This window comes from Lacrimispora sp. BS-2 (assembly GCF_040207125.1).
In the GTDB taxonomy this organism is placed as follows: Bacteria; Bacillota; Clostridia; order Lachnospirales; family Lachnospiraceae; genus Lacrimispora.
On sequence record NZ_CP157940.1, the window covers coordinates 1149615 to 1264957 of the forward strand.

The following is a 115343-nucleotide window of genomic DNA, read 5'->3' on the forward strand; positions in this document are numbered from 1 at the left end:
TTCCTTCGGAGGTGAGATCTATAAAAGGAATGGAAGCCATGGCTGCGTAAATGCCCCATTTTATTTGGCAAAAATAATTTTTGAGCAAATCGGTGAAGGAACTCCGTTTATCAGCTATAAAGAGTAGGAAGCCAAAGCGGCTTCAATTAAAACCAAAGGGCCTGGTCCTTAGAAAGAAAACTAATTAATTATGGAAAACCGGTATAGCAGAAAACCGCTTGCAGGTTGCAAACGGTTTCTTGCTGTTATAATCATTATTTCTTTTTAACAGGATAGCAAACCTCGGTCACTAGTTCGTCAGGGTTCCGGGTTTGAGCCGGGCTGACATGATAGATGCAGAACATAGCTCCGTTAAATTCATAGCCATTATCATTTACCCAATTTGCCACCGCACGATTCACAGCGGTGAGCTGATCGTAGCTGCCTTTGTAAGTTGCCGAGGCAATTTCCACCACAGGCATTGTTTTAAATACAACGTGTTCTGTGTCCTGATAGCTTCCTTTTACTGTGAATTGGATTTCCACATCCATGTCGCTGTCTTTATACCCCTCGTCATGGAAGATTGCAAGGCTGCAGCAATTGTCGGCGGGCTGCAGCTGCTGTGGAGCTGTTTCTGTCATCATTAGGTTCCACAAGATTCCTTCCTGATCGTAGGCGGGAATCACCTGTCGTACACTGGCAACATAGCGCTCTGGCAGATTCTTTAATGTAACATTATAATTCATAGCAGTATCATCCTTTCTCAGCCGTTTGATGGCTGTGTCAAGGAGCAGCAAACGCCGGCCTGTTTCTTCGGCTTCCGCAAAAACCTCAGCCTGCTTTACGGCCAGAAAATCAGCCAGTGCCTGGGGATTATCGTAATTCTTCAGGATTTCTCCAATTGTGGCGAGGCCAAATCCCATATCCTTCAGGGAGCTGATTCTGCCTGCAACCGGCAGCTGATCCTCCCCATAGTAACGGTAGCCGGTAAAGCTATCTGTGGTTTTCGGCACTAGCAGGCCGATATCATCGTAATGCCGCAGCATCCGTATACTGATCCTTGACAGTTTTGAAAAATCACCTATTTTCAGCATTTTTATTACCTCACATATATGTGTTTTTTGAGCTCAACTATAGTATAGAGTATATCACAATGTGAGAGTCAATAGGGATTTGGATTTTTATTTTTGGCACCAGGGATGGATACATTTTGAGGAAAAGCATTGCCAATATTATACTTTACAATATTATATTGTTGAATCGATAGAGGCATTATTTGTACCAATTACTGCTTTAAAGAAGAAAAGTATAAAAAAGAAAAAAAGTACTTGATTATTTGCAAAAAGTATAGTACTATAATTGAGCGAATTGATTTACCAATTTGCACAATTGAAAAGCAGAAGTGGCGGAATTGGCAGACGCGCACGGTTCAGGTCCGTGTGGTAGCAATACCTTGAGGGTTCAAGTCCCTTCTTCTGCATGTGATGCTTAAATGTCCTGTGGAAAACACCGCAGGATATTTTTTGTTTTATTGTTAAAACATAAATACAGGGTGCTGCAAAATCAATGATTTTTTGCAGCACCCTGTATTTTTATAAATTTGTCATGCTCATGCCAGGTTCGTAAACCGCATATTGGCTGCGGCCGTGTTTCTTTGCATGATAAAGAGCAATGTCGGCCTTTTCATATAATTCCTCAAATACGGTCCCATCTTCCGGATAAGCCGCTGTTCCCAGACTGCCTGAAATATGCGCTTCCGGTTCCAGAGCGCTGCCTATTAGGCTGCATAAATTTTCCAGCCGTGCGTACAAATCCATGCTGTAAGCCACATCTTTTAATAATATGATAAATTCGTCGCCTCCCAGCCGTCCAAAGATGTCATCACGCCTTAAAGCCGATTTAAGCCTTGAGGCGGCCCGGTGGAGGGCCTTATCCCCAAACTGATGGCCGTAATTATCATTAAGCTGCTTGAAGCGGTCAATATCCAGCATAATAAGGATGTGATGCCCCTGGCTGTTTTTTAATGTGTTGCGTATTGCATGTATGGCAGTTGCCCTGTTTAGCAATCCGGTCAGAGAATCCTGTTTGGAAAGCTCCTGAAGCGTCAGGGCTTCCCGTTTGGAGGCGTCAATATCCTTAATCAGGATAAATGCCTTAATCGTATCGGTATAGGGATCGGAAACAATCTGCACCATTCCCAGCCCCCAGTACACGCTACCGTCGGGCCGTAAACGACGGTGCTCCAGCCGTAAAGACCGGTTTCCCCGATAGAAGTGGTAGAGCAATTGATTTTTATTAAAGAATTTGAGAAACATCTCCCGGTCTTCCTCAAAAATTTGATTCTCTGCAATGTAGGTCATAATGCTGGAAAAGGAATTGGAGACATATTCCGGCATGGTCTGTGTCATTTCCCCAATGATTTCTTCAAATAAGTCGAATTTTAAATTATATTCATAATAGCCGATGCAGTCCCTTTTCTGCTCGCGCATGTATTCCATCCACTTTTGATAAGCCAGCTCTTTTTCATACTGATCTGTAATATCCTGGTAGGATATGATTCCCCTGAGAGGCTTTTGCTCCTCAGTGCACACCAGTGAGTAATGAGTGGAAAACCAGTGATAATCACCTGTACCTGTTTTAAGCCGTGTAATGCATTTTCCCTCGGGTATCCCCTTTTCCATATTATTATAAAAATCCAGAAAGTCTATTACACTTTCTCTGTGTACAATTCCATTTTCAATAAGGAATTCAGGAGAGAGCGGCAGGGTGTAGGGGAAGGGGAAAGTTCTGGAAAATTCAGGCGAGGGGGAAAGGGTTCTGGAAGGAATGTCATATATGCTTACAAGGGATCCGGAATGCTGACTTGCCAGCCGGTATTGTTCTTCACGGATCCGTAAGTGTTCCTGGAACTTTTTCATACATGTGATATCGGAGATCGCACAGTACAATATTTCCTCCTCAGGGATATAATTCAGTTGTAAGGAACACCAGATGCAGCTTTTTTGTATTTTTGCTTTGAATTCCAACTCAAAGCTGGCTGCCTGGCCTGTCAGCTGGCTGCGTATTTCCGTCAGAAGCTCTGCATATTCTGATTCACATACCATGTCCTTAAGAGAAACAGGCGATTGAAACAATGTTTTAACAGCCTGATTGGAGTAAAGAATGGTAAAGTTTTCGTCGGTTCTAAGCTTCAGTATGCCGCAAGGAATGCGATCTAAAAAAGGTTCTCCGTTCATTTTCACTTTCTCCCATAAGTGCTATGAAAATAGAAATTGGCTTTATTAAGAATATATGAAGCATGTTGTCAAAAAATGCACAAAAAGATATAAATATAGTAAACATTTGGAAATAGATGGATACCAGCAGAAACGGACTCGATGGATTGGAGGATTTTGACAATTTAGAGAAGCAGAAGGAATGAAACTGGTTCTGGAGAACATGGTTAAAGAAGGCTGGAGCTGAACTGCTTTATCATACCGTCATACGGGCCGTGAATGGGAGGACCGCAGGATCTGGAATCGGAGATAGAAGGCAGAAAACAGGCACATGCCATTGTTGTTTTTATGAGAAAATACATCCCTGGATTTGAAAATGCGGTTATTGTTACCACAGGGCCGCATATCGGGATTCGGGAAAGCCGTAAGATAAACGGTGCTTATCGATTGACTGCATCCAATTTATTGCAGAACAAAATGTTTGAAGATGCCATTGCCCGTATACAAATCTGTGCTGCGATCCGCGTAACGCCCATACTGATGGCAATCAGTGAAGGGGCAGGTGCTGCTGCAGCGATTGCGGCAAAACAGGGAATTGGTATTGCCGCAATCGGCGCAGCACAGCTTCAGAATTTTTTTAAAGGATCATGGCGCTTTTCTTGACCCGTATGAATGAACGGATTTTAAGATCCTGAAAAGCAGATCGTGATCATTTACGGTAAAGGTACACGGGTCTGCCGCTTTCCATCTTTCTTTGAGGCTCACCCTGGATCAGCGGTATGGCGTATTCCAGAAAATCCGGGGTGATATCTGTGCCATTGCCGCAGATCCATTGGGCAGGGAACCGCTTTTCCTGATTGCACACTTCATTGACATCAACGGTGATGCATTCCATGGAATAGGGGGAATTTCCTGTGCGGCAAAAGGCGATCATTCTGCCTGTAATGCCTTTTAAAGCAGTTTTCACCCCTTCGGAGCCTGCCTGAACGGATTCTTCTATGTCGGTTGCAGAAGCAAGCATGCCGCTGCAGCGCTGGCTTACATTCAATTCAATGGAGCGGACCTTTACACCGAAACGGTCACGCACAAAGTTCTCCAGCATTTTACCGCTTCCGGTCAGCATTTTATGACCAAAGGTGTCCAAACGGACTTCATCCGCATATTCACATATGAATTTGCCCTGGGCATCGGAGAGTCCTTCTGAGATACAGATAATAACGGAGTTATGTTTATTAAGGGCTGCTTTGACATCTAATGCGAACTGTTCAAAATTAAAATCCGTTTCTGGAAGGTAGATAAGCAGGGGATTATCGCCCTCATATTTTCTGGCCAGCGCACTGGCAGCGGTGAGCCAGCCTGCATGGCGGCCCATCAACTCGATGATGGTGACGGATTTTTGCTGATAGACAGAAGCGTCCAGAACGATTTCACGGACGGTATCGGCCACATATTTGGCAGCACTGCCGTATCCGGGAGTATGATCTGTTAAAATCAAATCGTTGTCAATGGTTTTGGGAATTCCAATGAAACGGATGGTGCTTCCATGATGGTCTGCGTAGCGGGAAAGCTTGCTTACTGTATCCATGGAATCATTACCGCCGATATAAAAGAAATATCCGATATCCATAGCCCGGAATTTTTCGAACAGAGCCGGATAAAAGGGAGAAGACAGATCGTCAGGGAGTTTGTAGCGGCAGGAGCCTAAATAAGCCGCAGGTGTTAATTTAAGAAGCTCCAGTTCTTCTTCTGTCAAGTCACCTGTTAAATCCATATAATTACCAGACATGAAGCCTTCTATGCCATTGATCATCCCGTAAACCCGGCCGATTTCTTCATGAGCCATTCCTTCTTTGATGACGCCGTAAAGGCTTGCATTGATCACAGCGGTCGGTCCGCCGGATTGTCCTACGATTGCATTTTTCTTCATGTATAATATCCTCCAAGTTTGCATATGCCACTGGCACCTTCCCTATTCTATAATAGAAAGAGTTTCTTTGCAACGGTAATTTCGGGAAATAAATGGCCCATAAAAAGGGAGGAGCCGGTGAAATGTGACTTCCACCGGCCAGTTATGAAAAAAAGTTTTAATTTTAACAAGTATTGGAGTTCTTCTTGTTACTGTCTTAAGTATAGAGCATAGATGTGAAAAAAGTTTGTAGAAGCTGTAAATAAATTTTGTACGTCTTGTGAAGAAACTGTGAATGAATAATATTAGTTTATTGTAAGTGATAACTGCTGATTTATGTAATGATAGCCAATTATAAATGAATAATTATGAAATTAGAGGATTATAAAATCGCACTGGTGGTAACATGCTATACAGCAAACTATGCAACACTATAAAAGCTTTTCTATTTCTGTTCTAAACCATTCAATGTCCATGTGAGTGTAAACTCTATCTGTTAAATCTTTTATAGAATGTCCCATAAATTTTTTCCTGGCATATTCATTAATACCGTATTCTTTTGCGAATGTAGAAAAAGCATGCCTGCCGTCATGTAGTACATGGCCCCAAATGCCAAGTTCGGATTCTATCTTCAACAGAGAGTTTCTAAATGAATTTTCAATGTATCTATACGAATCGTGAAATTTTTGAGTTCTTCCAAACAACATAGGTCTGCCTATGCCAATGGCTTCATGGTAATACTTTTGAATGATTGGTAATACCTATGGATGAATCTTTACAGTATTCTTTGAATATAACTGATTGATATCATTGAAAATGCTTAACTTTTTAGTAACAATATGTTAAAGTAAAATAGAAGTATGCAAAGAAAAGCGCTGCGAAAGGACAAATTATGATAAATTTTTCTGAACAAGAGATAAAATTAAGGAGTGAGAATTTACCGAAATGGGAAGAGAAAATACGATCATTGTTTTCTAATAATATTCCAGTTCACGCTGAATGGAAAAGTCAAAAAGAAATTGTTCACGTATTAAATACAATCAGGTCGTGTAAAGAAATAACTTTCATGTATTATCCCCAAGGTGGCAGTCTTCAATTATGTGGAGCCAGTTTGTCAAAATATAATGGTTTCATAGAATTGAATTTTAATGGCTGTGATCAAATTTGCAAACCCCAAAATATAATATTCGAGAACATAGATAATGATTACGAGTGGTGTTATTTCAGATTGAATTTAGAAAAAGTTGATTCTTGTTTGGAACATGAATGTGGTTTTGAAAATTATGAGGTATCAGAGGATTTATGGGAAGTTGAGTATGATAGCTTTGAACCATATTCGGATGAGCGTCCCAGTGACAGTTCTCGTTATGTTGTTAGATTACTTAGAGGAAGTTTGATTATTTCGGCAAAATTTTCTGCTTATAGTCTGTTATATGAAAGAGGGGATAAGTTTGGGACTGAAAATGAATATAGTGATGATTTAGTTCTGAGAAGAATGCAATGGTATAAATCTAATTTTGTTGCGAATTATTCTTAATAATAAGTTTGAAGTAAAGAGTATTTACTTTTTCCATATTTTCCGTTTATGATATGTTAAAATAGTATCGTGGTATATAATGAAAAAGGCGCTGTTGTAAAGATGGCGCTTTTTGTTGCGTCTGGAGATGGAAGTGTGGCGTTTGAAGGTCTACACAAACTTTGAGATGCTCCCTCTTAGAAGTCAACAAGTCAGAGCAAGAATACTTGTCCATAAAAATGCATTATGTGGTATAGTTATTTTTCATTCTTCTTGTTTGGATAATTCTTTATATATATAATGATTATTTTCATCCAAACTGTATTCACCGATTATTTCGGTTATCCCGAGATCTAAATCCCAAATTCCATATTTGCCATATTCATAAGTATTAGTAAAAATAATTGCCGTATTGTCTTCAAAAGCAATAACAATATTATCATTCATTTTACTACATATTCTTACGAACTCTACAAAGTCAGAATTAGGAATATTAGCAAAATCGTCATTTTTTACATCTATCCGGATTGACTGCCCATATATCTCTTTTCCATATTTGTATTCAACATCAGTATAAAGAGCTGTATATTCATTTAGCTTATTATCTGATGGCATAGGTTCAATCTCAACATTTGTTTCGTATCCATTGCTATTTGATCCATTCCTACATCCTGATAGTCATAATGCAATGGCTAATACTAAAAAAAGATTGATTTTCAAAATCATTTACCTTTCATGATTATTATATTATACTCCTTTGGTTTTTACTTAAAGGTAGTAGTACCAGTTTCCGTCTAAATACGTATCTGAATTGGGTAGTTTAGTCTCATTTTTTACTTGTATGGCTGAATTTGTACCAGTTGGCACATTTGTAAATTTAATGCCCCCTTTTTATATTATCTGCTTTACCTTTATACGAAAAATACAGAATTTTTATGTCTTGCAATATAGATATAATATAATAATGATCACTAGATGTATAAGTTGCATCGTTTTTTTATTCAACCGTTTTGCTTGTATTGTAAAGGTCCAAGTAGGAAAAGTGTTGTATTCCAAATATATGCTATATTTATTATTTATTGTAAAATCAAATGATCCCATTGATCTTATCATAGATATTTCATTCTCTGAAGAAGTATAAACTATCTCTCCATTAACCAGTTCACCATTTGAATAATCACAATTATATAAAGAAGCCTTAATATTAACTACTTGAACGTCACCTATTGTTTCAACTTTTACGGTTTGACCGTTGATTCAATTTCGTGTGCTGAAGCAAAAACGTTGATTGAAAACATTAAAATAATTATAATACTAGATACTAACAGATGTAGCTTTTTCATATTAATTCCTTTCTTATAAAACTAAACTCATGGTTACGTGCTTAATATATCAGATATTTTTCACCAAAACAATGTAAAATCCTCAATTTACTAAAAACTCAATAAAAGATTAAGCATTGAACAACAGTCCGTAATGTATATATACAAAATGGATGCACAAGAAAATGATTATTAGGCGGAAATATACAGTATGTTTTCTTGTAAAAACAATCCACCTGTTGGCACTGCATCAGTAAAATATAAATAAATCTCACCCGAAGTATTTATACTGATCCGGTTCTTGATTGTATGCTCACAAGCAGGCCATTGAATTTCAATGTCTGTATTTCACTTACCTCTTTTATATCCATAAGTCCAATGTATCCCTAAAAAAAACGGTATTTACTTTTTCTCAGACATATCTTTTAAAACTATACATTTCATTCATCATATGATAATCCATTTCTTTTCAAAATATAATACCTCGCCAAATTCTGATTTTTAAAGTTAAGGATACACCGCTCACTATTAACTTTCAATATTAAGTTATCAATGTACAACATGTTAACTAAATAGTAATTTATATGAATAGGCGGTGGACTTGATTTTTCTCTTTTATCTATGGGATATTTTTACTTACTTTTTTATCTTTTTATTAATAAAGTACCTGTTTATAATACTGACTTAGGATAATGAATTTCTTGGGATTTTTATTAGCATATCCTGAATAATGTACTAGCCGGCATATAATTAACAGACCTGTACAATTAGACATATTCTATGAGTATAAAGAATTAAAATTCTTTATAATGTTTCCATATATAAGCAAATAATTATAGAGGGGAAATTCTATATGAATAATAATATAGAGTCTAATGATAAGCGTTGTTCTTGTTGTCGTCGTTGTTGTTGTGGCGCAACCGGGCCGACAGGGCCTAGGGGGTGTCAAGGGCCTAAAGGCTGCCCGGGAGCTACAGGGCCAACTGGTCCAATTGGAGCAACTGGACCTACAGGGCCAACGGGCCCAATTGGTGCAACCGGGCCTACAGGACCAATTGGAGCAACTGGGCCTACTGGTGATACAGGACCAATTGGCGCAACCGGGCCAACCGGACCGATTGGTGCAACTGGATCCACAGGACCAACCGGGCCGACTGGCGATACGGGACCAATTGGCCCAACTGGCGCAACCGGCCCAACCGGGCCAACTGGACCGATTGGAGCAACCGGATCCACCGGCGCAACCGGGCCAACCGGACCGATTGGAGCAACCGGACCTACTGGTGATACAGGACCAATTGGCGCAACCGGGCCAACCGGACCGATTGGTGCAACTGGATCCACAGGACCAACCGGGCCGACTGGCGATACGGGACCAATTGGCCCAACTGGCGCAACCGGCGCAACCGGGCCAACTGGACCGATTGGTGCAACTGGATCCACAGGACCAACCGGGCCAACTGGTGATACAGGCCCAATTGGCCCAACCGGCGCAACCGGGCCAACCGGACCGATTGGTGCAACTGGATCCACAGGACCAACTGGGCCGACTGGCGATACGGGACCAATTGGCCCAACTGGCGCAACCGGCGCAACCGGGCCAACTGGACCGATTGGTGCAACTGGATCCACAGGACCAACTGGGCCGACTGGCGATACGGGACCAATTGGCCCCACTGGCCCAACCGGGCCAACCGGACCGATTGGTGCAACTGGATCCACAGGACCAACCGGGCCGACTGGCGATACGGGACCAATTGGCCCCACTGGCCCAACCGGGCCAACCGGCCCGATTGGAGCAACCGGACCTACTGGTGATACGGGACCAATTGGCCCCACTGGCCCAACCGGGCCAACCGGCCCGATTGGAGCAACCGGACCTACTGGTGATACGGGACCAATTGGCCCCACCGGCCCCACTGGCCCCACCGGCCCCACTGGCCCCACTGGCCCAACCGGTCCCACTGGTGCCACCGGCTTGGCGGGCGATGGAGCAATTATTCCGTTTGCATCTGGTACACCCGTTACTTTGACCACAGTACTTGGAGGATTGCTTAATACCTCCAGTGCAGTTGGATTCGGGAGCAACCTTCCCGGTATCTCAGCTGCCAGCGGAACAATCAATCTGCAGGGCCTGACAAACTTGGCGTTCTCCGTGCCCAGGTCTGGGATTATTACCTCCTTGGCCGGTTATTTGAGCATTAGCGCTGGGCTCAGCCTGATTGGCTCGACCGTAACAGTCTCCGCTCAGTTGTTCCAATCAACCACACCTAACAACATCTTCGTTGAGGTGCCGGGCGCAGTGGTTACGCTAGCGCCACCACTTTCGGGATTAATTTCTATTGGTAATATCAGCAGCGGTGTCACCACCGGGCTGAACATTCCTGTTACCATAGGAACAAGGTTGCTTTTGGTATTCTCCGCAGACGTCACGGCTGGTCTTGATTTAGTAGCCACCGTCGCAGGATATGCCAGTGCTGGCCTTGCTATTTCCTAAGAGGCTCATAAAGCAGCCCTTACAATCGTGTGTTTCTAAAACGATAATGCTGTCTTGAACGAGTAAGTATAGGGGCGGGGCGTCTGTTCGCAGACGTCCCGTTTTCCTTTTGCAGCTTCTCAAATGTTTTTACCGTTTTTCTTAAATTACAGGTGGTACGGGACCTATATGCCGCCTTTGCCGCCAATATGGGATTAGTGGTATCAGTGCCGGACAAGGACGGATTGATAATTCACCATTGAGTGGATATACCTGCCCGCTTCAAATCATCCTCCAAACGTAATGCTTCATAAACAGGGGGTGCTTCGGGCAGAGTCACAATAAGAACTTTGGTTTTATCGGATTTTAGCCGTGGCAGGAGTTTTTTTACTGAGTCAGGAATTTCACCTTTTGTTCGCTGAATTTCATGATTGTAACTTTGTGTGGATTCCAGCAAATGCAGAGTGTGGCCGGTAGGCGCAGTGTCAATTACCACTACCTGATTGTCGGCTTTTTCTACTATTTTCCCAAAGGCACTAAATATGGCAATTTCCTGTGTACAGGGAGAACGGAAATCTTCCTCAACATAGGCAATATCCTCGTCGCTTATATCAGACGCCCGGGCTTTGCGGAGCACTTCAGACTGGTACTTTTTTAGTTCTTTGACCTCGTCGATGTGGCTCATAGAAATGCCGCAGTTTTCATCCAATACAAATTTCAGATGCGCGGCGGGGTCAGTGGCAGTAAGATGAACTTTTTTTCCGGGTTTTGCGAGGCCCAACGCGATAGCAGCGGCGACAGTAGTTTTTCCTACGCCTCCCTTACCCGCGGTGAAAATAACACGTTTACCGCCTGCCGCCAGTTGGCCTATTATATTATTCAGCGTAGGGATGTGGGCAGCGTTCAGTGTTTCCGTCCGTACAGTCACATGGTCGGTATTCAGCAAGGCACGCACATTTTCCGGTCCCGTGACGTTATGGGCACGCAATGGCACATATAGCGCAGAAGCGTTTGTAAGTGCTCCGGCATTGCGTTAAATGCGGCCTGCTGTTTCTCATAAAGGCTGGAAGAAAGCGCATCGCTGAATTAGTACACCATTGATAACCAGCATTGATTGTGAACGCCCAGTGAGGAAAGTTCACCGGAAGCCCTAGCCGCTTCTTTAAACGGTGCTGATTCGGGGCGCGTTACAAGGATTAATATGGTCAGGTCCCCATTTGCCAGAGTTTCCCCAGCCTGTTTGTAAATCTCTTTTTTGCTTTCCGGACCGGAAAGCTGGCCCAAACAGGACGCACTGTGAGTGCTTTCGCTGATAAAGTTACTCCATGCGGATGGAAGCTGGAGCATACGCAGAGTGTGACCAGTGGGTGCAGTGTCAAAAATGATATGGTCATATTCCTGTTGCACCTTGCCGGCTGTGATAAAGCTGGAAAATTCATTGAATGTGACGCTTTCACGATATTCAGGGGCGGTTTGAATTGGATCCTGGTTAGCCACAACCAATTTAGGCACGTCAGAAATCTGTGTCCCCTTGTTTGCTAACGCTATTGAAAAAACGTCCTGCAAATTAGAGGCTGGGTCGGTACTGATTAGCAGCACCCATCATTTCCTTGCGCCTTTTCCGCTGGCTTCCCCAGCAGACTGGCGGGCAGATCCAGCCATTCCGTAAATTCCGTATTGATGGGGTACCTGCCAGCTAGAACGATTTTTCCATCCATCACAGCAACGGGCAAGCTGTCCGGTCCCTTGTCGATGATGATATTTTGACGAATATCTTTTGTGTTGCTGCTAGCCATAAAATCTGGTTTTTCAAGGCGCAGCAGATTGGATGAGGAGGATTGGAGCGGATAGGAATCCACAAAGGCCGGCTGGCTCATCGGTTCCACATATGTACTGGAAGAAATAGTGGCGTGCAGGAGATCAACACATAGACCAGTTGAATAGTATATAAATAAAGGCGAGTATCCCAATAGTAAGGACTCGCCTTTCTGCCTCCTAAGTTCAAAGAGTAACTGTAATCTTTCACCTTAGTATTCACACGCAGCATCAACAATAACAGCAGTAAGAGATGAATTGTTAATAGTTGCTATACCTAAAGAAACGTCAGCTTGAGTAGCTATAACACTATAGATGCAGCATTCATCACAGGTCAGATCACAATCACATATAGAGAATGAGAAGTTATTACCATCCGTAACTTCATCAAGTGATAAAAATGTCCAAGTTCGTCCAATAGGAATAGGTGCCAATTGATTTCTGCATTGTTTAAAAATCTGGAAATTAAGAATTAGAGATGCAGCAGTAGTAATGATATTACTTGCAAATTCTAATTGAATACATGGATGTTTCATACCTTTTGTTTCTACATTTACAGTAGCTAATGTAAATGTAACTCCGGGAAGAGTCGCAACAGGAAGTGTTACAGATCCTGACGACACACCACATTTCAGGCGTGTTCTATTAGGTTTTAGAGGTTTTGGTATTCTTTCAAATTTACAAACGCATTTATGCTCACTGCATTTATGCTCACAATCATAACATGTTTCTATATCTTCGCATCTACCATCGTATTCACTGGCATTCATAAAAAGCCCTCCTTATCCTGATTTTACATTTTTAAAGAAGTTGTCTATATCTTCATAGTCTATTATATTCTAAAACTAATTCTCCGTGATTTTACCCTGATATTTACAGTGCAGTATAATCAGGTGTTATAAAGTTCTCTACAGATGATACTTATTTGCTCTCTGTTGGAGGTGCAATTTGGAACGTACTAAGCTATGCAAGAAATGGGATACAACCCAGGGAGAACGTACGTTCTGAAAGCCAGATGAAATATTCAGGAAAAAAATTGGTATCCTCATATATGTATTTACTAAAAAACAAAGAGGAAATCCCCATATCACTTAGATGCACTGGACTGCCAGAAAGGCGCAATTTAAATTATAATTAGGAAAAACGTAATATCTTAACAAGCCGAATTGTAAATTGCAAGTTTCATTAAGCAAATTGTAAATATATTGTAATGCCAAAATTTGGGTTTTGCTGTTATACTAATTTTATAAAAAGAAGGAGGATAAAACATGAATAAGTTTTTAAAGTTATTGATAACCGGCATCAGTTCCCTGGCGTTAGTGCTATCAGGAAGTGCTATTGTAACACAAGCAGAGGAGCCGGTTTCACTGCCTAACTCCATACGTATCTACGGAACAGTAACCTCAGTTTCCGAAGACAGACTTCGTATGACACGGAAAGACGGTGCCAGCGCAGGTCAGGAAATCATCCTGAACCTTTCCGCTGAGTCAAGGATTTTAAACTCCGTCAGCGGAGATCCAGTAACCGCAGGACAGATACAGAATGGTGAATTTATCTATGCTGATATTAGCCCGGCTATGACCCTTAGTCTGCCGCCCATATCAAATGCCGTTGTAGTGCTTTGTAAAGTCCCGGCTGATTACCAGGTTCCGGAATACGTAACTGTAGCGTCTATGAATATAAACTCAGACGGGCAGACTGGAATCCTCACCTCTGATACAGGGAAGCAATACAGCATAACTGATCAAAGTAAACTGTTTCCATATTTAACCCGAAACATTGTTACAGTCCATAACCTGTCAAAAGGACGCAATTGCCTGGTCTGGTCGAATGATAATACTGTTTCAAAGATTATGGTATTCCCAAATTCCGGTACATCAGATAAGCAAACCGGCTGGATAAAAAAAGACAGTTCCTGGTATTTTTATGATGCCAACGGCTTGGTATATACAGGATGGCTGAGTGATAACAATGACTGGTATTACCTGGATCCTGAGACCGGAATTATGAGAACAGGTTTCATTACCCTGGAGGGCAATACATACTATCTTCAAAAAGATGGACGCATGCTTACATCTTCAAAGACATTTATTCCAGATGAAAACGGCGTACTAAGATAAACAGAAATTAAAAATATAAAACTTCTTTTCAAAAAGCCTGCAGGATTTCCACGATCCTGCCGGCTTCTTCTTTTTATAAGGACTTTAGCCAAAGTAACAGAGCCAAAAGAAATAGTTGACTATATGAAAGAGCAGGCAAGGTACCTGATTAACCATTACCAGTAACGGGTGCATTTCAAAATTAAAAGGGTACACAAACCTGCAAACCGCCCCAAACAATTTTCTGGTTTAAGTTGGAAACCAATCATAGAATGAAATTTTAAAGGAATGCCATACTAAAAAATAGATTTATAATAAAAGGAGGCAGACCATGAGCAACGATAATTCAAAAAAAAGTACAAAAAATCATAAAAAAGAAGATGGTACTTTTCGTTCAAAGCATATTAAGCATAATCCGCAGGCAGAAAGCGCTCGAGCTGTATTCGGGTTAAAGGCAGATAATTCGAAAGATAAAGAATCATAGACTCTAAATATCATTAAAATATCTCACGTTCAGCCGAAAAAAGCAGGCAAATATAGAAACTATTTCTATATGTAAGGGAATAGTTTCTATGAGACTTTTATCGGTTTATAGACGATTTGCGAGGAGGTTTTCAACATGTCTAATTATACTGGTGTAGTTAAATGGTTTGATAACGAAAGAGGTTATGGCTTTATCTCAACAAACGAAGGTCAGGATGTTTTTGTACATCATTCACAAGTCAAAGAAAAAACTCATAATAAAGATTTGCATGAGGGCCAGTCTGTTAATTTTGACGTTAAGCAAGATGATAAAGGATTAAGTGCTTTTAACGTCCATAAAAATTAAATTGTAAAGGAGTTATCTTATGAACAAAATTCATTATGATATATCAGGCATACAGAATTCAGAGATTAAGACTCAGCTTAAAAATGCATTAGACAAAATAGAAGGAATTACTATGGTCAATGTTGATGCAGCAAGAGGTTCCATTGAAGTCGGATACAATCAGTCAACGGACGAAAATACAATTAAATCTTGTATCGAAAATGTTGGCTGCAATATAAAGAGCCAATCCAGCGACTTCTAAGAATAGAATCTGTGAAAAAGATTTTTGAATGAATGCCAATTTATAAAACTTTTTATGCTAATATAAAAATATACTACCTTGTGGTAGACAATTCATATTATATAAGAGTAGGGAAAAAAGTCCCTATTCTTTTTTTGTTACAAAGAGTTTAACCGAATCAAGCAGCGAAGCGGATAAAAGCTGCAAATTTGTTATTTTACAGTCACTGCAATTACATGTTCCGGTAAATTGTTCTTAGCCGAAGGTGGGAGAGAGAAAGACAGGCATCTGAGGAATAACAGCCAAGAACAGTTCTGAAATGTTCGATCAGCTAATTTACAGTTATAGCTATTGTAAAAATGATTTATTTATTTTATTATAGTCTTCATGATTTCATGTTACATTAACATGAAACATGGACATATTATATCTATAACAGAGGAGAAAAAAATGGCTAAATTATTTTTTAGATATGGCGCAATGGGAAGCTCTAAAACGGCTAATGCACTCATGACCAGATATAATTTCATGGAAAAGGGAAAAAACGTTTTATTAATAAAGCCTGATGCAGAAACCAGAGATGAAAAAACGAAAATCAGATCAAGGATCGGGCTGGAAGCAAATTGCATTTTATGGTCTGAGTTCAAGGGTTACGATTATAATTCAATCAAGGAATTGGATACAATCATTGTAGATGAAGTACAATTTCTTTCAGAAAATGATATTGAACATCTTTCTAATGTGGTTGATGAATACGATATTTCAGTTTTCTGTTACGGCCTTAGAACGGACTTTACATCCCATCTTTTTCCAGGCTCCAAACGCTTGATGGAACTGGCAGATGAAATTGAGGAATTAAAAACAGTCTGCTGGTGCGGTAACAGTGCCAATATGAATGCAAGAATTGATAAAGATGGGAACATAGTCAGAAAAGGGCAGCAAATATTAATGGGGGCAAATGATAAATACATTTCATTGTGCCGTAAACACTATAAAGAAGGTAAAATCAAACAATAGATTGATACAAATTCATATGCTTACTATCAGCCGGGGCGTTGGCCCCGGTAAAAAAGCAGCCGCAAAAGAACATACATTCGTTTCTGTTATTTCAAATGCCTGTAAAGGCATGTTCACATATATGCTAATTGTCTGGAAAACAGTCAATTTGTTCACTTCAAAGAAAATACGATTCAAATTGCCATCATAACCTCCTTTGTCAGATCGATCACTTTAATTTCCCTTAACCGCTGCAATACCTGTTAAATCACTCAAATTACTATAAATGCTTGACTAAAATAATTATTATTAAAAAAGCATTGACTAAAATAATTTTATAAAATATAATAAAAGTAACCAAAAAAAATGGCATATTGAAACAGCACTTGTACAATATGCGCCTTAGGAGGAGGTATATATTTATGTTTAAGCAGCTTCAAAAATTAGGTAAGGCATTTATGTTACCAATCGCCATTCTTCCGGCAGCAGGTCTTCTGTTAGGGATAGGCGGGGCAATGTCCAATCCAAACACCATTGCGGCTTATCCATTTTTGAACATCTTTGCTCTGCAGGCATTATTTACTGTTATGAGTAAAGCGGGAGAAGTGGTGTTTGGGAATCTGTCACTCATCATGTGTATTGGTCTGGCAGTGGGGCTTGCAAAAAAGGACAAAGGAACGGCAGGCCTGGCAGCTGCGGTTGCTTTTCTGGTCATGAATGCGTCAATCGGCGCATTGCTGTCAGTCTTTAAGCCGGATGGCAACACAATTGATACCGGTGTTGTAGGCTCTATTGTTATTGGCTGTATGGTTACTTATTTCCATAACCGGTACCGAAATATACAGCTGCCGCCGTTTCTGGGATTTTTCGGGGGCTCACGTTTTATACCGATCATATCCTCATTTGCGGCAATTTTTGTGGGTGCAATATTCTTCCTGATCTGGCCTCCTTTTCAGTCATTATTGGTTTCCTGCGGCCAGGCCATTGCAAGTATGGGAGTCTTTGGAACATTTCTGTATGGATTTTTGATGAGGCTTTGCGGAGCGGTAGGCCTGCATCATATGATTTATCCCATGTTCTGGTATACGGAATTAGGCGGAGTTGCCACGGTAGGAGGACAGGAAATTGCAGGTGCCCAGAAAATTTTCTTTGCCCAGCTGGCTGATCCTAATTTTACAGGAATGTACACCGAGGGTACGCGATTTTTTGCAGGCCGTTTTGATACGATGATTTTCGGTTTACCGGCAGCATGCCTTGCAATGTATCACTGTGTTCCTCAAAAACGCCGTAAATTGGTATTTGGTTTATTCTTCTCAGCGGCTCTAACATCATTTTTAACAGGTATTACGGAACCCATTGAATTCATGTTTCTGTTTGTAGCTCCGTGGCTGTATGTGGTTCATGCATTTTTGGATGGTCTTTCCTTTGCGATTGCCGATCTTTTAAGCGTTCGTATCGGAAACACCTTTTCCGGCGGAATCATTGACTTTACCTTATTTGGAGTCCTGCAGGGCAATGCAAAAACTCACTGGATCTATGTAGTGGTGGTGGGAGTATTCTGGGCGATTCTGTATTATGTATTATTCCGTTTCCTGATCACAAAGTTTAATATCCCTACTCCAGGCCGCGAGGAAGGAGAAGATGATGAGGTAAATGTGGAAACAAAGGGTACAATTGCTGAAACGGCTCTTCGCGTGCTTGCAGCGTTAGGCGGCAAGGAAAATATTGAAGATTGTGATGCTTGTATTACCCGTCTGCGTGTGGCGGTAAAGGATATCAGTAAGGTTGATAAAGAAGCCATTAAGCGGGAAGGCGCAGCAGCCGTACTGGAGGTGAAAGGCGGCATTCAGGCAATATTCGGAGCTAAGGCAGATCTGATAAAATCAAAAATAAACGACATAATCGGCGAAGAATAGGGAGATGTGATACTTATGAATAGAGGTTTGATTGTATCCTGTCAGGCGCTTCCGGAGGAACCCCTGCACAGTTCATTTATCATGGGGCGTATGGCTCTGGCAGCAAAAGAGGGAGGCGCAGTCGGTATTCGTGCGAACAGCGTGGAAGATATTAAAGAAATCAAGAAAAATGTGGATCTTCCGATTATCGGAATTATCAAAAAAGTGTATGAGGAAGGCAAGCCTTATATCACCCCCACATTTGCAGAGGTAGACGCGCTGGTCCGGACCGGAGTTGATGTAGTTGCGGTGGATGCCACCAAAAATCAGGATGTGGATTTTCTTTATAAGCTTCATGAGAAATATCCTCACCAAAAATTTATGGCAGACATTTCAACAGAAGAAGAGGGACTGCGCGCGGACGAAATTGGTTTTGATTTTGTGGGCCTGACCCTGTTGGGATATACGCCTCAGTCTCAAGGACTGGATAAATTTAAGGTTCTAAAGTCTTTGATTGCCAAATGTACCCATCCTGTTATAGCAGAAGGAAATTTTAACACACCGGAGCAGGCTGCAAGGGCCATTGAATCAGGAGCCTACGCAGTAGTAGTAGGAACTGCCATCACACGCCCTCAATGCATTACCCGTGGATTTGCCGAGGCAGTGTCAAAGGTTAATAAATAAATTTACGCCTTCCTTCTGTTTCCTCTGAAATCTTTTCGTTTTTACTAAAAAGTGATATAATAAGAACACTTTATATAATATGGGTTCAATTTTCACAAATTAAAGACGAAAGCACAAGAGGTATCAATATGGACATTCTTTCATCAATTCAAAAAAAATATAATACGTTTACAGATAAAGAACGAAGTATCGCGGATTACATTTTGAAGGAAGGCAATAATATCCGGAATATGAATATCTCTGTTCTGGCAGCTACTGTGGGAGTATCTGACGGTACAATAACACGCTTCTGTAAAAAAGTTGGAGGAAAATCTTTTGCAGAGCTGAAAATCCAGCTTGGAAGCGCAGGGGCAGGAAACAAGATTGCCCATTCGGATGATCTGGTGACTCAGGTTTATGATTTTTACAAGACAGTAATCGAACATTCCAATCAGATGATAGATAAGAAGGCATTGGAGTATCTGGCAGACCAGATTGTCACGGCAGGAAATATCTATATTTTCGGAGTGGGATCCTCAGGACTGACTGCCTGTGAGACCATGCTCCGCTTATCCCGTATGGGATTTCATGTACAAAGTGTGACCGATTCTCATTTAATGGTGATTTACAGCTCAATTTTGGGCCCCGGAGATCTGGTAATTGCAATTTCCATATCCGGTGAAACGGCAGAAGTTGTCAATGCTGTCAGGGCTGCGAAACAAAATGGAGCAAAGCTTATCTGCCTGACCAGCTTTACCGACAGTACGATCGCACAATGCGCTGATTTTTGTTTTCCCGTAGTAAATCCATTGTTTGTTGATCAGGAAAGATTTGTAAACAGTCAGTTGTCGACTCTCTATACGATCGATCTTCTTTGCCTGATTCTTCTAAAGGATGAAGTCCGGAAGAAAAAGATGAATATTACGGTGGAAACCATTGTCAAACAGTCTCATTTAAAATAGAATGCAGTAAAATAAGAAGTGCCAGGAGCGGCTTTGAATTCCCATTTCAAAGCCGCTCCTGGTTTTTTTATGGCAGGATTCTTGGTGTACTTCTGTTTTCTGCATATTGTGGCACGAAAAGGAGATAATAATTTAAAATTAAGATTGGAGAATTATGGTTTCACAAGTGATGCCATTATAAAATTATGGAGAAAACAATAGCATTTCATGATCTTGTTATCATCTTGTGCGGTATCGTGATGGGGACAATTGCACGTTTCGTTACCCTCCGCATTGATACACGTCAAAACCCCAGTTATCCTACCGGTGTTTTTATTAATATAGTGATAGGAATTCTGGCTTCTGCTTTGGGCTCTGTTGCGATACCGGCTCTGTTAGATAAAGAATTCACGGCAGTTACTTTTATTGCCTTAGCCATCCAGCATTTCCGGGAAGTGAGAAAAACAGAAAAAGACAGTCTTGAGGATCTGGAAAAAACAGAATATTCAAAAAGAGGGGCCGCTTATATTGACGGCATTGCCAAGACCTATGAATCCAGAAATTATTTATCCATGCTTACTTCCCTGTTTGTTGTGCTGGTTTTAAGTATCTTATCTGTAGAAAGTCTGGTTATAAACTTAATGATTGCTGCAGTCAGCGGCATTTGTATGATTTATTTCCTGACAAGAATAACAAAAGGTAAATGCATCGGTGATATCTGCAATATAAAAGAAGGAAAAATAACCATAGACCATTCGGATCTGCTTGTGGATGGCATGTATGTTACCAATGTGCTGGGAACTGAGAGAATCAGAGAATTATTTTTAAAAGAGGGAATCGGTATTGTCATAGAGCCGAAAAGCGATAAATTCAGAATCACGATTGAGAATTATGGACAGAGGCAGGCCATGCTTTTTGAGGCTACCAGGACCTTTGGCGTGAAGAGGTACAGTTTTACCAGAAAAAACTATAAAACAGGAAAGCTGCTACTGGCTTTTATACCAATTATTCGTGATCCTGATGCTATAATAGATGTAATTAAGAAAACACCCGTACTGGAAAACAGCAGGAAAATCAATACAATTATGGATATTAATATTGGAGGGGATATCAATGGGGCAGAGTAGTCCGGAGATATTGGTTTATATAACAGATAACAAAGAAAGAATCATATCAGGCGACCCTTTGACTCTTTATATACCAGATTCAGAGGAGCGCGAAATATGTCTGACAGATTTAGGGAAGGCGCTTCGAGCCGATGTGGTGCAGCTAAAAAATGGTGATCACTTATTAATCAGCAGGTAGAATCTTTTTAGGAGGCGGTCAATGGAAACCCAGCTGGGAAAAAATACGGTAAGAAAAGAGGCAAAAAATAAAGTAACAGGCCTGGCTAAATACACAAATGATTTCACGGATTCTCCTATGCTTTACGCCAGATTATTAACAAGTGTTCATGCTCATGCCCAAATCGTATCCATAGATACCAGTAAAGCCTCTGCAATGCCAGGGGTAAAAGCGGTCATCACGGCAAAAGATCATCAGGTGATGTGTGGATCCATGCTTCAGGACAGGCTTCCTTTAGCCAGAGAAAAGGTCCGCTATTACGGCGAACCGGTTGCCATTGTTGTTGCAGATGATGAAATGCAGGCAAAGGCTGCAGCGGGAAAGATACTTGTAGAGTATAAGCCCCTGCCCGTTGTAAATTCCTTGAAAGAAGCTTTTAAAAAGAATCCTGTTATAATACATGAAGCTCTCATGTCATATACAAAAGCAGCTGAGGAGGTCTATCCTGTAAAAGGAACCAATATCTGCCATCACCAAAAAATCAGAAAAGGCGATATGCAGAAAGGCTGGCTGGAAAGCGAAATTATTGCAGAGGGCAGCTTTTCCCTGCCTCAGTCTGATCACGCTGCCATGGAAACCAGGGCAGTTCACTGCATGATCATGCCGGATGACAGTGTAATGATCAAGACATCCTCTCAAACGCCATATGAGGTCAAGGAGTCCCTCAGCAAGTATTTTAATATTCCGGAAGGAAAGATTGTCGTCCAGGTTCCCCTGGTCGGCGGTGCATTCGGAGGAAAAGCGTGTGTGCAGCCAGAGATTCTGGCAGTGATCGCGGCAATGAATGTAAAAGGAAAATGGATCAACCTGACAAATACGAGAGAGGAAGATATGGTCACCTCTCCATGTCATTTGGGGCTGGAAGGAACCATAAGAATGGGAGTGAAAAAGAGCGGCCAGATCATGGCGGCTGAAATGACATTCCAGATCGATACGGGGGCATATTCCGATATTTCTCCCAAGATAACAAAAGCAATCGCAGTTGATTGTGCCGGGCCATATCGAATACCAAATCTCCAATGTGACTGCTACAGCGTATACACAAACCATCCTTATATAACCTCTTTCCGTGGTTTTGGACATGAGGGACGTACTTTTTGTCTGGAAAGAATGATGGATAAGTTGGCATACGAAATAGGGTTGGATCCTTTCCAGTTAAGGCTTTTAAACCTGGTAAAGGCTGGCGATTTGACTCCAACCCTTGTCAAAGTCACTGCCAGCAATACTGGGAATGCGGCAGAATGCCTTGAGAGACTAAAAACGATCATTAACTGGAAGGAAGGCGCCTGCATAGCAGGAGAAAATGGTTTGGTCAGAGCAAAAGGAATCAGCTGTCTGATCAAAACCTCTGATACCCCCACAGATGCAGGCGCAAGCGCTGTATTAACCTTTAATTCTGATGGAAGCGTGAATCTGGATTGTGGTGCTGCTGAGATAGGGCCGGGGATGAAAACAACGGCAGCGCAGATATTGGCTGAAAAAATGAGAATCAGTGTCAATGACGTTTATGTAAAGCTGGATGTAAATACCCAGTCAACCCCGTATTTATGGAAAACCGTTGCCAGCATGACAACTTACATGGTAGGGCGGGCCGTATTGAATGCGGCTGACGATGCCATATCCCAGCTTCTGGACCTGGCGTCAATTGCTCTGCGCTGTCCTGCTGAGGAACTGGACTTTGAGAATAAGATGATTTTTGTAAAGCATGATCCAGAGCGTTATATCATGTTTGAGGATCTGGTAAAAGGCTACAAGTTTCCTAATGGCAATTCCCTTAAAGGACCGGTTATTGGACGAGGCAGCTATGTCATGAATCATCTTACACCTCTTAATGAGGCATCGGGACGGGGGACGCCCGGCCGGAGCTGGACGGTAGGTGCCCAGGCTGTTGAAATTGAATATGATACCAGACAGCATACCTACCGGCTGTTAAAAGCGGCTACTGTGATTGATGCAGGCAAGGTCATAAATCCCAAGACTGCAAGAGGGGTGGTCATGGGAGGCATGTGCATGGGGCTTGGACTTGGTACCAGTGAGGATTTTGTTTACAATGAAGAGGGAATTGTAGAAGATACAAGCTTTCGCACCTATAAAATGATTCGCTACGGAGAAAATCCGGAATATCTGGTTGATTTCGTAGAGACACCTCAGATTGATGCGCCCTATGGAGCCAGAGGCATTGGAGAACACGGTATTATTGGAATATCTGCCGCTTTAGCTAATGCCATATCTTTGGCGGCTAAAATCGATGTAAACCAGCTCCCCATTACGCCTGAATTCATATGGAGGGAAAAGTCTAAACTATGATTCCTTTTGATTTTGATTACTACAAACCAGAAAGCATGGAGGAAGCATTCGGCTGCTATCATGACTTGCGCTCAAATAACAAAAAGCCTATTTATTATGGGGGCGGTACGGAAATTATCAGTATGGCCAGGGTAAATGGTATAAAATTTGATTCGGTCATTGATTTGAAAGGAATACCGGAATGCAGCCAGCTTGAGGTGAGCGGCGGGAAATTCAGGATTGGAGCAGCACAGACCCTGACAAACATTGGGGAATGTAATGCATATCCCCTGCTGTCCAAAACCATAAAAAGAATTGCAGATCACACGATTCAGGGAAAAATTACCATAGGCGGCAATCTGGCCGGCACAATCAAGTACCGGGAGGCAGCCTTACCGTTGATGATAAGTGATTGTTCCTTGCAGGTAATGACAAGGAGAGGATTGGCCGAATTACCATTTTTAGAGGTGTTTCGTGGAAAGATGCAGCTAAAAGAAGGAGAATTTCTGGTATCCATATTGATTGAAGAAAGTGATCTGAATTTACCTTACAATCATGTAAAAAGAACCAAACAGGAGAAAATAGATTATCCATTGATTACCATGGCGGCAGTAAAAAATAAAAAGGCCATAAAAGCGGCGATTACCGGGTATGGCAATAATCCTGTCATTTTATCAGAAAGAATCATAAACCATAAAATATATAACGTGGAACAGAAAATTAAAAAGGTCATAAATTTAGTTCACAGTGATTGCAAAAGTGATTTATCAGGAAGCAGGGAGTATAAAGAATTTGTATTGGAAAATATGCTTCGGGAAATGTTTATTAATTTTGAAAAGATCGGATGATCCTTTCAGGAATTGAGGGATTATATGCATTTATCAGGTAACAGTATCATTGTTCTTAATGTAAATGGTGAAGACAAAGCCGTTATGGTTAAGCCATCCTACACTCTGCTTCATGTCCTTCGGGAAGAATTATCTTTAACAGGAGCCAAAAGCGGCTGTGAGAACGGAGATTGCGGTGCCTGTACGGTATTGGTTGATGACATGCCTGTCAAAGCCTGCCTGATGCTGGCGGCAGAGGCAATCGGTCATAAGATAACCACAGTGGAGGGGTTAGAAAACGCTCCCATACAAGATGCATTTATAAGAAACTGGGGATTTCAATGCGGTTACTGTACCTCTGGATTTCTTATGGTTTGCCATGCACTGGCCATGTACAAGCCCGATGCTGATGATCCTGTTATAGAAGAATGGCTGCAATCCAATCTTTGCAGGTGTACTGGTTATGAGGAAATCGAGAATGCCGTAAAATCAATACTATCAGGGAATTATAATTGAGAAATACGGGGTTGTATCTGAGCTTTTTTCAAACAGCTTTTTACGAAAAAGTTATTTATATATGTGATTCACATCTTGTCTGGTTAGCCCATACAATAAGGTATAATTATAAGATGAGGTGTATGATATGGGATGTTCTAATTCTTGGTCTTGCGGCTGCAACCGCAACAATTGCTGTGACAATAAGTGCTGTGATAATAGATGCTGTAACAAAAGTAACGTTGATCCTTGTGCAGAAGCAAAAAGAGAGGCATATTGTGCCGGTTTCAGAGATGGATGCAATGATCCATGCTGCAGAGGTACTAAAAGATAGGCAAGGCTGATAGCAGGATGAGCGGGTATCCGGTATTCCGGACCCGCTTTTTAAACGAATCAAGTAAGTCCCCTACATCATATGCGAAAAGCATTAAGTGGTGGGTCGCGGATTGCGAATATCCACTTGACAGCTTATCTATAATTGCGAAGTCTACTGTCTTATGATAATATAATTCCAAAGTTTACCAACAGGTTTCTAAAAATCTGTAAGAGAGGATGAATGCCAATGGGAAATAAAAAAGGTATTATAGCTGAGTTTAAAGAATTTGTTTTGCGCGGAAATGTGGTGGACCTTGCAGTTGGTGTTATTATCGGCGCTGCTTTCCAGGCGATTGTCAATTCCCTGGTAAAGGATATCATATCTCCCCTGATTGGAGTGATTACCGGAGGAGTAGATTTCTCCAATAAATTCGCACTTTTGTATGCTGCTCCGCAAGGTACAGATGTTTCCACGCTTCAGGCCGCACAGGCTCTGGGGCCGGTATTTGCTTATGGTTCCTTTATCACGGCTGTTATTAACTTTTTAATCATGGCTTCTGTTATTTTCATGATGATAAAGGTAATTAATTCCCTGCGCGGAAAGAAGCAGCAGGCAGAGCCGGCTGCTTCTGCGGACAAGGAGTGTCCATATTGCTTTACCCGGATCAATATAAATGCTACCCGCTGTCCTAATTGTACAAGCCAGCTGGATATACAGCCGGAAACAGCGCAGGAAGATTAAAGAGATAGAAATCCGGGGCTGTAAATTATAAGAGTGTGGAAAGGCGATCTAATACACGGTTTACATCCAGCTGCCCAAATCCCCATATATTGTTGGGATAGCTGTAGGCAGGGTTACGCAGTGCTCCTCTTACAATCATGCGGTTTACTTGTTCGCCTGTAATATAAGTGAAGTTACCCATGCCCTGGGACCATTCAAAAATGATAGCAGATGCACCTGCTGCAATGGCAGCAGAAGCGCCGGTGCCTGTTAAGGATCCATATTGGTTTTCAGGAAGCGCACAGGGGATCTGATAGCCGGGGGCCGCAATATCAGGTTTAACAAGGCCGCTTCTTGTGAAACCTCTTCCTGATTCATCCAGGATATTGGAGGTCAGCTGATTATAAGCGGCAACGGTCAAGGTACGTCTGGAATTCCCGGGAGAGGTTATGGTTATATCCGGATTGGAATTTAAAAAAAAGGTCCTGGTTGATATCAAGTCTCCGCTGGGCAGCCAGGAATTAAAAGAAAAAGGTTCATTTTCCGTGCTTTGGACACGGAAATACCAGATTCCGGGAAGGGGGTTCTCAAACCGTAATAAAATCAGCTGGTCGCCGCTTTCCCGTTCAAAGACCATGTTATTTACCCAGACGATGCTTGGGCTGCTCTGAAAAACAAACTTTTGGCATTCGCTGAATGTGGGATTAATAAATGGGATTGTTTCCCGGTTTGGTGCAGAAATTTCAATAGAAAGCCTTCCGGGTATATGTGCCCATAGCTCCATGAAGAACTGCTTGTCATTTCCTGAAATATTTAACTGGAAATCATTAAAGTAGGGTGCGGAAATGGTTTTGTTAAAATAGTGCCTTCCGTTGTTTGCCTCATTTCCTGCGGATATGGAAACACCCAGATCAGGCTGCTGAACCAGGGTCTCTAAGTAGGTGCTCAAAATACCCCTGCCATCATGATTGCCCTGACTGCTGCCCAGAGCAATACATATGATTATAGGACGTTTCAATCGCTGGCCTATGGAAACTAAGTAACGTACTCCAAGAACTATATCTGATTCCTGGAAACATAGTTTGTCTTCTGAAACAGAAAATATCATTTTAAGATTCGGCTTAGCTTCTTTTAATTTTACGACAGCCAGCTCTGCATTTGGAACAACGCCGCTAAAGGAATTGTTATTGCCGGAAGATCCTGCAATGATGCTTGCAATGGCTGTGCCGTGGCCAACTTCATCGGTTGAAGGAACAACGGAAAAAGGATTTTCATTGTGCAGTGCGTCATTTATGGAAGCTTTTGTATATTCCGTACCAAAGGTAAAATCCTTGGGAGGTGTTCCCGCTTGCTGTGTCTGATCCCATATGGAAAAAATCCGGGTTGTTTTATCCTTATTCATGAACGCCGGATGCCGGTAATCAATCCCGGTGTCCACGATGCCAATAACCATTCCCTGTCCATAAAAGTTATAATCCATTTGGGCCGCGGCCACATCCATCTCTGGTGCAGCAGGGGCAACCGTAGAAGTAAGGGTATAAAGGGTTGGAAAAATGTGGTAAGGCGTTTGGCCGAGATCACATGGCTGCATATTATTTTTGGATACATGCAGCAGGGAAAACCTGTCATTGAGCAATGTAATATCATCGCCCACACCGTAGGAAGGAACTAATAAATTACTTATAATCAAGTCGTAATAATTATTATCCAGTATTTTTTCCATAATTAAATCTCCCTGATAAGATCTGCTTAGAGCATATGATATATTTTATGCAGCATTGCTTCCAATATGAGCGTTATATGTAAGCAGGCTGCATTTGCTGCCGATGTTTGGGTTCTGGCCACTTTAATTCACAAAACACGTGTGCGAGCTTCTTTTTCTTATGCTCATAATAGGAGCCCGCTTGCATAAAATATATCATATGCGCCAGTAGTGTAGACAGGGAGGCCTTATCATGCTAAAAATATTGGATGATAATTATTATGATTTGATCATCAGTAATGTTATGATTCCCACATATGATACCGGAGATAATATAACTCCCATGCATTTAAGGAATTCTTTGGCTCATATCCCTGTTGATTCAGCGAATCCCTGTGACTTGGGAAAGTATCCTTATAATGCATTTCCTTCCCTATTTACCCTCAGCTCCACTGTCAGCCTTGAAAAATCCGGTATCGGAACGGTACAGAGAAACCCTTATTTAGCTTTATTTGGGCGGGGAGTGATTGTTGCGGTCATAGATACCGGGATTGATTACCAGCATCAGGCATTTTTATATAATGACGGAACGACCCGTATTCTTTCCATATGGGATCAGACCATACAAGAGGGCGCTCCGCCGGAGGGATTTACGTACGGCACCGAATATACCAGGGAGCATATTAATGTTGCACTTAAATCGGAAAATCCCTTATCCATAGTTCCTTCTGTGGACACCAATGGCCACGGAACTGCAATCGCAAGTGTGGCAGCGGGCAAACCAAGCCTGGTGCAGTCATTCAGCGGTGTTGTCCCGGAATCCGATCTGCTGGTTGTAAAGCTGAAGCCGGCAAAGAACAATCTGAAAAAAATATTTTTTACTCCTGAAAACGCTATATGCTATCAGGAGTCGGATGTGATCATTGGGATCAGTTATGTGACTACCGTTGCCCGAAGGCTGAACCGGCCCGTTGCCATATGCCTTGCCTTGGGAACAAACCAGTCAAGCCATGACGGGCGGGGAGCAACCAGTTTTTTTACCAATTACCTGGTACAGCAGCCCCATAACGGGATAACCATAAGTGCAGGCAATGAAGCGAACAAACGCAGACATTACTTTAACAGCACCACTGCGGAACCCTTCGTAAATAATTTTGAATTAAGAGTTGGAGAAAATGACAAACTGTTTTCCGTTGAGCTATGGCCGTTTGCCCCGGCAAGGCTGGCCATAGAGATAATCGCTCCAAACAGAGAGACAACAGGGCAGGTTTTTCCGGCTCTGGGGGAATGCAGAAGATTTGCCTTCGTATTTAATTCAAGCGTTGTGTGGGTCAATAATTATATTTTTGAAGAGGAGAGCGGAGATCAGCTGGTATTGATGCGTTTTCAGGACCCCCTTCCCGGAATCTGGAACATTCGGGTTCAAAACCTTGATAATGGACCATTTTCTTTTCATACCTGGCTGCCGTCAGGAGACCAGATCACAGAAGAAACCTTTTTTATAAATGCCAATCCGGACACTACCGTAACTTCTCCTGGAAATTCAACCAATCCTCTGACGGTTACCGCTTATAATCAGTATAATGACACGGTACTGCCTGAATCAGGAAGAGGATATACAAGAACCGGATTCGTAAAGCCGGACATAGCAGCACCGGGTTATGAGATTACCTGTGCGGTTCCGGGAAACCAGTATGGCAGTATAACAGGAAGCGGATCCGCGGCAGCCCAGGCGGCGGGTGTTGTTGCAATGGTTTTTGAATGGGCCGTTTCAAGGGGAAATTATACCAATATGACCGGAAACGATGTGAACCGTCTGCTTATACGCGGAGCGCGGCGCAGTACCACGTATACTTATCCCAACAATATCTGGGGATATGGACAGATTGATATTAACTCGCTGTTTGAAAGGCTTACGAATATTTAACCGAATCTGCAGTCCGTTTTAATTTTATGATTGAGGTTATTGAAAACATTCTATATAATGAAAGAGCCGGCTTTTAGCCCTGCCCTGATGCTGATTTGGCCTGCTGGTTTATTTCAGCTTTCAGGAAAGGTAATGAAAAATGACAGGATACAGGAAAGAGGAGAAGGAATGGAAGAAACGAAAAAGAGCGGATTGGAAGAGCTTGAAAAAGCGGCTGAAATCAGCGGATTCAAATGGTATATTTTTGATATCATTTATGAGGGGCTGGAACAGGACGGAATTGAAAAAAGTAAATTCAGCCTGGATAAAGAGGAAGCGGATGCCGTCTGTTTCATAATAAGGGATGGAAGTTTTACTGTTTGCGGCAGAGCCGGAAAAGATATGAGGCAGCACCATAGCATTTATCACGGGGTCTGTGATTTTTTTAACAGAATCTATGAGGGCGAGGAAAATACAGAGAAAGCGGTGACCCGTTTTCTTATAAGAACTCTTGATTTACCGGCCCTGATGAAGAAACCAAGCCGTTCCATGCTGAGAGACCAGATCTGCACATGTCAAAAAGAGACCGAAGCTCTGAAGGAAAAAATAAAAAAGGAGCCGGGAAAAAAAGAAGAAACTATGCTTTCTCTTAACAGGATTTATTTAAAAGGATTAAAAGAGAAAATGGAAAAATATTATGGGGAGACAGTATAAGAAAAAAATCTTTGTTTTATGTGAATAAAACATCTGGATTAGGTCATAATAGGATTATACCAAAGATGAGTGAATACTTATCCTCCCCTTTTTAGTGAGAGAAGTCCTGTAAACTAATGTTTATATGGCTTCTCTCATTTTTTGTCTGACGCTTAAATGGGAAAACTGTTGCCAAACTGTTGCCCAAATGATTAACTTCAATAATGTCGCTGAATCTAAATTATATTATTAAATTACAATCAAATTCAATATTTAGGAGGATCAAATGAAGTCAGACAAAAACTGGGACTGGAAAAATAGCTTTCCTTTTATGTTTTGTACCATAATTGTAGTAGTCGGGTTTATTATTGCTACATTGATTATTGTAAACGTACATGCTTTATGTTAACGGTGAGGGAATATGGTCAGAAAAGATTGTTAACGTAGAAATATTAGATAAATGAAAGTGAAATTTCAATAGATTATAGAACTGAAGGTATAAAATGGCTAAAGATAGAGAAACACCCTGTAAATATTACATATGTGCAGGTAAATGCGAGAAGGGGCGAGAGGCCAATCATAAAGGATATTGCCAAAAATGTGATAAATATTTACCTCGCGCCAGGGTAAGGCATATAAATATAAAGAAGAAAAAATTGGACAAAATCAAGAGGGTTGAAAGGGAATAATGATAGAAATAAAAGGAAAATGTAACGAAGCTAAAATATTTACAGATGTTGTAGATGAAGCGTCAATATCACAGGTGATGCTTTTATTAAATCAAGAATTTATCACTGGAAGCAAAATAAGATTAATGCCAGACATTCACGCAGGGGCTGGCTGTACCATTGGCACTACAATGACCATAACTGACAAAATTGTTCCTAACCTTGTTGGAGTAGACATTGGCTGTGGGATGGAATGTGTACAGATTAAAGAAAAACACATTGAATTGCAGAAGCTAGATAAGTTAATTTATGAAAGGATTCCATCTGGCTTTAATGTAAGAACAAAAACACATAGATATTTTGATAAATGTGATATTGAAGAATTACATTGTATAAACAAAGTTAATTTAGACAGGGCCGAAAAGAGCCTTGGAACGCTTGGTGGTGGAAATCACTTTATTGAATGTAATAAGGATGCTGACGGTAATATCTATATTGTTGTTCATTCCGGAAGTCGCCATTTAGGGCTAGAGGTAGCAAATTATTATCAAAATCAAGCATATGAAGTACTAAATGGTTCCTCTGTTTTTGATAGACAGGATTTAATCGATGAATTAAAGAAGCAAGGCAGAGAAAATGAAATCCAGAAAGCATTATCAGATTTGAAGAATGTAAAAAGAACAAATATCCCAAAGCAGCTCGCATTTGTTAGCGGAGATCTATTTGAACAGTACATTCATGATATGAAAATAGTTCAGGAATTTGCGATGTATAATCGACAGGCAATGATGGATGAGATAATTAAAGGAATAGGAGTTCGTGTAATTCAGCAATTTACAACAATTCATAATTATATAGATATAAACAATATGATTCTCCGAAAAGGAGCTGTATCAGCCCAAATGGGAGAACGTTTGATTATTCCTATCAATATGAGAGATGGCAGTTTGGTGTGTATCGGAAAGGGGAATGATGATTGGAATCAGTCTGCTCCGCATGGAGCTGGCAGATTGATGAGTAGATCAAAAGCAAAAGAGACGTTTACTGTATCAGAATTTAAGAAGCAAATGAATGGAATTTATACGACATCTGTAAATAAGGACACTTTAGATGAATGCCCTATGGCATATAAAGGTATGGAAGACATCGTAAATAATATTGGGGCCACTGTAGATATTGAAAGTGTCATCAAACCGATTTACAATTTCAAAGCCGGAGGAGAATAAAATAACTATTTTATATCGTCGTGATTGAGTCGACTATGTGTGGATTAAATGGATTGTTAAGTGAGATTATTGATATAAACAAATATTTATACCATAATGTTATGAACGGGTAATGGTAGCATATAATAGAATTAATAATATCATTTGAGGGAAGCCATGGTCATACATGTTGTCCAGCCAGGTGAAACCATCTATTCAATATCAGAGTATTACGAAATTCCTGTTGATAGATTAATATTAGAAAACGGAATCACAAACCCCGACAATCTTGCGATAGGCCAAACCATTGTGATTGTTCAACCGGAAATAGTCTATACAATCCAGGCCGGTGATACTTTGGAGAGCATTGCAGAGCAGCACGGTACTACACCCATGGAATTATTAAGAAATAATCCCTATCTATCCGATAGAGAATATCTGTACGCTGGTGAAACCATAGTTATAAGCTATCAAACGGATAAAACAAGAACAGTTGCTACTATTGGCTATACATTTCCTTATATAGATAGATCTGTTTTGATAAAAACGCTCCCCTATTTAACTTATCTGACTATATTTAATTATAGGACTACAAGTGAAGGTGAAATTATCTCAAGTGCCAACGATAATGAAATTATACAACTAGCTAAAGCATATGGGGCTGCGCCCATGATGTTTGTTTCCACTATGACTGAAGAGGGAATCATTAGACGTGAAGTAACCTATAATATTTTAAATAATCCTTCTGTGCAGGATCGTTTTATTAATAATGCTCTTTACATTCTAAAAACGAAAGGTTTTTATGGTATAAATATATATGCAGAAAACGTAACCAATGACAACATAAATAGCATTGCAGAATATTTGAAAAGAGCCTCTGCGATATTTCATTCAGACGGATATAAAGTACTGATTACCATAACACCAGCTACAAAAGATGCCCCCGGCGTCGCTTTTGAAAAATTAGACTATTCAATATTATCTGAATTTGTTGATGGAATCATATTTTCCTCATATGACTGGGCAAGGTCTTACAGCTATCCAAACGCAATTTTTCCGGTTAATATCTTACGAGAATTGATAGATTATGTGGTTAGTATAATTCCCTCTGAAAAAATTTTTCTAGGAGTCACTGCTCTAGGTTATGATTGGACGCTTCCATATGTCCCCGGTGCCACAGAAGCTATTATAATATCTAATGATAGGGCTGTGCAAATTGCAGCGGAAAACGATATACCAATACAATTTAATGAAGCAGCACAGTCGTCTTATTTCTATTATATTGATATCGATGGGATTTTGCATGTCGTATGGTTTAAAGATGCAAGAAGCTTTGATGCAAGAGCAGAGTTAGTAGCAGAATATAATCTCCAAGGTTTATCAATTTGGACTATTATGAGATTCATTACCCAATTGTGGCTTATTATCAATACTAAATATTACATAGAGAGGCTTATGGGTATTGACTAAAAATTACATGGGCTGATATGGTTGAGATATAAGAACTGTTTTATCAATAGAAGAGAAAGACGATAGAATTATTCGCTATCGTCTTTCTTTATGCCTCGTTGCATTTTGTCTGCATATAAAAGTAACCGACTGACTGTAGGATCATCAGAAACGATTATGTCATTTGGGGTACATTCCAACTCACGACAAATCGCCTCAAGGGTATCGAAGGAATATAATTGCGTTTGGTGTTCGTCAAAATGGTTGACCAAAACTTTTAATTCAGATGTCGGTACAGAACACAACTCTTCATGTATGAGTTGTGATGGAACCGGAACAATACTTTGTGAAACCGAATCCTGTGATATTTGTTTTAGACAGGCTTGCGCACTTGTCTTAAACGATAGTAATAATTAGCCACAGTAATCTCATGCTGGTCGCATCATTCTTTAACGGAAACTTCAGGAGATTTGTTTTGACATTCCTGTATCTGCTCAGCCCATTGCTGAAGCCGATATTGTCTGGCTGCTAAAGATGTTGTTAAGTTCATAGATGCATCACTCCTATAGATGTCAAAAAAAGTTGAGCCTCAAGTTTTTTGACTTGGTGAGTCTATTATCTCAAATAACAAAAATAAAATCTACACACCTACTATGGAGCGTTTACCAAAGAGGTATCAGCGGTTGTAAATATCCCATTACCAGGTACCTGTTAAATTGAAAACTCAGCACTAACAAAATATTCTTTAGGCGTTTCCTGTTGTGGTTCGATTCTAAACCCCTTTATTATTCGATATTGGCCGGCAGATAATTTACCATATAATATCTCAAAATCAGTGGACCACGGGAAACTATTCCCCTTTTTTAATCCATACCCAATAGAAGTAAACATGATATCGTTCTTCACCGGTAAAGGATACCACTTTTGACCATTTTTTACTTCAAGGATATAATCTTCACCAAATATTGCTGGATCATCAGCAGAATAATTAATACACACTGCAATTTTTGTATCAACTACACTTTCTACCGTCATGGTTACACCATTAAAATTATTTAAAACTAATGTGCTTTCAGACCTTTTTGGGATTATATTGTTATTATCTTTGTAATTAATGTTGTCTCTATAAATTAATATTAAAAATAATGAAACAATGGAAGCAAAGATAAATACTTTTTTTTTCATTTTCTTATTCATTCCTTTTACTTTGTGATGATTTTGCAATTTATTTTTATACTTTTATTTCCAGATAACCATTGGTACCACCTTCTTATGGTTAGATTCTTTTAGTTAAGTTACACCTTCTTTTTCATTACCGTACCATAATTATATAAAAATGTAAATCAAATACACAACATGGCACATTACGGGTGGGCCTGGAGACTGTATCCGGTATGTATTTTATAATCCCTGGCAATACAGGTATAGCTAATGCTGCCCTCATTGGCCGTGAAATCGCAAGATTAGCATTACTTTTTTTTCAAGATATACTGTCCGCGCCTTTGCTTTATCATTCATATCCTTAACTGCTGTCATATTGCGTTCCTCCATTAAAAGAAAGAGCCCAAGGCTTTAGGAAGGCGATGGCGCATCAGTATATTAAAAATTCTCTGGATAAAAGCCAGGCGCCGAAAGAAATATCGAGTCAGCTTGGTCATAGTAATATTCGAATCACGGAAAGATATGCCTGTTAAAAAAGAAAAACATTGTGGCTGGAAAAGAGAGAATGTCGTTTATCTATGATAAGTAATGTGGTAAAATGGAGGAAAGAATTATGGCAGAGTTGTTTGAAAAATCAGAAGATAGTGATAAGGCTGAATTAATGGTATGTATTGATAGATAAATTAAATGGTTGAGACATGACTAAAAAAACAGATATTGAAATAAAAATCAGTTAAAAGAAAGTATTTATAAAAGATTATTAGGAAGAGATATTTCCAGAAAATGAAAAGGTAGCAGGATATCTAAAAGAATATGAAAATAATAAGTAGGATGAAAGGTTGGTTTTAATATAAAATGGAAATCAGAAAAGCAATTGAAGAAGATGTAATGGCAATTATGAAAATTTATGAATATGCCCGTAAGTTCATGATAGATAATGGAAATCCAACTCAGTGGAGTCCTGACTATCCAAATGCAGATGTAGTGGAAAGAGATATTGTAAACGGGAATTGTTACGTTTGTACTGAAAAAGAGACTATTGTTGGTACTTTCGCATTTATCATTGGGGAAGAACCTACTTACCATACGATTGAACAAGGAAACTGGCATTGTGATATTCCATACGGCGCCATTCACAGACTTGCCGGCAGTGGACAGGTAAAAGGGATATCGAAGGCTTGCTTTGAATTTTGTAAAAGTAAAATAGACTATCTTAGAATAGATACTCATGCAGACAACAAGCCTATGCAGGCCGCTATATTAAAAAATGGTTTTAAAAAATGTGGGATTATTCATGTAGCGAATGGTGATCCAAGGATTGCTTTTGATTATTTATTATCATGATATTAGAAAAGTGGTGAGAGATATAGGCTTAAACAACGATTCACCAAATACATATTTAACATTTAGGGGTGCAGAGCTTCCGGCCTAACCGGGCAGGAGGGAGTTTAATCTCTTTGGCACTAAATTTGCATTGCAGACATCGTGAGCGGAGAGTAGAGTTTAAATTAACATCAAAAAACAGTACCGGAAAACTACTATCCAGTACTGTTGTATTCCTTCTATTGGTAATGTTTTAAACATCATGTGTGCTGATGCCTCATTTCAATCCTTCAGCCAGGGATAACAGGCTTGTAATTAACGGGTTCTTCTATTACACGGTCATAGCGATAGGATGAAAAAATTAGACCAAGAAGCAACATATTACAGATGATACTTAACCGTCCCTCTGAAATCAAAGGAAGATTGGGAAAGGTTGCATATTGAAGGCCGAAATTTCCCAACAGGTAAAATACTCCCTGCCAAAGCAAGCATTGACCACAGCAAAAAGCAAGAGATGAAGCCAGTTTCCCATGGATCCGTCTAATGTATGAAAAAAGGATCCAATAAAACAGGCATATGGTTCCTATCATTGCCAGTCCCGGAAGCCATCCAAACAGGAAGATACATACGGCAATCAAGTAATTATTATGATAATGCAGAGGAAGAATATCCCAGAGAGTCACATCATCTGCCTGATAGCGGATATATCGCGGTCTGCCTCCTTGATTTCTAATTGCCTCCACTTTATCCTGAAAGTCCTGCTGTTGTTTGTCGGTATGAATACCTGTGGCGTCTATGCCAATATGCCGTGAATCGTGGGAAGCAAAATACCATGCACCGGTACCGTAATCCATCATTTCCTCCGGGGAGAGTTCAAGACCATGAGTAAGAGGAGTTCTTGAAAGCAGTTCCTGAATCAATATTCCATTGTAAGTATCATTCCAGGTAGTGTAAACCGCGGACTGTGGAGATAGAAAAGCTTCTGTTTTTTCACGGCCGGAAGGTGTTAAAAAAAGCGGACTTCCGAGAAGAACAAGAAATGCCAGTGTACCGGAATAAAGATATTTTTTCTTACCGGAAAGAATCCCGCGGTGAATCATAAAACACACGGTTCCAAGTGTACTCAGAAGAAAAATGGCTCCTGCAGTATCACTATACGGGCCAAATGTATACATGAGAAGCATCCATACTCCTGCACACCTAAGAGCGGCTGTCAGGAATTTCTTTCTGTTATGGCGGGAACAATACAGCAGCACTGTGATCACTGGAACTAACAGCAATGTGGCAAAATAGGCAGTACTGGCGATACCAAACCGTCTCCCGCTAAAGTGCGTCAGGAAAAATATCACTATTTGAGTCAGATACAGCAGGCATATAAATGATGCCAGTATCTTTCTGTGCCGGATTAAGAAGGGATACCCCTTTAATACAGTAAATACAAGCAGAATTCCTCCTGGAATGTAGTAAAGATAGCCATTTGACATCTGCTCCGGTGTCCACCGTAAAAAGCAGGAGAGAACAAAGCCTGTCAGAAGCAGCAAAGCGGTGATGAAGGCAAGTCTGGGGGATTTTTGAATCTTGTGGACTTCATTCAGCTCAGTACCGATGACGATTGCATCTCCCATGCCGTGAAGAGCCTGACGCTCTGCATCAGCATGAGAAAGTCCTTGGGATTCATACTCCTCAATCCGGTCTTGAATATGTGATTCCAGCTCCTGATGAATGGAGGAACGTAACGGTTTATAAGAAATCTGGTCAGTTACCTCTTCTAGAAAATGGGAGACTGCAGAATCAGAGATTTTTTTATTCAAATAGAACACCTCCCATCACCTGGTTGACGGCAGTCTGGTAGACCTTCCACTCTTTTGATTTTTCTTCCAGCATCTTCTGCCCATGAGAGGTAATTGCATAATATTTGCGGCGGCGGCCGTTGTCTGCAGTCTCATGATAACTTGTGACAGCTCCCTGTTGTTCCAGGGTGTGCAAAATTGGGTACAGTGTGCCTTCCTGGAGCTGAAATACATTCTGGCTTTGCTGTTCCAGTATACGTATTATCTGGTATCCGTACATGCTTTGCTCTTTCAGAAGCTTAAGTACCAGCATAGAAGTGCCAAGGGCCATATAGCGTTTGTCCATATAATTGCCTCCTTTTTTCAGTGCCTTTTTTATCAACATACCAAGATGTTCTAGGTATATTGATATTATACATAGACAATCCAGGTATGTCAAGCCAATAAAACCGCATTAAAATTTTGCTATTTTCTAATAGGTCCACCGATACACGAAGGGGATCCACCTGTCAGTTACAGTCCATGTTTTAGCAGTACTCTACTCTTTTGGCATCAAGTTTTTTCATGTTCTATCTTCCACATAATCAATTTGTTTTCAAATTACAGTTTTTATTACGGCTCATAAATCTCTGTCAGTTCTGTAATGTTATTGCCGCTTTCGTCAGTATGGACAATTAATTTTGAAATTGTCGGTTCTGGGAAGTAACTGCCACCTTGATTCAAGTAGTTGATAAGCTTTTTGCCGTTTGTGCCATTGCTGCTATCATAATCAATGTAACTCACCAAAACGTCAGCAGGGAGCAGCAATTTCGTGTTTCTGACCACTTCATATTTTGTCACGTCGCTATTTTCAGCCATTTTACCTGTAGGAGCAAGAACTTCGATATACAAAGAGCAACTATCCCCCATTTCAAAATCCACAATTCTGATAACGCTCCCGTCCACAATATTCGGTTCTGTTACCATGCCCGGTTTATTACCTAAGTCTGTAAAATTTGAGGCGCTTCCAGAAGCAGACTCAGTATTGACAGCAGAAGCAGGAGGTGTTTGTGTGATTTCATTAACCGATGCGAACATCGTTTCAACTGAACGGTTCCAGTTGTTCTGAAAATCCGCCCAACCAAGCCCGATGTTTTTCAGATATTCGGTAATATCTTCCCGACTGTGCGTTACCCGGGAAATGTATTTCTCCTTGTCGAGTTCCCCGAAACTCGGTGTTTCACGAAAAGCAATATTCACTTCCTCAAGGTTATCAATTAGCACGAATAATAGTGCAGAGTTCTTGGGCGTAACCGTTATATTCCTCATATCGGTCGTTTCACCATTGCTAGGTTCATAGTAAATGGTGAGTGTATACGGCGCTCGGCCAGTTCCGTAATCGTCACCGATTGAAAAAAACTGTTGTGTATACCCTCTGTCAAGCCTTGGCAGGGCATATACAATTTTTCCAACCGCGCTGTTATTGCCAACATAAGGCGTCCGCATTGCGAAAAGCGCGTTTAAGTCATCCATGTTTGCATTCATATCAGGGCTTGTCAAAACAATCGCGTAAACGGTATTTACCTGCGCCGGATAGGACTCCGCGATTACACCGTTATAATAGACAATGACTTTATCACCTACATTAAAATGGGTCATGCTATCTTTTAATTTCACATCGAGAGAAACACTCATCAAGTCGCTGCTCCTGCGCACCTCCTCGCCCTCATCGACGATTACAAGGATTGTATTATCGTACACTTCGGTTACCGTTCCGGCGAAGTGGGGCTCTTTAGCGATATTGTTCATAGACATTGGCAGGATCGGATCTAAAATGCTTTCCTCCGCAGTGCGATTCACCGCGAACCCAAGGCTCAACACCGTCACAAGCATAATGGCAAGCGTAATAATTATCTTCGACGGCTTTTTGAAATTCAGCACGTTCTTTATCCTTTCTTTCATACCGCCCTCCCCGAACGCAAGAGGACCTCCGTTCAATATTTTACGCTCCGCCGCCACACGGACGAGTGACAGCGAATAAGCGCTTTTAATCTCTCCGCCAAGTTTGCGTATCACGGATTCATCGCAGGACATTTCCATGTCTGCGCTCATCAGAACAAACGCCGCCCATACCAACGGATTGAACCAATGCAGGCAGAGCACAAGGTACGCGAACATTTTAACAGCATGATCGTGACGTCTGATGTGCGTCTGCTCATGCAGGACGATATAGCGCTGTTCCTCGTTGGTCAGTCCTGCAGGAATGTAAATCTTCGGTTTGAAAAGCCCGATCACAAGCGGTGTTTTGAGGTTGTCGGCTTCATAAAGATTGCCTTCGATAAGCGTCGCGCCGCAAAGACTGCGTTTTATTACAACGATTGATACAAAACTGTAAATAAGCATAACTGCAATGCCGAAAAGCCAAATGCAGGTACCGATAAAAATCCATATCTGCAATGGGTTTATGCTTGTGACGGGAGTGGCGGCAGGCAATGCGGCGCTTATGGCATTGTCGATAACTGTTATCCCGCTGTCAATGCGCGGAACGGCTTGCGTTGCGATGTCCTGCGGGATAGGTTTGGAGTTGAATGGGAGCAAACTGAACACTCCCTCCAAAGTAAACGGGAACACCAGCCGAAATCCCGCAACCGCCCACAGCGCATAGGAGATAATCTTCGGTGCTTTTTTGAGCAGTAACCGCGCTAAGATAATTGCGGCGATAACAAAACTTGCTGTCAGGCTCATATTGAGGACTGACAGAAAAATCCTTTCCATATCTCAGTCCTCCTTGTGTTCGTTAATCAGGCGAACAAGTTCCTCTGCCTGTTTGTCGGATAACTTTTTTCCGCCAATGAATGACGCGAGAAAACGTGGCAGACTACCGCCGAACGTATCCTCGATATAGCGGCGGCTCTGACCCGCGAAAAACTCTTCACGGCTTATAGCCGACGTAACGACTGCACCCTCGTTTTTGAAAATTCCCCTGTCGCACAAACGCTTCAGGATGGTGTATGTGGTAGATTTTTTCCACTGCATAACTTCCTTTGACAGCCGGACAAGCTCTGTTGAGTTAATCGGCTCATTTTCCCAAATCAAGTCGGCGAATCTCAATTCCGTTTCCGCCAATCTATAGTCAATCATATGACAATCCTCCTATTGCTCTACTATTAGTAAACCTTAGATAAAGTTTACTTCGAGTAGACCTGATTGTCAAGAGGAATGTATTTGTCCTCCCCTTTTTAGTGAGAGAAATCCTGGAAAATTCTATAAAAAAGAACATATGTTTGCATTTTTACCCTGCCTATGTTATAATATGAATAGGATGACGGACGGAAGCCACACCTTCCTGACCTTTAAGATATTAATGCAGTATTAACCAGGCAGCCGGAATACAGTGTTTCATAAACCGGCATGAATGTCCGGAATCGGAGATATGTGATTTTATTTGGAACCACTATCATGTGGTTTTAATTTTTAACCATCAAACGAACATTTGTTCTATCATGAAAGGAGACTGGCGTATGATGATCACAAGAAACAACTTAAATGAAATATTGTTTGAAAACCAGGATGCAAGGCTGTTAATAGAGCGGGTAGTTTCACGTACGCAAGCTACCTTATATTATTATCATGACGTTGAGATCACAGTAGAGAAGGCATTGGAGATATACAACCGTGCGGTAAGGGCGGAAGAGGAAGATGGGGCCTGCTGTGTATCATTCCTGGATTTTTCCAGAGAAAAAAACAAATTTCTGTATTCAGGAAGTTCTTGCTGAAACGGCTTTTGGACATGGACTAATTTCAATAAAGAAATCAAAACAATTCAAAACGGGATAAAATAATAAAAAATATTGACATAAATAATAAAATTATGTATAATTCATATAATTTCATGGGCAAAATGCCAATGAATTAAGACGAAACAAGAAAAACAATATTAAAAGGAGAGGGAAAAATGAAAAAAAGAGTATTAACTTTAGGCACTGTAGCCTGTCTTGTTATTGGAACCCTGGCAGGTTGTGGTTTTACCGGATCCACCGACAGCTCCACTACCGGAGGATCTTCCCAAAGTGCGGCATCAAGTGAAGCCACTTTTGACAAAACGGCGGATTCGTCAGCCGGCGATCAGGTGCTTAGCGTATATGCAAATGCCGAGATCAAAACCCTGGTACAGTGGGCGGCCTCCGACAACCAGTCATCAAAGGTAAACAATAACGCATTTGAAGGTCTGCTTCGTCTGGATGAGAATCATGAGGCGCAGCCTGCACTGGCGGAAAGCTATGATGTTTCCGATGATAAACTTACATATACCTTTCATTTGAGAGACGGCCTGCAATGGAGTGACGGAACTCCTTTGACAGCAAAGGATTTTGTATTTGCCTGGTTAAAGCAGATGAGTGCGGAAGCCACCAATGGCTACAGCTTCATCATGACAGACTATATTGTAAACGGGGCCGAGTATAACGAAGGCAAGGCCAGTGCGGAAGAAGTGGGAGTAAAGGCCCTTGATGACAAGACCTTTCAGGTGACTTTAAAAGCGCCTACCCCTTATTTTGCCCGCTTGACTGTCCTTTGCCAGTTCTTCCCATTAAACGAGGAATATGTTACCTCAAAAGGCGACCAGTATGGTTTAAGTGCGGAGAATATGATTTACTGCGGCCCATACGTTATCACCAGCTATGATCCGGCAGTAGGGGCTGCCTTGAAAAAGAATGATAAATACTGGGATGCTGCAAATGTAAAGGTTGGAAATGCTCAGGTAAGGGTAATGAAGGATGCATCCGCAGCCCTTAACGCTTATCTGGCCAATGAACTGAGCCAGGTGGCTCTTGATTCTTCCAACGTAGCCGCTTACCAGAATGATCCGGAATTCAGTTCTAAGAGCGAGTTCAGAACTGAATATCTGCAGTTCTCCTTAAGCAATCCGGTTATGGCAAACAAAAATATCCGCAGGGCTGTTTCCATGGCAATTGACCGTGAGACCCTGGTTAAGGCAATTCTTGCAGATGGCTCTGCTCCCAGTGAGGGTCTGGTTGCGGAAGGCATGTATGGAGACGAAAGTAAAAGCTTCCGCGATTTAAACGGAAATATTTGTCAATTCGACCCGGAACAGGCTAAGAAATACTGGGAAGAGGGATGTAAGGAATTGGGACAGACACCGGCCCTGACCTTGCTGGTAAGAGATGATTCTGTGACAAAAGCAGTTGCAACCTATATACAGAGTGAATTAAATAAGAATTTAGGCATTGATATTGTGATCGATACCAAGACGGTTCAGGCAAGAAATGAATTAATGGATAACGATAATTACATGTTTGCATCTACCGCATGGGGCGCTGATTATGACGATGCCATGACATACCTTGATTTATGGACCAACGGTACTCCATACCGCGGCTCCTATCAAAATGAACAATATAATAAGCTGATTAACGGTGCAAGAGTTGAAACCGATGACGCCAAGCGTCTGGATATGCTGCTGCAGGCGGAGAATCTTCTGGTTGACGAGGATGTGATTGTCGCACCTTTGTACCATAGAGGTTCTGCAACCCTTACAAAATCCAATGTGAAAGGATTGATCAATCATCCTTTCGGGCCGGATGTGGAATTTAAATACGCTTATTTTAAGTAAGCCGCAGCGTATAGGGGAGTTGCCCTGACCAACGGAATGCGGAAAATGAGAAGAGCCGTCCTTCCTTTTTAAAATTGGAAAAGGGCGGCTCTTTTTAAAATCTCAGGAGAATATGAATGCAAAGGAGGACACAGCATGATAAAATATATCTGCAAGCGACTGATATATCTGGCGCTGACATTATGGGTCATTGTTACAGCTACTTTTTTTCTGATGAAGAAGCTGCCAGGCTCTCCTTTTGACGCGGAACGCTTTAATATGATGTCTGTTCAGCAGCAGCAGGCCATTTTAGAGCAGTATGGGCTGAATCAGTCCGTACCCCGGCAATACATAAAGTATATGGGAAATATCCTGCATGGAGATTTCGGAACATCCTTTACCTACACCGGACAGAAGGTATCTGCCGTAATTGGAGGCAGGATCGGTCCCTCCGCTTTAATCGGCCTCCAGGCGGTGTTGATCGGGCTGGCAGTTGGACTGACATTGGGAATTATTGCGGCATGGAGGCATAACAGCGGGATCGACTATTTCACCATGATCGTGGCTGTCCTTGGAGTCTCTGTACCTAATTTTGTGGCTGCGGCACTTTTGCAGTATTATGTGGCCTTAAAATGGGGAATCCTGCCAGTTGGTTTCTGGACCGAATGGAAATGCTCCGTTCTTCCGTCCATTGCTCTGTCCTTTTCTGCCACGGCCATGATCGCCCGGTTTATCAGGACAGAGATGCTGGAAGTGCTGGAGCAGGATTACATCGTCACAGCCAAAGCCAAGGGACTTAGTCCGATGAAGGTGCTCATGCGCCATGCCGTAAGGAATTCGATCATCCCTGTGGTGACGATTCTGGGACCCATTGTTGTAAATTTGCTGACAGGCTCTCTGGCAGTAGAGAATATTTACACCATCCCGGGAATCGGCAGCTTATTTGTAGACAGTATAAAGGCCAATGACTATTCCACGATCATGGGAATCACGATTTTTTACAGCGCGTTCTATATTTTTGTGGTGCTGATCGTTGATATCGCTTATTCTCTGATTGATCCCAGGATTCGTCTGGCAGCCGGCAGGGAGGGTTAAGAATGGATGAATTATTTGTAAAGGCAAATGTGGATGAATCGGAGAAAGAACATATTGCCCGACCCAATTTAACAGCCCTTCAGGATGGCTGGCTTCGTTTGAAGAAAAATAAAGCGGCAGTTGTCTGCTTGTTTACATTGATTGCAATCGGGCTTCTTGCAATACTGGCGCCGGTATTTTCAAGATATTCTTATAAAGAAACGAATTATGACATCATTTATCAGACGCCCTCCCTGGTACATCTCTTCGGTACGGACCAGTTCGGCCGAGACCTTTGGGTCAGAACGTGGATGGGGACCCGCATATCCCTGCTTATTGCCCTTGTTGCGGCTCTTTTGGATTTAACACTGGGAGTGACCTATGGAGCGGTTTCCGCTTTGGCCGGCGGCAGAGTGGATGCCGTTATGCAGCGAATCATTGAAGTACTGGTGGGAATCCCCCATCTGATCATTGTCATCCTTTTGATGATGGTCATGCCGGCTGGGATCTGGACGATTGTAGTGGCTCTTTCCATTACCGGCTGGGTGAATATGGCCCGTCTGGTCCGCGGATCCATTTTAAAGCTTAAAAATCAGGAGTTTGTTCTAGCGGCACGGGTGTTGGGAACCAGTACTGCCGGAATCATATGGAAGCATCTGATCCCCAATACGGTAGGAGTTATTGTCATCAATGCCATGTTTACCATTCCGTCCGCCATATTTACGGAAGCATTTTTAAGCTTTATCGGCATTGGCATGCAGGAACCAAAAGCATCTTTGGGAGTTTTAATTAACAACGGATACCAGGTGCTTCGTAATTTCCCCCATGTGTTGATTTTCCCGGCAATCGTGATCGTCCTGATTATGGTATGCTTCAGCATTCTTGGAGACGGCCTGCGGGATGCTCTGGATCCAAGAATGAGAAAGTAGGTGAATCGACGTGAGCAGATTATTGGAAGTCAATCAGTTACAGGTACATATAAAAACCCAGCATGGTGTAGTCCAGGCAGTGCGTGGGGTAAGTTTTTATCTGGATGAGCAGGAGACTTTGGCAATCGTTGGAGAGTCCGGCTCCGGCAAATCCATTTCCGTAAAAAGCATTATGGGCCTGCTTCCGAAAAACGGAAAAATCGTGGGAGGCAGTATTCTCTTAGACGGCAGGGACCTTGCAAAATACAGTGAGCGGCAGATGCAGGCGGTACGGGGTTCGGATATTTCCATGATATTCCAGGATCCCATGACCTCTTTAAACCCTACGATGACCATTGGCAAGCAGATTGTGGAGGTGTTAAAAGAGCATCGGAAGGATATGACAAAAGCACAGATGAAGCAACGGGCTCTTGAGCTGATTTCCCTTGTTGGGATTTCCAATCCGGATACAAGGTTTGACCAGTACCCCCATCAGCTTTCCGGCGGCATGAGGCAAAGAGTCGTGATCGCGGTGGCCCTGGCCTGTGATCCCAAGATTTTAATTGCCGATGAGCCGACGACGGCTCTGGATGTAACCATACAGGCACAGATCCTGGATCTTATGAAGGATCTGCAAAAGAAAATCAAAACCTCCATTATTATTATTACCCATAATCTGGGGGTTGTGGCTAATGTTGCGGACCGGGTTGCCGTTATGTACGGAGGCCAGCTGGTGGAAAGCGCCGGTGTGCGGGAGCTGTTTTACCAGACAGAGCATCCTTATACAAAGGGGCTTCTGGCATCCATACCAAAGGCTTCTCATAAGGGAAGCGAGCTGACGGCCATTCCAGGGACTCCGCCGGATCTGATGGATCCGCCAAAAGGCTGTCCTTTTGCAGCCAGATGCAGGTCCACCATGGAGGTCTGCAGACAGTATCCGCCGGAGAATATGCTTTGCGGTGAAGGCCACCATGCGCGCTGCTGGCTTCTTGATGAGCGGGCAAAGGCTCTCAGGGAATAGGAGGAAATTATGATGTCGGCAGAAAAGAAACCATTATTAGAGGTAAAGCATATAAAGAAATATTTCCAGGTGGGAAAAAATCAAATTTTAAAAGCAGTGGATGATGTCAGCCTGGATATTTATAAAGGAGAAACCCTTGGCCTGGTAGGGGAAAGCGGCTGCGGGAAGTCTACTTTCGGCCGTACCGTAATTCAGTTGTATGAGCCAACGGAAGGCAGGATAATATATGATGGACAGGAAATGAGCGGAAGTTTATCTGCGGTGGAGCGCCATGGGTTTACCAGAAAGATGCAGATGATTTTTCAGGATCCTTATGCATCCCTTAATCCGCGGATGAAGGTCATTGATATTGTTGCGGAAGGAATTGATGCTCATGGAATCTTAAGTGGGGAGGAACGGAGAAAGAAAGTGATGGAGCTTTTAGAAACGGTGGGACTTTCCGAAGAGCATGCAAACCGTTTCCCCCACGAATTTTCCGGCGGACAGCGTCAGCGGGTGGGCATTGCCAGGGCATTGGCAGTGAATCCGGAGTTTGTGATCTGTGACGAGCCCATCTCCGCACTGGATGTTTCCATTCAGGCACAGGTGATCAACTTGTTAAAAGAGCTGCAGGAGAAGAGGGGGCTTACCTATCTGTTCATCGCTCATGATCTTTCCATGGTCAAGCACATCAGTGACCGGATCGGTGTCATGTATCTTGGGGCCATGGTGGAGTTAGGGGACAGTGAAAGCCTTTTTGAGACTCCGCTTCATCCCTATACCCAGGCATTGCTTTCCGCAATTCCCATCCCGGACCCTGATGTGGAAAAGAGCCGCAGTCGGATCATGCTGGAGGGAAGTCTTCCAAATCCTGTCAATTTGAAGGAAGGATGCCGGTTTGCTTCCCGCTGCCCTCATGCAGAGCAGCTTTGCCGGGAAAAAACACCAGAAATGAAAGAAGTCTTGCCAGGGCATTTTGCAGCCTGTCATAAGGCAGTGTAGGATGCAGGCAAAAAAATATATATGGTTAGGAGAAAATAATGAAGGACTATATCTTGGAGGTCTGTGTGGATTCTGTGGAATCTGCCAAAGCAGCAGTACAGGGAGGAGCCGGCAGGCTGGAGCTCTGTGCAAATCTGGTGATCGGGGGGACCACCCCTGGAGTGAGTCAGTTTAAGCAGATCCGCAAAGCCTGTGACGTTCCGATCAACGTGCTGATACGGCCCAGGTATGGAGATTTTTTGTATACAGAACATGAATTTCAGATGATTTCAGAGGATGCACAGATGTTTCGGGATCTTGGCGCAGATGGGGTTGTGGTGGGATTTTTAAAACCGGACGGGGATCTTGACATGGAACGGCTGAACGTGCTCAGAGAAAAAGCGGGAACGGGAAACATGACCCTGCACAGAGCTTTTGATGTATGCCGGGATCCATACAGAAGCTTAAAAGAAGCCATGGAGGCAGGGATAGATACCATACTGACATCAGGACAGCAGAATACCTGTATGGAAGGAAAGAAGCTTTTAGGGGAGCTGATCGGGCAGGCGGCCGGACGGATCGATATTTTGGTAGGCAGCGGAGTCAATGTAGATGCCATTGCCAGCCTGATGGATGAGATAGATGCCCGGTGCTTTCATATGTCGGGAAAGACGATCGTGGACAGCGGCATGATCTACCGGAAGGAAAATGTAAATATGGGCATACCGGGAATCGGGGAATATGACATTTTCCGTACAGAAGAGGAACAGATACGCCAGGCAAAAAGGCTGATGGAGGAGAAAGCATGTTTACGGAAGAGCGTTTAGACAGGATTTTGCAAATCCTTCACGATCAGGGAATGGTGAAGGTAAAGGATTTAAGCGCCCTTTTTCAGGTGACGGAAGACTGCATACGCAAGGACTTAAAAAATCTGGAAAATGCCGGAAAGCTGAAACGGACCTATGGCGGAGCCTTATTATCCCAGGATTATCCTCTGAAACGGGATGTGATTGACCGGAGAGATACGAATATCGAGAAAAAGAAATTAATTGCCCAGAAGGCTTTTGAACTGATCAGGAGCAATGAAACCATATTTCTGGATATTTCCACTACAAATATCATGGTGGCGGAACAGCTTTCCAAGTCCCGCAAACGGTTGACCGTGGTTACGAACATGATCGATATTATGCAGACTCTGGCAGTTAATCCAGATATCACTTCCATTGGGACAGGAGGAATCATGTACCGTACGGTAAACGGCTTTATGGGGGCGGCTGCCATTGAAATCATTAAACAGTACAGCTTTGACAGGGCCTTCATCGGAACCTGCGGCCTGGACCTCACGGACAATTCCATCACCACCTTAGGTGTGGAGGATGGCTTGACAAAGAAGGCGGCAATAGCCAGCAGCAGGCATAAATATTTGGTAATGGAAAAAGATAAATTTTATTTTAATGATTCCTATAAATTTGCCCATTTTGATGACATAGACGGAATTATTACGGACTCCATGCCGGATGAGGCCACAGCCAGGAAGCTTTACTCTGCAGGAGTTACTATTATGTAGCTTCTGCCGGGCCGTCTTAGTCAGAAAATAATTATTTGATTTCGTAAAGGAGAATTTTGTGATGTTTTCAGAACATTTGCAGCGATATGCCCAGGAAAAATATGAACTCAGACTTTCCTTTTTGGGAGGTCTTAAGGGAGAAATCGAGAAAGCCATGGAAAGCTGTTCTCCCAGGGAACAAGTGCTCATGAAATTTTTATATGGGACAATGCCGGTACGGGATGCCGGAGAGTATGATTTTTCAGTGTTTCTTGGATTTGTAAGGCATTCCATCATGGTTTATGATCAGATGGAATGGTGTCAGGAAATTCCGGAAGATATTTTTCTCCATCATATTTTATATTACAGGATCAATACGGAGAATATCGAAGACTGCCGCAGATTTTTTTATGACAAGCTGATCGAACGGATCAAAGGGCTTTCAATAAGGGAGGCAGTGCTGGAAATCAATTACTGGTGTGCGGAGAACGGAACTTATGAAGCTTCCGACAACAGGACCATATCCCCTGTGACTGTGTATAAATCCGGAAAGGGCAGGTGCGGTGAGGAATCCACCTTTGCCGTAACAGCTTTTCGGAGTGTGGGCATCCCTGCCAGACAGGTGTATACTCCAAGATGGGCTCATTGTGACGATAATCATGCATGGGTTGAAGTGTTTGTGGAAGGAAAGTGGCATTTTCTGGGAGCCTGTGAGCCGGAAGAAGTGCTGGATAAGGGTTGGTTTACCAATGCCTCCTCCAGGGCATTACTGGTACACACCAGAACTTTTTCCGATTATTCCGGCGATTCGGAGACGGAATGTCTGGGCCAGGAAGATTTATTGGTCTATTATAATGGGACCCCAACCTATGCCCTGACCAGATCTTATGAGATCCAGATTCTTGATGAGGATAAAAGACCGGCAGAGAATGTCCGGGTTTCTTTTGAAATTCTCAATATGGCGGAATACTGCAGCGTGGTGAACTTATACACAGACAGGAATGGAAGGGTATCCATCACCATTGGTCTTGGAGATATCCGTGTCCGTGCCATGAAGGATGGGCTATGCTGTGAAGCGTGGATTTCTCCGGAAGATGGGGAGGAAACGGTTCTGGTGCTTAAGAAGGAAGTGGATAAATCCGGAAGGGATACCTGGGTGGATGTGGACGTCAAGGCTCCAAAGGATTACCCCGTGAATCCGGTGAAGCTTACAAAGGAACAAAAGGAAAGAAACCGGAAACGGATATATGAGGCGAACCAGAAGAGGGAAAGCAGAATCGCCGGATATTTTAAGGAAGAAGAGGCTTCCCATTATCCGGATGAAACAGAACTCCTTCGGTTGTCTGCCGGTAACTTTGATGAAATCTATCAATTTCTTTCCAGGGATCAGAATCCGGACCGTAAAGCAATGCTTAACAGCCTGACCGTAAAGGATTATAAGGATGCCAGAGCAGAAATCCTGGAAAGCCATCTTGCAGGGGCCTCTCCATATCGTAAGGAATGGGAAGAGAATGGAAAACTGGATCTTTATGTAAAATATATCCTCTGCCCAAGAATTTTGCTGGAGGAAATGACGGATTACCGGAGTTTTATTGAGGGATTTTTCCATGAGCAGGAAAAGGAAGGTTTCCGTAAAAATCCTGAAACTATTTGGGAATATGTGAAGCAGCACATTGGTTTTGAACCAAAACTGGACTATAAGACGATCTGTTCCACTCCGGCAGGAAGCCTTAAGCTTTTACAGGGCAATCCCCTTAGCCGGAAGATATTATTTGTCGCCATCTGCCGGACGCTTGGCATTCCGGCCCGGATGAACCTGGTAAATCTGGAGGCTGAAGTTTATGAGGCAGGCAGGTTCGTATCAGTATCAGGGGCTGATGAGTTATTAAAAAACAGGAACAAAGAGTCAGGAAAGCTGGTGCTTTATGGGGAAACAGACAGCCTGTGGACCTATTACCAGACATGGACAATTGGAAGGCTGAAAGAGGGACAGTTTGTGTCTCTGGATTACACTGGCGTGAAATTTTCCGGCGGTGTATTAAAGCTGGATCTGGAGCCTGGTATTTACCGGCTAATCACCTCTGCCCGCCTTCCCAGTGGAAACCAGAATGCCAGCGAGTATGTCTTTGAATTAAATAAGGATGAAGAAAAGTCTGTAACCATGCGCTTAAGGGCTGGAAGTCTGGAAGATATGCTGGTCGACAACTTGCTGGATGATTTTGATGTGACCGTGAAAAAAGAAAATGAGAAAGAGCAGACGGTTCCGGCATCGGTCCTTATGGGAGGAAAGGCCAATATTCTGGCTATTATGTCCGAGGGTCAGGAACCTACCGAGCATGTTCTTAACGAAATGCTGGAGCAAAAAGATGCCTTAAATGCCCTTGATGGCCAGATCATTTTTCTGCTTCAAAGTGAAATGTCATTGCAGAACCGGACCATCAGCAAGGTTTTGGAAGCAATACCCCGGATTAAGGTGGGTTACATAAACTTTGATGATGGGGTGGAACCGCTGGCCAGGAGAATGTATGTGGATCCGGAAAAGCTTCCTCTTTTGATCGTCACGGATCCCGGATTAAAGGCAGTCTATGGATGCAGCGGCTACAATGTGGGGAGCGTAGACTTAATGATGAAGCTTCTGGGCTTAAGCAGGAACAGGCTGCAGAAAAATAAATGCCTATAGGAAGAGCCTTTCCTGTGATTTGACGGCAGAGAATTGTAAAATAAGAAAAAACATTTTGCAAAATATATAAAGTTGTTATATACTGTTTGTTGGAGTACTATCAGAAGTCGAATACCCCGCAGCAGGCTAGGGGGCGGTATTTGACTCCATGGGCAGCCGCTAAAATCAAGATTACATAATTTTGATCCGCTGCCTTCATGAGAATAACAGACAAAAGGATGGTTTGAACATGGCTATTTTAGAAAATTGGAGAAACCTGGCATACGGCGATGAGCTGGATGATAAAGGAAAAGAAGAATTATGGACCGAGTATTTTAAAGTAGAAAAAGGAATCTATGAGCATATTCTTTCCAAGCCAGAGGAAGTGGTTGAGGGAACGGTAGAGGATCTGGCAAAGAGATATGGAACAGATGTCCAGACAATGACCGGTTTTTTAGATGGAATCAATGAAAGCTTAAAGGGATATGAGAATCCTATTGAGACTATGGACGAGCAGACCGTGGTAAAAATAGAGATCGATCCGGAAAAGCTTTATTATAATATGGTAGAAGCTAAAGCAGAGTGGCTGTATTCTCTTCCGGAGTGGGATACCATACTGCCGGAGGAGAAGAGAAAAGAGCTTTATAAAAAGCAGAAGGTTTCTGGAACCATTGTTAAGGGAGCAAAGGTCGGAAGAAATGATCCATGTCCATGCGGCAGTGGCAAGAAGTATAAAAAGTGCTGCGGATCCAGCCTGTAATTAAATGCTGCCTGGCAGCAGGATGAAGAGACAGGAAGGCAGGTACCTCTTTATGAGTTACCTGCTTTGTTTTTGAAGAATAAGAGGAGATACCCTGCGGGTATACCTAAATGCCCATAGAGCATGGGCAGTAGAGAGGAATTTGTGAATGGAAGCGTATACTAGCTTTGCAGAGGTCTATGACCGGTTTATGGACAATATTCCATATAAGGACTGGTGTGAATACGTAACCGGTCTGCTGAATGAATATGGGATAAAGGATGGCCTGATTCTTGACCTGGGCTGCGGAACAGGAAGTCTTACAGAACTTCTTGCGGACCGGGGATATGATATGATCGGAGTGGACAACTCTGAAGACATGCTGCAGATAGCCATGGAAAAGCGGGAAACGTCAGGAAAAGACATTCTTTATCTTATGCAGGATATGAGGGAATTTGAACTTTACGGCACGGTGCGGGCCGTTTTAAGCATCTGTGACTGCATGAATTATATTCTGGAATATGAGGATATGACGGAAGTTTTCCGGCTGGTCAACAATTATCTGGACCCGGGAGGAATTTTTATATTTGATCTGAACACCATATATAAATATGAAACCCTTATGGGAGATTCCACCATTGCCGAGGACCGGGAGGAATGCAGCTTTATTTGGGATAATTATTATGATAAGGAAACCAGGATCAATGAATATGATCTTTCTCTGTTTATCCGGCAGGAGGAAAACCTGTACCGGAAATATACGGAGAATCATTACCAGAGAGCATATTCTCTTGATGAGGTAAAAATGGCGATAAAAGAGGCTGGCATGGATTTTGTGGCTGCCTTTGATGCTTTTTCCAAAACTCCCGTAAAAGATACCAGTGAAAGAATTTATATCATAGCAAGAGAACGCGGAAAGGAATTATAATATGGCTGATTATATTGTCAGAGCCACGGCAGGGGATCATCAGATCCGCGCCTTTGCGGCAACTACCAGAGAAATGGTAGAACAGGCAAGACAGGCTCATAATACAAGCCCTGTGGCTACGGCTGCTTTAGGCAGGCTTTTGACTGCAGGGAGCATGATGGGCGTCATGATGAAGGGGAAAGATGATTTACTGACTTTAAAGATTCAGGGAAGCGGCCCAATGGAAGGCCTTACGGTAACTGCAGATTCAAAGGGAAATGTAAAAGGCTATGTTTATAATCCCGGTGTCATGCTTCCACCCAATCAGGCCGGAAAGCTGGATGTAGGCGGTGCGGTAGGAGAGGGAGTATTAAGTGTAATTATGGATATCGGCTTAAAGGAGCCTTATGTTGGACAGACCATACTGGTAGGCGGTGAGATTGCTGAAGATCTGACGTATTACTATGCTGCTTCAGAGCAGACGCCGTCATCGGTGGCGCTGGGCGTTTTAATGAATAAGGATAACACCGTTAAGCAGGCCGGCGGCTTTATTATCCAGCTCCTGCCGGGAGCCTCTGAGGAGGTCATTGGAAGCCTGGAGAAAAAGCTGGGGGAAATCACCTCGATCACGGATCTGCTGGATCATGGAGATACACCGGAAATGATTCTCCAACACATCCTTGGAGACTTTGGCTTAGAGATGATGGAACAGGTACCTGCCCGCTTTTATTGCAATTGTGATAAAGCCAGGGTGGAAAAGGCCTTGATCAGCATCGGGAAGAAAGAGCTTCAGGAAATGATCGACGAAGGAAAGAGCATTGAAGTGAATTGTCATTTCTGCAATAAAAATTATGAATTTACAATAGAAGATTTAAAAAGGATGTGCGAGAAGTCGTAAGACAAGGACATCAAAAAGAGCCATCCACTGGATGGCTCTAATCGTAATCATGTGAAACAATATAACTTCTTCCTATATATTGAAAAAGGTACACTGATGAGTCAATGATTATAATTTGGTAACGTTTGTAGCCTGTGGTCCCTTAGCTCCGTCTACAACATCGAACTCTACTGCAGCGCCTTCGTCTAATGACTTGAAGCCATCCATACTAAGACCTGAGTAGTGAACAAATACATCGTTACCCTGTTCGTCGGAAATAAATCCGTAACCCTTTTGGTTGTTAAACCACTTAACTGTACCTTTCATTATGATACCTCCAAAATGAATAAAAAGTTGTACTGTTACAGGATATCTGTAACCTCCCTAAGAATAGCATAAAAAGAGAAAGGTGTCAAACGTTTTCCGTCTTAAAAATCAAGAAATCTTTAGAATAAATTTAAAGGGAAATAAGTGGTAAAATCAGAGAAATTTGTGGTAAAATGAGAAAAGATTCTTTTGCAAGGATAAAAAGGTGAAAGCAATGAAATTTATGAATTTATGGGGTCATTTTTGCACGATCAATATACATAAGATCAGGGTCATGAAAAACTGTTTTCGTGTGGGCCTTATAAAACAGGGGCTGCTTCACGATTTATCAAAATACAGTCTGGAAGAATTCATACCAGGCGTTCTTTATTATCAGGGGACCAGAAGCCCTAATGCTGCCGAAAGAGAGGACAAAGGTTTTTCAAGAGCCTGGCTCCATCATAAAGGCCGCAACAAGCATCACTACGAATACTGGATCGACTTTACCACTGATATGTCGGAGGGACTGGTAGGTCATAAGATGCCTTTAAATTATGTCATTGAAATGATGATGGACCGGATCGCCGCATCGAAGACCTATAAGGGTAAGGATTACACCGACGCATCGCCGTGGGAATATTACATGCACGCGAAACGCTATATGGTCATTGATCCTGAGACGAGAAGTTTGTTGGAGGAGCTTCTTGTGATGTTAAAAAACCAAGGGGAAGAAAGGACATTTGCCTACATCAGGTATTTGTTGAAAAAAGGAGATTATCCGTAAAAGGCCAATTAAGGGAAGTCATGTGGCTTCCCTTAAAAACATCCGTATTCCCCACATTGTTTTAAATTATCTGCACATAGTATCAAACAAATGACGGATGTAAAGGCGAAGCTTTTCGCCATCCTCAAAAAAGTCCGGTTCATAGGGAACATAAGTGATTTTATCCTTGAATTCCATTTGCAGGCATGGCGTCCATAAAGGGGAAAACTGGGGAAGATAACAGCCGGCCCTGCGGGTGTAGCATGTCTTGGCCGTAGCTTTTGTCCGGGCTTCCTTATCCACGTACTCAGCCACGCTTTTGTGAATGGCTTTGTCTTCATAAATCAGATAATAGTAATTTTTATAATCAGGATAAAAGAATTTTAATTCGCCCTCATAGAGGTCAATGGTTGTGGTCAGGTATTCTCCTTCTGCCTCCATGGAAATCAGGGAATTGGATTTGGAAAATCCAACGGGAATGGCAAAGCCATTTTTGCAGGTAAGCCTTAAGGAGGGGAACTCCCGGCCAAAAATATCTTTTTGGCATAAAATTTCCTGATGTTCAAGAAGAAAGCTGTGTTCTAAAAAGTCCGGGTAATTCAATATAGGGAGGATCAGGGGCATTCCCTTTAAATCGTCTTCATTATGTAATATTAAAAGGTCAAATAAAAATTTATCATGAGAGATTAGATAATCTCTGTAAACTTCAATCAGCTGTCCGCCGGAATAAAGATCCTTCCGCTCCACTTTTAAAAATTCCTCAATGGCTTTCTGCTTCATTGAGGGAAGCCCGAGAAGCCCTCTGTAAGGGCGTATTTTTTTGTAAATATCCAGGCTTTTCACACCGGAAAAATCATAAGGCATCCCATGGGCAAGGCAGCGCTTTAAAAGATAGGGAATATCAAAACCATCTCCGTTAAAATGTATGACTGTAGTAAAGTTTTCTAAAAATTTAAAAAAGGTTTCCAGCAGCTCTTTTTCTGAGTCCAGGGTGTCTGCGAACCACTGAACCAGGTTCCAGCAGCTGTTTTTATAATAAACACATCCGATCAGATAAAGGGTAGAATACGTCCCGGAAAAACCTGTGGTTTCTATATCAAAGAACAGCAGATCCTCTTTCCTGCCGATCCGGTCAAAGGGATATGTTTCATGAAATGCAATGGTTTTCTGTAAAGTGATCACAAATGCTTCCGCCCTTTCTTTCGTACTGTCCATGTTTTTGGGCAGGCCCCCACCCGCTTTACCGGGTGTAAATGTATGCGCGCAGGGTGTTGCCTTCCTCAACATTATAGCGGAAAGACGCCGGTCCGTCAACGGAAACAGAATATTTGTTCGACTATCCGCTTGCATAACAACAGGCTGTATGCTATGATAAATAGCAAAGGTGGGATTTCCTGCATAATAGTCAAAAGGAGACAGAGGTCGTGATTTCTTTCGTAAAAGGGCCATTGGTTGAAATATTTGAAGATACCGTTGTAATAGAGAGCGGGAACGTGGGATTTGAGATACATGTTCCTGTATCCGTGCTTCAAAAACTGCCGGGAATCGGCGTAGAGACAAAATTGTATACATATTTTCAGGTGAGAGATGATGCCATGTGCCTCTACGGTTTCTTAAACCGTCAGGATCTGCAGATGTTTAAGCAGCTCATAAGCGTGAATGGGATTGGCCCCAAAGGAGCTTTGGGAATTCTTTCCGCCCTGGATCCGGAGGATTTAAGAAGGGCCATTGTCACAGGAGATGCCAAAGCCATATCCAAAGCGCCGGGGGTCGGAGCAAAGACGGCTCAGAGGATTATATTGGACTTAAAGGATAAAATTGATATGGCTGAACTTCTCCCTTCCGGGTTTGTGGAACCGGTGAACGGGCCTGCTTTATCCGGCGGAATAGCAGGAGAAGCAATGGATGCGCTGGCGGCTCTGGGATATTCCGCAGCCGAGGCAGGCAGGGCGGTTCGTCAGGTGGAAGTGACGGAGTCCATGACAGTGGAAGATGTGCTTAAGGCCTCCTTAAAGCATTTGGCATTTATATAGAATAACGGGTAAAAACAGAGATGGAACGTAGAATCATAACCACAGAGATAACGGAAGAAGATAAAAGGATAGAGCCGAACTTAAGGCCCATGTGCCTTGATGAGTATATTGGACAGGAAAAGATACGTACTAATTTAAAAGTATACATTGATGCAGCCAAAGCCAGGGGGGAATCCCTGGATCATGTTTTGTTTTACGGGCCTCCCGGTCTGGGAAAGACTACTCTTTCAGGAATCATTGCCAATGAAATGGGAGTCAATATGAAGGTCACATCAGGGCCGGCAATTGAAAAACCGGGAGAGATGGCCGCCATACTGAACAATCTCCAGGAAGGAGATGTGCTGTTTGTGGATGAGATCCACCGCTTAAACCGTCAGGTAGAAGAGGTTTTGTATCCGGCCATGGAGGATTTTGCCATAGATATCATGCTGGGGAAGGATTCCTCTGCCAGATCCATAAGGCTGGATCTTCCTAAATTTACTCTGGTGGGAGCGACCACCAGAGCAGGGCTTTTAACAGCTCCATTAAGGGACAGGTTCGGTGTGGTGCAGAAGCTGGAATTTTACACGCCTCAGGAGCTTAAGATCATTGTCTGCCGTTCAGCCAGGGTCTTACAGGTGGAAATCGAGGAAGAAGGAGCGGCAGAGATTGCCAAGCGCTCCAGAGGAACTCCAAGGCTGGCAAACCGCTTATTAAAAAGAGTACGGGATTTCGCCCAGGTAAAATATGACGGTATCATTACAAAAGAAGTGGCGGATTTTGCCCTGGACATTCTGGACGTGGATAAGTTTGGCCTGGACTATAATGACCGGGCGATCCTGACCACAATGATTGAGAAGTTTGCCGGCGGTCCGGTAGGACTGGACACCCTGGCTGCTTCTTTAGGAGAGGATGCCGGGACGCTGGAAGATGTTTATGAGCCCTATCTTCTGATGAACGGTTTTATAAACCGAACCTCCAGGGGGCGTGTTGCCACGGAACGGGCGTATGAACATCTTGGAATCTCCATGGGATCATGACCTGCCTGAATTTTAGAATTTTCCTAATTATTCAGCCATACTTTTTGGACATAAAGGTATGCAGGCAGGGCTTTTCTATCTGCAGAAAATATGTTATAGTAAAAAAGAGCAAATGAAACAGGGAGAAAACAGCATGGATTCCAAACGCAGTACAGAAGTTTTAATAGATGGTAAGATTTATGCATTGGGCGGAAGAGAAGAGGAAAGTTATATTCACCGCCTGGCAAGCTACATCAATGAGATGATTATAACGCTGAAGCATCAGGAAGGGTTCACGAAGCAGAGCGCAGAATATCAGAATATCATGATCCAGCTGAATATGGCGGATGATTACTTTAAGGCCAGAGAACAGTCCGCCGGACTGGAGCAGCAGAAGGCGGAGATGGAAAAGGAGATCTATAGCTTAAAGCATGAACTTGTGGCCACTCAGATGAAGCTTGAGTCGGCAAAGCTGGAACTGGCGGAAGCCAGGAAATCTGCGGATTCCGATAAGAAAGAATAAGTCAGGAGGGGATGTTGGGCGGCTGGGCCGTGACATCCTCTCTTTCATCAATAAAGGAAAAAGGAGGAACTTGTGAAGAAAGCAGTCGAAATTCTTGCTCCGGCAGGATCATTTGAAAGTATGAGGGCAGCGGTGGCGGCAGGTGCCGATGCGGTCTATATGGGCGGCAGCCGGTTTGGAGCAAGGGCTTATGCGGAAAATCCCCAAGAGGACAAGCTGCTTGAAGCCATTGATTACGTCCATCTTCATGGGCGAAAGCTGTACATGACGGTTAATACGCTGATGAAGGAGCAGGAGATGTATGAGCTTTACGATTATCTTCTTCCTTATTACAGGCAGGGTCTGGATGCGGTTATTGTACAGGATATGGGAACCTTCCAATTCATCCGGGAGAGTTTTCCGGGACTTCCCATTCATGCCAGCACGCAGATGACCATTACCGGCGCTTATGGAGCCGGGATTTTAAAAGACCTGGGTGCGGAACGGGTTGTTACTGCCAGGGAATTGTCCTTAAAGGAAATTGCGAAGATCCATGAACAGGTGGATGTGGAGATCGAAAGCTTTGTACACGGCGCATTGTGCTACTGCTATTCCGGTCAATGTTTATTCAGCAGCCTCATAGGAGGGCGAAGCGGAAACAGGGGAAGATGCGCCCAGACCTGCCGCCTTCCCTACGAAGTGAAACGGGAAGGACAGGCTCTTGGAGGAGGAGGAGACCGTTACTGCTTAAGCCTTAAGGATTTGAGCACCCTGGATATCATACCGGACCTGATAGAAGCCGGAGTCTATTCCATGAAAATTGAAGGAAGGATGAAGAGCCCCAGATACACGGCAGGAGTCGTGAGCATTTACCGAAAGTATGTGGACCTTTATCTTGCTAAGGGGAGAGAAGGCTATGAGGTCGAAGTGCAGGATAAGAAAATACTTCTGGACTTATTTGACCGGGGCGGACAGACCGATGGATACTATAAGCGCCAAAACGGACGGGATATGGTGGTCTGGAAAGAGAAGCCGGCTTTTCGGGAAGGCAATCAGCCGTTATTCGATTACCTGGATAAAAATTTTGTGGAAAAGCAGGTAAAGGAGCCGGTGGTTGGAACCGCGTTTCTGGAAGAGGGGCAAAAGGCCTCTTTGCTCCTAAGTGCCTGCGGTCATAATACCGCAGTCACCGGGGAGATCGTGCAGACAGCCCAAAATCAGCCTGTAACTGAGGAAAAGGTGAGAAAGCAGCTGGATAAGACGGGAAATACTCCTTTTTATTTTGAAAATCTTGATATTAACATAAAAGGAAACATATTTCTGCCGGTTCAGGCTCTCAATGACCTGCGAAGGCGGGGGCTGGAAGCCTTGGAATATGAGATTCTTAAGGATTACAAAGAGAACAGACAGGCAGAGCCGCCAAAAGCTGCCGGGGAGGCTGGTTACAGACGGAAACCGGTTTCAGAAGGTCCCAAGCTTACGGTTTCTCTGGAGCGGCCGGATTGCTTTGAAGAAGCGGTGAACAGCCCTGATGTAAAAAGAATTTATATCGATGCTGCAGAATTTAAGCCGGAACAGTGGAAAGCGTCTGTAGAAAGCTGCCACAGGGCCGGTAAGGAATGTATGCTTACCATGCCCCATATTTTCAGGACAAGGGCGGAACAGTTCTTTGATAAATATTTAACAGAACTGAAAACCGCAGCATTTGACGGATTCCTGATCCGTTCTCTGGAGGAAACCGGCTATTTAAAAGAGAAGGGTATCAGAGGAAGCCTGATATTTGATTTTGGAATGTATGGAATGAACAATCCAGCCCAGGAGATGCTAATGGAACTGGGGGCGGATGAGCTGACCTGGCCGGTAGAATTAAACAACCGGGAATTGGGAAAACTAAAAGTTCCGGGAGAGCTTTTGGTATACGGCCGTCTGCCCATGATGGTGACTGCCCAGTGCCTTCATCAGGGAATGGAGCGGTGTGATAAGACACCGGTTGTTTTGACATTAAAAGACCGGATGGGAAAATCATTTCCCGTAAAAAACCATTGTGTTTTCTGCTACAATTCCATTTATAATTCGGCGGCCCTGTCCCTTCTTGGATTAGAGGATGCGGTAAAGGGATTATCCCCCTTAGGACTGCGGCTTCAGTTCACCACAGAGAACAAGGCACAGACAAAAGCGGTGATACAAAGCTTTTCTGATGGATTCCTTTATGGGAGAGAAGCAAAGCTGGCCTTTGAAGAATTCACCAGAGGTCATTTCAAACGCGGCGTAGAGTAGGTGGCATATGATTAATCTGATTATTGATGTCTCTAGATATCTGATGATACTGTTGATTACATTATACACATATTTAAATTTTCGTTTTTTTTCCTTGCCGGATGAAATCAGGAAAAGGAAAATTTGCGGGCACCAGAATTTTGCCATGTTTCTCATTCACTTCCTTGCCTATGTGATCATCTGGCTGGAGACGGAGGATGAGAAGATGCTGGTGTTTTACGTGGCACAGGTAATCTTCTTTTTCTGTTACCTTTTCCTGTACCGGCTTATTTACCGCAATGTATCCAGGCTGCTGGTCAACAATATGTGCATGCTCCTTACCATAGGATTTATTATGCTGACCAGGCTTTCTTTTGACCGGGCCATAAAGCAGTTTGTCATTGTGGCCGCTGCGGCCCTGGTGACCTTTGTCATCCCCTTTGTCATTGACAGGGTATGGCAGTTAAGCAGGATTCCATGGATCTATGGGATAGGAGGACTTCTCCTCCTTGGTATCGTATGCATTGCCGGAACCAGCAGCTACGGCGCCCAGCTTTCCATTGGGTTCGGCGGCTATTCCTTCCAGCCCACGGAATTTGTAAAGATCAGCTATGTCTTTTTTATAGCCACTATGTTTTACCGGTCTACCAGTTTAAAGACGATCCTTATTGTAACAGTAGCGGCAGCCCTTCATGTTCTCATTTTGGTGGCCTCCAGAGATCTTGGAAGCGCCCTGATTTTCTTTGTTACTTACATTTTCATGCTCTTTGTGGCAACGGGAAAATGGCTCTATCTTCTGGCAGGAGCAGGAGGCGGGACTCTTGCGGCTATGCTGGCCTATGAGTTATTCGGGCATGTAAGGACCAGAGTATCGGCATGGTTAAATCCCTGGTCAGATATTGCGGGAAAGGGATACCAGATCACCCAGTCTTTATTTGCCATTGGTACCGGAGGTTTATTTGGTATGGGACTGTACCGGGGGATGCCAGGAAGGATCCCGGTGGTAGAAAAGGATTTTATATTTTCAGCGATTTCGGAGGAGCTGGGAGGCATTTTTGCACTGTGTGTCCTTCTTATCTGTCTGGGATGCTTTTTACAGTTCATGATGATTGCCAGCCGGATGCAGGCAGTGTTCTATAAGCTGATTGCATTTGGCCTTGGAACTATTTATATTATTCAGGTATTTTTAACCGTAGGAGGAGTGACCAAATTCATTCCCTCCACAGGAGTGACCCTTCCCCTGGTCAGTTATGGAGGAAGCTCTATTTTAAGCACCTTTATCATTTTTGGAATCATCCAGGGGCTTTATATACTCAAACGCAATGAAGAGGAAGAAGAAAAATATGAAGGCTAACCCGAATCCAAAAGCAAATCACCATATTCTGATACTTACCTATGGGGTCGTACTACTTTTTGTAGGGCTTGCGGTTTATTTTGGCTATTTTCTGCTTGTGAAAAGCGACAGTGTGATCAATAATTCCTATAATGCCAGACTAGACAGCTTTGCAGACCGGGTGGTACGTGGGGAGATCTACAGCAATGACGGCAGGGCCCTTGCCAGGACAGAGGTGGATGGAGAGGGAAAGGAAACAAGGGTTTATCCCTATGATTCGCTGTTTGCCCATGTGGTGGGATATTCTACCAATGGAAAAACCGGTCTGGAAGCCCTGGCCAATTTCTATCTCTTGACCAGCCATGTAAATCTTGTGGAGCAGGTGGTAAATGAACTGTCATCTGTAAAGAATCAGGGGGACAGTGTTATCTCCACTCTTGATGTGGACTTACAGAAGACAGCCTATGATGCCTTGGGCAAGCGAAAAGGAGCGGTGGTAGTGATGGAGCCGGATACCGGCAAGATCCTTGCCATGGTATCCAAGCCGGATTACAATCCAAACACCCTGGCTGCGGACTGGAGTCATCTGGTTGCGGAGGAAAATACGTCAGGACAGTTATTAAACCGGGCAACCCAGGGGCTTTATCCTCCTGGTTCCACCTTTAAGCTGGTGACGGCTTTGGAGTATATAAAGGAAAATCCGTCCAATTATAATGATTATACCTTTGACTGCAACGGGACTTATAAAAATGGGGATTATACCATCCGGTGTTACCATGGGACAGCCCATGGACATCAAAATCTGCAGCAGGCATTTACAAACTCCTGCAACGGGGCTTTTTCCAATCTTGGTCTGCAACTGGATTTAAATGGATTAAAGAATACTGCGGACCAGCTTCTGTTTAATTCGGACCTGGCCCTGCCCATTGCCAGCAGTAAAAGCTCCTATTCCATGGGAAACGGGGCTGATACGTGGCAGATCCTTCAGACCTCCATCGGCCAGGGCCAGACTCAGATAACGCCCATTCATAATGCAATGATCGTGGCGGCCATTGCCAATGGCGGTACCCTTATGAAGCCTTATCTCATTGACCGGGTGGAAAATGCAGGGGGAGATGTCATTAAGAAATTTATGCCTCAGTCCTACATGAGTCTTATGACCGCCGTGGAGGCTTCTGAATTGACCGAGTTTATGCGTTCTGTTGTAACAGAGGGAACCGGCTCCGCTCTTAGGACCGATGCCTATACGGTAGCCGGAAAGACCGGATCTGCGGAATTTGAAACAGGTAAGGAAACCCATGCCTGGTTTGTGGGATTTGCTCCGGCAGACCATCCAAAAGTAGTCATAAGCGTGATTGCAGAAGAAAGCGGCTCCGGCGGACAGATAGCAGCACCCATTGCCAGAGCGCTTTTTGATTTATATTTTTCCAAACAATAAAAAGAACGATATTTGCTTTCCATGATTACGCACTTGCATATGAGTCCAAAAAGAGGTATACTAGAGCCAGTCTGTGTGACACACCAAAACCGGACTTCCAAAGGAAGTTACGGTTTCACTCTGGAGGAATTGCAATGATTGAAGCAACGAGTTGTGGCGGTGTGGTTATTTTTCGAGGTAAAATTCTGGTTTTATATAAGAATTACAAAAATAAGTATGAAGGTTGGGTTTTGCCAAAGGGAACAGTAGAAGCGGGTGAAGAGTATAAAGAGACGGCTCTCCGGGAAGTAAAGGAAGAGACAGGCGTAAGTGCGTCCATAATCAAATACATTGGTAAGAGCCAGTACTCCTTTAACACGCCTCAGGATATGGTGGAAAAAGATGTGCACTGGTATCTAATGATGGCCGACAGCTATTACAGTAAACCACAGCGGGAAGAATATTTTATTGATTCAGGATATTACAAATTCCATGAAGCGTATCATCTTCTGAAGTTTTCAAATGAAAAGCAAATATTGGAAAAGGCCTACAATGAATATCTGGATTTAAAGAAGAGTAATTTGTGGGGCAATAAGAAGTATTTCTGAAAGGTGAGCTCAGGGAAGTGCCTGGGCTTTCACTGGAAGAGCCGGAAAGGTTGTGGTTAAACTTTTCCGGCTCTTTTTACAGGAATCAATATGGAAAGACAGCTTTAAAAAGCAGCTTCCAGTTCTTTTAATCTGGCGAATAAGGAATTTGTGTTCAGCTCAAAAATAAGACCTTCGATTTTTGGACTTTCCATCACCTGATTGATATAGGAGCAATGGTTTACCATGGGATCCTGGTCCCTGCCTGCTATGACATCCAAGTCTTCCACTGCAACGATCTCGTCAACTACGATTCCCCATCCCATTTCATCCAGTATAAGAACCATTCCTTTGTAAATCGTTGAACGGAATAAATCCTTTGTCTGGTCCAGAAGATTTAAGATAGTTGGCATGGATTCTTCCTTTACCCGTTTTAAAATTTTAAAGAGGCATTCTTCCCTCTGGCATTCTTCACAGTCTTTTTTGCAGCGTTCCGCTTCGTCGGCAGCCAGATGAAGCCTTGCATGCGGCTCCTCTATTTTACTGAGATGACGGGCAATGGTAACGTTGTCGGTTTTAAAATTATCATACCACTTTCCTAAAGCGCACTGATGGGGATCTTTTGCCAGGCCGAAGGTTCCGCCCTCATGAATGAAACGCTCCAGTTCCTTTACCCAATTGATGTGATCCTGCTTTCTGGCATCAATCATCTCTTCAAAATCCCTGCATTCATCGGAAATAGGTTTTAGTCCAAAGGTTACCCGTAAATCAAGCATTTGTATGACCTCATTGCGGTATTTGAACATTCCGGTCACATTGGCTGGGGCGGCCGGTATTGTGCTGTATTGGGGCAGCTGCACAATGGTTGATATGTATTTACTGTTAATGCAATAGAGGGAGCCGGCAATTTTAAATAAAATATACGGATATTTGATCTCTTTTTCCATTTTTTGATAGTACCTTCCCTTTTTATTCTTGATATCTGTATTATATAGCCTCTTGCTACATAGTTCAACGTCTTTTGAGGAAAATTATATTTTAAAACGAAATATTAGACTATGAATAAATGAAAAATCAGAGTATAATGGAAGGGAATATCTGATCGGGATAGCACATATTTATCAGGGAGGAAGGAACATGGTAAAAGTAAGCTCTTTAAGCCGCAGCATCAATGCGTTTTATGTGGAATGGAGTGCTCTCAATCACTACTTGTCATCCTATGAATGCGAGCGGAATGGAGTACCATATGTCGGTTTTGGGGACCCTCGCGTCCAAAAGCTATGGAAGGGATTATCTGCCCAGGAACGGAAAGAGGTTATGAAACGCTTGGGTGCAAGAAATGAAACAGAATTGCAGAATTATTTTACCTGATTCTGCAAAGATATTTGAAGGAATGGAGAAATACATGTCTGAAAGAAAATTTGTAGTTGTTGACGGTTCTTCTATGCTGTCGACATGCTATTATGCGGTTTTACCAAGGGAGATTATGTTTGCAAAGTCAGAGGAGGAAAAGCAGAAGCATTATGATAAGATCCTTCATGCAAAGGACGGCACCTATACCAACGCAATTTTTGGAATGCTTAAGATGGTGGTCTCTCTGATGAAAAAACAGCAGCCGGATCACATTGCCTTTGTATTTGACAGAACCAGGGATACATTTCGAAGAGAATTGTACCCGGATTATAAGGGAACCAGGGGAGCTACACCGGAGCCGTTAAAAAACCAGTTTATCCTGATGGAAGAGATCTTAAAAGACGTGGGCTTTCAGGTGCTTTTAAGTGAACAGTATGAAGCTGATGATTATGCCGGAAGCCTGGTCATGAAATTCAGGGACAAGATTTCCATGATCCTCCTCACAAAGGATCACGATTATCTCCAGCTTGTAAATGATGAATATAATGTCCGGGCGTGGATGGTTCAGTCCCGGCAGGAAAAAGCGGACGAGCTGTATAAAAAGTACTATTCTTTTTACGGTGTAAAAAAAGAAGAGGTCAACCTTCCGGAAAAAGTTTTTGAATATACCTCTGATACGGTGTTACATGAAGAGGGAGTAAGGCCGGAGCAGATTGCGGATTTAAAGGGGATCCAGGGAGATCCTTCTGATAATATCCCGGGAGTAAAGGGAGTAAGCAGCGCGGTTCCTCCGCTTCTTAGGGAATATGGTACTGTGGAAGAGATATACCGTTCCATTCATGAGGCCGAGTCTGATAAAAAGAGCTTAAAAGCGCTTCAGGATTTCTGGAAAAATGAACTTGGAATCACCCGTTCTCCTTATAAGGCATTGACTAAGACCAGTGATGAGGAATTATGCGGGGAAAAAGCAGCTCTGCTTTCCAAAACCCTGGCTACCATGAAAACGGATATTCCCATTGACATGGAGCTTGAGGATTTTTCAGCAAATGCATATCAGGAGGAAAAAGTCAAAAATTGGCTTAAAACCCTTGATATAAAAGAAGCTTCCATTTTTGGCTCCAGTAAGTGATATTTATAAAAGTATTTTTTTATTCCGCCTGGGGACACTCATACAGAGCGTCCCTGATTTTAAGCGAAATACCAGCATAAATGCCAGGCCGTGTTTGAAGCTTGAAGCATTTGCCAGATGGAAGAATGCATGAATTCCCAAGTCTGGATTATTATTTGCAGAAATAAAGGAGAAACAGATTATGAGCAAATTTTATGAAATTTTGTCCTCTTTACTGGAAAAGACCATGGCACTTCAAACCTCTCTTGTCCTTTTTGAATGGGATAATGAAACTCTCGCTCCGGAAGGTGCCGGTTCCTATACTTCACGGGTGATCGGTGTGCTCTCAGAGGAATATTACAAGGTTATGACAGGGGAAGAGATGGGGAAAGCCATTGCCGGCTGCGAGGAAGATAATAGTCTGTCCGATGTGGAGCGGGCCATTGTCAAGGGAGCGAAGGAAGCCAGGGAAGAACTGGTGTGCATTCCATCAAAGGAGTACAGGGAGAATGCCCAGCTCATAGCGGAGGCAGCCAGAATCTGGTCAAAGGCAAAAAAAGAGGAAGATTTTGATTCCTTTGCGCCGACTCTTGAAAAAGTAATCGGTTTTAAAAAGAAGTTTGCTTCTTACCGGAAGAAGGAAGGCCAGAAGCTTTATGATATCATATTAGATGAGTTTGAAAAAGGGTTCAATATGGAGCTCCTGGATGAATTCTTTAGCCGGCTTAAAGAAGAGATCGTACCTCTTTTAAAAGAGATTAAGGAAAATGGCAAGACCATTGATGATTCCTTTTTATCAGGCGGTTATTCTGAGGAAAAACAAAGGGAGATGGCACATTATCTTGCCGAATATGTTGGCTTTGACTTTACAAAGGGTGTTCTTTCAGAAAGCGCTCATCCATTTACCACAAATCTCCATAACCACGATGTCAGGATCACCACCAGTTATCGGGAGAAGGTGGATAACTCCATGTTCTCCGTGATTCATGAAGCCGGTCATGGACTTTATGAGCTGGGAATCAGTGATGAGATCACCCAGACTCCGGTTGGTCAGGGGACATCCATGGGAATGCACGAATCCCAGTCCCGCTTTTTTGAGAACATCATCGGCCGCAGCCAGGCCTTCTGGGTTCCTATTTATAAAAAGCTTCAGGAACTATATCCTGAACAATTAAAGGAAATTTCCATTGAACAGTATATGGATGCAATTAATAAGGTGGAGCCAAGCTTTATCCGGACAGAGGCAGACGAACTCACCTACAATCTTCATATTATGATCCGCTATGAATTAGAGAAAATGATTATAGAAGAAGACGTGGACTTAAAGAAGCTTCCGGAAATCTGGGCGGATAAATATGAGGAATATCTTGGGGTGCGCCCGGAAAATCCATCAGAGGGAATCCTTCAGGATATTCACTGGTCCCAGGGACTGATCGGCTATTTTCCGTCTTATGCACTGGGAAATGCTTTTGGGGCTCAGCTTTATTACCATATGAGAAAAGAGATGGATTTTGACGAACTTCTTAAAGATGGAAAGCTTGACGTTATAAGAGAGTATTTAAGGGAACATGTCCACAAGTTTGGAAAGCTGAAAACCAGCCGTGAAATCTTAAAGGATGTTACGGGTGAGGATTTTACTCCGGATTATTTCATTCAGTACTTAAAGGAAAAGTATCGCAGCCTTTATGAGTTGTCATAATGCCTCAGCCGGAACAGTTTACGAATATCCGCTTAATTCTGGTGAGGTTTGAATAAAAAGGGAACCTGTTTAAGAATATTTTTCGGTTGAAAAGAGGATGAATATGGAAAATATCAAAAAAAGCGCATCGGAACTGATCGGCCATACCCCCCTTGTGGAATTGTCTAATTATGGGAAACGGCACCATGCGGCAGCTGTCATTATAGGGAAGCTGGAATATTTTAATCCTGCAGGAAGCGTAAAGGACCGGGCGGCCCTCTATATGATTCAGGATGGAGAAAAGTCCGGCGTCTTAAAGCCAGGCGCCACGATCATAGAACCGACTTCCGGCAACACTGGAATCGGCATCGCAAGCATAGCTGCCATGAGGGGATATAAGGCCATTCTTACCATGCCTGAGACCATGAGCGTGGAACGGCGCAATCTTTTAAAGGCCTATGGAGCGGAAATTGTATTAACAGAAGGAGCAAAAGGGATGTCAGGCGCCATTGCAAAGGCGAAAGAGCTGCAAGATGAAATAGCCGGTTCCGTCATTCTGGGGCAGTTTGACAATCCGTCCAATTCCAAAGCCCACTATGAAACCACCGGCCCTGAGATATGGGAGGATACCGATGGAAAGATCGATGTTTTTATAGCCGGCGTGGGAACCGGAGGCACCATTACCGGAGCAGGAGAATACTTAAAAAGTAAAAAACCTGACATAAAGGTGATAGCAGTGGAACCTGCCGCTTCACCGGTTCTTTCCGGAGGAAAGCCGGGGCCACATGGAATTCAGGGAATCGGAGCGGGATTTGTCCCGTCGATTCTTAAAACCGATGTTTACGATGAAATTATAACAGTGGAAAATGGAGATGCTTACGAGACAGGAAAAGAACTGGCACAAACAGAGGGGATTTTAGTGGGGATTTCCTCCTCCGCAGCCGTATGGGCGGCCAGGGAAGTGGCAAAGCGTCCGGAATATGCCGGGAAAAGGATCGTTGTAGTCCTTCCTGATACCGGTGACAGATACTTATCCACTCCTTTGTTTACCTAAATTATAAAAATGCAAATATTAAAACCAGGGCAGCTGCGATTATGCAAGCCCTGGTTTTTGATTAATAGCGCGTATGCTCTTTCCAGTTTATGGAATAATAATAATTAATTTCCGCTCCGAAAAACAGAATGCAGATACAGGCATAAATCCATAGCATTAACAGCACAATGGCGGTAAGGCTTCCGTACATGACAGAGTAATTTCCGAAGTTATTAAAATAAATAGAAAACGCAAAGGAAGAACCGATCCAGCCCAATGTACAAAAGGCGGCTCCGGGAAGCTGACTAATAAAGTGCTGCTTTTTTTCCGGTACATAGGTATAAAGGACAGCAAAGCAGATCGTCAGAATGAAAACGAGCATGGTACGAAACGTAAGAACATGCTGGGTGATCTCGGCCAGCAGCGGAAAGTGGCGGTTCATAAAGCTCTGGATGGAGCCTCCAAGGACCAGCAGAACAAGGGTCAGGAGACAGATGGCCATAAAGATGATGGTATAGCCGGCACAGATGATCCGGGTCACAATATAGTTTCGCTTTTTCTCCTGGCCAAATACCCGGTTCAAGCCCCGCTCAATACTGAGCATCCCCTTGGAAGCAGACCATATGGCAGCCACTGCGGTCACGGAAAGGACAGCTACCGGAGAATTAGTATAAAGGTCATCGATAACAGATACGATTAAGCTGTTTATTTCCAGTGTGCTTGGGATAATTGTGACCATAAGCTGGAGCAGATTGGCTTTCGTAATGGATGGGATGAGCTGTATCAATGCCAGTAAAAGCATCATAAAGGGAAATGCTGCAATGATGGAGAAAAAGGAGGCCTGGGCTGCATATACGGTCATCTCATCCCTGCTGTATTTGTCATAGATTTGCTTGCAGCGCAATAAGAATCGAATCATAATCTCTCCTTTTCCTGTCATAATTTTCCCCGCTAATATTAGAATATTATCATGGAACAAAAAAAATATCAAGGGATAGGTAAAAACACCCACAGGATTGACAGATCGGTTCATAAATCATAGAATGAAGCCAGTGAGTATGAAAATGGGCAGTGAGGAAAGGAACGAAAAACAGATGGAAAATATTTCTGCAAAGACCATAGTGACCAGAACAAAAGGCTCCCAGTGGTTTGGTATTGACTATAATATGAATATCTATAAAGGGTGCTGCCATGGCTGTATTTATTGTGACAGCCGCTCAGACTGTTACCGGATTGCGGATTTTGATTCGGTGCGGGTCAAGGAGGATGCCCTGCGCATCATCCGGGACGATTTAAGGCGCAAGGTGAGAACCGGTATTGTAGGGACAGGAGCCATGAGCGATCCCTACAATCCTTTTGAAAAAGAACTTGAATTAACAAGACATGCCCTTGAGCTTATTGACGCATATGGCTTTGGAGCGGCAGTGGCTACGAAAAGCGCCCTTCTTAAACGGGACATGGATGTTCTTAAAGGAATCATGGAGCATTCCCCTGTCCTGTGCAAAGTGACGGTTACCACGACAGACGATGATCTGGCGAAAAAAATCGAACCTAATGTATCCCGCCCTTCCGAGCGGCTGGCTTTGATTGAGGCATTAAGGAAGAACGGGATATTTGCGGGGATATTATTGATGCCGGTTCTTCCGTTTCTGGAGGATAGCGAGGAAAATATCCTTTCAATCGTAAAAGCTGCCCATGATACCGGAGCCAGCTTTATTTATCCAGCTTTTGGGGTGACCTTGAGGAATAATCAGAGAGAATGGTATTTTGACCGCCTCCGGGAACAGTTTCCCCAGCAGGATCTGGTTTCCGAATATATCAGGCGTTATGGAAACAGTTATGAATGTACAAGCCCGGGTGCAAAAAAGCTGTGGCAGATATTTTCCAGAGAGTGTGAGCGGTATGGGATATTATACCGGATGAAAGATATCATTCATGGGTATAAAAAGAATTACGTGGTAACCCAGTTAAGCCTTTTTGATTAGGAAAGGGACATCAGTTCACCAAAATAGGAAACAAATTCTTTGGCTATGTTTGAAACATAGCCATTTTTTTTATATACGGCTGCCATCCTGGTAACAGTATCTTTAGAGTCGATCTCCCTGAAAACAAGACTGGTATGTTCCCCTGTTTTGCTGATGGATTCAGGCACCAGGGCGATCCCAAGGCCGATGGCCGCCCATTGAAGACAGGTCCTGGCATCATCATTGCGGCAAAAAACATTGGGAACTATGCCGTTGTTTTGGAAGGCAAGAGAGATGATGGAATCAAACCGGCGGTAATAGATCAAAGGCTTGCCTGAAAGGTCTGTCAGCCTGATTTTATTCATGGGAACGCCTGAAAAAAAGGAAGGGTTTCCAACCGCCATTAAAGGTTCTTCTTTTCCGTATTCGCATTCAAAACCCTCTGCATTAAATGGAGTACGGATAATGGAGCATTCTACAATCCCGTTTTTCATCTTTTCTAGAAGCTCGTAAGTATTTCCTTCTGTGACCTCAAACCGTACCTTTGGATGGGTACAGCAGTATGCCTTTAAAAAGTCGTGGAGCATATTACCGGAAGAAGAGATGGTTCCCAGTTTTAAAACTCCATTGGAAGCAGCCTGGAAATGATGGAGTTCTTCCGCAATGGAATCCATCATGGACAGAATGTCTTTGGCTCTGGAATATAAAAAAGTTCCTGCTTCCGTCAGTTCCGTTTTTCTGGAACCGCGTTCAAAAAGCTTTACCCCAAGCTCCTCTTCCAGCAGAAAAATCTGCTTGCTTAAAGGCGGCTGGGATAATCCCAGCTTTTTGGCTGCGGCTGTAAAGCCTCCGGTTTCTGCAATTGTAGTAAAATAGTAAAGCTGCTTTGAATTAATTGGATTCATTGGGATATCCTCTATTTCATATTTAGTATTGTATTATTATACCAAACTGGTATAATGTTACAAGGTATTATTCCTAAAATATATTAAAATTTCAAAAGCGGAGGAATATTAGGATGAAAAAGCTCCTGAAATATTTAAAGGACTATAAGCTGGAAAGCGTTATGGGGCCGTTATTTAAGCTTCTGGAAGCCTGCTTTGAATTATTGGTGCCTCTTGTAATGGCAAAGGTGATCGACGTGGGGATCAAGTCCCAGAACATGCCTTATATCCTTAAGATGGGCGGATTATTGGTGGTGCTTGGCATTATAGGCCTTGCCTGCTCTATTACGGCCCAGTATTTTGCGGCAAAAGCAGCGGCAGGCTTTGGAACTTCTCTGCGAAATGATTTGTTTGCCCATATAGGCAGGCTCTCGTACCAGGAAATAGACTCCATTGGGACCGCTACCCTGATTACCCGTATAACCAGCGATGCCAATCAGGTTCAGTCGGGAGTGAATTTATTCCTCCGTCTGTTCCTTCGCTCTCCGTTTGTGGTATGCGGCGCCATGATCATGGCATTTACCATTAATGTCAGGACAGCTGTTATTTTTGCGGTGCTTATCCCCATTCTTTCCTTTGTGGTATTCGGCATTATGCTGATCAGCATCCCACTGTATAAAAAGGTGCAGAAGCAATTGGACCAGGTGCTTTTGGCTGTCAGAGAGAATCTTGAAGGAGTCCGAGTTATCCGTGCCTTTGACCGTCAGAATGATGAAATGCGCCGGTTTGATGAGGGAAATGGCCTTTTGGTACGTTTCCAGGTTTTTGTAGGTAAAATTGCAGCTTTAATGAACCCTCTTACCTATGTGATGATCAACCTAGGGATCATTGTTCTTATCAATGCCGGTGCCGGACAGGTCCAGAGGGGCATCATCACCCAGGGTGAAGTGATCGCGCTGGTAAATTACATGTCCCAGATTCTGGTGGAACTTGTAAAACTGGCAAATCTGATCATTACGATTTCAAAGTCCCTGGCCTGCGCCGGCCGGATAAGTGCTGTATTTGAACAGGAGCCTGCCATTACAGAAATCTCTCATGAGGCTGTGGAAGAGAAGCAGGGCGCGCCTAAAGTGGAATTTGACCGTATGACCTTTGCCTATGCAGGGGCCAAGGATGCGGCATTAAGCGGCTTGTCCTTTCGGGTCATGGAAGGGGAGACCATCGGAATCATCGGTGGAACAGGCTCCGGCAAGACCACTCTGGTAAATCTGATTCCCCGGTTTTATGAGGTTACAGAAGGTTACGTAAAGGTAGGGGGAGTTGATGTGAGACAATATCCTTTGGGCCAGCTTCGGGAGCTGGTTGGGATTGTCCCTCAAAAGGCAGTGCTTTTTAAAGGAAGCCTTAGGGAAAACATGAAGTGGGGGAAAAAGGAGGCAACGGACAGGGAGATTTATCAGGCTCTTTCCATTGCCCAGGCAAAGGATTTTGTAGAGGAAAAAGGGCAAGGGCTGGAACTCATGATCCAGGCGGGAGGAAAGAATCTTTCCGGCGGACAGCGGCAGAGGCTTGCCATTGCAAGGGCTTTGGTAAAAGATCCCCGGATCCTCATTATGGATGACAGTGCTTCCGCCCTGGATTTTGCTACCGATGCAAGGCTTAGAAAGGCAATTAAGGAAAGTACCGGGAATATGACCGTATTCCTGGTGTCCCAGAGAGCTTCCACCATTAAAAATGCAGACAGGATCCTGGTCCTTGATGACGGACAAATGGCAGGCTGGGGAACCCATGAGGAGCTGTTAACTTCCTGCCAGGTTTACCGGGAAATCTGCTTATCTCAGCTGTCGAAAGAGGAGGTGCAATAGCATGGACATAAATAGATACAAATTCACTGTCAAACGGATCCTTGGCTCCATTGGCCGTTATAAATGGGGAGTTGCTGCCTCCCTGGCCTGTGCTTTTGTCACGGTCCTGCTGACCTTGTACGTTCCCATCCTCACAGGCAGGGCCATTGACTGTATTGTGGGAGCAGGAGCAGTTGATTTTGCCGGTATGTGGTTGATTTTAAAGCAAATCGGAGTCATCATAGCAATAACAGCGGCAGCCCAGTGGCTTATGAGCCATATCAACAATCTGATTACCTACCGGGTGGTAAAGGATATCAGGACCCAGGCATTTAATAAGCTGGAGATCCTTCCTTTAAAATATATTGACTCCCATTCTCACGGAGATATTATAAACAGGATCATTGCGGATATCGATCAGTTCTCCGACGGGTTGTTAATGGGCTTTACCCAGCTCTTCACCGGAGTCCTCACTATTTTGGGAACATTGTTTTTCATGTTTTCCATGAATTCTGCCATAACGGTTGTGGTAGTGCTGGTAACGCCGGTTTCCCTATTTGCAGCCAGTTTTATTGCAAGAAAGACCTTCCGCATGTTCAAGATGCAGTCACAGACCAGAGGAGAGCTGACTTCTCTTGTGGAAGAGATGCTGGGAAATCAGAAGGTGGTGCAGGCTTTTGCCCATGAAGCCGATGCACAGGAGAAATTTGAAGATATCAATGAGGATTTGCGTGTCTGGAGCCTGAAAGCCACTTTCTTTTCATCCATTACCAATCCGGCGACCCGCTTTGTGAACAGCCTTGTTTATGCCAGCGTTGGAATTGCCGGTGCCTTTGCGGCTGTAAAGGGGCTTTTATCCATAGGACAGCTTTCCTGCTTTTTAAGCTATGCCAATCAATATACAAAGCCGTTTAATGAAATATCAGGAGTGATTACAGAGCTTCAAAACGCCCTTGCTTCTGCAACTCGTGTATTTGATCTGATCGACGAAGAGCCTCAAATCCCGGAGGAGCCTGACGCAGCAGTGCTCTGCAATGCAAAGGGAGAGGTATCCCTGGAGCATGTGTACTTTTCCTATAATCCGGATATCCAATTAATTGAGAATATGAATCTAAAGGTGCGGCCGGGACAGAGAGTTGCCATTGTAGGCCCCACCGGCTGCGGAAAAAGTACGGTGATCAATCTCCTCATGCGCTTTTATGATGTGGATTCCGGTTCTATCCGGGTGGATGGGACAGATGTGCGTCATATGACCAGACAAAGCTTAAGAACCAGTTACGGCATGGTGCTCCAGGAAACCTGGTTAAAGTCAGGGACAATTCGTGAAAATATCGCATACGGAAGGCCGGATGCGGCTGAGGAGGAGATCATTCTTGCAGCAAAGGAGGCTCATGCCCATGGCTTTATCAGGCGCATGCCGGAAGGATATGATACTGTCATAACGGAAGACGGAGGAAACTTATCCCAGGGCCAGAAGCAGCTTTTATGCATTGCAAGAGTCATGCTGTGTCTTCCGCCCATGCTGATCCTTGATGAAGCCACTTCTTCCATTGATACCAGAACCGAGATAAAAATACAGAAGGCTTTTGGAAAAATGATGGAGGGGCGTACCAGCTTTATTGTCGCCCACCGGCTTTCAACCATAAAAGAAGCGGATGTGATACTGGTCATGCGGGATGGCCACATCATTGAGCAGGGAACTCATGACAGTCTCATTTCCCAAAATGGATTTTATGCCCAGCTATATAACAGCCAATTTGCTGTGTAATTCCCATGAAAATGTAAAAAATAGCGCCAGAAAGCGATTCAAATCATGCTTTTCTGGCGCTATTATTATTTTTTTGTTATGAAACACTTTATAAATTTCGATATTCAATATAAAATAGCATTATAAAGGCGGTATGAATATGTCAGAGATTATTATGGAAGCTGGAAGGGCGGCCTCTTTCAGGCCCGTAAGAATTCCTTTGCAGTACACGGATAAAGGAAGGGGGTATGGATGATTTTTACGGTCGTATTACAGGAATGGATTAAGTTATTGATTCTGTAAAAGATATTGTAAAAATCTTGGCCGTATTTTATGGTTTAAAAGAACAGGGGGAAAAGATGAGTTTTTTAGATATTATATTGACGGGTGCACTGATAGCTGAGAGTGTACTTTTAATTTTGTTAGTCCATTTTTATAAAACTGAAAAAGAAAAAGTTCAGATTGAGAAAACAAAAAGAGCCGAAGATAAGGAGTATATTGATATTTTCATAGAGCACCTGGAAAAACGGGCTGAAACTTATGAAATACTCCTGGAATTTAAAAGAATTTTAGAAGAAGCTTATAAGGATGCTATTTAAAAAAGGAAAAAGGGCAGATACCCGCCTTATTTCATTCAGGTAGGATCCATACAAAAATAATCCTTGACATTTTGAACATCCGTTATTACAATGGTACGTAACGTTACAATTTAAAATATCAAATGCAATGAAGGTGTAAGTAAATCCTTATTTTCTTCCAGAGAGAAGGGGCCATCGGCTGTAAGCCCTTTTAAGTTCAGCTAAGAGATTGAATTTCCCACCGAAGCAGCATGATTGAAACCAGCGGCAGTTTAGGCGGCCGGTCTGGCGGGTAAGTCATGACGTTAATACACGTTACGTATACCGAGTGCCTGTGTGATGCACAGGAATCAGGGTGGTACCGCGAATATAGCTTCGTCCCTTTTTGGGGCGGAGCTTTTTTTAGTTCATTTTACTGTTAAAGCAGTAAATATAAAATTTGATTATGGAAAGAAGGAGAGCACGATGAAGGACCAATTGGAGAAAATCAAACAGGAAGCATTAAGGCAGATTGAAGCTTCCGATGCGCTGGAAAAACTGAACGACATTAAGGTCGCCTATCTTGGAAAAAAGGGTGAGCTGACCAGTGTATTAAAGAGTATGAAGGATGTTGCTCCGGAAGACAGACCAAAGGTGGGGCAGATGGTAAATGATGCCCGGACCCTGATCGAGGGAAAATTAGAGGAGGCCATGTCCGCCCTGCAAAAAAAAGCCAGAGAAGAACAGCTGAAAAAAGAAGTGATTGATGTGACCCTTCCCGGCAGACGAAATAAAGTAGGCCACACCCATCCCAATACCATTGCACTGGAAGAGGTTGAAAGAATTTTCATTGGCATGGGATATGAGGTCATTGAAGGACCGGAGGTGGAATACGACTCCTATAACTTTGAAAAATTAAATATACCCAAGAATCATCCGGCAAGAGATGAACAGGATACCTTTTATATCAGCGACAACATCGTATTAAGAAGCCAGACCTCACCGGTTCAGGTAAGGACCATGGAAAAGGGCAAGCTGCCGATCCGCATGCTGGCTCCCGGCCGTGTATTCCGGTCAGATGAGGTGGATGCAACCCATTCTCCCTCCTTCCACCAGATTGAAGGACTTGTGATTGATAAAAATATCACATTTGCAGATTTAAAGGGAACCCTTGCAGAGTTTGCAAGAGAGCTTTTTGGCCTGGATACAAAGGTGAAATTCCGTCCACACCATTTTCCATTTACAGAACCAAGTGCGGAGATGGATGTTACCTGCTTTAAATGCGGAGGAAAAGGCTGCCGTTTCTGCAAAGGTTCTGGCTGGATTGAGATTCTTGGCTGCGGCATGGTCCATCCGAATGTGCTTACAATGAGCGGTATTGATCCAAATGAATATACCGGCTTTGCTTTTGGCGTTGGGTTGGAGCGGATTGCCCTGTTAAAATATGAAATTGATGACATGAGATTATTATATGAAAACGACATCAGATTCTTAAAGCAGTTTTAAGGAAAGGGAGATAGATCAATGAATACACCATTATCATGGATTAAAGCATACGTTCCGGATTTAGACGTAATGGCCCAGGAATATACAGATGCAATGACGCTTACCGGAACAAAGGTTGAGGGCTATGTAGACCTGGATAAAAACTTAGAGAAAATTGTAGTTGGACAGATATTATCCATAGAGCGTCATCCGGATGCGGATAAGTTAATCATCTGTCAGGTCAATGTTGGAGCGGAAACCGTACAGATCGTCACTGGCGCATCCAATGTAAAGACCGGAGATAAGATTCCTGTGGTATTAGATGGGGGAAAGGTGGCAGGAGGCCATGACGGCGGTCCTCTTCCGGAAGAAGGAATTAAGATCAAAAAGGGGAAGCTTAGAGGGATCGAATCCTGCGGAATGATGTGTTCCATTGAAGAACTGGGATTTTCCAGTGAAATGTATCCGGATGCTCCGGAAAGCGGAATTTACATTTTGCCTGAGGATACGGAAACAGGTGCTGATGCCATTGAGGTGCTGGGCCTCCGTGATTCCGTATTTGAATACGAAATCACCTCAAACCGTGTGGACTGCTACAGTGTAATAGGAATTGCAAGAGAAGCGGCTGCAACCTTTCATAAGACCTTTGTACCTCCGGTGGTAACGGCTACAGGCAACAGCGAGGATATCCATAACTATCTGAAGGTATCCGTAGAGGACAGCAGCCTTTGTCCCCGCTACTGCGCAAGAATGGTAAAAAATATCAAGCTCGCTCCTTCCCCGGTCTGGATGCAGAGACGCCTTGCCGCATGCGGAGTCCGCCCCATTAATAATATCGTGGACATTACAAATTATGTGATGGAAGAGTACGGACAGCCAATGCATGCCTTTGATTATGACCTGCTTGCAAATTATGAGATCATTGTAAAACGCGCGAAAGAAGGCGACACCTTCCAGACCCTTGACGGACAGGAAAGAAAGCTGGACAGCACCATTCTCATGATCAACGATGGGGAAAAGGCGGTAGGAATCGCCGGTATCATGGGAGGAGAGAACTCCAAGATCACCGATGAGGTGAATACCATGGTGTTTGAAAGTGCCTGCTTTGATGGAACCAATATCCGGCTTTCTTCCAAAAAAGTTGGATTAAGGACCGATGCTTCCGGCAAGTTTGAAAAAGGGCTTGACCCAAACAACGCCGAAGAAGCGATTAACCGCGCCTGTCAGCTGATTGAAGAGCTGGGAGCAGGAGAAGTCGTAGGCGGCATGATCGACATCTATCCGTCCAGGCGGGAAGGAAAAAGACTTCCCTTTGAGCCGGAAAAGATGAACAGACTTCTGGGAACTGAGATCGAACCGGAAACAATGCTTGGATACTTTAAAAAGCTGGATTTGGGATATGATGAAGGGGCAGGTGAAATCCTCATTCCTACCTTCCGCCAGGATTTAGGCTGTATGGCAGATCTGGCTGAGGAAGTTGCCAGATTCTTTGGATATGACAAGATCCCCGTATCCCTGCCCACAGGTGAGGCGACCACCGGCAAACTGTCCTATAAATTAAGAATAGAAGAGGCAGCCAGAGAAGTGGCGGAGTTCTGTGGATTTTCCCAGGGAATGACCTATTCCTTTGAAAGCCCCAAGGTATTTGACCGGCTGCTGATTCCGGATGACAGTCCTCTTCGTGTGACGGTGAATATATTAAATCCTTTGGGAGAGGATTTCAGCGTTATGAGGACCTCCCCTCTTCATGGAATGTTAAACTCTTTATCCACTAACTACAACCGCCGGAATAAGAATGTCCGCCTTTATGAGCTGGCCAATATTTATCTTCCAAAGGCGCTTCCATTAACAGAGCTTCCTGATGAAAGAATGCAGTTTACCCTGGGCTTTTATGGGGATGGGGATTTCTTTGATATGAAGGGCGTTGTTGAAGAATTCTTCGATAAGACGGGAATGCACAAAAAGCCTCATTATGATCCAAAGGGCGGAAAAACATTCCTTCATCCAGGGAGACAGGCAGATATTATTTATGATGGAGTGACCATCGGATATCTGGGAGAGGTTCATCCGGAGGTGGCTGACAACTATAAGATCGGGGAACGGGCCTATGTGGCTGTGATCGATATGCCATCCATGATCCCGTTTACAAGTTTTGACCGGAAATACACCGGAATTGCAAAATATCCGGCTGTTACCAGGGATATCAGCATGGTGGTTCCAAAGGAAATTCTGGTTGGACAGATCGAAGAGATCATCGATCAGCGTGGCGGAAAGATATTGGAAAGCTATGAGCTTTTCGATATTTATGAAGGAACCCAGATTTTATCTGGATATAAGTCTGTTGCCTATTCCATCACCTTCCGCGCAGGTGATCATACCCTGGAGGAGCAGGAGGTTCTTGCTGTTATGAAAAAAATCCTTAACGGATTACAGGGACTGGGAATTGAACTTCGGGCATAAAAGCCGTTTAACGTGTAAATTAATTAGGAAAGATGTCGGGATGAAAGGAAAATCATCCTGGCATCTTTTTTCTTTCGTACCTGCATGGAACTGGTAAATTCCGTCAATCCTTACGGTAAGAATGTAAGAAAGGACAGGAGGCAAAAAGATGTTAAACGGCCTTGATATTATAGAAATAACTGGAAGAAATGTTCGGGATTCCTGGGGATACCCGGGAGTAGAAGCTGAGGTGATCCTGGAAAACGGTGCCCATGGAAGGGCGGCGGTTTCCCTGGGAAACACCGGAAGGGCAGAGGAGCAGGCGAGGCTGGTCAATGACTGGCTTTCGGAGATCATATTGTTTGAGGATGCATCAGACCAGGGAAAAATAGACCGGATGCTTTCCCAGGCGGCAGAGGAAACAAGAGCAGAAGAAGACGGAAATCAGGGAGTTCTGGCTTTATCCATGGCAGTTGCAAGGGCAGCCGGTGCAGGACTTTGTCTTCCCCTTTACCGTTATCTGGGCGGAACCTCGGCTCCTGTGATGCCGGTTCCCATGATGAGCATGATAAGCGGAGGAGACGGGGATAAGGGTCTGGATTTTCATGAGATCATGATCGTGCCTCAGGGAGCAAATTCCTATTCGGAAGGACTGCGCATGGGAGTGGAGATTTATCAGACATTAAAAAGGCTTTTATCCATGAGCGGCTTTAGCACCTCCACAGGAGATGGGGGCGGCTTTGAACCGAATATGAAAAATTCAGAGGAAGCACTGCATTATTTAATGGATGCCTTTATGCTTACCGGATATAAGCCGGGAGAAGATGTGCTGGTGGCCATCAATGCAGAAGCAGACCGGTTGTACGTAAAGGAGGACGGTACCTACTGTTTTTCAAAGGAAAGCAGGAAGGGCGGAATCACCATAAACAGGTCACAAAAGGATATGCTCGCCTATTATCTGAGGCTGGCGGACGGATTTCCCATCTGTGCGGTCATGAACGGTCTTTGGAAAGGAGATCTGGAGGGAAGGGAGCAAATGATGAAGCTCCTGGAGCACCGCACCCTTCTGGTTTCCGATGATTTTGCTGCGTCCAACGCCACGGTCATTCGGATGGAACAGGCGGGGACCGTTACCGGGGCACTTGAAATGGTGGAAAAGGCAAGAAAAGCCGGACATAAGGTGATTATTGCCAGCGATGTGCAGGATACGGAAGAGTCTTTCCTTGCAGACATGGCGGCGGCTGTACATGCCGATTATGTAAAGAGCGGCGCACCGTGCAGAGGGGAATGCACAGCAAAATACAATGAACTTCTGCGCATTGAAGAATTTTACAGGAAAACCTGGCGGGCAGTCATGGAATGTTCCGGCTGACCGGTCAAAGAAAAAGAACCGAAATCCCCCCATTTACCGGTGAAGAATGATTATTTCCATGACTTAGGAATAAGTTGGATTCTTATGGATATATGCCATGGGCAGGACCTGATGCCGGGGCACATCAAAGGACGAACATAAAAATATAAAAATATATTGTATTTTCAGAAAAATTATGGTATGATATCCTATGTTTGACTATAGGAGGTGGGAAACGTGATCAGGATTATTTTATCAATCATATTTGTTATCATATGTGTTGCTTTATCAGCAATAGTCCTTTTACAGGAAGGAAAGAGTCAGGGCCTGGGTTCTATCGGCGGTATGGCAGATACCTACTGGGGCAGAAATAAAGGCCGTTCCATGGAAGGAAAACTGGAAAAATTCACAAAATACGGAGCAGTCCTGTTTTTCATTCTGGCACTGGTACTGAATCTGAATATACTGTAAAGATTAAACACTCTTGTGATATGGCAACAAGGGTGTTTTTTCGCATTATAGGGAAGTTTTGTAATACCTGCTGGTAAAGTGCAGATAATACTAGGAAAGAATGAAAAGAAAGATAGATAAAAATGATAGTTAAGAGAGGAAGACAATGACAGAAGAACAGTTAACGCAAAGGAAAGCCATGCTTCTCCAGCTGATTCATGATCCTGCCTATGTGCCTATGAAATTAAAGGAATTAGCCATTCTTTTTGACATTCCAAAGGAGCAGAGGGAAGATTTAAAAAAGGTACTTGATACACTTTTAGCAGAAGGAAAGATTGGCGTATCACAAAAAGGAAAATACGGAAAGCCGGATGTCGGCTCCATTGCCGGAGTGTTTTCCGGACACTCCAAAGGCTTTGGTTTTGTATCGGTAGAAGGGCTTGATCAGGATATTTTTATTCCGGAAGATAAGACAGGCGGCGCACTTCACGGTGATACTGTGCTGATATCTGCCGAATCAAAGCCCGGTAACGGAAAAAGGGCTGAGGGCCATGTGATTAAGGTACTGGTCCATGCAAATGAGGAGATCATAGGTTATTACCAGAAAAATAAGAGTTTTGGTTTCGTCATTCCGGACAACCAGAAGGTTTCAAAGGATATGTTCATTCCCCAGGGCAAGGACATGGGAGCTGTGACCGGTCACAAGGTGGTGGTTAAGGTTACGGATTTTGGCGGGCCGGAACGGAAACCGGAAGGGATCATAACGGAAATCATTGGCCATGTCAATGACCCTGGCACGGATATTCTTTCTATTGTAAGAGCTTACGGACTTCCTGAGGAATTTCCGGACAGTGTGATGAAACAGGTAGGAGCAGTGCCGGATGCGGTTACCGGCAAAGACATGCAGGGACGCCTGGATTTAAGAAATTTACAGACAGTTACCATTGACGGAGAAGATGCAAAGGACCTTGACGATGCCATTACCATATCAAAAAAGGGCGGAGTCTATACCTTAGGTGTTCACATCGCTGATGTTACAAATTACGTAACAGAAAACAGTCCATTGGATGAGGAAGCTTTAAGGCGGGGCACCAGTGTTTATCTTGTGGACCGGGTAATCCCCATGCTGCCCCATAAGCTGTCAAATGGAATCTGCTCCTTAAACCAGGGAGAAGACCGGCTGGCTTTAAGCTGCATCATGGACATTGATGAAAACGGCAATGTAATGGGACACCGGATAGCGGAAACCATCATAAACGTGGACCGGAGAATGACCTATACGGCAGTCAATGCCATTATAACCGACCGGGATGAGGCGGTTATGAAGGAATACGAAGCGTTTGTTCCCATGTTTGAGCAAATGAAGGAACTGGCTGATATTCTACGGGAAAAGAGAAAGAAGAGGGGCTCCATTGATTTTGATTTCCCGGAAACAAAGGTGATTCTTGATGAACGTGGAAAGCCTCTGGAAATCAAGCCCTATGAGAGAAATGCGGCAACAAAAATCATCGAGGATTTTATGCTGATGGCAAATGAGACGGTTGCGGAGGATTATTTCTGGCAGGAAATCCCCTTCTTATACCGTACTCATGACAATCCGGATCCGGAAAAGATGAAGAGCCTTGCAACTTTGATTAATAATTTTGGATATTCCATCCGTTTCCACAACGGTGAAGTTTACCCGAAGGAAGTCCAGAAGCTGCTTGCCAATGCAGAAGATACGCCGGAGGAGGCTCTGATCAGCCGTCTGGCCCTGCGTTCCATGAAGCAGGCCAAGTATACGGTTTCCAATACCGGGCACTTTGGTCTGGCTGCTAAATATTACACCCACTTTACCTCTCCAATCAGAAGATATCCGGACTTACAGATCCACCGTATCATTAAGGAGAACTTAAGATCAGGCTTAGCTGAGAAGAGGATCAGCCATTACGATAAGATCCTTCAGCAGGTGTCAGTCCAGTCTTCTGCCATGGAGCGGAGGGCCGATGAAGCCGAGCGGGAGACCATTAAGCTTAAAAAGTGCGAATACATGTCCAGACACATTGGGGAAGAGTTTGACGGAGTGATTTCCGGTGTGACCAACTGGGGGCTTTATGTGGAGCTTCCTAATACCGTGGAGGGCTTGATTCATGTGAATCAGCTCCAGGATGATTATTATCATTTTGATGAAGAGCATTATGAGCTGGTAGGAGAAATGACAAAAAAGACCTATAAACTTGGTCAGCCTATCAGGGTCATGGTGCTGGGTACGGATAAACTTTTGCGTACCATCGACTTTATTCCGGCGAAGAGTTTTGAAGAGGAATAACAGGAGGAACGAAAATGGGGAAAGAGAGTTTCAAATTGATTGCCAATAACAAGAAGGCATATCACGATTATTTTATTGATGAAAAATACGAAGCCGGCATCGAACTGGCCGGAACAGAAGTAAAATCCATCCGCATGGGCAAATGCAGCGTAAAGGAATCCTTTGTCAAAATTGATAAAGGAGAGGTTTATGTTTGTGGCATGAACATCAGCCCTTATGAAAAAGGGAATATCTTTAACAAGGATCCGCTGAGAGTCAGAAAGCTGCTGCTTCACAAGGCTGAGATCGGAAAGCTGGATGCAAAGATCGCCCAGAAGGGATATACCCTGGTTCCTCTGCAGGTATATTTTAAAGGCAGCCTTGTGAAGGTGGAGATCGGCCTTGCCAGAGGTAAAAAGCTATACGATAAAAGAGATGACATTGCTAAAAAGGATCAGAAAAGAGAACTGGAAAGAGACTTTAAGGTGAGAAATCTTTAACTGACTAACACTTTATCAGGCCTCCTGAATAATCTGTACAGAAAGCTGTTTTAATGCTAAAATAACCTTAGAAAATGTTGGAGGGAAAACGGATGGCATTATACGATTACGTAGGGGCATTAAGGCGGGGCCGTAGGCAATATCAGGCTTCCGTATCAAAGGGAGAATATCCCTATCTGCCGGTCCTGGATGAGATACTGTCTTTTACGGATATTGTTTCGGAAGTGAACTTGGGGATTATGGATATTCCTCTGGAAAAAGTGGTAGGAACGAAAACGGAGGGGCGAACCAGCGCCTTTGCCAGTAATTTTATGCCCCTTTTGTCGGAAAGATCGGAATTTGGAGCGAAATGGGCGTATTTATATGACCACCAGATTGAAGAAGGAATCCATGATCCTATTGAAGCTTATGAATTTATGAACCAGTATTACGTTCAGGAGGGCAACAAGAGGGTCAGCGTTTTAAAATATGTAGGTGCTTTCAGCATCTCGGCCTCCGTCACCCGCCTGATTCCAAAGAGGACCGATGACTTAGATAACAAGCTTTATTATGAGTTTCTGGATTTTTACCAGGTCTCCTTTAACTGCGACATCTGGTTCAGCAAAGAGGGAAGCTATGACAAGCTGATAAAGGCCATGAATAAAAATCCGGGAGAGCCCTGGAGCGAGGATGACAGGATTATCTTTAAGTCCGCCTATGACCGCTTTTCCAAAGCATTTCATGCCTTTGGCGGTGATGATTATGATATGACCTGTTCGGACGCGTTTCTGGTTTATGTGGAGCTGTTCGGATACCGGACGGTGAAGGACCGGATCGAGGGGCAGATAAAAAAAGATCTTGTGAGGATAAAGGATGAAATCCTTCTGGCTTCCAGAGGCAATAAGATTGCTTTGGTTGAACAGCCGGAAGAGATAGCAGAAGCATCGGATAGTCCACTTAAGCTCATCAACTGGCTGCGCCCGTTCCAGGCCATTGAACCGCAGATGTTAAAAATTGCATTTATCCATGCGAAGACAGCGGAAAATTCAAGCTGGGCTTACGGGCATGAGCTGGGAAGGATGTATCTGGAGCAGGCGTTTAACGGTGCCATTCAAACGGTTGCATTTTTTAACGCAGATACGGAGCAGGAGATTGCCAGTGCCATTGAACTGGCAATTGCGGCCAGGTGCAACGTAATATTTACTACGAACTCCCAGATGATAAGTCTAAGTGTGAAAACTGCAATCGATCATCCGGAGATAAAGGTTTTCAACTGTTCCGTTAATATGTCTTATTCTTCTATCTGTACCTATTATGGAAGAATGTATGAATCGAAATTCCTTATGGGAGCTTTGGCAGCGTCCATGTCCCGGAATGAGAAGATCGGATATATTGCCGATTATCCGATCTACGGCACCATTGCCAACATCAATGCATTTGCTCTGGGAGCCAGGATGATCAATCCATATGCCAAGGTGTACTTAGAATGGTCAAAGGTAAAGGACCGGGATGCTCATGCAGAGCTGGAAAAAGAGAAAGTTACCTTTATCTCAGGGGATGATATGATAACTCCTCAGACGCCCACCAGGGAATACGGACTTTACCAGAAGAATCCCGATGGAAGCCTTAAAAATCTGGCGAGCCCGATCTGGCACTGGGGGAAATTTTACGAAAAAATTGTCAATATTATATGCCATGGAGATTCCGACAGGAAAGAAATGAAGGGGAAACAGGCCATCAATTACTGGTGGGGGATGTCGGCAGATGTGATTGATGTCATCTGCTCTCACAATCTGCCTCACGGAACAAGCCGGTTGATTACATTTTTGAGGAATTCCATACGGGCTGGAAGCTTTCAGCCTTTTGAAGGAACTATTTATTCTCAGGACGGACAAATCCAGTGTGGGGAAAACGAAAGTCTTACTCCGGAGGAAATAACCACCATGAACTGGCTGACAGAAAATGTGGTGGGACAGATTCCGGCATTTGATGAGCTTACACAAGAGGCTCGGTCTCTGGTACGTCTCCAGGGACAGACAATATACGAGAACACGGATATGGAGGAATAGTGTGAAGATCCTGGTACTGTCTGACCATGAGTCAAAATCACTGTATGAATATTATTCACCGGAAAAATTAAAGGACATTGATTTAATTATTTCCTGCGGAGATTTAAGAGCGAATTATCTTACGTTTTTTGCAACATTTTCCCATGCCCCGGTCTTTTATGTCCGGGGAAATCACGATGGCAGGTATGAGGACTGTCCACCAGAGGGCTGCACCTGCATTGAAGATGATATTATAACCTACCAGGGAATCCGGATTATGGGGCTGGGCGGTTCCATGGAGTACATTCCGGGTTCGCCGAACCAGTACACGGAACGGGGGATGGAGCGGAGAATCAAAAGAATGTGGTGGAAGCTTAAGAAGAACAAAGGCTTTGATATTCTTGTCACTCATGCTCCGGCATTTCAGCTCAATGACCTGCCGGACCTGCCTCATCAGGGTTTTTCCTGTTTTAAGGAACTGATGGACAAGTATTCTCCCAAGTATTTTCTTCACGGACATGTCCATGCCAATTATGGGAAGAGCTTTAAGAGGGAAGACCAGTATGGCGGCACAAGGGTCGTAAACGCCTATGAATATTATATTATTGATTATCCGGAAAAGCCGTAACAACCTGGGTATGAGTTACATATAATATAAGAGAGGCCTGATAGATGAAACCTAAAAAAGAATATTGACAATCTGAACAGGCGATAGCTATCTTAAGCTATAGGGCCGGGTTGCCAAGTGCGACAATGGATGATTTCATTGCATCTGTGGGACAGTAGTTTGCTCAAATTGTTCCATAGGTGCATTTTTTGTATCACAAAATATGCAAATATATGGATTGAGAGCTTGCCGCAGGTGCCGTAGGGCTATCTTATTCAATGGGAGGTACTGATATGGAACGGATTAAAAAAAGGAAAAAAGAAAGGGATTCCATAGGCATTGCCATGCACGTATCAATGGTCACTATTGTGATCAATCTGCTCCTTTCAATATTTAAGATGGCTGCGGGTATTCTGGCACATTCAGGAGCCATGATTTCCGACGCGGTACATTCGGCATCCGATGTGTTAAGTACGGTTGCCGTCATGATAGGAGTGAACATAGCCGGTAAAAAGTCAGATAAGGAACATCCTTACGGCCATGACCGCATGGAATGTGTGGCTGCCATCATCCTGTCAGCCATGCTTATGGCTACGGGAATTGTAATTGGCGTAAGCGGAGCCAAAAAAATCATGGCAGGAAACGTGGAAGGAGCGGTGGTTCCCGGGTTGTTTGCATTGGTTGCTGCGGTTTTGTCCATTGCCGCAAAGGAGTGGATGTACTGGTATACAAGGGCGGCAGCAAAAAAGATACATTCAGGAGCAGTCATGGCAGATGCCTGGCATCACCGTTCTGATGCACTGTCTTCTGTAGGAGCTATGATCGGCATTGCCGGAGCAAGGCTTGGCTGTCCGGTTCTGGATTCGGTAGCCAGTGTGGTAATCTGTATTTTTATCGGTAAGGCGGCAGTTGACGTATTTCGGGATGCAATGGATAAGATGGTAGATAAAGCCTGCGATGATGAAACAGTTCAGAAAATGAAAGAAGCCGCCATGGCGGTAATAGGAGTGAAGCAGATTGATGATATCAGAACCAGGATGTTTGGAGCCAAGGTGTATGTGGACATTGAAATCGCGGCTAAAGGAAATCTGGTTCTTGTGGAATCCCATGAAATCGCGGAGAAAGTACATTTATCCATTGAGAAGAACTTCCCGGATGTAAAGCACTGCATGGTACATGTAAATCCATTGCCTGAACCTGAAAACCAAAGAGCTGACCAGGAATGCCCGTAGGTTTTCCAGCTTGTGATCATATGGAATAACCTCAGGCCGGGCCGGGGAAAGAAAATGCAATGATATATAGAATAATAGTAACGGAAAAAAGAGGGCTGCGTATGGAATGACGCAGCTCTTTGTTTAATCTGTATTTTAGGTATAACTTCACATTATAGTACACATTCCTATTATTTAGTTGACAAAAAGATGCTGGATTGCTATCATTTAAGTTACTATACAAAAAGGCGGGGATATGGATGGAAAGAATCGTATTATCGTTGTTGGTTGATAACACCTCCGGTGTATTAAGCCGTGTGGCCGGACTGTTCAGCCGCCGTGGCTATAATATTGAAAGCCTTACGGTGGGTGTGACTGCGGATGAGAGATATTCCAGAATGACAGTGGTATCCACAGGTGATCAGGAGATATTAGACCAGATTGAAAAACAGCTTAGAAAGCTGGAAGACGTAAGGGATATCAAGGAATTAAAGCCAGGCAATTCTGTTTACAGGGAACTTATTCTGGTCAAGGTACATGCCAATGCCAGCCAGCGTCAGGCAATCTGTGCTATTGCCGATATTTTCAGAGCCACCATTGTGGATGTTGGAAGGGATTCCGTAACCGTCATGCTGACAGGAGATCAGTCAAAGCTGGATGCAGTTCTTAACCTGCTTGAAGATTACGAGATTTTAGAGCTTGCCAGAACCGGCCTCACAGGACTTTCCAGAGGCTCCGATGACATTCGCTATCTGCCTTAGGCAGTCTGGAATTGTAAGCTAGAGGTATTGTGGGAGGCGGACAGTGAGCCGTCAGCATGGTTCCTTTAACAAAATATATCAAGAGTCAGTATATGAGGAGGAAATAAAAGATGGCAAAGATTTACTATCAGGAAGATTGCAATTTATCCTTATTGGAGGGTAAGACCATTGCAGTGATTGGATACGGCAGCCAGGGCCATGCCCATGCGCTTAATTTAAAGGAGTCTGGATGTGATGTCATTGTAGGACTTTATGAGGGAAGCAGTTCCTGGGCAAAGGCAGAAGCACAGGGATTAACCGTTTATACAGCATCAGAAGCTGCAAAAAAGGCTGACATCATTATGATCTTAATCAACGATGAGAAGCAGGCTGCAATGTACAAGGAATCTGTAGAGCCTAATTTAAAGGATGGGGACATGCTGATGTTTGCCCATGGCTTTGCCATTCATTTTGGACAGATCGTTCCTCCGAAGAATGTTGATGTTACCATGATCGCACCAAAGGCTCCCGGCCATACCGTAAGAAATGAATATCTGGTAGGCAGAGGAACTCCCTGTCTGGTTGCTGTTCATCAGGATTATACAGGCAAGGCAAAGGACAAGGCCCTGGCTTATGCATTGGCTCTGGGCGGCGCAAGAGCAGGCGTACTGGAGACCACCTTTAAGGTTGAAACAGAAACAGATCTTTTTGGCGAGCAGGCCGTATTGTGCGGTGGTGTGTGTGCGCTGATGAAGGCTGGCTTTGAAACTCTGGTAGAAGCAGGCTATGCTCCGGAGAATGCTTATTTTGAATGTATCCATGAGATGAAGCTGATCGTGGACCTGATTTTTGAAAGCGGCTTTGCAGGCATGAGATATTCTGTTTCCAACACTGCTGAATACGGTGATTATATCACAGGACCAAAGATCATTACTGATGAGACCAAGAAGGCAATGAAACAGGTTCTTACAGATATTCAGGATGGAACCTTTGCAAAAGACTGGCTGTTAGAAAACCAGGTTGGAGGCACTCACTTTAATGCCATTAGAAAAAAAGAAGCTTCTCACCAGTTAGAAAAGGTAGGCAGCGAACTTCGCAAGCTTTACAGCTGGAACGACGGCGGAAAGCTGATTGATAACTAAGAATTATAACTGCAGGCAGTGGCCTGTCAAATTTAAAAGCCTGGAAAAAGCAAATCTTTTTCCAGGCTTTTAAATTTGCACGGGCAATGAGTCGAACGAACATGCCTGTATATTCAACCGGCAAATGCCGCAGCAGCTAAAAAACCCGCAAAGCGCGTTTTTCTTAGTTCAAGTATGAATCCCGGCCCCTCTCATAGCATCAAAAAAGTTCTCCATAGCCGTGGATAAGCCGCTGGGATTATAAGCGAACCCAACAGTTCTCTTCCTGATTGCCGATTCCAATGGAATCTGGATCAAATCTCCCCGGTCCACTTCTTCCTGGACAAATTCTTTGATCACACATCCGATCCCCAGTCCGATTTTAGCAAATTCGATCAGCAGATCCATGGTGGTGACCTCTAAAAGCTGATTTGGCACAATCTGATTTTCGTTCAGATATTCGTCGATGTACTTTCTGGTCATGTTGTTCTTGTCCAAAAGAAGAATATTTCCTGTCTGGAAAAGGTCTGCATCCGGCCCTTCCCTCAGATAAAGGTTATCCAGATAAGGTTTCGTAGCCACAAAAACATCATGGATGTCCATAACCGGCCGAAACAAAAGGGGGCGCCGGTTGGCAGGTTCTGCAATCAGCCCTAAATCAATCCGCTGCTGTTCCAGCATGGTGATCGTATGGGAAGTGGACTGGCTTTCAATAGAAATCTTAATATGAGGATACTTCTCAATGAATCCCTTTAAATAAGGAAGAAGTATATACTTACAAAGAGTATTGCTGACACCGATTTTTAAGTGTCCGATATTAAAATCCTTCACCCGCTTCAGTTCCAGTTCCCCGCGGTTTAATTCTTCAAAGGCTGTTTTTGTATGATTATATAGAAGCTTTCCTTCTTCCGTAAGCTGGACGCCTCTGGAATTTCTCGTAAATAAGGCCACCTCCAGGCTGTCTTCCAGCTTGCTGATGGATTTGCTGATGGCTGGTTGGCTGATGTAAAGCTCTTTGGCGGCCTTTGAGATATTACCGGCTTTGGCAACTTCATAAAATATCTTATAATGGGAAAGGTTATGATCCATGTTAAGGTCTCCTCTCATTTTTCTTCCTATCTTATAACTGGCTATTATATTAAATATTCATATTATGTATTTCTATTATATCAATAAGTATGTTAGAATGTAAAGCAAGAAAAAGATGTTACGGTTTGGCCAGGAAACGTGTTCTTTCCGCCAGATGGTGAATGGCATGGCTGAACTTTAATAGTGATAAACTAACAGGAGGACGCAGTCGATGGGAATGACGATGACCCAGAAAATATTGGCAGCCCATGCAGGGCTTTCCCAGGTAAAGGCAGGACAGTTGATTGAAGCGGAGCTGGATCTGGTATTGGGAAATGATATTACATCTCCGGTTGCCATTAAGGAAATGGAGAAGTTTAATAAGGAAACCATCTTTCATAAAGATAAGATTGCCCTGGTTATGGACCATTTTATTCCTAATAAGGATATTAAATCCGCAGAAAATTGTAAATGCTGCCGTGATTTCGCCGGCAAACACGAAATTACCAATTATTTCGACGTAGGGCAGATGGGTATCGAACATGCCCTTCTTCCGGAAAAGGGGTTGGTGGTTGCGGGAGATGCAGTCATTGGGGCGGATTCTCATACATGCACTTATGGAGCACTGGGAGCTTTTTCTACCGGCGTGGGCAGCACGGATATGGCGGCAGGCATGGTGACTGGAAAAGCCTGGTTCAAAGTGCCGACCGCAATAAAGTTTGAACTTGTGGGGAAACCCTCCAAATGGGTCAGCGGCAAGGATGTTATTTTACATATCATAGGCATGATCGGCGTAGACGGCGCCTTATACAAGTCCATGGAATTTTCAGGAGACGGCATCAGGAATTTGTCCATGGATGACCGTTTTACCATTTGCAACATGGCCATTGAAGCCGGAGGAAAGAACGGCATTTTTCCGGTGGATGATCTTGCAATCCAATACATAAAGGACCACGGGAAGCGTGATTACAAAATTTATGAGGCGGATGAGGAGGCCGAATATGAAGCGGTTTATACCATTGACTTATCCAAATTAGAGCCTACGGTTTCCTTCCCCCACCTTCCTGAAAATACCAGGACCATGGGCTCCTTTGGGGAGATCAAGATCGATCAGTCGGTGATCGGATCCTGTACCAATGGCAGGCTTGATGATATGCGAATCGCAGCCGCTGTCATGAAAGGTCATAAAGTGGCAAAAAATGTGCGCTGTATCGTAATTCCTGCCACTCAGGAAATTTATTTGCAGTCCATGAAAGAAGGCCTTTTAGAAATCTTTATTGAAGCCGGAGCTGTGGTAAGCACCCCGACCTGCGGTCCCTGCCTTGGGGGCTATATGGGAATCCTGGCGGCAGGAGAGCGCTGTATCTCCACCACCAACCGTAATTTTGTAGGCCGGATGGGTCATGTGGACTCAGAGGTATATCTGGCCAGTCCTGCGGTGGCGGCTGCAAGCGCAATTACCGGCCATATATCTGTGCCGGGCGAACTGGGATTATAGGAGGTTATAAAATATGAAGGCATGTGGATCTGTTTTTAAATACGGAGATAATGTGGATACGGATGTTATCATTCCTGCAAGATATTTGAATATCATAGATGGGAATGAGCTGGCAAAGCACTGCATGGAAGATATTGACAAGGATTTTGTAACCAATGTAAAAAAAGGAGACATTATTGTCGCAAATAAGAATTTTGGATGCGGTTCTTCCAGAGAGCACGCCCCTCTGGTAATCAAGTGTGCCGGCATAAGCTGTGTCATTGCCGAGACCTTTGCCAGGATTTTTTACCGGAATGCAATTAATATCGGCCTTCCTATTATAGAATGTCCGGAAGCTGCCAGAGCCATTCAGGCAGGAAATGAGGTTACGGTAGATTTTGACAGCGGCATTATCACCAACAAGACCACCGGCAAATCCTTTGAAGGGCAGGCGTTTCCTCCCTTTATGCAGGAAATCATTTCAGCAGGTGGGTTGTTCCCCTATATTAATAAGAAGAAATAGATGGTTTTCATGGAAAATCGGTCCGTAATTGCCAGGAATTGTATCCGGCAGTTACGGATCTTTTATTTACCAGCGGGCAGCGAGCCAATGTCGGGCTTCCTTGACTTCCTGACATTGCAAATAATGGGAATGCGTATTATAATAAGAAAAAATTCAAGGAGTTGATTTATATGGTAAAGACAAATGCAATGAGAATGCTTGACAAGGCAAAGATTTTATATACCACAAGAGAATACGAAGTGGACGAGCAGGATCTGTCCGGCAGCCACGCAGCGGATATGATGGGGGCGGATCATGGGAGCGTATTTAAAACTCTTGTATTAAAAGGTGAAAAAATGGGATATCTGGTCTGCTGTATTCCGGTTGACGGGGAACTGGATTTAAAAAAAGCGGCGAAAGCTGCCGGAGATAAGAAGGTGGAGATGATTCCGATGAAGGATTTGCAGGGAGTCACAGGATACATTCGGGGAGGCTGTTCTCCTATCGGCATGAAAAAACAATTTCCTACCTTTGTCGAAGAATCAGCCCGTTCCTACGGGGAAATTGTCGTCAGCGGAGGCTTAAGAGGGCAGCAAATCGTCATATCTCCCCAAGCCTTGGTTGACTTTATAAAGGGCAAATTTGCTTCGCTGACACAGAGTTAGTTTACATAAAACGAAGAAAGACAGGGACAAGTCTACCTGGTGATGTTGAATAATTAACATAAATGTAACACTATTGTAAAATGTTATTATAATATTGGCATAAAAATCAGGAACAATAATGCGAAAATATAGTATATAATGCACAAAGAGAAAAAGGAGGTGAAAAAATAGAAATTAAAATATCACAAAAATGTTAAATAGGCATTGACTTTTTTGGCAGGCTTCTTCTATAATTACGGACGTCACCAGGAAACGGCTGTGAAATGTAACCAGCCCAGGCAAGTGATATATGAGAAAGAGGTGTATATATGCTTACACTACGCTCTATCCTTCAGCAGATTTGTCAATTCTTCAGAGGGATGACCTTTAAGGTCACAAAGCGGATGTATCGTTCTTCCGCAGTTTTTATGGCGGGTGCGGCAATTATTACTGTTGTGGCGTTTACCTCAACAGGATTTGGAAGCGGCGGCAGGAATGCTTTAACGGCATTTGCAGAAACGCCGGAATCGGAAGACTCTCCGGATAATGAAGAAGTGAAAGAAGAAACCCTTAAGCAGGAAAAAGCTCAAATAAAACTTACGGAAGCCAGGATGCAGGCACAGCAGCTTGCCGGTAATTTTCTGGAAAAAGAGGTAATCCAAAAGCAGGCGCAGCAAGAAGAGTCCAGGGCAGAGATAGAACGAATCAATGCCAGGATCGCTTTGGAAGAAGAGGCAAAACGGCAGGCAGAGGAAGCCGCTAAAAAAGCGGAAGAAGCAAGAAAGGCGGCAGAAGCGGCAGCCATAAAGGCAGAGAAAGAAAGGGCCCTTCACGCTGCATCGGTGTCTACGGATGATTATCAGGTCTTACTGAGGATCGTGCAGGCGGAGGCCGGGGTATGCGACGACAAGGGAAAGATCCTTGTTGCCAATGTGATTTTAAACCGCGTAAAGAATGGAGAATTTCCCGACACGGTGAAAGGAGTCGTCTACGAACCCTCCCAGTTTTCACCGGTATCAAACGGCAGTATTAATTCCGTAAAAGTGACAGATGATACGAAACAGTGTGTTGACCGTGCCTTGGGAGGAGAGGATTATTCCAACGGAGCCCTGTATTTTATGAATCGGGGAGGCTCCAGGAGAGGGGCTATAAGCTGGTTTGATTCCCATCTGACCTATTTATTCCAGCACGGAAACCATGAATTTTTTAAATAAAAACATTGTAGAATATTCTGCTTTAGGTGTATACTATATGTGTTTGCAGGTACCCTTTGAATCTGCGGCCAAACTATACGATACATAAAAGGAGAGTATGATTATGATTTTTGACTCAGCAAAAAACCTTGATTTTTACAGAAACCTTGGAGTGGATGGAAGATACGAAAAGGCAGTTGATTTTCTTAAGAATACAGATTTAGAGAGCCTGGTGCCAGGCAAATATGAAATTGACGGTAAGAATGTTTTCGCTAATGTGACAGAGTATACAACGGTTCCCTGGGAGGAAGCCAAGTACGAAGCTCACCATAATTATACAGATATTCAATATATGATATCCGGTTCAGAAACCATGACATATGCAAGGATCGATGAACTGGCAGAAAAAGTACCTTATAACGAAGAAAAAGATGTTGTATTTTACGACAATGAAAATCCAGGCTTAAAGGTAGTTGTAAAGGCTGGAGAATATATGATTTTCAATCCCTGGGATGGTCATAAGCCAAAGGCAGCTGTAAGTGAACCGGCTATGATTAAAAAAGTGATTGTTAAGATCAAAGAAAACTGATTAGAGAACGGGAACCAATCCTTTGTGCAAAGGACCAGTTTCCGTTTTTTGTTTTATGGATTCCAGCTATCAGAACCGGACAAGACTGCTTCTTTTGTAAATTTTTCAAGATCAGCCTCTGTCAGCCGGTGAATCCAGTCCGGCCGTTTTTCCATTACAGCACCAGGACCGTAACTGCCGTATTCGCCATAGAAGGCATGTTTATGAGCAGCTTCTTTGTTCCAGTCATTCCAGCCTTCTTTGCAGATGTGATCATCCATAAAGCAGTTTAAAAGCACGATTTTCCCATACTCCCTCCAGGGACGTCCCAGATACGCGTTGTTGGCGGGACAGTTGCCTTCAAAGCGGCAGTTTGCCATGACGTAGCCATATTCCTGATCTTTTGGAGTGGAAGCAGCAGTCACATAGCTGCTTATTTCCATTCCCGTGTACTTGGAAAAAAAGGTGCAGCCTTCAAAATAAGCTGTGGCACTTCCGAAAATAAAGTCAATATCCCCCTCGAGGTAACAGTTTTTATAATAGTGCCGGCCATTGATCCGGGGGGAATGCTGCTTTGGTCCTATAAAACCATCCGGTTCGATTTCTTTTGGAGGAAGAGGACCGGTAAAAAGAGTGTCCTGGTTTCCCAGGAACCGGCAGTTTTCAAAAATCAAACGGTCCCCATCCGCATAAAGGGCCAGAGCCTGTCCAACGTCAGTACCGGTTCCCGCGCTGTTTTCAAATGTAAGATTCCTGGCGGTAAAATCATGGGTATCGATCAGGCAGGAATAGGTGCGGAAGGTGCCCCGTTTCATTCCAACCTCCATGGTCATGCGGGCATAAAGGCCGTAGGAGAGAATGGTGCTTTCCGCATCTTCCCCAAGAAAGGTTACGTGAGGAACCGTTACGGTGATCTGTTCTTCGTAAAATCCCTTGTGAATGTAGAGAAGGTGCTCCCCGGTATGATCGGCTGGAAGAGAACGGAGCGCTTCTCCAATGCTTTTAAAATCTCCGGTTCCATCTTTAGAAATATGAATCATAATTATCCTTTCTTTTGATTATTGTACACAAAATGCATATTTATATATTAAATATATCCATTTTATATGAAAAATGCAATCAAAATCATTGACTTTTTCTTAACAAAGTGAGATAATAGTCACAAATTTGGATTTTATAAAAGGAGGATTATTCTATGTCAACAAAAGCATATTATCCAATCAATGAAATTGGAAAAGGCCAACCAGGTTTTGCAACTACGCGTTCGATCATTGAAGCTCCGTTTTATGGAAACAACGTAATAAAAATCAATACTCTTAGAGAGGCATATGAACTGGCGAAGAATTCACCAGGAACTGTTGTAACGGACATGCCTGTATACAGAGGAGAGGAATTTGGCCTTGATAAGGATGCCAAGGTTCTCTTGTTTAATGATGGTGCGATTACCGGACGCTATGCGACTGCAAGAAGAATCGCAGGAGAACCCGGTGTAAATTGCGCTGCTCTTGACAAAGTTGTTATGGACGCAGTTTATGAAACCCGGTGGAAAACAATGTATCATGCACAGGTTTTTGTAGGTCTTGACCCTGAATTCATGGTGAAAGCACACCTCCTTATCCCGGAAGGTGAAGAAAATATCCTCTATAACTGGATGCTGAACTTCCAGTATATGTCTGATGAATATGCGAAAATGTATAAAGCTTCCAAGCCGGTCGGTGATGGAAAAGAAGCCGATATCTTTATCTTCTCCGATCCTCAGTGGAACGGTTCTGACCGTCCCGGAGTCGATCTTTCCTGTTTAAGCGATCCAAAGTGTTTATGCTACTTTAATACGGACCAGAACTGTGCGGCAATCCTGGGTATGAGATACTTCGGTGAGCACAAAAAAGGCACCCTTACGATGGCCTGGGCTCTTGCAAACCGCAACGGCTATGCTTCCTGCCACGGCGGACAGAAAGAATATAACTTAACCGATGGTTCAAAATATGTTGCATCTGTATTTGGTTTATCCGGCTCAGGAAAATCCACCATTACCCACGCAAAGCATGGCGGAAAATATGATGTTACGGTTCTTCATGACGATGCATTTATTATCAATACCGACACCTGCTCATCTGTGGCATTGGAACCTACATACTTTGATAAAACACAGGATTACCCGACCGGCTGTGAAGATAACAAATATCTTTTAACTGCCCAGAACTGCTCCTGTACCTTAGACGAAGACGGAAAGATCCAGCTGGTAACAGAGGATATAAGAAACGGCAACGGACGTGCCATCAAATCAAAATTGTGGTCTCCTAACCGTGTGGATAAGATCAATGCTCCGGTCAATGCTATTTTCTGGATCATGAAGGATCCTACCATTCCGCCGATAGTAAAGTTAAAAGGTTCTTCCCTGGCATCTGTTATGGGCGCAACTCTTGCAACAAAGAGATCCTCAGCGGAAAGACTGGCGCCGGGAGCTGATCCAAATGCCCTGGTAGTTGTACCTTATGCAAACCCATTCAGAACCTATCCTCTTGCCAATGACTATGAGAAATTTAAAAAGCTGGTAGAAGAGAAGGATGTAGATTGCTATATTATTAACACTGGTGATTTCATGGGTAAGAAGGTTCAGCCAAAGGATACCCTAGGCATCCTGGAAGCCATTGTGGATAAGACCGCCCAGTTCAAGCAGTGGGGACCATTCTCTGATATCGAAATCCTTGAGTGGGAAGGATTTGTTCCGGACCTTAGTGATGCCGCTTATGCAGAGCAGTTAAAGGCACGTATGGAAGACCGGGTGAAATTTGTTGCCAATACAGCCACTGTTAAGGAAGGCTATGACAAGCTTCCGGATGATGCCCTGGCAGCACTTCAGAAAATTGTTGAAGAATTGAAGTAAAATTTCATAGAGACGAAAAAGGGAGTCCCTTTTTCGTCTCTGTTTTTCTTAATTGCACTAAAAGAGGAGGCACCATGAATAAAGAATATTTGTTGTTTGATTTAGATGGAACCCTTACGGATCCCAAAGAGGGCATAACCAAGTCTGTCCAGTACAGCCTCCGGCATTTTGGGATTGAGGTGGAGAATTTAGATGAGCTTTGCTGCTTTATCGGGCCTCCTTTAAAGGACAGCTATATGGAGTATTACGGCTTTAGTGAGGAACAGGCAAGAAAAGCCATCGATATTTACCGGGAATATTTTTCGGAAAAAGGATGGTATGAAAATAAGGCCTATGAAGGGGTTTTGGATGTACTGAAGTCTCTCCTTAATGCAGGGAAAAAGCTTTATGTGGCATCCTCAAAGCCGGAAGTGTTTGTCAGGAAGATCTTAAAACATTTTGGGCTGGATTCCTGTTTTTTATTTATGGGAGGCGCCGACATGGAAGAAACCAGGGTAAAAAAAGCCGATGTGATCCGTTATGTTTTAAAGGAATGCGGGATCACCGATTTGGACAGGACGGTGATGATCGGAGACAGGAAGCATGATATTTTGGGAGCAAAAGAAACCGGGATTGCCTCTGTAGGGGTGTTGTACGGTTATGGAGACAGGCGGGAGCTTACGGAAGCCGGAGCGGATGTGCTGGCAGAAACAATTTTTGATTTGCAGAATCTTTTATAGTATGCTATACTGAGTCTCTAACGCTGGAAAAGGGTGATCCTCTCTTTTGCCGGTCCGGCAGAAAAGCCGGGATACATTACGATGATCAGGAGGAATACAAGAGATGAAAAAGGTGGAGATCGGATTCTGGGGAGTTGAATCTATCCTGGAATTTGTCTCAATTGCGGGAGCGTGTAAGGAAAAAATAAATTTGGCCTGCGGAGATAGAACGGTAAACGCAAAATCGTTGCTTTCTGTCCTGTCTTTGGCCACTGCAGATGGAGTGGAATTGATCATTCATGAAGAATCCTGCGATTCTCTTTTAAGACTCCTGGAACTGTATGTTGAGCATGGAAGACTGCTTGGCAGCAAACATATTGCTGTCTGATCCAATCAATAAAAATTAAAACTGACAGGAAAAGGAACTTGAAAAACAAATCAAAGTAGTGTATACTAAGACCATAGAAAACATGAGAAAGTAATTCCTGAGATGTACGACACTCTTACCTTTTTTGAACCTACATTATGACACATGGGATTCCAATATTTTCAGGTGGATGTCAGGCCTCCGTTTGCAGTGGAAGGCAGAAACCTGAGTGAGGTTGCCCACCTAGCTCGGCTAGGCGTCAATAAGTAAGAACCGGCATTTTGGGGTTACTAAAGAGAAAAGCAGCGAGAAATCGCTGCTTTAATTTTATGTAAAAGTATGGTAGAGTATAATAGATAGTAATTAAACTTAATAACTTAGGAGAATTTCGATGAAAGAGACAAAATTTCGGAACTACATCTGCTGGGGAGTCACAGCACTTTCCGTTATTGCTTTGAGCATAGCCTTTGCTTTCTTCCTTTCCAGATTCCAGGCTGTGAAAGGTATGGTAAAATTGGTCGTGGGTATTCTTATGCCTGTCATTTACGGGGCAGTGCTTGCATATCTTTTACTGCCGGTATATAACAAGTCCAGAGACATGACTAAGCGCCTGCTTTCTTCCATGTGGAAAAACAGGAAAGGGGTGAAGTCCGTATCCGGACTTATGGGAACTGTGGTCAGCCTCATTTTTCTGTTTGTGATCGTAGTCGGACTTTTCTGGATGATCATTCCCGAGATTTATACCAGCATTATGGGGCTCCAGGAGACACTGGGTGAGAATATGAATGATCTAGCCCTGTGGCTACAGAAGATGTTAGAGGATAATCCTTCTGTGGAACGGGCGGTCATTCCTATCTATGATCAGCTGACAAGCCATCTGCAAAACTGGCTGACCTCTGACCTGGTTCCCAACATGTCCACGTTAATCGGCAGCCTTTCCAGCGGACTGTTAAGCGTGGTGCTGGTTCTTAAGAACATTTTGATCGGCATTATTGTAATGGTCTATCTTTTAAACATAAAGGGAACCCTTTCGGCCCAGGGCAAGAAGATCATTTACAGCATATTTCCGTTAAAAGTGGCGAACCAGGCAATTGATGAAATCCGTTTTGTTCACCGGGTGTTTGGAGGGTTCATAACGGGTAAAATTTTGGATTCCCTGATTATCGGGATTATATGCTTTTTTCTTTTAAATGCCATGAAGATGCCTTATACGCTGTTAGTGAGCGTAATTGTAGGGGTAACCAATATCATTCCCTTTTTCGGTCCGTTTATTGGAGCCATCCCCAGTGCATTTCTGATTCTGCTGGTAAGCCCTGTCAAATGCCTGTATTTCCTGATCTTCATCCTTTTGCTCCAGCAGTTTGACGGAAATATTCTGGGGCCGAAAATATTAGGACAATCCACAGGTCTTCCCAGCTTTTGGGTGCTGTTTTCCATCCTGCTTTTTGGTGGACTGTTTGGCTTTGTGGGAATGATCATTGCTGTACCAACTTTTGCGGTGATTTACAGCCTGATTTCAAGGCTGGTGAACCGTTCCTTAAAGAAAAAAGATCTCTCCAATAAAACGGCGGATTATTATAACCTGGAACGGATCGAAGACGATAAAAAAACATATATGAGATAAGAGGAGCGCATGAATAAAAAGACATTTATTGGATTTGTTGTCGGTATTCCTCTTTTGGTTTTGATTCTCATTATTATTATTCTGGTGGGTGAACCGGAACCGGAGGGATTATCAAGAGGGGTGGCATTTAAGTCGGCTGCTCTTCTTCTTACCGATAGAGAAAGCTGTGAAAAGATGCTGTCGGACAAAAGTCAAGAATACTTTCCGGAAAAGGAACAGAATAACTGGTATGTGAAATACATGAATTACCTGTATGCAGAAGGTTATCTTGATCCCCATGAAATACCGGCAAAAAGGGATACTGCGGAAGGCTTTCTGACTTATAAAGAGGCGGAAAGCCTGGCGGAAGCTTTGGTTCCCGGATCGGGAAAAAAGATTCATGAAAGCGGCAAAAAGCAGAACAGGAAGATCCCATCAGATGAATGGTGGTATTTGTATGAAGAACTGAGGGAAGCGCTGGATAAGGAAGGAACGATCAAAGTGCTTGACGTATTTCTTTATGGCACTCCCACCAATGTAAAAACCGCAACAGCCTGGACTGCCTATACCAGCGGGGGAAATTATCAATTTGAAGGCATCAGCCTGGATTCTTACATAGACTGGGAGCTGAAGCTTCTGGTAAAGGGCAATGAGATCATCGCATTAAAAGAGGCGGTGACAGATTCCATAACCTATAAAAATGTCTGGCTGACCAGTGGAACGGGAGGAACATTCGGCGTATACTTAGGGGCCGTGGAACGTACCTTTCCTCTTGAGGCCTCTTTGGGACAGCCAGAGGATTTTGCCAATAACATTGCGGATATCAGTTTGAAAAAAGGGAGCTTACAAAAGGTTACCCTAAAGAAAAAGAAGATATCGGGGAAGGTTCTTGCGGTAAAGGATGCTTCTATTGAGGTTGAAGGATATGGCAGCTTAAAGCTTGATAAGGATTTTAAGGTGTACCGTTTGTATGGACAGTTTGAAGAACGCAGTATCTCTGATATTCTGGTAGGATATGACATACAGGATTTTGTTGTGGCCCATGGCAGGATATGTGCTGCTTTGCTGGTAAGGGAATTTGATGCAAAGAACATTCGTGTCCTTTTGATGAGCACTGATTTCCAGTCAGTCTTCCATCCGTCTGTAACCCTGTCTGCGGAAAGCGGTCTGTCATTGTCCTATGGAGATAAGGAGGTAAAGGTCCCTCCAAAGGCGGAAGTGATCATTGATACCGCAGATGAGCGGTTAAAGGCTGGGCGGATTGTAGCAGCACCTCTGGAAAAAGGAGATTCCATATCCGTGAATTCCATAAAAAGGTCCTATGGCATCCCATCCTATGGCGGCACGATTGAAGTACGAAAGGAAGCTGATGGGCTGGTTTTAATCAATGAGCTGTACCTGGAGGATTATCTGACCAAGGTCGTGCCCAGCGAAATGCCTGACAGCTATGAAAAGGAAGCCTTGAAGGCTCAGGCTGTCTGTGCCAGGACCTATGCCTACCGACAGATTCAAAGCAACACCTACAGCAAATACGGCGCTCATGTGGATGACAGCACCAGATTCCAGGTTTATAATAACCTGCGGGCAGCATCAAAGACAGAAGAGGCGGTACGTGAGACCTATGGAAAGCTTTTGTTTTACAATGAAAAACCGATTGAAGCTTTTTATTTCTCAACCTCCTGCGGACACACCACCGACGGCAGCATATGGGGAGGAGATCCGGCCCTGTTCCCTTATCTGGATGGCAGTCTTCTTCAGGACAGCAGGGGAGTATTAAACCTGTCAACAAACTCTGATTTTGAGGAATTTATAAAGAAAAAGGATTACCCGGCCTATGATTCCGGATTCCCCATGTACCGGTGGGAGACCACGGTCACCAATCGTCAGCTGGAGGAAGAGATCACCGAAGTCGGCTCTATTTTAAATATTACTGTGACAGAGCGGGGCGTAGGCGGAATCGTGAAGAAACTGAGGGTCGAGGGTTCCGACGGCATCATGACCATCAATGGAGAAGGCCAGGTGCGGGCAAAGCTTGGAAATAAATATATGGCCATCACCAAGCTGGATGGGACGCTCATGAAGAACTTTGATTCCCTTCCCAGTGCCTATATTGCAATAGAGAACCAGGGCGTTGATGATAATAACATTACAACTTTTCACATCTATGGCGGCGGTTTTGGGCATGGAGTGGGCATGAGCCAGAATGGGGCACAGGCCATGGCAAAGGGCGGAAAGAATTATGAAGATATCCTGAAATTCTTCTATCATGATACACAAGTACGGGAAGCAGAGCAGAGTAAGGAATGAGAATGATAGTTCCGGCGTAGGATGATAGAAAAAGCACAGGAATGTCGTATGCAAGATCAGAAGCTGGAAAATCTGTTAAACCTTGCCCTCAGCGCAACTCCTGAAGAGCGTGAAAAATCAGGCAATTTAAACGTAGGATATAATCCCGAGGAAAAATCATGGGATGTGATTGTAAAGCATTCCGGAGATATAAGCGGTCTTTCCCTGGTGGGAATCCGGGTAGAGCAGATGGTGAACGAATACTCCATACTTACAGTTCCGGAATCCCTTATTGATCAGTTGAGCTCGGTGCCCCAAATCGAATATGTGGAGAAACCAAAGAGGCTGTTTTTTGCCATCAACCAGGCAAAGTCGGCCTCTTGTGTCAATCTGGTCCAGCAGGGAAACAATATTCTTACCGGAAGAGGAGTTTTGGTAGCTGTCATTGATTCGGGAATTGATTATTACCACGATGATTTCCGGAACAATGACGGAACGACCAGGATCGTAAAGCTGTGGGATCAGACTTTGGATCGGGTGTTCACAGCAGAGGAAATCAATGCTGCCCTGGCTACCGGAAGCAGGACAGAGGCCAGAAGGCTGGTCCCATCCGTGGATATCAGCGGACACGGTACAGCCGTGGCATCCATAGCGGCCGGAAACGGAAGGGAAAACAGGGGACAATACCGGGGAATTGCTTTTGAAAGCCCGCTTTTAGTTGTAAAGCTTGGAGTCCCTCAGGAAGGCGGATTTCCCAGGACCACGGAGCTTATGCGTGCGGTCAATTTTGCGGTAAAAGAAGCTGTGGATATGCAGATGCCGGTAGCGATTAATTTAAGCTTTGGAAATACCTATGGTTCCCATGACGGAACCAGCCTTTTAGAGACATTTCTTGATGATTTATCCAATTACGGGAAGGCGGTAATTGTGGTGGGAACAGGAAACGAAGGGGTGGCAGGCGGTCATATTTCCGGAATCCTGACAATGTCAGGTCCCGAAGAAATTGAGCTGAGCGTGGGAGAGTACCAGCAAAGCTTCAGTGTACAGCTTTGGAAATCTTACGCGGATTTATTTGATATCAGCATTATAACACCTTCCGGTGCGGTAATCGGCCCCATCAGCAGCAGCCTGGGGCCTCAGACCATAAACTATAGAAACACCAGGATCTTATTGTACTATGGGAAACCCGGCCCTTACAGTGTGGCACAGGAAATTTATATGGATTTCCTTCCCCTTGATACCTATATAGACAGCGGGATATGGAGATTCCGCTTAACTCCCAGACAGATCGTGGAAGGCAAATACGATCTCTGGCTCCCATCCGCCGGCGTGCTGAGCGAGTCTACCCGGTTTTTAAGGGCCACGCCTGAAACCACTTTGACCATTCCCTCAACAGCCAACAAGGTCATTTCCGTGGGAGCTTATGATGACACCTATCAGTCTTATGCGGATTTTTCCGGCAGAGGATTTACAAGGAGAACCAACCTGGTAAAACCGGATCTGGCTGCTCCCGGAGTGGGAATCATTGCGGCAAGGACCGGGGGCGGCTATGAATCGGTAACAGGTACATCCTTTGCAACTCCCTTTGTCACCGGCAGCTCCGCCCTATTAATGCAGTGGGGAATTGTGGATGGAAGGGATCCGTTTCTCTTTGGAGAAAAAGTAAAGGCTTATTTTATCCGCGGTGCAAGGCCACTTCCCGGAATTACCCAATATCCTAATCCGGAGCTTGGATACGGCGCATTATGTGTGAGCGACAGCCTTCCTGTATAACTTGACAGGAAGAGGAAAAGCCATTGGAAAAATGGTTAAAATGCTTTATAATGAAATCAGTACTTTTGGGGAGGTGTGAAATGGAAGTCAGGCATGAACTTGTCATTCCCAATAACGACCTGCCTTTCCGGATGTTTATCTTTGAGGGAAGGGAAGGAAATTATAAGGTCACGAAACACTGGCACCATTCCGTTGAGATTTTTCTGGTTCAGGAATGGAAAATTGATTTTTACATCAACAGCAGCCATTTATCCCTGGAGAGGCAGGACTTTGTGCTGGTCAATTCCAATGAAGTCCATTCCATCGAATGTCCCGATCCAAATATCACCATAGTTCTTCAAATACCGGCAGAAGCCTTTGAGGAGTACATGGGAGAAGAATGCTATGTGAACTTTGAGAAAAAGGATGAGACTCAAAATAAGAGACTGACACAACTGGTCGTTTCCCTGTTTTCCATCTATAAAGAACAGGAATATGGTTACAGTCTGAAGGTGAAAAGCCTGTTTTATGAGCTTTTGTACCTTTTGGTTACGGAGTTTAAGTCGCAAACCATGGATAAGGAAGTCCTCCGCCAGAAAAGGCAGTTGGATAAGCTGTCAAAGGTCACTCAGTATATGAGGGGAAATTATGACCAGGACTTAAAGCTTGACCAGGTGGCAGGACGTTTTGGTTTCAGCCCTACCTATTTGTCCAGGATATTTCAAAAATATGCGCAGGTCAATTACCGTACCTATCTGATTGACTTGCGGGTCAAATATGCAGTCAGGGAACTGATCGGGACCAGCTGTGAGATTGGAGAGATTGCCATGAAGCATGGATTTCCTGACAGCAGAGCCTTTTCCAAGGCATTTAAGAAGCGGTATGGCTGTCTTCCCAGTGAATACAGGAAATATCTGGATGCAGGCAGATGACAGATGTTGCAATTATTTTAATATAGGGTATTATAATTACTGAAAATATGATATAATGTACCATAACTTTGGGCGAAGGATGTGATTGTATGAATATCAGGGAATCCACAGAACAATGGGAGGAAGCATATTTAAGTCCTTATGCCGCTTTCAGTAAGAACAGCAAGGGAAGAGAGCGGGAGGAGGAGGCTTGTGATATCCGGACTGCCTACCAACGGGACCGGGACCGAATCATTCACTGCAAGGCATTTCGCAGGCTGAAACATAAAACCCAGGTTTTTCTGGCCCCGGAAGGGGATCATTACAGAACCAGGCTCACTCATACCCTGGAGGTATCCCAGATTGCAAGAACTATAGCAAAATCTCTGCGAATGAACGAAGACTTAACAGAGGCCATCGCTTTGGCTCATGATCTGGGCCATACTCCTTTCGGCCATTCCGGGGAAGCAATTTTGAATAAGATCTGCTCCCAGGGCTTTGCCCATTACAAGCAAAGTGTCCGGGTAGTAGAGGTTTTGGAAAAGGACGGAATGGGCTTAAATCTCACCTGGGAGGTCCGGGATGGAATCTTAAATCACCGCACCAGCGGTCACCCTTCCACATTAGAAGGCGGTATTGTCCGCTTATCGGATAAGATTGCCTATATTAACCATGACATTGATGATGCGATCAGGGCCAAGATGTTTGTTGAGGCGGATCTGCCTGAATGCTATACAGGTATTTTGGGCCACAGTGTCCGTGAAAGACTTAACAATCTGATTCATGATATTATCCGCAACAGCTACGGAAAGCCGGAGATCATCATGTCTCCGGATATGGAGAAGGCCATGCAGGGGCTGCGCACCTGGATGTTTGACAACGTTTATAGAAGCGATATCCCAAAAGCAGAGGAAGGGAAAGCACAGCATCTCATTGTCATGCTTTTTAATTACTATATGGAACACCCGGACAAGCTTACAGAGGAATACTGCACCTTAATGGAGGAAGGCCAGGAAAGCCGGGAACAGGCGGTCTGCGATTACATTGCAGGCATGAGCGACAGATATGCCATTGATAAATTTGAAGAGCTGTTTGTCCCGAAAGCGTGGAAAACGGTTTAAAGCGAATGAACTTTGATAAATACCCTGCGGGTATACCTTCATGGCCAAAATACATGGCTGGAAAAGAGGAAAGGAGATATGAAGCTTCATGCGATATTCGGAAGAAGTGATTGAAGAAGTCCGGATGAAGAATGACATCGTGGATGTGGTCTCGGGATACGTCAAGCTGCAGAAGAAGGGAAGTAATTATTTTGGCCTCTGTCCTTTTCACAATGAAAAGTCCCCTTCCTTTTCCGTATCCCCCGCCAAGCAGATGTACTACTGCTTTGGCTGCGGTGCGGGCGGAAATGTGCTTACGTTTGTCATGGAATATGAAAATTATTCCTTTTCTGAGGCCCTAAAGGTCCTGGCAGACCGGTCAGGCGTGAAGCTTCCGGTGGCAGAGTACAGCAAGGAGGCAAGGGAGCAGGAGGATCTTAGGTCCGCTCTTTTGGAAATCAATAAGCTGGCCGCCAGTTACTTTTATTACCAGCTTAAAAAACCTCAGGGTGAGGCTGGCTACCGTTATTTAAGGGACAGACAGTTAAGCGACGAAACCATAACCAGGTTTGGGCTGGGCTATTCCAATAAGACAAGCGATGACCTTTACCGGTATTTAAGGGGCAAGGGATATGAGGATAGCCTGTTAAAGCAGACCGGACTGGTGACCATTGAGGAACGGGGGACCTATGATAAGTTTTGGAACCGGGTGATGTTCCCTATTATGGATGTGAATAACCGGGTCGTTGGTTTCGGAGGCCGGGTCATGGGCGCCGGGGAGCCAAAGTACTTAAACTCACCGGAGACAAAGCTTTTTGATAAAAGCCGGAATTTATATGGCTTAAATTATGCCAGGCTTTCACGGGAAAAATACATATTGATCTGCGAGGGGTACATGGATGTGATCGCAATGCACCAGGCCGGCTTCACCAATGCGGTGGCCTCCCTGGGAACGGCCTTTACCACCCAGCATGCCCAGCTCTTAAAGCGGTATACGGATAAAGTGGTCCTCACGTATGACAGCGACGGCGCGGGTGTTAAGGCTGCCCTCCGTGCCATTCCCATTCTTAAGGAAGCAGGTATATCCATTCGCGTGCTTAACATGCAGCCCTATAAAGATCCGGATGAATTCATAAAGAATCTGGGAGCAGAAGCATTCCGCCAGCGGATCGATGAGGCCCGTAACAGCTTCCTGTTTGAAATTGATGTGCTGAAAAAGAACTATAAAATGGATGATCCGGAGCAGAAGACAGAATTTTACAATCAGGTGGCCAGGAAACTTCTGGAATTCCCGGAAGCCCTGGAACGGGAGAATTATTTAGAAGCGGTATCCAGGGAATTTTTTATCAATTATGAAGACTTAAAACGCCTGGTCAACCGTTTGGGTGCTTCTCTGGGACCGTCTGTTTTCACTCAGAGGGAAGAAGAGGGAAAACTAAAAAACCAGAGGAAAAAGGAAAAGGAAGATGGTGTAAAGCAGTCCCAAAGGCTGCTTCTGACCTGGCTCATTGAAAATCCATTATTATTTGATAAGATTGAAGGAGTGATCACTCCCGATGATTTTATAGAAGAACTATATCACAAGGTGGCACGTATGGTTTTTGACGGACACGCTGCCGGAACATTAAATCCGGCCGAGATCTTAAATCATTTCATTCATGATGAAGGTCAATACCGGGCAGTCGCAGGTCTTTTTCATGCGAGCTTAAAAGAGTCCCTAGATAATGAAGAGCAAAAAAAGGCGTTTTCGGAAACAATTATGAAAGTGAAAAAAAACAGTCTGAATTATGCCAGCCGCCATGCAGCAGGGATTTTAGAACTGCAGAATATTATAAAGGAACAGGCTGCGCTAAAGGATTTGCATATTTCGCTGGATTAGGGTGTACACTATAGGCAGGCTGTGGAAGGATGGAAGAACATGGACGAGAATGTGAAGAAGGCAGCAGATAAGATGGTGGGGTCAAGAAAAACGGAAGAAGAACAGGCTGCAGAGCTTAAGGCTATGGAGTCAGCCGCTGTATTTGAGGGAAAATTAAATCAGCTTCTCCTCCTGGCAAAAAAGAAACGGAATGTACTGGAAAACCAGGAAGTTCTGGATTTTTTCACGGGAGAGAATCTGGATTCGGATAAACTGGATCAGATTTATGATTTTCTGGAAAACAATAAGGTAGACGTACTTCAAATCGGCGGGGAAGAGCTGGATTTGGATGAGGATCTTTTCATTGAGGAAGATATCGAGGATGAAGAAGAAATCGATATGGAAAGTATTGATTTATCTGTTCCGGAAGGTATCAGCGTGGAGGATCCGGTCCGCATGTATTTGAAGGAGATCGGCAAGGTTCCGCTTCTTTCCAGTGAAGATGAGATTGAGCTTGCCAAGAAAATCGAACTGGGTGACGACGATGCAAAGCAGAGACTGACGGAGGCCAATCTGCGTCTGGTGGTCAGCATTGCCAAACGCTATGTAGGGCGGGGAATGCAGTTTTTAGATTTGATCCAGGAAGGAAATTTGGGACTTATTAAGGCTGTGGAAAAGTTTGACTACCGGAAGGGTTATAAGTTCAGCACCTACGCGACCTGGTGGATCAGACAGGCCATTACCCGTGCCATTGCGGACCAGGCCCGTACCATCCGGATCCCTGTTCATATGGTGGAGACCATCAACCGTCTGGTTCGTGTATCCAGACAGCTCTTACAGGAACTGGGACGGGAACCGGTGGCCGAGGAAATAGCAGCAAGAGCCGATATGCAGGTCGACCGGGTCAGGGAAATCATGAAGGTATCTCAGGAGCCGGTATCCTTAGAGACTCCCATTGGAGAGGAAGAGGACAGCCATCTGGGAGATTTTATTCAGGATGAGCAGGTGGCCGTTCCGGCTGATGCCGCCACATTCACCATGCTCCATGAGCAGCTGATGGAGGTGCTTGACACTCTTACCGAGCGGGAGCAAAAGGTTTTAAAGCTGCGTTTTGGTCTTGATGACGGGCGGCCCAGGACCCTGGAAGAGGTAGGAAAAGAATTTAATGTTACAAGAGAACGGATTCGCCAGATAGAGGCAAAAGCACTGCGCAAACTGCGCCATCCCAGCAGAAGCAAGAAGCTTAAGGACTATCTGGATGATTAAGATACAAGACGGAGTTTAAGATGAAGCTATCAAAGCGTTTGGAAACGATCGCTTCCTTTGTTCCGGAAGGAAGCAGAATCGCTGATATTGGAACTGATCATGGTTATATTCCTATCCATTTGGTACAGGAAGGAAAAGCAAAACATGCCATTGCCATGGATGTGCGGGAGGGCCCCTTGTTACGGGCCCGGGCCCATATCCAGGAGGCAGGCTTACAGACTCAGGTAGAGGTCCGTTTAAGCGACGGACTTTTAAAATTGGAGGAAAACGAGGCTGATTGTGTAGTTATAGCAGGTATGGGCGGAGAACTGATGATACATATTCTGGAGGCAGGCCGGGATTTATGGGAAAACATTCCTTACTGGGTCTTATCCCCCCACTCAGAGCTGGACAAGGTGCGCAGATTCCTGGAAGAACAGGAATTTTTTATTGAACGGGAGACTATGATAAAGGAAGAAGGCAAATATTATACCGTTATGGGGGTCAGCAGAGAGACAAAAGCGGGTAATATAGAGGAACGGGAGATTTCCTACCGTTATGGCAAGAGCCTGCTGGAATCAAAAGATCCTGTTTTAAAGGAGTATCTTAAAAAGGAAGAAGAACAGCTTGAGCAGATTATGAAGGGGCTTTCCGTGAACGGTACCGGCGCAGCGGTCAGAAGAATGGAAGAACTGAAGCTTGAATTGGCCTATAATAAGGAGGCACAGGATGCGGTGCGATGAATTGATAAAAAAACTGGAACAGTTGGCACCGCCAGCCTGTGCCTGTGATTGGGATAATGTTGGCCTTTTAGCAGGCCGTAGTGATAAAGAGGTAAAAAAGGTTTTTATCGCCTTAGATGCTACTGATGAGGTGGTTGAGAATGCTGTCCTTTGGGGGGCAGATTTATTGATTACCCACCATCCCCTTATTTTCAAGCCTTTGAATAAAATCAATGACAAAGATTTTATATCCAGGCGGATTATAAAGCTGATCCGCAATGATATTTCTTATTACGCCATGCATACGAATTTTGATGCGGCGCCTGGCTGTATGGCAGATGCGGCTGCAGAAAAGCTTGGGCTTACAGAATTAAAGGTGTTGGAAAAAGAAGGCGTGATGCAAAAGGAAACGTCTGAAGGACAAAAAGAAACGGTATATGGAATCGGAAAAACGGGGTATCTTAAGAAAGAGATGACAGTAAGAGAGATCGCCGCTCTTGTAAAGGAACGGTTTTGTCTTCCTTTTGTTACGGTTTACGGAGAGGACGCACCAGGGGAGCCAGTCCGTTTTGTGGGCATAAGCCCGGGATCTGGAGGAAGTATGATCAAGCCGGCTCTGGAAGCAGGCGTAAAGGTCTTTATAACCGGCGATATCGGCCACCATAATGGAATCGATGCCGCAGCAAACCATATGGCTGTCATTGATGCCGGCCATTATGGTCTGGAATACCTGTTTCTGGATTTTATAGAAGAATTTCTAAAGAAAGAAGCAGGGGAGAACCTGGAAATCTCCAAGGCAGAAGTGGAATTTCCTGAAACATTCATATAAGGAGGAAGTGTATGGCAGTTGTTACAATAAATGGTGTGGATAAGGAATACCCCATTGGCACGTCTTATCAAGAAATTGCAAAAGAGTATCAGTCCCAGTATGAAAATGATATATTACTGGTCAGTATAAACGGAAAATTAAGTGAGCTTCATAAAACGGTCCAATTCGACTGCAGCCTTCGTTTCTTTACAGGGAAAGATCAGCCTGGAATCCAGACCTATCACAGAAGCGCTATTTTTGTCATGATGAAAGCCTTTTACGATGTGGCTGGTGCGGAAAATATTGAAAAAGTGACTGTGGATTTTTCTCTTGGGAAAGGCTATTATATTGAGGCTCATGGAAAGATTCAATTGACAGAGGAACTGCTTTCCCGGGTAAAGGCCCGCATGCAGGACTATGTGAGCCAAAAGATCCCGATCATGAAGCGGAGCGTAAACACGGATGATGCCATTGATCTGTTTCACAAGCACAGGATGTATGACAAGGAAAGATTGTTTCGTTACCGCCGGGTTTCCCGTGTCAATATTTACAGCATAGGCGGCTTTGAAGATTACTACTATGGATACATGGTACAGAATACAGAATACATTAAATACTTTGACCTGATATTATTTGATGACGGCTTTATGCTTATGCTGCCCCAGAAGGAAAATCCGGAAGAAGTGCCTGCTTTTGATCCTGAAAAGAAGCAGAAGCTGTTCCGGGTGCTGAAGGAGAGCGTGAGATGGGGGGAACGGCTGAATGTATCCCATGTTGGCGCTCTGAATGAAGAAATTGCATCGGGCAACATCAACGAACTGATTTTAATCCAGGAGGCCCTGCAGGAAAAGAAGATTGCTGAGATCGCGGCAAAAATTGGTGCCGACAGGAGCAAGAAATTTGTAATGATTGCCGGGCCATCCTCATCCGGGAAAACCACCTTTTCCCACCGCCTGTCCGTTCAGCTAAAGGCTCAGGGAATGAACCCTCATCCCATTGCCGTGGATGATTATTTTGTGAATCGGGTAGACAGTCCGAAAAATCCGGACGGAAGCTACAATTATGAGGTTTTGGAGAGCCTGGACATTGAACAGTTCAATAAAGACATGACAGCCCTTCTGGCCGGAGAAACAGTGGAAATGCCGCGGTATCAATTTAAAACAGGGGTCCGGGAGTACAGAGGTGATTATTTAAAGTTGGGAAAAGACGATATCCTGGTCATTGAAGGAATCCATTGCTTAAATGACAGGCTGTCCTATACTCTGCCAAAGGAAAGTAAATTCCGTGTATACGTAAGCGCCCTGACCCAGTTAAATGTTGATGAACACAACCGGATTCCAACAACCGATTGCCGCCTGATCCGCCGGATGGTACGGGATGCCAGAACAAGAGGCGCTTGTGCACAGGACACCATACGCATGTGGCCGTCGGTAAGAGCAGGAGAGGAAGAGTATATTTTCCCCTTCCAGGAATCTGCGGATATGATGTTCAACTCAGCTACAGTCTATGAGCTTTCTGTGCTGAAGCAGTTTGCGGAACCGCTGTTATTCGGAATACCAAGAGAATCTCCGGAATACATGGAAGCAAAGCGTCTGCTGAAATTCCTGGATTATTTTCTTGGAGTCAACAGTGAGGATATTCCCCGTAATTCCATTGTCAGGGAATTTATCGGAGGAAGCTGTTTTAAGGTTTAAGAAGGAAATTGGCTTTACAAACAAATAAATTTGTGATATGTTAGTATAGCTTATGAGAAGCTGTCTTTTTCACTTTTCATAAAAGGTGCTGTTTTTAGCACCGTCCATCCAATTATGAAAACAGTTTTTTCATAATATAGTTTTGAGTAAGACAAATGGCCGCAGCTGCAAAGCCGAAAGGCTGCAGGTGAGGAAAGTCCGGGCTTCACAGGGCAGGATGCCAGATAACGTCTGGCGGAGGCGACTCTAGGGAAAGTGCAACAGAAATATACCGCCGCTTAATGCGGTAAGGGTGGAAAGGTGGTGTAAGAGACCACCGCCCTTCTGGTAACAGGAGGGGTCCATGTAAACCCCATCCGAAGCAAGACCGAACAGGGAGCATAAGGCGGCCCGTCTGCTCCCGGGTAGGTCGCTTGAGCCTGCCGGCGACGGCAGGCCTAGATAGATGGCCATTCAACGACATAACCCGGCTTATCGTCTTACTCAAAGCTTAAAAAATGGGACTATTTTAAAATGGTCTCACTGAAAAACAATGCACAAAAAATGCGCCTTGATCAACAAGGCGCATTTTTATCGTTAAACGGATATTTGCAATCCGTGACCCTGCTTACTTATAACCGAATAGCAGTTATTGCAGATTCATCTCCTGACGGCAACGTTTATTTTGTGTATTTTTCTTCACAATACATGCAGCGGTAGACTTCTTTGTCTTCATCGGCAAGATAGAATATATGTGGAAGCCCCTGCTCAATGGAGGTAATGCAGCGGGGGTTCTTACACTGGATCACGTTGGTGATCTTTTTGGGAAGGCTTAGGGCCTTCTTTTCCACAATCAGGTTATCCCTTATAATGTTGACTGTAATGTTATGGTCAATATAGCCCAGGATGTCCAGATCAATGTGGTCTAAGCCGCCTTCAATTTTTATAATATCCTTTTTTCCCATCTTATTGCTTTTTGCATTCTTAATGATGGCAACCTGGCAATCCAGCTTGTCCAGACCCAGGTTATAGTAAATTTCCAGGCTTTTTCCGGCTTCAATGTGGTCTAATACGATTCCTTCTTTTAATCCACTGATATTTAACATGATTTTTCTACCTCCAGTAATGTCATGATAAGAGCCATACGCACATACACGCCGTACTGCGCCTGCTTAAAGTAAGCGGCTCTGGGATCCTCGTCAATTTCCACTGAGATTTCGTTGACTCTTGGAAGGGGATGAAGAACATACATATCTTCCTTCGCCAGTTTCATTTTCTTTTTGTCCAGAATGTAGCAGTCCTTCAACCGAATGTAATCCTCTTCATTAAAAAAGCGCTCTTTTTGAACGCGGGTCATATAAA

Annotated in this window: 108 protein-coding genes, 1 tRNA gene, 2 other RNA genes, 1 riboswitch and 1 other annotated feature (2 of these 113 cut by a window edge); of the genes, 85 read left to right on the top strand and 26 right to left on the bottom strand. The window is 43.6% G+C overall.

The features are described from left to right. Positions 1-127, top strand: the end of a protein-coding gene (locus tag ABFV83_RS05470) for a peptidoglycan binding domain-containing protein (RefSeq protein ID WP_349947918.1). Its footprint begins 1256 nt before the window's first position; the window shows 127 of its 1383 coding nt (coding positions 1257-1383); its start codon lies off the left edge, out of view; its stop codon occupies positions 125-127. A gap of 127 nt (positions 128-254) precedes the next feature. Here the strand turns inward: ABFV83_RS05470 and ABFV83_RS05475 are convergent, their stop codons facing one another. Next, the gene (locus tag ABFV83_RS05475; RefSeq protein WP_349947919.1) at positions 255-1073 is read right to left on the bottom strand and encodes a MerR family transcriptional regulator; all 819 of its coding nucleotides are present in this window, start codon (positions 1071-1073) and stop codon (positions 255-257) included. A 302-nt stretch (positions 1074-1375) separates the two neighbouring features. Between ABFV83_RS05475 and ABFV83_RS05480 the strand changes: the two genes are divergently transcribed. Beyond that, positions 1376-1459 (top strand) — tRNA-Leu (locus tag ABFV83_RS05480). 112 nt (positions 1460-1571) lie between these two features. Here the strand turns inward: ABFV83_RS05480 and ABFV83_RS05485 are convergent. Beyond that, on the bottom strand, positions 1572-3215 hold the full coding sequence (locus ABFV83_RS05485) for a sensor domain-containing diguanylate cyclase (protein WP_349947920.1): 1644 nt from the start codon (positions 3213-3215) through the stop codon (positions 1572-1574). A 258-nt stretch (positions 3216-3473) separates the two neighbouring features. On the opposite strand from ABFV83_RS05485, the gene ABFV83_RS05490 reads away from it, so the two are divergent. Continuing rightward, positions 3474-3857 (top strand): FAD-dependent oxidoreductase, encoded by a 384-nt coding sequence (locus tag ABFV83_RS05490; RefSeq protein ID WP_349947921.1) that lies wholly within the window; start codon positions 3474-3476, stop codon positions 3855-3857. A 46-nt stretch (positions 3858-3903) separates the two neighbouring features. On the opposite strand, the gene ABFV83_RS05495 is transcribed toward ABFV83_RS05490, so the two are convergent. Together ABFV83_RS05495 and ABFV83_RS05500 are read right to left on the bottom strand one after the other, a co-directional pair. After that, a complete protein-coding gene (locus ABFV83_RS05495; protein WP_349947922.1) occupies positions 3904-5121 on the bottom strand; it encodes a 6-phosphofructokinase in 1218 nt (405 codons plus the stop codon). Between the two features lie 410 nt (positions 5122-5531). Continuing rightward, positions 5532-5807 carry a hypothetical protein gene (locus ABFV83_RS05500; protein ID WP_349947923.1) on the bottom strand — a complete coding sequence of 92 codons (276 nt, stop codon included), beginning with the start codon at positions 5805-5807 and terminating at the stop codon, positions 5532-5534. A gap of 185 nt (positions 5808-5992) precedes the next feature. Here ABFV83_RS05500 and ABFV83_RS05505 point away from each other — a divergent pair, with 185 nt between their 5' ends. Next, positions 5993-6637: a hypothetical protein gene (locus ABFV83_RS05505; protein WP_349947924.1), complete on the top strand. Its 645-nt coding sequence runs from the start codon at positions 5993-5995 to the stop codon at positions 6635-6637. 243 nt (positions 6638-6880) lie between these two features. On the opposite strand, the gene ABFV83_RS05510 is transcribed toward ABFV83_RS05505, so the two are convergent. Both ABFV83_RS05510 and ABFV83_RS05515 read right to left on the bottom strand, forming a co-directional pair. After that, the gene (locus ABFV83_RS05510; protein ID WP_349947925.1) at positions 6881-7231 is read right to left on the bottom strand and encodes a hypothetical protein; all 351 of its coding nucleotides are present in this window, start codon (positions 7229-7231) and stop codon (positions 6881-6883) included. A gap of 1652 nt (positions 7232-8883) precedes the next feature. Further along, complete coding sequence (locus tag ABFV83_RS05515) at positions 8884-10062, bottom strand: hypothetical protein (protein ID WP_349948969.1); 1179 nt, start codon at positions 10060-10062, stop codon at positions 8884-8886. On the opposite strand from ABFV83_RS05515, the gene ABFV83_RS05520 reads away from it, so the two are divergent. Further along, positions 9968-10435 carry an exosporium glycoprotein BclB-related protein gene (locus ABFV83_RS05520; protein WP_349948868.1) on the top strand — a complete coding sequence of 156 codons (468 nt, stop codon included), beginning with the start codon at positions 9968-9970 and terminating at the stop codon, positions 10433-10435. The genes ABFV83_RS05515 and ABFV83_RS05520 overlap by 95 nt on opposite strands. 232 nt (positions 10436-10667) lie before the next feature. Here the strand turns inward: ABFV83_RS05520 and ABFV83_RS05525 are convergent, their stop codons facing one another. The 4 genes from ABFV83_RS05525 to ABFV83_RS05540 all read right to left on the bottom strand — a co-directional run bounded on the left by ABFV83_RS05525 (position 10668) and on the right by ABFV83_RS05540 (position 12999). Beyond that, positions 10668-11369 carry an ArsA-related P-loop ATPase gene (locus tag ABFV83_RS05525; RefSeq protein WP_349947926.1) on the bottom strand — a complete coding sequence of 234 codons (702 nt, stop codon included), beginning with the start codon at positions 11367-11369 and terminating at the stop codon, positions 10668-10670. 131 nt (positions 11370-11500) lie between these two features. Then, the gene (locus tag ABFV83_RS05530; RefSeq protein ID WP_349947927.1) at positions 11501-12013 is read right to left on the bottom strand and encodes an ArsA-related P-loop ATPase; all 513 of its coding nucleotides are present in this window, start codon (positions 12011-12013) and stop codon (positions 11501-11503) included. Beyond that, on the bottom strand, positions 12004-12291 hold the full coding sequence (locus ABFV83_RS05535) for an arsenic metallochaperone ArsD family protein (RefSeq protein WP_349947928.1): 288 nt from the start codon (positions 12289-12291) through the stop codon (positions 12004-12006). Before ABFV83_RS05535 ends, ABFV83_RS05530 begins: the two co-directional genes overlap by 10 nt. A 150-nt stretch (positions 12292-12441) precedes the next feature. Then, the gene (locus tag ABFV83_RS05540; RefSeq protein ID WP_349947929.1) at positions 12442-12999 is read right to left on the bottom strand and encodes a DUF4489 domain-containing protein; all 558 of its coding nucleotides are present in this window, start codon (positions 12997-12999) and stop codon (positions 12442-12444) included. Positions 13000-13497: 498 nt separating this feature from the next. Between ABFV83_RS05540 and ABFV83_RS05545 the strand changes: the two genes are divergently transcribed. The 15 genes from ABFV83_RS05545 (at position 13498) to mscL (ending at position 25881) form a co-directional block, all read left to right on the top strand. Then, positions 13498-14349, top strand: a complete 852-nt coding sequence (locus ABFV83_RS05545; protein ID WP_349947930.1) for a hypothetical protein — start codon at positions 13498-13500, stop codon at positions 14347-14349. 310 nt (positions 14350-14659) lie between these two features. Next, complete coding sequence (locus tag ABFV83_RS05550) at positions 14660-14812, top strand: CPC_1213 family protein (protein ID WP_349947931.1); 153 nt, start codon at positions 14660-14662, stop codon at positions 14810-14812. A 135-nt stretch (positions 14813-14947) separates the two neighbouring features. Beyond that, a complete protein-coding gene (locus ABFV83_RS05555; RefSeq protein WP_349947932.1) occupies positions 14948-15157 on the top strand; it encodes a cold shock domain-containing protein in 210 nt (69 codons plus the stop codon). Between the two features lie 19 nt (positions 15158-15176). Further along, positions 15177-15398 (top strand): heavy metal transporter, encoded by a 222-nt coding sequence (locus ABFV83_RS05560; RefSeq protein ID WP_349947933.1) that lies wholly within the window; start codon positions 15177-15179, stop codon positions 15396-15398. Between the two features lie 429 nt (positions 15399-15827). Next, the gene (locus ABFV83_RS05565) at positions 15828-16394 is read left to right on the top strand and encodes a thymidine kinase (RefSeq protein ID WP_349947934.1); all 567 of its coding nucleotides are present in this window, start codon (positions 15828-15830) and stop codon (positions 16392-16394) included. Between the two features lie 401 nt (positions 16395-16795). Further along, entirely contained in the window at positions 16796-18289 is a 1494-nt protein-coding gene (locus ABFV83_RS05570; protein ID WP_349947935.1) for a PTS transporter subunit EIIC, read from the top strand. 15 nt (positions 18290-18304) lie between these two features. Beyond that, complete coding sequence (locus tag ABFV83_RS05575) at positions 18305-18952, top strand: N-acetylmannosamine-6-phosphate 2-epimerase (protein WP_349947936.1); 648 nt, start codon at positions 18305-18307, stop codon at positions 18950-18952. 128 nt (positions 18953-19080) lie between these two features. Then, entirely contained in the window at positions 19081-19893 is an 813-nt protein-coding gene (locus ABFV83_RS05580) for a MurR/RpiR family transcriptional regulator (RefSeq protein ID WP_349947937.1), read from the top strand. 185 nt (positions 19894-20078) lie between these two features. Further along, the gene (locus ABFV83_RS05585) at positions 20079-20999 is read left to right on the top strand and encodes a YIEGIA family protein (RefSeq protein WP_349947938.1); all 921 of its coding nucleotides are present in this window, start codon (positions 20079-20081) and stop codon (positions 20997-20999) included. Next, positions 20986-21177 (top strand): hypothetical protein, encoded by a 192-nt coding sequence (locus tag ABFV83_RS05590; protein WP_349947939.1) that lies wholly within the window; start codon positions 20986-20988, stop codon positions 21175-21177. Before ABFV83_RS05585 ends, ABFV83_RS05590 begins: the two co-directional genes overlap by 14 nt. Before the next feature lie 21 nt (positions 21178-21198). Then, entirely contained in the window at positions 21199-23523 is a 2325-nt protein-coding gene (locus ABFV83_RS05595) for a xanthine dehydrogenase family protein molybdopterin-binding subunit (RefSeq protein ID WP_349947940.1), read from the top strand. After that, positions 23520-24350, top strand: a complete 831-nt coding sequence (locus ABFV83_RS05600; protein ID WP_349947941.1) for an FAD binding domain-containing protein — start codon at positions 23520-23522, stop codon at positions 24348-24350. The genes ABFV83_RS05595 and ABFV83_RS05600 overlap by 4 nt, the downstream gene beginning before the upstream one ends. Positions 24351-24374: 24 nt before the next feature. Beyond that, positions 24375-24845 (top strand): (2Fe-2S)-binding protein, encoded by a 471-nt coding sequence (locus ABFV83_RS05605; RefSeq protein WP_349947942.1) that lies wholly within the window; start codon positions 24375-24377, stop codon positions 24843-24845. 122 nt (positions 24846-24967) lie between these two features. Further along, entirely contained in the window at positions 24968-25168 is a 201-nt protein-coding gene (locus ABFV83_RS05610) for a hypothetical protein (RefSeq protein ID WP_349947943.1), read from the top strand. Between the two features lie 218 nt (positions 25169-25386). Next, positions 25387-25881 (top strand): large conductance mechanosensitive channel protein MscL, encoded by a 495-nt coding sequence (gene mscL, locus ABFV83_RS05615; protein ID WP_349947944.1) that lies wholly within the window; start codon positions 25387-25389, stop codon positions 25879-25881. A gap of 25 nt (positions 25882-25906) precedes the next feature. On the opposite strand, the gene ABFV83_RS05620 is transcribed toward mscL, so the two are convergent. Next, complete coding sequence (locus ABFV83_RS05620; RefSeq protein WP_349947945.1) at positions 25907-27583, bottom strand: S8 family peptidase; 1677 nt, start codon at positions 27581-27583, stop codon at positions 25907-25909. Positions 27584-27815: 232 nt separating this feature from the next. On the opposite strand from ABFV83_RS05620, the gene ABFV83_RS05625 reads away from it, so the two are divergent. The 5 genes from ABFV83_RS05625 (at position 27816) to ABFV83_RS05645 (ending at position 33504) form a co-directional block, all read left to right on the top strand. After that, positions 27816-29489, top strand: a complete 1674-nt coding sequence (locus tag ABFV83_RS05625) for a S8 family peptidase (protein ID WP_349947946.1) — start codon at positions 27816-27818, stop codon at positions 29487-29489. Between the two features lie 168 nt (positions 29490-29657). Next, the gene (locus ABFV83_RS05630) at positions 29658-30182 is read left to right on the top strand and encodes a hypothetical protein (RefSeq protein ID WP_349947947.1); all 525 of its coding nucleotides are present in this window, start codon (positions 29658-29660) and stop codon (positions 30180-30182) included. Positions 30183-30664: 482 nt separating this feature from the next. Further along, a complete protein-coding gene (locus ABFV83_RS05635) occupies positions 30665-30850 on the top strand; it encodes a hypothetical protein (protein ID WP_349947948.1) in 186 nt (61 codons plus the stop codon). Beyond that, positions 30850-32055 carry an RtcB family protein gene (locus tag ABFV83_RS05640; RefSeq protein ID WP_349947949.1) on the top strand — a complete coding sequence of 402 codons (1206 nt, stop codon included), beginning with the start codon at positions 30850-30852 and terminating at the stop codon, positions 32053-32055. Before ABFV83_RS05635 ends, ABFV83_RS05640 begins: the two co-directional genes overlap by 1 nt. A 156-nt stretch (positions 32056-32211) precedes the next feature. Next, positions 32212-33504: a LysM peptidoglycan-binding domain-containing protein gene (locus ABFV83_RS05645; RefSeq protein ID WP_349947950.1), complete on the top strand. Its 1293-nt coding sequence runs from the start codon at positions 32212-32214 to the stop codon at positions 33502-33504. Positions 33505-33572: 68 nt separating this feature from the next. On the opposite strand, the gene ABFV83_RS05650 is transcribed toward ABFV83_RS05645, so the two are convergent. Together ABFV83_RS05650 and ABFV83_RS05655 are read right to left on the bottom strand one after the other, a co-directional pair. After that, positions 33573-33788 carry a helix-turn-helix domain-containing protein gene (locus ABFV83_RS05650; protein WP_349947951.1) on the bottom strand — a complete coding sequence of 72 codons (216 nt, stop codon included), beginning with the start codon at positions 33786-33788 and terminating at the stop codon, positions 33573-33575. 406 nt (positions 33789-34194) lie between these two features. Then, positions 34195-34668: an immunoglobulin-like domain-containing protein gene (locus ABFV83_RS05655; protein WP_349947952.1), complete on the bottom strand. Its 474-nt coding sequence runs from the start codon at positions 34666-34668 to the stop codon at positions 34195-34197. 831 nt (positions 34669-35499) lie between these two features. Between ABFV83_RS05655 and ABFV83_RS05660 the strand changes: the two genes are divergently transcribed. Continuing rightward, positions 35500-35988, top strand: coding sequence for an N-acetyltransferase (locus ABFV83_RS05660; RefSeq protein WP_349947953.1), 489 nt, complete (start codon positions 35500-35502; stop codon positions 35986-35988). Between the two features lie 269 nt (positions 35989-36257). On the opposite strand, the gene ABFV83_RS05665 is transcribed toward ABFV83_RS05660, so the two are convergent. The 4 genes from ABFV83_RS05665 to ABFV83_RS05680 all read right to left on the bottom strand — a co-directional run bounded on the left by ABFV83_RS05665 (position 36258) and on the right by ABFV83_RS05680 (position 40877). Further along, on the bottom strand, positions 36258-37778 hold the full coding sequence (locus tag ABFV83_RS05665; protein WP_349947954.1) for a permease prefix domain 1-containing protein: 1521 nt from the start codon (positions 37776-37778) through the stop codon (positions 36258-36260). After that, entirely contained in the window at positions 37771-38103 is a 333-nt protein-coding gene (locus tag ABFV83_RS05670) for a helix-turn-helix transcriptional regulator (RefSeq protein WP_349947955.1), read from the bottom strand. The genes ABFV83_RS05665 and ABFV83_RS05670 overlap by 8 nt, the downstream gene beginning before the upstream one ends. Before the next feature lie 266 nt (positions 38104-38369). After that, complete coding sequence (locus ABFV83_RS05675) at positions 38370-40511, bottom strand: M56 family metallopeptidase (protein WP_349947956.1); 2142 nt, start codon at positions 40509-40511, stop codon at positions 38370-38372. 3 nt (positions 40512-40514) lie between these two features. Further along, positions 40515-40877 (bottom strand): BlaI/MecI/CopY family transcriptional regulator, encoded by a 363-nt coding sequence (locus ABFV83_RS05680; RefSeq protein ID WP_349947957.1) that lies wholly within the window; start codon positions 40875-40877, stop codon positions 40515-40517. Between the two features lie 380 nt (positions 40878-41257). Between ABFV83_RS05680 and ABFV83_RS05685 the strand changes: the two genes are divergently transcribed. The 12 genes from ABFV83_RS05685 (at position 41258) to hslO (ending at position 54059) form a co-directional block, all read left to right on the top strand. Continuing rightward, complete coding sequence (locus ABFV83_RS05685; RefSeq protein WP_349947958.1) at positions 41258-41512, top strand: hypothetical protein; 255 nt, start codon at positions 41258-41260, stop codon at positions 41510-41512. A 179-nt stretch (positions 41513-41691) separates the two neighbouring features. After that, positions 41692-43368 (top strand): peptide ABC transporter substrate-binding protein, encoded by a 1677-nt coding sequence (locus ABFV83_RS05690; protein WP_349947959.1) that lies wholly within the window; start codon positions 41692-41694, stop codon positions 43366-43368. Positions 43369-43503: 135 nt separating this feature from the next. Beyond that, entirely contained in the window at positions 43504-44442 is a 939-nt protein-coding gene (locus ABFV83_RS05695; RefSeq protein ID WP_349947960.1) for an ABC transporter permease, read from the top strand. 2 nt (positions 44443-44444) lie between these two features. Further along, complete coding sequence (locus tag ABFV83_RS05700) at positions 44445-45350, top strand: ABC transporter permease (protein WP_349947961.1); 906 nt, start codon at positions 44445-44447, stop codon at positions 45348-45350. A gap of 10 nt (positions 45351-45360) precedes the next feature. Then, positions 45361-46350 (top strand): ABC transporter ATP-binding protein, encoded by a 990-nt coding sequence (locus ABFV83_RS05705; protein WP_349947962.1) that lies wholly within the window; start codon positions 45361-45363, stop codon positions 46348-46350. A gap of 9 nt (positions 46351-46359) precedes the next feature. Next, positions 46360-47331, top strand: a complete 972-nt coding sequence (locus ABFV83_RS05710) for an oligopeptide/dipeptide ABC transporter ATP-binding protein (RefSeq protein ID WP_349947963.1) — start codon at positions 46360-46362, stop codon at positions 47329-47331. A 38-nt stretch (positions 47332-47369) separates the two neighbouring features. After that, positions 47370-48137, top strand: a complete 768-nt coding sequence (locus ABFV83_RS05715) for a copper homeostasis protein CutC (protein ID WP_349947964.1) — start codon at positions 47370-47372, stop codon at positions 48135-48137. Continuing rightward, positions 48116-48877, top strand: a complete 762-nt coding sequence (locus ABFV83_RS05720) for a DeoR/GlpR family DNA-binding transcription regulator (RefSeq protein ID WP_349947965.1) — start codon at positions 48116-48118, stop codon at positions 48875-48877. The genes ABFV83_RS05715 and ABFV83_RS05720 overlap by 22 nt, the downstream gene beginning before the upstream one ends. Positions 48878-48938: 61 nt before the next feature. Beyond that, positions 48939-51536 (top strand): transglutaminase-like domain-containing protein, encoded by a 2598-nt coding sequence (locus tag ABFV83_RS05725; protein WP_349947966.1) that lies wholly within the window; start codon positions 48939-48941, stop codon positions 51534-51536. Positions 51537-51765: 229 nt separating this feature from the next. Continuing rightward, positions 51766-52275: an SEC-C metal-binding domain-containing protein gene (locus tag ABFV83_RS05730; RefSeq protein ID WP_349947967.1), complete on the top strand. Its 510-nt coding sequence runs from the start codon at positions 51766-51768 to the stop codon at positions 52273-52275. 148 nt (positions 52276-52423) lie between these two features. Continuing rightward, a complete protein-coding gene (locus tag ABFV83_RS05735; protein ID WP_349947968.1) occupies positions 52424-53182 on the top strand; it encodes a class I SAM-dependent methyltransferase in 759 nt (252 codons plus the stop codon). Position 53183: 1 nt separating this feature from the next. Then, positions 53184-54059 carry an Hsp33 family molecular chaperone HslO gene (hslO, locus tag ABFV83_RS05740; protein WP_349947969.1) on the top strand — a complete coding sequence of 292 codons (876 nt, stop codon included), beginning with the start codon at positions 53184-53186 and terminating at the stop codon, positions 54057-54059. A 108-nt stretch (positions 54060-54167) separates the two neighbouring features. Here the strand turns inward: hslO and ABFV83_RS05745 are convergent, their stop codons facing one another. Then, a complete protein-coding gene (locus tag ABFV83_RS05745; protein ID WP_025233342.1) occupies positions 54168-54365 on the bottom strand; it encodes a cold shock domain-containing protein in 198 nt (65 codons plus the stop codon). 214 nt (positions 54366-54579) lie between these two features. On the opposite strand from ABFV83_RS05745, the gene ABFV83_RS05750 reads away from it, so the two are divergent. Further along, positions 54580-55128, top strand: a complete 549-nt coding sequence (locus ABFV83_RS05750; protein ID WP_349947970.1) for a DUF5662 family protein — start codon at positions 54580-54582, stop codon at positions 55126-55128. A 66-nt stretch (positions 55129-55194) separates the two neighbouring features. Here the strand turns inward: ABFV83_RS05750 and ABFV83_RS05755 are convergent, their stop codons facing one another. After that, positions 55195-56322, bottom strand: a complete 1128-nt coding sequence (locus tag ABFV83_RS05755; protein ID WP_349947971.1) for a ribonuclease H-like domain-containing protein — start codon at positions 56320-56322, stop codon at positions 55195-55197. Between the two features lie 209 nt (positions 56323-56531). Between ABFV83_RS05755 and ruvA the strand changes: the two genes are divergently transcribed. The 7 genes from ruvA to ABFV83_RS05790 all read left to right on the top strand — a co-directional run bounded on the left by ruvA (position 56532) and on the right by ABFV83_RS05790 (position 64254). Beyond that, positions 56532-57140 carry a Holliday junction branch migration protein RuvA gene (ruvA, locus tag ABFV83_RS05760; RefSeq protein ID WP_349947972.1) on the top strand — a complete coding sequence of 203 codons (609 nt, stop codon included), beginning with the start codon at positions 56532-56534 and terminating at the stop codon, positions 57138-57140. Between the two features lie 20 nt (positions 57141-57160). Continuing rightward, entirely contained in the window at positions 57161-58159 is a 999-nt protein-coding gene (gene ruvB / locus ABFV83_RS05765; protein WP_349947973.1) for a Holliday junction branch migration DNA helicase RuvB, read from the top strand. Positions 58160-58292: 133 nt separating this feature from the next. Beyond that, on the top strand, positions 58293-58661 hold the full coding sequence (locus ABFV83_RS05770) for a cell division protein ZapA (RefSeq protein ID WP_349947974.1): 369 nt from the start codon (positions 58293-58295) through the stop codon (positions 58659-58661). Between the two features lie 120 nt (positions 58662-58781). Next, positions 58782-60917, top strand: a complete 2136-nt coding sequence (locus ABFV83_RS05775) for a DUF3656 domain-containing protein (protein WP_349948869.1) — start codon at positions 58782-58784, stop codon at positions 60915-60917. Positions 60918-60924: 7 nt separating this feature from the next. Then, the gene (locus tag ABFV83_RS05780; RefSeq protein ID WP_349947975.1) at positions 60925-62250 is read left to right on the top strand and encodes an FtsW/RodA/SpoVE family cell cycle protein; all 1326 of its coding nucleotides are present in this window, start codon (positions 60925-60927) and stop codon (positions 62248-62250) included. Continuing rightward, positions 62240-63667, top strand: a complete 1428-nt coding sequence (locus ABFV83_RS05785; RefSeq protein WP_349947976.1) for a penicillin-binding transpeptidase domain-containing protein — start codon at positions 62240-62242, stop codon at positions 63665-63667. The genes ABFV83_RS05780 and ABFV83_RS05785 overlap by 11 nt, the downstream gene beginning before the upstream one ends. Before the next feature lie 134 nt (positions 63668-63801). Continuing rightward, positions 63802-64254 carry an NUDIX hydrolase gene (locus ABFV83_RS05790; RefSeq protein ID WP_002603763.1) on the top strand — a complete coding sequence of 151 codons (453 nt, stop codon included), beginning with the start codon at positions 63802-63804 and terminating at the stop codon, positions 64252-64254. A gap of 104 nt (positions 64255-64358) precedes the next feature. On the opposite strand, the gene ABFV83_RS05795 is transcribed toward ABFV83_RS05790, so the two are convergent. Next, positions 64359-65180 (bottom strand): CZB domain-containing protein, encoded by an 822-nt coding sequence (locus tag ABFV83_RS05795; protein ID WP_349947977.1) that lies wholly within the window; start codon positions 65178-65180, stop codon positions 64359-64361. A gap of 190 nt (positions 65181-65370) precedes the next feature. On the opposite strand from ABFV83_RS05795, the gene ABFV83_RS05800 reads away from it, so the two are divergent. The 4 genes from ABFV83_RS05800 to cysK all read left to right on the top strand — a co-directional run bounded on the left by ABFV83_RS05800 (position 65371) and on the right by cysK (position 69426). Next, complete coding sequence (locus ABFV83_RS05800; protein WP_349947978.1) at positions 65371-65604, top strand: hypothetical protein; 234 nt, start codon at positions 65371-65373, stop codon at positions 65602-65604. A gap of 34 nt (positions 65605-65638) precedes the next feature. After that, positions 65639-66715, top strand: coding sequence for a 5'-3' exonuclease H3TH domain-containing protein (locus tag ABFV83_RS05805; RefSeq protein WP_349947979.1), 1077 nt, complete (start codon positions 65639-65641; stop codon positions 66713-66715). Between the two features lie 181 nt (positions 66716-66896). Further along, a complete protein-coding gene (locus tag ABFV83_RS05810) occupies positions 66897-68393 on the top strand; it encodes a carboxypeptidase M32 (RefSeq protein WP_349947980.1) in 1497 nt (498 codons plus the stop codon). 103 nt (positions 68394-68496) lie between these two features. Beyond that, entirely contained in the window at positions 68497-69426 is a 930-nt protein-coding gene (cysK, locus tag ABFV83_RS05815) for a cysteine synthase A (protein WP_349947981.1), read from the top strand. Between the two features lie 61 nt (positions 69427-69487). On the opposite strand, the gene ABFV83_RS05820 is transcribed toward cysK, so the two are convergent. After that, positions 69488-70324 carry a YihY/virulence factor BrkB family protein gene (locus ABFV83_RS05820; RefSeq protein WP_349947982.1) on the bottom strand — a complete coding sequence of 279 codons (837 nt, stop codon included), beginning with the start codon at positions 70322-70324 and terminating at the stop codon, positions 69488-69490. Between the two features lie 175 nt (positions 70325-70499). Between ABFV83_RS05820 and ABFV83_RS05825 the strand changes: the two genes are divergently transcribed. Further along, entirely contained in the window at positions 70500-71390 is an 891-nt protein-coding gene (locus tag ABFV83_RS05825; RefSeq protein WP_349948870.1) for a radical SAM protein, read from the top strand. On the opposite strand, the gene ABFV83_RS05830 is transcribed toward ABFV83_RS05825, so the two are convergent. Beyond that, positions 71387-72274 carry a LysR family transcriptional regulator gene (locus ABFV83_RS05830; protein ID WP_349947983.1) on the bottom strand — a complete coding sequence of 296 codons (888 nt, stop codon included), beginning with the start codon at positions 72272-72274 and terminating at the stop codon, positions 71387-71389. The two genes, ABFV83_RS05825 and ABFV83_RS05830, sit on opposite strands and share 4 nt — an antisense overlap. Positions 72275-72387: 113 nt before the next feature. Between ABFV83_RS05830 and ABFV83_RS05835 the strand changes: the two genes are divergently transcribed. The 14 genes from ABFV83_RS05835 to ilvC all read left to right on the top strand — a co-directional run bounded on the left by ABFV83_RS05835 (position 72388) and on the right by ilvC (position 90640). Beyond that, positions 72388-74118 (top strand): ABC transporter ATP-binding protein, encoded by a 1731-nt coding sequence (locus ABFV83_RS05835; protein WP_349947984.1) that lies wholly within the window; start codon positions 72388-72390, stop codon positions 74116-74118. Between the two features lies 1 nt (position 74119). Beyond that, positions 74120-75865 (top strand): ABC transporter ATP-binding protein, encoded by a 1746-nt coding sequence (locus ABFV83_RS05840; RefSeq protein WP_349947985.1) that lies wholly within the window; start codon positions 74120-74122, stop codon positions 75863-75865. 338 nt (positions 75866-76203) lie between these two features. Continuing rightward, positions 76204-76443: a hypothetical protein gene (locus ABFV83_RS05845; protein ID WP_349947986.1), complete on the top strand. Its 240-nt coding sequence runs from the start codon at positions 76204-76206 to the stop codon at positions 76441-76443. A 118-nt stretch (positions 76444-76561) separates the two neighbouring features. Beyond that, positions 76562-76808, top strand: a binding site (T-box leader). A 79-nt stretch (positions 76809-76887) separates the two neighbouring features. Beyond that, positions 76888-77907, top strand: coding sequence for a phenylalanine--tRNA ligase subunit alpha (pheS, locus tag ABFV83_RS05850; RefSeq protein ID WP_349947987.1), 1020 nt, complete (start codon positions 76888-76890; stop codon positions 77905-77907). Positions 77908-77925: 18 nt separating this feature from the next. Continuing rightward, positions 77926-80346 (top strand): phenylalanine--tRNA ligase subunit beta, encoded by a 2421-nt coding sequence (pheT, locus tag ABFV83_RS05855; protein WP_349947988.1) that lies wholly within the window; start codon positions 77926-77928, stop codon positions 80344-80346. A gap of 148 nt (positions 80347-80494) precedes the next feature. Continuing rightward, positions 80495-81697: a phosphopyruvate hydratase gene (eno, locus tag ABFV83_RS05860; RefSeq protein ID WP_349947989.1), complete on the top strand. Its 1203-nt coding sequence runs from the start codon at positions 80495-80497 to the stop codon at positions 81695-81697. A gap of 216 nt (positions 81698-81913) precedes the next feature. Beyond that, positions 81914-82147, top strand: coding sequence for a preprotein translocase subunit SecG (gene secG, locus ABFV83_RS05865; RefSeq protein ID WP_038283119.1), 234 nt, complete (start codon positions 81914-81916; stop codon positions 82145-82147). A 178-nt stretch (positions 82148-82325) separates the two neighbouring features. Continuing rightward, the gene (gene rnr, locus ABFV83_RS05870) at positions 82326-84434 is read left to right on the top strand and encodes a ribonuclease R (protein WP_349948871.1); all 2109 of its coding nucleotides are present in this window, start codon (positions 82326-82328) and stop codon (positions 84432-84434) included. 14 nt (positions 84435-84448) lie between these two features. Further along, positions 84449-84913 carry an SsrA-binding protein SmpB gene (gene smpB / locus ABFV83_RS05875; protein WP_349947990.1) on the top strand — a complete coding sequence of 155 codons (465 nt, stop codon included), beginning with the start codon at positions 84449-84451 and terminating at the stop codon, positions 84911-84913. Positions 84914-85005: 92 nt separating this feature from the next. Continuing rightward, complete coding sequence (locus ABFV83_RS05880; RefSeq protein WP_349947991.1) at positions 85006-86961, top strand: BMP family ABC transporter substrate-binding protein; 1956 nt, start codon at positions 85006-85008, stop codon at positions 86959-86961. Position 86962: 1 nt separating this feature from the next. Further along, positions 86963-87568 (top strand): metallophosphoesterase, encoded by a 606-nt coding sequence (locus tag ABFV83_RS05885; protein WP_349947992.1) that lies wholly within the window; start codon positions 86963-86965, stop codon positions 87566-87568. A 62-nt stretch (positions 87569-87630) separates the two neighbouring features. Next, positions 87631-87725, top strand: a riboswitch (NiCo riboswitch). A gap of 100 nt (positions 87726-87825) precedes the next feature. Next, on the top strand, positions 87826-88779 hold the full coding sequence (locus ABFV83_RS05890; RefSeq protein ID WP_349947993.1) for a cation diffusion facilitator family transporter: 954 nt from the start codon (positions 87826-87828) through the stop codon (positions 88777-88779). Positions 88780-89018: 239 nt separating this feature from the next. Then, positions 89019-89519, top strand: a complete 501-nt coding sequence (ilvN, locus tag ABFV83_RS05895; protein WP_349947994.1) for an acetolactate synthase small subunit — start codon at positions 89019-89021, stop codon at positions 89517-89519. 110 nt (positions 89520-89629) lie between these two features. After that, a complete protein-coding gene (gene ilvC, locus ABFV83_RS05900; RefSeq protein WP_349947995.1) occupies positions 89630-90640 on the top strand; it encodes a ketol-acid reductoisomerase in 1011 nt (336 codons plus the stop codon). Between the two features lie 168 nt (positions 90641-90808). Here the strand turns inward: ilvC and ABFV83_RS05905 are convergent, their stop codons facing one another. Further along, entirely contained in the window at positions 90809-91708 is a 900-nt protein-coding gene (locus ABFV83_RS05905) for a LysR family transcriptional regulator (protein WP_349947996.1), read from the bottom strand. Between the two features lie 211 nt (positions 91709-91919). Here ABFV83_RS05905 and leuC point away from each other — a divergent pair, with 211 nt between their 5' ends. From leuC to ABFV83_RS05930, 5 genes are all read left to right on the top strand, one after another. After that, the gene (gene leuC, locus ABFV83_RS05910) at positions 91920-93185 is read left to right on the top strand and encodes a 3-isopropylmalate dehydratase large subunit (RefSeq protein WP_349947997.1); all 1266 of its coding nucleotides are present in this window, start codon (positions 91920-91922) and stop codon (positions 93183-93185) included. A gap of 13 nt (positions 93186-93198) precedes the next feature. Beyond that, on the top strand, positions 93199-93687 hold the full coding sequence (leuD, locus tag ABFV83_RS05915; protein WP_349947998.1) for a 3-isopropylmalate dehydratase small subunit: 489 nt from the start codon (positions 93199-93201) through the stop codon (positions 93685-93687). 170 nt (positions 93688-93857) lie between these two features. Further along, a complete protein-coding gene (ybaK, locus tag ABFV83_RS05920; protein ID WP_349947999.1) occupies positions 93858-94331 on the top strand; it encodes a Cys-tRNA(Pro) deacylase in 474 nt (157 codons plus the stop codon). 308 nt (positions 94332-94639) lie between these two features. Continuing rightward, positions 94640-95524, top strand: a complete 885-nt coding sequence (locus ABFV83_RS05925; RefSeq protein ID WP_349948000.1) for a cell wall hydrolase — start codon at positions 94640-94642, stop codon at positions 95522-95524. Between the two features lie 103 nt (positions 95525-95627). Further along, on the top strand, positions 95628-96092 hold the full coding sequence (locus ABFV83_RS05930) for a YhcH/YjgK/YiaL family protein (protein ID WP_349948001.1): 465 nt from the start codon (positions 95628-95630) through the stop codon (positions 96090-96092). 53 nt (positions 96093-96145) lie between these two features. Here ABFV83_RS05930 and ABFV83_RS05935 read toward each other — a convergent pair whose 3' ends face one another. Beyond that, positions 96146-97111 (bottom strand): pectinesterase family protein, encoded by a 966-nt coding sequence (locus ABFV83_RS05935; RefSeq protein ID WP_349948002.1) that lies wholly within the window; start codon positions 97109-97111, stop codon positions 96146-96148. Between the two features lie 155 nt (positions 97112-97266). On the opposite strand from ABFV83_RS05935, the gene ABFV83_RS05940 reads away from it, so the two are divergent. The 15 genes from ABFV83_RS05940 (at position 97267) to rnpB (ending at position 114492) form a co-directional block, all read left to right on the top strand. After that, on the top strand, positions 97267-98958 hold the full coding sequence (locus ABFV83_RS05940) for a phosphoenolpyruvate carboxykinase (ATP) (protein ID WP_349948003.1): 1692 nt from the start codon (positions 97267-97269) through the stop codon (positions 98956-98958). A gap of 74 nt (positions 98959-99032) precedes the next feature. Continuing rightward, positions 99033-99677 carry an HAD family hydrolase gene (locus ABFV83_RS05945; RefSeq protein ID WP_349948004.1) on the top strand — a complete coding sequence of 215 codons (645 nt, stop codon included), beginning with the start codon at positions 99033-99035 and terminating at the stop codon, positions 99675-99677. 103 nt (positions 99678-99780) lie between these two features. Beyond that, a complete protein-coding gene (locus tag ABFV83_RS05950; RefSeq protein WP_349948005.1) occupies positions 99781-100044 on the top strand; it encodes an HPr family phosphocarrier protein in 264 nt (87 codons plus the stop codon). A gap of 91 nt (positions 100045-100135) precedes the next feature. Further along, a non-coding RNA gene (ssrS, locus tag ABFV83_RS05955) (6S RNA) lies at positions 100136-100315 on the top strand. A gap of 99 nt (positions 100316-100414) precedes the next feature. Next, positions 100415-101647 carry an AI-2E family transporter gene (locus tag ABFV83_RS05960; protein ID WP_349948006.1) on the top strand — a complete coding sequence of 411 codons (1233 nt, stop codon included), beginning with the start codon at positions 100415-100417 and terminating at the stop codon, positions 101645-101647. A gap of 9 nt (positions 101648-101656) precedes the next feature. After that, positions 101657-103933: a SpoIID/LytB domain-containing protein gene (locus tag ABFV83_RS05965; protein ID WP_349948007.1), complete on the top strand. Its 2277-nt coding sequence runs from the start codon at positions 101657-101659 to the stop codon at positions 103931-103933. Positions 103934-103981: 48 nt separating this feature from the next. Next, entirely contained in the window at positions 103982-105685 is a 1704-nt protein-coding gene (locus ABFV83_RS05970) for a S8 family peptidase (RefSeq protein WP_349948008.1), read from the top strand. A gap of 80 nt (positions 105686-105765) precedes the next feature. Then, entirely contained in the window at positions 105766-106596 is an 831-nt protein-coding gene (locus ABFV83_RS05975; protein ID WP_349948009.1) for an AraC family transcriptional regulator, read from the top strand. Between the two features lie 89 nt (positions 106597-106685). After that, positions 106686-107696, top strand: a complete 1011-nt coding sequence (locus ABFV83_RS05980) for a deoxyguanosinetriphosphate triphosphohydrolase (RefSeq protein ID WP_349948010.1) — start codon at positions 106686-106688, stop codon at positions 107694-107696. A gap of 88 nt (positions 107697-107784) precedes the next feature. Continuing rightward, the gene (dnaG, locus tag ABFV83_RS05985; RefSeq protein WP_349948011.1) at positions 107785-109554 is read left to right on the top strand and encodes a DNA primase; all 1770 of its coding nucleotides are present in this window, start codon (positions 107785-107787) and stop codon (positions 109552-109554) included. 123 nt (positions 109555-109677) lie between these two features. Continuing rightward, positions 109678-110799 carry an RNA polymerase sigma factor RpoD gene (rpoD, locus tag ABFV83_RS05990; protein WP_349948872.1) on the top strand — a complete coding sequence of 374 codons (1122 nt, stop codon included), beginning with the start codon at positions 109678-109680 and terminating at the stop codon, positions 110797-110799. Between the two features lie 20 nt (positions 110800-110819). Then, entirely contained in the window at positions 110820-111521 is a 702-nt protein-coding gene (locus ABFV83_RS05995) for a class I SAM-dependent methyltransferase (protein WP_349948012.1), read from the top strand. Continuing rightward, complete coding sequence (locus ABFV83_RS06000; RefSeq protein ID WP_349948013.1) at positions 111508-112329, top strand: Nif3-like dinuclear metal center hexameric protein; 822 nt, start codon at positions 111508-111510, stop codon at positions 112327-112329. Before ABFV83_RS05995 ends, ABFV83_RS06000 begins: the two co-directional genes overlap by 14 nt. A gap of 11 nt (positions 112330-112340) precedes the next feature. Next, on the top strand, positions 112341-114002 hold the full coding sequence (locus ABFV83_RS06005) for a nucleoside kinase (protein ID WP_349948014.1): 1662 nt from the start codon (positions 112341-112343) through the stop codon (positions 114000-114002). A gap of 143 nt (positions 114003-114145) precedes the next feature. After that, an RNA gene (gene rnpB, locus ABFV83_RS06010) (RNase P RNA component class A) lies at positions 114146-114492 on the top strand. Between the two features lie 169 nt (positions 114493-114661). Here rnpB and ABFV83_RS06015 read toward each other — a convergent pair. Further along, positions 114662-115087, bottom strand: coding sequence for an aspartate carbamoyltransferase regulatory subunit (locus tag ABFV83_RS06015; RefSeq protein WP_349948015.1), 426 nt, complete (start codon positions 115085-115087; stop codon positions 114662-114664). Then, a protein-coding gene (pyrB, locus tag ABFV83_RS06020; RefSeq protein WP_349948016.1) for an aspartate carbamoyltransferase crosses the window boundary here: on the bottom strand, positions 115081-115343 show its final stretch. It continues 661 nt past the right edge of the window; only the last 263 of its 924 coding nucleotides appear in the window; the start codon falls outside the window, past its right edge; the stop codon is at positions 115081-115083. Before pyrB ends, ABFV83_RS06015 begins: the two co-directional genes overlap by 7 nt.

Bases quoted from the DNA above. Each gene is read 5' to 3' on its own strand.
- ABFV83_RS05475 (WP_349947919.1), bottom strand. From the start codon at position 1,073: ATGCTGAAAATAGGTGATTTTTCAAAACTGTCAAGGATCAGTATACGG.
- ABFV83_RS05485 (WP_349947920.1), bottom strand. From the start codon at position 3,215: ATGAACGGAGAACCTTTTTTAGATCGCATTCCTTGCGGCATACTGAAG.
- ABFV83_RS05490 (WP_349947921.1), top strand. From the start codon at position 3,474: ATGGGAGGACCGCAGGATCTGGAATCGGAGATAGAAGGCAGAAAACAG.
- ABFV83_RS05495 (WP_349947922.1), bottom strand. From the start codon at position 5,121: ATGAAGAAAAATGCAATCGTAGGACAATCCGGCGGACCGACCGCTGTG.
- ABFV83_RS05500 (WP_349947923.1), bottom strand. From the start codon at position 5,807: ATGTTGTTTGGAAGAACTCAAAAATTTCACGATTCGTATAGATACATT.
- ABFV83_RS05505 (WP_349947924.1), top strand. From the start codon at position 5,993: ATGATAAATTTTTCTGAACAAGAGATAAAATTAAGGAGTGAGAATTTA.
- ABFV83_RS05510 (WP_349947925.1), bottom strand. From the start codon at position 7,231: ATGCCATCAGATAATAAGCTAAATGAATATACAGCTCTTTATACTGAT.
- ABFV83_RS05535 (WP_349947928.1), bottom strand. From the start codon at position 12,291: ATGAGCCAGCCGGCCTTTGTGGATTCCTATCCGCTCCAATCCTCCTCA.
- ABFV83_RS05540 (WP_349947929.1), bottom strand. From the start codon at position 12,999: ATGAATGCCAGTGAATACGATGGTAGATGCGAAGATATAGAAACATGT.
- ABFV83_RS05545 (WP_349947930.1), top strand. From the start codon at position 13,498: ATGAATAAGTTTTTAAAGTTATTGATAACCGGCATCAGTTCCCTGGCG.
- ABFV83_RS05550 (WP_349947931.1), top strand. From the start codon at position 14,660: ATGAGCAACGATAATTCAAAAAAAAGTACAAAAAATCATAAAAAAGAA.
- ABFV83_RS05555 (WP_349947932.1), top strand. From the start codon at position 14,948: ATGTCTAATTATACTGGTGTAGTTAAATGGTTTGATAACGAAAGAGGT.
- ABFV83_RS05560 (WP_349947933.1), top strand. From the start codon at position 15,177: ATGAACAAAATTCATTATGATATATCAGGCATACAGAATTCAGAGATT.
- ABFV83_RS05565 (WP_349947934.1), top strand. From the start codon at position 15,828: ATGGCTAAATTATTTTTTAGATATGGCGCAATGGGAAGCTCTAAAACG.
- ABFV83_RS05570 (WP_349947935.1), top strand. From the start codon at position 16,796: ATGTTTAAGCAGCTTCAAAAATTAGGTAAGGCATTTATGTTACCAATC.
- ABFV83_RS05575 (WP_349947936.1), top strand. From the start codon at position 18,305: ATGAATAGAGGTTTGATTGTATCCTGTCAGGCGCTTCCGGAGGAACCC.
- ABFV83_RS05580 (WP_349947937.1), top strand. From the start codon at position 19,081: ATGGACATTCTTTCATCAATTCAAAAAAAATATAATACGTTTACAGAT.
- ABFV83_RS05585 (WP_349947938.1), top strand. From the start codon at position 20,079: ATGGAGAAAACAATAGCATTTCATGATCTTGTTATCATCTTGTGCGGT.
- ABFV83_RS05590 (WP_349947939.1), top strand. From the start codon at position 20,986: ATGGGGCAGAGTAGTCCGGAGATATTGGTTTATATAACAGATAACAAA.
- ABFV83_RS05595 (WP_349947940.1), top strand. From the start codon at position 21,199: ATGGAAACCCAGCTGGGAAAAAATACGGTAAGAAAAGAGGCAAAAAAT.
- ABFV83_RS05600 (WP_349947941.1), top strand. From the start codon at position 23,520: ATGATTCCTTTTGATTTTGATTACTACAAACCAGAAAGCATGGAGGAA.
- ABFV83_RS05605 (WP_349947942.1), top strand. From the start codon at position 24,375: ATGCATTTATCAGGTAACAGTATCATTGTTCTTAATGTAAATGGTGAA.
- ABFV83_RS05610 (WP_349947943.1), top strand. From the start codon at position 24,968: ATGATATGGGATGTTCTAATTCTTGGTCTTGCGGCTGCAACCGCAACA.
- mscL (WP_349947944.1), top strand. From the start codon at position 25,387: ATGGGAAATAAAAAAGGTATTATAGCTGAGTTTAAAGAATTTGTTTTG.
- ABFV83_RS05620 (WP_349947945.1), bottom strand. From the start codon at position 27,583: ATGGAAAAAATACTGGATAATAATTATTACGACTTGATTATAAGTAAT.
- ABFV83_RS05625 (WP_349947946.1), top strand. From the start codon at position 27,816: ATGCTAAAAATATTGGATGATAATTATTATGATTTGATCATCAGTAAT.
- ABFV83_RS05630 (WP_349947947.1), top strand. From the start codon at position 29,658: ATGGAAGAAACGAAAAAGAGCGGATTGGAAGAGCTTGAAAAAGCGGCT.
- ABFV83_RS05635 (WP_349947948.1), top strand. From the start codon at position 30,665: ATGGCTAAAGATAGAGAAACACCCTGTAAATATTACATATGTGCAGGT.
- ABFV83_RS05640 (WP_349947949.1), top strand. From the start codon at position 30,850: ATGATAGAAATAAAAGGAAAATGTAACGAAGCTAAAATATTTACAGAT.
- ABFV83_RS05645 (WP_349947950.1), top strand. From the start codon at position 32,212: ATGGTCATACATGTTGTCCAGCCAGGTGAAACCATCTATTCAATATCA.
- ABFV83_RS05655 (WP_349947952.1), bottom strand. From the start codon at position 34,668: ATGAAAAAAAAAGTATTTATCTTTGCTTCCATTGTTTCATTATTTTTA.
- ABFV83_RS05660 (WP_349947953.1), top strand. From the start codon at position 35,500: ATGGAAATCAGAAAAGCAATTGAAGAAGATGTAATGGCAATTATGAAA.
- ABFV83_RS05670 (WP_349947955.1), bottom strand. From the start codon at position 38,103: ATGGACAAACGCTATATGGCCCTTGGCACTTCTATGCTGGTACTTAAG.
- ABFV83_RS05675 (WP_349947956.1), bottom strand. From the start codon at position 40,511: ATGGAAAGGATTTTTCTGTCAGTCCTCAATATGAGCCTGACAGCAAGT.
- ABFV83_RS05680 (WP_349947957.1), bottom strand. From the start codon at position 40,877: ATGATTGACTATAGATTGGCGGAAACGGAATTGAGATTCGCCGACTTG.
- ABFV83_RS05685 (WP_349947958.1), top strand. From the start codon at position 41,258: ATGATGATCACAAGAAACAACTTAAATGAAATATTGTTTGAAAACCAG.
- ABFV83_RS05690 (WP_349947959.1), top strand. From the start codon at position 41,692: ATGAAAAAAAGAGTATTAACTTTAGGCACTGTAGCCTGTCTTGTTATT.
- ABFV83_RS05695 (WP_349947960.1), top strand. From the start codon at position 43,504: ATGATAAAATATATCTGCAAGCGACTGATATATCTGGCGCTGACATTA.
- ABFV83_RS05700 (WP_349947961.1), top strand. From the start codon at position 44,445: ATGGATGAATTATTTGTAAAGGCAAATGTGGATGAATCGGAGAAAGAA.
- ABFV83_RS05710 (WP_349947963.1), top strand. From the start codon at position 46,360: ATGATGTCGGCAGAAAAGAAACCATTATTAGAGGTAAAGCATATAAAG.
- ABFV83_RS05715 (WP_349947964.1), top strand. From the start codon at position 47,370: ATGAAGGACTATATCTTGGAGGTCTGTGTGGATTCTGTGGAATCTGCC.
- ABFV83_RS05720 (WP_349947965.1), top strand. From the start codon at position 48,116: ATGTTTACGGAAGAGCGTTTAGACAGGATTTTGCAAATCCTTCACGAT.
- ABFV83_RS05725 (WP_349947966.1), top strand. From the start codon at position 48,939: ATGTTTTCAGAACATTTGCAGCGATATGCCCAGGAAAAATATGAACTC.
- ABFV83_RS05730 (WP_349947967.1), top strand. From the start codon at position 51,766: ATGGCTATTTTAGAAAATTGGAGAAACCTGGCATACGGCGATGAGCTG.
- ABFV83_RS05735 (WP_349947968.1), top strand. From the start codon at position 52,424: ATGGAAGCGTATACTAGCTTTGCAGAGGTCTATGACCGGTTTATGGAC.
- hslO (WP_349947969.1), top strand. From the start codon at position 53,184: ATGGCTGATTATATTGTCAGAGCCACGGCAGGGGATCATCAGATCCGC.
- ABFV83_RS05745 (WP_025233342.1), bottom strand. From the start codon at position 54,365: ATGAAAGGTACAGTTAAGTGGTTTAACAACCAAAAGGGTTACGGATTT.
- ABFV83_RS05750 (WP_349947970.1), top strand. From the start codon at position 54,580: ATGAAATTTATGAATTTATGGGGTCATTTTTGCACGATCAATATACAT.
- ABFV83_RS05755 (WP_349947971.1), bottom strand. From the start codon at position 56,322: ATGGACAGTACGAAAGAAAGGGCGGAAGCATTTGTGATCACTTTACAG.
- ruvB (WP_349947973.1), top strand. From the start codon at position 57,161: ATGGAACGTAGAATCATAACCACAGAGATAACGGAAGAAGATAAAAGG.
- ABFV83_RS05770 (WP_349947974.1), top strand. From the start codon at position 58,293: ATGGATTCCAAACGCAGTACAGAAGTTTTAATAGATGGTAAGATTTAT.
- ABFV83_RS05775 (WP_349948869.1), top strand. From the start codon at position 58,782: ATGAGGGCAGCGGTGGCGGCAGGTGCCGATGCGGTCTATATGGGCGGC.
- ABFV83_RS05780 (WP_349947975.1), top strand. From the start codon at position 60,925: ATGATTAATCTGATTATTGATGTCTCTAGATATCTGATGATACTGTTG.
- ABFV83_RS05785 (WP_349947976.1), top strand. From the start codon at position 62,240: ATGAAGGCTAACCCGAATCCAAAAGCAAATCACCATATTCTGATACTT.
- ABFV83_RS05790 (WP_002603763.1), top strand. From the start codon at position 63,802: ATGATTGAAGCAACGAGTTGTGGCGGTGTGGTTATTTTTCGAGGTAAA.
- ABFV83_RS05795 (WP_349947977.1), bottom strand. From the start codon at position 65,180: ATGGAAAAAGAGATCAAATATCCGTATATTTTATTTAAAATTGCCGGC.
- ABFV83_RS05800 (WP_349947978.1), top strand. From the start codon at position 65,371: ATGGTAAAAGTAAGCTCTTTAAGCCGCAGCATCAATGCGTTTTATGTG.
- ABFV83_RS05805 (WP_349947979.1), top strand. From the start codon at position 65,639: ATGTCTGAAAGAAAATTTGTAGTTGTTGACGGTTCTTCTATGCTGTCG.
- ABFV83_RS05810 (WP_349947980.1), top strand. From the start codon at position 66,897: ATGAGCAAATTTTATGAAATTTTGTCCTCTTTACTGGAAAAGACCATG.
- cysK (WP_349947981.1), top strand. From the start codon at position 68,497: ATGGAAAATATCAAAAAAAGCGCATCGGAACTGATCGGCCATACCCCC.
- ABFV83_RS05820 (WP_349947982.1), bottom strand. From the start codon at position 70,324: ATGATTCGATTCTTATTGCGCTGCAAGCAAATCTATGACAAATACAGC.
- ABFV83_RS05825 (WP_349948870.1), top strand. From the start codon at position 70,500: ATGGAAAATATTTCTGCAAAGACCATAGTGACCAGAACAAAAGGCTCC.
- ABFV83_RS05830 (WP_349947983.1), bottom strand. From the start codon at position 72,274: ATGAATCCAATTAATTCAAAGCAGCTTTACTATTTTACTACAATTGCA.
- ABFV83_RS05835 (WP_349947984.1), top strand. From the start codon at position 72,388: ATGAAAAAGCTCCTGAAATATTTAAAGGACTATAAGCTGGAAAGCGTT.
- ABFV83_RS05840 (WP_349947985.1), top strand. From the start codon at position 74,120: ATGGACATAAATAGATACAAATTCACTGTCAAACGGATCCTTGGCTCC.
- ABFV83_RS05845 (WP_349947986.1), top strand. From the start codon at position 76,204: ATGAGTTTTTTAGATATTATATTGACGGGTGCACTGATAGCTGAGAGT.
- pheS (WP_349947987.1), top strand. From the start codon at position 76,888: ATGAAGGACCAATTGGAGAAAATCAAACAGGAAGCATTAAGGCAGATT.
- pheT (WP_349947988.1), top strand. From the start codon at position 77,926: ATGAATACACCATTATCATGGATTAAAGCATACGTTCCGGATTTAGAC.
- eno (WP_349947989.1), top strand. From the start codon at position 80,495: ATGTTAAACGGCCTTGATATTATAGAAATAACTGGAAGAAATGTTCGG.
- rnr (WP_349948871.1), top strand. From the start codon at position 82,326: ATGCTTCTCCAGCTGATTCATGATCCTGCCTATGTGCCTATGAAATTA.
- smpB (WP_349947990.1), top strand. From the start codon at position 84,449: ATGGGGAAAGAGAGTTTCAAATTGATTGCCAATAACAAGAAGGCATAT.
- ABFV83_RS05880 (WP_349947991.1), top strand. From the start codon at position 85,006: ATGGCATTATACGATTACGTAGGGGCATTAAGGCGGGGCCGTAGGCAA.
- ABFV83_RS05890 (WP_349947993.1), top strand. From the start codon at position 87,826: ATGGGAGGTACTGATATGGAACGGATTAAAAAAAGGAAAAAAGAAAGG.
- ilvN (WP_349947994.1), top strand. From the start codon at position 89,019: ATGGAAAGAATCGTATTATCGTTGTTGGTTGATAACACCTCCGGTGTA.
- ilvC (WP_349947995.1), top strand. From the start codon at position 89,630: ATGGCAAAGATTTACTATCAGGAAGATTGCAATTTATCCTTATTGGAG.
- ABFV83_RS05905 (WP_349947996.1), bottom strand. From the start codon at position 91,708: ATGGATCATAACCTTTCCCATTATAAGATATTTTATGAAGTTGCCAAA.
- leuC (WP_349947997.1), top strand. From the start codon at position 91,920: ATGGGAATGACGATGACCCAGAAAATATTGGCAGCCCATGCAGGGCTT.
- leuD (WP_349947998.1), top strand. From the start codon at position 93,199: ATGAAGGCATGTGGATCTGTTTTTAAATACGGAGATAATGTGGATACG.
- ybaK (WP_349947999.1), top strand. From the start codon at position 93,858: ATGGTAAAGACAAATGCAATGAGAATGCTTGACAAGGCAAAGATTTTA.
- ABFV83_RS05925 (WP_349948000.1), top strand. From the start codon at position 94,640: ATGCTTACACTACGCTCTATCCTTCAGCAGATTTGTCAATTCTTCAGA.
- ABFV83_RS05930 (WP_349948001.1), top strand. From the start codon at position 95,628: ATGATTTTTGACTCAGCAAAAAACCTTGATTTTTACAGAAACCTTGGA.
- ABFV83_RS05935 (WP_349948002.1), bottom strand. From the start codon at position 97,111: ATGATTCATATTTCTAAAGATGGAACCGGAGATTTTAAAAGCATTGGA.
- ABFV83_RS05940 (WP_349948003.1), top strand. From the start codon at position 97,267: ATGTCAACAAAAGCATATTATCCAATCAATGAAATTGGAAAAGGCCAA.
- ABFV83_RS05945 (WP_349948004.1), top strand. From the start codon at position 99,033: ATGAATAAAGAATATTTGTTGTTTGATTTAGATGGAACCCTTACGGAT.
- ABFV83_RS05950 (WP_349948005.1), top strand. From the start codon at position 99,781: ATGAAAAAGGTGGAGATCGGATTCTGGGGAGTTGAATCTATCCTGGAA.
- ABFV83_RS05960 (WP_349948006.1), top strand. From the start codon at position 100,415: ATGAAAGAGACAAAATTTCGGAACTACATCTGCTGGGGAGTCACAGCA.
- ABFV83_RS05965 (WP_349948007.1), top strand. From the start codon at position 101,657: ATGAATAAAAAGACATTTATTGGATTTGTTGTCGGTATTCCTCTTTTG.
- ABFV83_RS05970 (WP_349948008.1), top strand. From the start codon at position 103,982: ATGCAAGATCAGAAGCTGGAAAATCTGTTAAACCTTGCCCTCAGCGCA.
- ABFV83_RS05975 (WP_349948009.1), top strand. From the start codon at position 105,766: ATGGAAGTCAGGCATGAACTTGTCATTCCCAATAACGACCTGCCTTTC.
- ABFV83_RS05980 (WP_349948010.1), top strand. From the start codon at position 106,686: ATGAATATCAGGGAATCCACAGAACAATGGGAGGAAGCATATTTAAGT.
- dnaG (WP_349948011.1), top strand. From the start codon at position 107,785: ATGCGATATTCGGAAGAAGTGATTGAAGAAGTCCGGATGAAGAATGAC.
- rpoD (WP_349948872.1), top strand. From the start codon at position 109,678: ATGGAGTCAGCCGCTGTATTTGAGGGAAAATTAAATCAGCTTCTCCTC.
- ABFV83_RS05995 (WP_349948012.1), top strand. From the start codon at position 110,820: ATGAAGCTATCAAAGCGTTTGGAAACGATCGCTTCCTTTGTTCCGGAA.
- ABFV83_RS06000 (WP_349948013.1), top strand. From the start codon at position 111,508: ATGCGGTGCGATGAATTGATAAAAAAACTGGAACAGTTGGCACCGCCA.
- ABFV83_RS06005 (WP_349948014.1), top strand. From the start codon at position 112,341: ATGGCAGTTGTTACAATAAATGGTGTGGATAAGGAATACCCCATTGGC.
- ABFV83_RS06015 (WP_349948015.1), bottom strand. From the start codon at position 115,087: ATGTTAAATATCAGTGGATTAAAAGAAGGAATCGTATTAGACCACATT.